The 115,343-nt window shown below is 72.2% G+C and carries 100 protein-coding genes, 1 pseudogene and 1 riboswitch (2 of these 102 running past the window's edge); of the genes and pseudogenes, 31 read left to right on the top strand and 70 right to left on the bottom strand.

The genetic code is table 11. The features are described from left to right. A protein-coding gene (gene pepN / locus ACH4DX_RS04950) for an aminopeptidase N (protein WP_398154000.1) crosses the window boundary here: on the top strand, positions 1-451 show its 3' end. The gene continues 2,054 nt to the left of window position 1, outside the view; only the last 451 of its 2,505 coding nucleotides appear in the window; its start codon lies off the left edge, out of view; its stop codon occupies positions 449-451. A gap of 453 nt (positions 452-904) precedes the next feature. After that, positions 905-1,768, top strand: coding sequence for an SDR family oxidoreductase (locus tag ACH4DX_RS04945; RefSeq protein ID WP_398117855.1), 864 nt, complete (start codon positions 905-907; stop codon positions 1,766-1,768). Positions 1,769-1,826: 58 nt separating this feature from the next. Here the strand turns inward: ACH4DX_RS04945 and ACH4DX_RS04940 are convergent, their stop codons facing one another. Together ACH4DX_RS04940 and ACH4DX_RS04935 are read right to left on the bottom strand one after the other, a co-directional pair. Further along, the gene (locus tag ACH4DX_RS04940) at positions 1,827-4,937 is read right to left on the bottom strand and encodes an endo-alpha-N-acetylgalactosaminidase family protein (protein ID WP_398153999.1); all 3,111 of its coding nucleotides are present in this window, start codon (positions 4,935-4,937) and stop codon (positions 1,827-1,829) included. A gap of 529 nt (positions 4,938-5,466) precedes the next feature. Beyond that, on the bottom strand, positions 5,467-6,264 hold the full coding sequence (locus tag ACH4DX_RS04935; RefSeq protein WP_398117851.1) for a S1 family peptidase: 798 nt from the start codon (positions 6,262-6,264) through the stop codon (positions 5,467-5,469). Positions 6,265-6,508: 244 nt separating this feature from the next. On the opposite strand from ACH4DX_RS04935, the gene ACH4DX_RS04930 reads away from it, so the two are divergent. Next, the gene (locus ACH4DX_RS04930; RefSeq protein WP_398153998.1) at positions 6,509-7,411 is read left to right on the top strand and encodes a hypothetical protein; all 903 of its coding nucleotides are present in this window, start codon (positions 6,509-6,511) and stop codon (positions 7,409-7,411) included. A 392-nt stretch (positions 7,412-7,803) separates the two neighbouring features. Here the strand turns inward: ACH4DX_RS04930 and ACH4DX_RS04925 are convergent, their stop codons facing one another. The 21 genes from ACH4DX_RS04925 to hisI all read right to left on the bottom strand — a co-directional run bounded on the left by ACH4DX_RS04925 (position 7,804) and on the right by hisI (position 31,921). Continuing rightward, positions 7,804-9,435 (bottom strand): DEAD/DEAH box helicase, encoded by a 1,632-nt coding sequence (locus ACH4DX_RS04925; protein WP_398153997.1) that lies wholly within the window; start codon positions 9,433-9,435, stop codon positions 7,804-7,806. Positions 9,436-9,529: 94 nt separating this feature from the next. Then, the gene (locus tag ACH4DX_RS04920; RefSeq protein ID WP_055701108.1) at positions 9,530-9,733 is read right to left on the bottom strand and encodes a cold-shock protein; all 204 of its coding nucleotides are present in this window, start codon (positions 9,731-9,733) and stop codon (positions 9,530-9,532) included. 251 nt (positions 9,734-9,984) lie between these two features. Beyond that, positions 9,985-10,710 (bottom strand): VWA domain-containing protein, encoded by a 726-nt coding sequence (locus tag ACH4DX_RS04915; protein WP_398153996.1) that lies wholly within the window; start codon positions 10,708-10,710, stop codon positions 9,985-9,987. Positions 10,711-10,748: 38 nt separating this feature from the next. Continuing rightward, entirely contained in the window at positions 10,749-11,636 is an 888-nt protein-coding gene (locus tag ACH4DX_RS04910) for an alpha/beta fold hydrolase (protein WP_398153995.1), read from the bottom strand. Positions 11,637-11,863: 227 nt separating this feature from the next. Then, the gene (locus ACH4DX_RS04905) at positions 11,864-12,658 is read right to left on the bottom strand and encodes a carbohydrate ABC transporter permease (RefSeq protein ID WP_398118105.1); all 795 of its coding nucleotides are present in this window, start codon (positions 12,656-12,658) and stop codon (positions 11,864-11,866) included. A 74-nt stretch (positions 12,659-12,732) separates the two neighbouring features. Beyond that, positions 12,733-13,722, bottom strand: coding sequence for a carbohydrate ABC transporter permease (locus ACH4DX_RS04900; protein ID WP_398118103.1), 990 nt, complete (start codon positions 13,720-13,722; stop codon positions 12,733-12,735). A gap of 14 nt (positions 13,723-13,736) precedes the next feature. Next, positions 13,737-15,038, bottom strand: coding sequence for a sugar ABC transporter substrate-binding protein (locus ACH4DX_RS04895; RefSeq protein ID WP_398153994.1), 1,302 nt, complete (start codon positions 15,036-15,038; stop codon positions 13,737-13,739). Between the two features lie 280 nt (positions 15,039-15,318). Further along, positions 15,319-16,779 carry a glutamate synthase subunit beta gene (locus ACH4DX_RS04890; protein ID WP_398117840.1) on the bottom strand — a complete coding sequence of 487 codons (1,461 nt, stop codon included), beginning with the start codon at positions 16,777-16,779 and terminating at the stop codon, positions 15,319-15,321. Next, a complete protein-coding gene (gene gltB / locus ACH4DX_RS04885) occupies positions 16,772-21,283 on the bottom strand; it encodes a glutamate synthase large subunit (protein WP_398154181.1) in 4,512 nt (1,503 codons plus the stop codon). The genes ACH4DX_RS04890 and gltB overlap by 8 nt, the downstream gene beginning before the upstream one ends. Before the next feature lie 393 nt (positions 21,284-21,676). Then, positions 21,677-22,408, bottom strand: a complete 732-nt coding sequence (locus ACH4DX_RS04880; protein WP_398153993.1) for a VIT1/CCC1 transporter family protein — start codon at positions 22,406-22,408, stop codon at positions 21,677-21,679. Positions 22,409-22,618: 210 nt separating this feature from the next. Further along, positions 22,619-23,656, bottom strand: coding sequence for a prolipoprotein diacylglyceryl transferase (gene lgt / locus ACH4DX_RS04875; RefSeq protein ID WP_398153992.1), 1,038 nt, complete (start codon positions 23,654-23,656; stop codon positions 22,619-22,621). Positions 23,657-23,760: 104 nt separating this feature from the next. Then, the gene (locus ACH4DX_RS04870; RefSeq protein ID WP_398117834.1) at positions 23,761-24,540 is read right to left on the bottom strand and encodes a DsbA family protein; all 780 of its coding nucleotides are present in this window, start codon (positions 24,538-24,540) and stop codon (positions 23,761-23,763) included. A gap of 62 nt (positions 24,541-24,602) precedes the next feature. Next, positions 24,603-25,418, bottom strand: a complete 816-nt coding sequence (trpA, locus tag ACH4DX_RS04865; RefSeq protein ID WP_398153991.1) for a tryptophan synthase subunit alpha — start codon at positions 25,416-25,418, stop codon at positions 24,603-24,605. Continuing rightward, a complete protein-coding gene (gene trpB, locus ACH4DX_RS04860; protein WP_398153990.1) occupies positions 25,415-26,701 on the bottom strand; it encodes a tryptophan synthase subunit beta in 1,287 nt (428 codons plus the stop codon). The genes trpA and trpB overlap by 4 nt, the downstream gene beginning before the upstream one ends. Positions 26,702-27,123: 422 nt before the next feature. After that, a complete protein-coding gene (gene trpM, locus ACH4DX_RS04855; protein WP_398153989.1) occupies positions 27,124-27,411 on the bottom strand; it encodes a tryptophan biosynthesis modulator TrpM in 288 nt (95 codons plus the stop codon). A gap of 7 nt (positions 27,412-27,418) precedes the next feature. Then, positions 27,419-28,228, bottom strand: a complete 810-nt coding sequence (gene trpC, locus ACH4DX_RS04850; RefSeq protein WP_398117827.1) for an indole-3-glycerol phosphate synthase TrpC — start codon at positions 28,226-28,228, stop codon at positions 27,419-27,421. A gap of 178 nt (positions 28,229-28,406) precedes the next feature. Beyond that, the gene (locus tag ACH4DX_RS04845) at positions 28,407-28,844 is read right to left on the bottom strand and encodes a DUF2752 domain-containing protein (RefSeq protein ID WP_398153988.1); all 438 of its coding nucleotides are present in this window, start codon (positions 28,842-28,844) and stop codon (positions 28,407-28,409) included. A gap of 106 nt (positions 28,845-28,950) precedes the next feature. After that, complete coding sequence (locus ACH4DX_RS04840; RefSeq protein ID WP_398117823.1) at positions 28,951-29,184, bottom strand: HGxxPAAW family protein; 234 nt, start codon at positions 29,182-29,184, stop codon at positions 28,951-28,953. A gap of 154 nt (positions 29,185-29,338) precedes the next feature. After that, entirely contained in the window at positions 29,339-29,995 is a 657-nt protein-coding gene (locus ACH4DX_RS04835; RefSeq protein WP_398153987.1) for a TIGR02234 family membrane protein, read from the bottom strand. A gap of 7 nt (positions 29,996-30,002) precedes the next feature. Next, entirely contained in the window at positions 30,003-31,526 is a 1,524-nt protein-coding gene (locus tag ACH4DX_RS04830) for an anthranilate synthase component I (protein ID WP_398153986.1), read from the bottom strand. An 11-nt stretch (positions 31,527-31,537) separates the two neighbouring features. After that, positions 31,538-31,921: a phosphoribosyl-AMP cyclohydrolase gene (gene hisI, locus ACH4DX_RS04825; protein ID WP_398117817.1), complete on the bottom strand. Its 384-nt coding sequence runs from the start codon at positions 31,919-31,921 to the stop codon at positions 31,538-31,540. Positions 31,922-32,002: 81 nt separating this feature from the next. Between hisI and ACH4DX_RS04820 the strand changes: the two genes are divergently transcribed. Further along, on the top strand, positions 32,003-32,638 hold the full coding sequence (locus ACH4DX_RS04820) for a TIGR03085 family metal-binding protein (protein ID WP_398153985.1): 636 nt from the start codon (positions 32,003-32,005) through the stop codon (positions 32,636-32,638). A gap of 227 nt (positions 32,639-32,865) precedes the next feature. Here the strand turns inward: ACH4DX_RS04820 and ACH4DX_RS04815 are convergent, their stop codons facing one another. From ACH4DX_RS04815 to hisD, 9 genes are all read right to left on the bottom strand, one after another. Next, positions 32,866-33,057, bottom strand: coding sequence for an antitoxin (locus ACH4DX_RS04815; RefSeq protein ID WP_398117813.1), 192 nt, complete (start codon positions 33,055-33,057; stop codon positions 32,866-32,868). Positions 33,058-33,248: 191 nt separating this feature from the next. Further along, positions 33,249-34,004 (bottom strand): imidazole glycerol phosphate synthase subunit HisF, encoded by a 756-nt coding sequence (gene hisF / locus ACH4DX_RS04810; RefSeq protein ID WP_398153984.1) that lies wholly within the window; start codon positions 34,002-34,004, stop codon positions 33,249-33,251. Next, positions 34,001-34,396, bottom strand: coding sequence for a Rid family hydrolase (locus ACH4DX_RS04805; protein WP_398117809.1), 396 nt, complete (start codon positions 34,394-34,396; stop codon positions 34,001-34,003). Before ACH4DX_RS04805 ends, hisF begins: the two co-directional genes overlap by 4 nt. Continuing rightward, on the bottom strand, positions 34,393-35,118 hold the full coding sequence (priA, locus tag ACH4DX_RS04800) for a bifunctional 1-(5-phosphoribosyl)-5-((5-phosphoribosylamino)methylideneamino)imidazole-4-carboxamide isomerase/phosphoribosylanthranilate isomerase PriA (protein WP_398153983.1): 726 nt from the start codon (positions 35,116-35,118) through the stop codon (positions 34,393-34,395). Before priA ends, ACH4DX_RS04805 begins: the two co-directional genes overlap by 4 nt. Then, the gene (hisH, locus tag ACH4DX_RS04795; RefSeq protein WP_398153982.1) at positions 35,115-35,771 is read right to left on the bottom strand and encodes an imidazole glycerol phosphate synthase subunit HisH; all 657 of its coding nucleotides are present in this window, start codon (positions 35,769-35,771) and stop codon (positions 35,115-35,117) included. The genes priA and hisH overlap by 4 nt, the downstream gene beginning before the upstream one ends. Further along, complete coding sequence (locus tag ACH4DX_RS04790) at positions 35,762-35,926, bottom strand: hypothetical protein (RefSeq protein WP_030564456.1); 165 nt, start codon at positions 35,924-35,926, stop codon at positions 35,762-35,764. The genes hisH and ACH4DX_RS04790 overlap by 10 nt, the downstream gene beginning before the upstream one ends. 3 nt (positions 35,927-35,929) lie before the next feature. After that, entirely contained in the window at positions 35,930-36,523 is a 594-nt protein-coding gene (gene hisB, locus ACH4DX_RS04785; protein WP_398153981.1) for an imidazoleglycerol-phosphate dehydratase HisB, read from the bottom strand. Continuing rightward, complete coding sequence (locus ACH4DX_RS04780) at positions 36,520-37,638, bottom strand: histidinol-phosphate transaminase (RefSeq protein ID WP_398154180.1); 1,119 nt, start codon at positions 37,636-37,638, stop codon at positions 36,520-36,522. Before ACH4DX_RS04780 ends, hisB begins: the two co-directional genes overlap by 4 nt. Positions 37,639-37,661: 23 nt before the next feature. Further along, positions 37,662-38,993 carry a histidinol dehydrogenase gene (hisD, locus tag ACH4DX_RS04775; RefSeq protein ID WP_398117801.1) on the bottom strand — a complete coding sequence of 444 codons (1,332 nt, stop codon included), beginning with the start codon at positions 38,991-38,993 and terminating at the stop codon, positions 37,662-37,664. 256 nt (positions 38,994-39,249) lie between these two features. Between hisD and ACH4DX_RS04770 the strand changes: the two genes are divergently transcribed. The 4 genes from ACH4DX_RS04770 (at position 39,250) to ybaK (ending at position 43,372) form a co-directional block, all read left to right on the top strand. Beyond that, positions 39,250-40,770, top strand: a complete 1,521-nt coding sequence (locus ACH4DX_RS04770) for an oxidoreductase (protein ID WP_398118097.1) — start codon at positions 39,250-39,252, stop codon at positions 40,768-40,770. A gap of 304 nt (positions 40,771-41,074) precedes the next feature. Next, positions 41,075-42,091 carry a hypothetical protein gene (locus ACH4DX_RS04765; protein ID WP_398117799.1) on the top strand — a complete coding sequence of 339 codons (1,017 nt, stop codon included), beginning with the start codon at positions 41,075-41,077 and terminating at the stop codon, positions 42,089-42,091. Between the two features lie 11 nt (positions 42,092-42,102). After that, positions 42,103-42,843 carry an LON peptidase substrate-binding domain-containing protein gene (locus ACH4DX_RS04760; protein ID WP_398117797.1) on the top strand — a complete coding sequence of 247 codons (741 nt, stop codon included), beginning with the start codon at positions 42,103-42,105 and terminating at the stop codon, positions 42,841-42,843. A gap of 28 nt (positions 42,844-42,871) precedes the next feature. Beyond that, the gene (gene ybaK / locus ACH4DX_RS04755; RefSeq protein ID WP_398117795.1) at positions 42,872-43,372 is read left to right on the top strand and encodes a Cys-tRNA(Pro) deacylase; all 501 of its coding nucleotides are present in this window, start codon (positions 42,872-42,874) and stop codon (positions 43,370-43,372) included. Positions 43,373-43,601: 229 nt separating this feature from the next. On the opposite strand, the gene ACH4DX_RS04750 is transcribed toward ybaK, so the two are convergent. From ACH4DX_RS04750 to ACH4DX_RS04735, 4 genes are all read right to left on the bottom strand, one after another. Further along, the gene (locus tag ACH4DX_RS04750) at positions 43,602-44,285 is read right to left on the bottom strand and encodes a DUF2567 domain-containing protein (RefSeq protein ID WP_398153980.1); all 684 of its coding nucleotides are present in this window, start codon (positions 44,283-44,285) and stop codon (positions 43,602-43,604) included. A 55-nt stretch (positions 44,286-44,340) separates the two neighbouring features. Then, positions 44,341-45,165 (bottom strand): ABC transporter permease, encoded by an 825-nt coding sequence (locus ACH4DX_RS04745; protein WP_398153979.1) that lies wholly within the window; start codon positions 45,163-45,165, stop codon positions 44,341-44,343. A 319-nt stretch (positions 45,166-45,484) separates the two neighbouring features. Beyond that, positions 45,485-46,522: an ABC transporter ATP-binding protein gene (locus ACH4DX_RS04740; RefSeq protein ID WP_398153978.1), complete on the bottom strand. Its 1,038-nt coding sequence runs from the start codon at positions 46,520-46,522 to the stop codon at positions 45,485-45,487. Between the two features lie 60 nt (positions 46,523-46,582). Next, positions 46,583-47,806, bottom strand: coding sequence for an NYN domain-containing protein (locus ACH4DX_RS04735; protein WP_398153977.1), 1,224 nt, complete (start codon positions 47,804-47,806; stop codon positions 46,583-46,585). 306 nt (positions 47,807-48,112) lie between these two features. On the opposite strand from ACH4DX_RS04735, the gene ACH4DX_RS04730 reads away from it, so the two are divergent. After that, positions 48,113-48,292: a hypothetical protein gene (locus ACH4DX_RS04730; protein ID WP_398153976.1), complete on the top strand. Its 180-nt coding sequence runs from the start codon at positions 48,113-48,115 to the stop codon at positions 48,290-48,292. 72 nt (positions 48,293-48,364) lie between these two features. Here ACH4DX_RS04730 and dnaE read toward each other — a convergent pair whose 3' ends face one another. Next, on the bottom strand, positions 48,365-51,904 hold the full coding sequence (gene dnaE / locus ACH4DX_RS04725; protein ID WP_398153975.1) for a DNA polymerase III subunit alpha: 3,540 nt from the start codon (positions 51,902-51,904) through the stop codon (positions 48,365-48,367). A 161-nt stretch (positions 51,905-52,065) separates the two neighbouring features. Here dnaE and ACH4DX_RS04720 point away from each other — a divergent pair, with 161 nt between their 5' ends. The 4 genes from ACH4DX_RS04720 to ACH4DX_RS04705 all read left to right on the top strand — a co-directional run bounded on the left by ACH4DX_RS04720 (position 52,066) and on the right by ACH4DX_RS04705 (position 56,919). Further along, on the top strand, positions 52,066-53,409 hold the full coding sequence (locus ACH4DX_RS04720; protein WP_398117782.1) for a DUF2252 domain-containing protein: 1,344 nt from the start codon (positions 52,066-52,068) through the stop codon (positions 53,407-53,409). 148 nt (positions 53,410-53,557) lie between these two features. After that, on the top strand, positions 53,558-54,241 hold the full coding sequence (locus tag ACH4DX_RS04715) for a hypothetical protein (RefSeq protein ID WP_398153974.1): 684 nt from the start codon (positions 53,558-53,560) through the stop codon (positions 54,239-54,241). Positions 54,242-54,281: 40 nt separating this feature from the next. Further along, a complete protein-coding gene (locus ACH4DX_RS04710) occupies positions 54,282-55,100 on the top strand; it encodes a thioredoxin domain-containing protein (protein WP_398153973.1) in 819 nt (272 codons plus the stop codon). Between the two features lie 130 nt (positions 55,101-55,230). Next, positions 55,231-56,919 (top strand): alkaline phosphatase D family protein, encoded by a 1,689-nt coding sequence (locus ACH4DX_RS04705; protein ID WP_398154179.1) that lies wholly within the window; start codon positions 55,231-55,233, stop codon positions 56,917-56,919. 119 nt (positions 56,920-57,038) lie between these two features. Here the strand turns inward: ACH4DX_RS04705 and ACH4DX_RS04700 are convergent, their stop codons facing one another. Further along, positions 57,039-57,608 (bottom strand): dienelactone hydrolase family protein, encoded by a 570-nt coding sequence (locus tag ACH4DX_RS04700; protein WP_398153972.1) that lies wholly within the window; start codon positions 57,606-57,608, stop codon positions 57,039-57,041. Positions 57,609-57,667: 59 nt separating this feature from the next. On the opposite strand from ACH4DX_RS04700, the gene ACH4DX_RS04695 reads away from it, so the two are divergent. Continuing rightward, positions 57,668-58,759: a mechanosensitive ion channel family protein gene (locus ACH4DX_RS04695; protein ID WP_398117774.1), complete on the top strand. Its 1,092-nt coding sequence runs from the start codon at positions 57,668-57,670 to the stop codon at positions 58,757-58,759. Positions 58,760-58,813: 54 nt separating this feature from the next. Here ACH4DX_RS04695 and ACH4DX_RS04690 read toward each other — a convergent pair whose 3' ends face one another. The 5 genes from ACH4DX_RS04690 to ACH4DX_RS04670 all read right to left on the bottom strand — a co-directional run bounded on the left by ACH4DX_RS04690 (position 58,814) and on the right by ACH4DX_RS04670 (position 63,308). Further along, positions 58,814-60,400 carry a Na+/H+ antiporter gene (locus ACH4DX_RS04690; RefSeq protein WP_398153971.1) on the bottom strand — a complete coding sequence of 529 codons (1,587 nt, stop codon included), beginning with the start codon at positions 60,398-60,400 and terminating at the stop codon, positions 58,814-58,816. Positions 60,401-60,481: 81 nt separating this feature from the next. Beyond that, complete coding sequence (locus ACH4DX_RS04685; protein ID WP_398117770.1) at positions 60,482-60,979, bottom strand: GNAT family N-acetyltransferase; 498 nt, start codon at positions 60,977-60,979, stop codon at positions 60,482-60,484. After that, on the bottom strand, positions 60,976-61,917 hold the full coding sequence (locus tag ACH4DX_RS04680) for an RluA family pseudouridine synthase (RefSeq protein WP_398117769.1): 942 nt from the start codon (positions 61,915-61,917) through the stop codon (positions 60,976-60,978). Before ACH4DX_RS04680 ends, ACH4DX_RS04685 begins: the two co-directional genes overlap by 4 nt. A 23-nt stretch (positions 61,918-61,940) precedes the next feature. Then, positions 61,941-62,618 carry a signal peptidase II gene (lspA, locus tag ACH4DX_RS04675; protein WP_398153970.1) on the bottom strand — a complete coding sequence of 226 codons (678 nt, stop codon included), beginning with the start codon at positions 62,616-62,618 and terminating at the stop codon, positions 61,941-61,943. A 78-nt stretch (positions 62,619-62,696) separates the two neighbouring features. Then, positions 62,697-63,308 carry a TraR/DksA family transcriptional regulator gene (locus ACH4DX_RS04670; RefSeq protein WP_398153969.1) on the bottom strand — a complete coding sequence of 204 codons (612 nt, stop codon included), beginning with the start codon at positions 63,306-63,308 and terminating at the stop codon, positions 62,697-62,699. Between ACH4DX_RS04670 and ACH4DX_RS04665 the strand changes: the two genes are divergently transcribed. Both ACH4DX_RS04665 and ileS read left to right on the top strand, forming a co-directional pair. Then, entirely contained in the window at positions 63,295-63,732 is a 438-nt protein-coding gene (locus tag ACH4DX_RS04665; protein ID WP_398153968.1) for a hypothetical protein, read from the top strand. The genes ACH4DX_RS04670 and ACH4DX_RS04665 overlap by 14 nt on opposite strands. 654 nt (positions 63,733-64,386) lie before the next feature. After that, positions 64,387-67,533: an isoleucine--tRNA ligase gene (ileS, locus tag ACH4DX_RS04660; protein ID WP_398153967.1), complete on the top strand. Its 3,147-nt coding sequence runs from the start codon at positions 64,387-64,389 to the stop codon at positions 67,531-67,533. 260 nt (positions 67,534-67,793) lie between these two features. Here ileS and ACH4DX_RS04655 read toward each other — a convergent pair whose 3' ends face one another. From ACH4DX_RS04655 to rsmH, 16 genes are all read right to left on the bottom strand, one after another. Continuing rightward, positions 67,794-68,969, bottom strand: a complete 1,176-nt coding sequence (locus ACH4DX_RS04655; protein WP_398153966.1) for a DivIVA domain-containing protein — start codon at positions 68,967-68,969, stop codon at positions 67,794-67,796. Positions 68,970-69,024: 55 nt separating this feature from the next. Then, complete coding sequence (locus tag ACH4DX_RS04650; protein ID WP_030564396.1) at positions 69,025-69,309, bottom strand: YggT family protein; 285 nt, start codon at positions 69,307-69,309, stop codon at positions 69,025-69,027. 80 nt (positions 69,310-69,389) lie between these two features. Then, complete coding sequence (locus ACH4DX_RS04645; protein WP_030564394.1) at positions 69,390-70,037, bottom strand: cell division protein SepF; 648 nt, start codon at positions 70,035-70,037, stop codon at positions 69,390-69,392. Between the two features lie 129 nt (positions 70,038-70,166). Then, positions 70,167-70,886: a YggS family pyridoxal phosphate-dependent enzyme gene (locus ACH4DX_RS04640; RefSeq protein ID WP_398153965.1), complete on the bottom strand. Its 720-nt coding sequence runs from the start codon at positions 70,884-70,886 to the stop codon at positions 70,167-70,169. 6 nt (positions 70,887-70,892) lie between these two features. After that, complete coding sequence (gene pgeF / locus ACH4DX_RS04635; protein WP_398117752.1) at positions 70,893-71,633, bottom strand: peptidoglycan editing factor PgeF; 741 nt, start codon at positions 71,631-71,633, stop codon at positions 70,893-70,895. Beyond that, positions 71,630-72,862: a cell division protein FtsZ gene (gene ftsZ / locus ACH4DX_RS04630; protein WP_398117750.1), complete on the bottom strand. Its 1,233-nt coding sequence runs from the start codon at positions 72,860-72,862 to the stop codon at positions 71,630-71,632. Before ftsZ ends, pgeF begins: the two co-directional genes overlap by 4 nt. 275 nt (positions 72,863-73,137) lie before the next feature. Further along, on the bottom strand, positions 73,138-73,977 hold the full coding sequence (locus tag ACH4DX_RS04625) for a cell division protein FtsQ/DivIB (RefSeq protein WP_398153964.1): 840 nt from the start codon (positions 73,975-73,977) through the stop codon (positions 73,138-73,140). A gap of 15 nt (positions 73,978-73,992) precedes the next feature. Next, positions 73,993-75,087, bottom strand: coding sequence for an undecaprenyldiphospho-muramoylpentapeptide beta-N-acetylglucosaminyltransferase (gene murG, locus ACH4DX_RS04620; protein ID WP_398117746.1), 1,095 nt, complete (start codon positions 75,085-75,087; stop codon positions 73,993-73,995). 6 nt (positions 75,088-75,093) lie between these two features. After that, a complete protein-coding gene (ftsW, locus tag ACH4DX_RS04615; protein ID WP_398117744.1) occupies positions 75,094-76,407 on the bottom strand; it encodes a putative lipid II flippase FtsW in 1,314 nt (437 codons plus the stop codon). A gap of 214 nt (positions 76,408-76,621) precedes the next feature. Then, positions 76,622-78,049 (bottom strand): UDP-N-acetylmuramoyl-L-alanine--D-glutamate ligase, encoded by a 1,428-nt coding sequence (gene murD / locus ACH4DX_RS04610; RefSeq protein WP_398153963.1) that lies wholly within the window; start codon positions 78,047-78,049, stop codon positions 76,622-76,624. Continuing rightward, the gene (mraY, locus tag ACH4DX_RS04605; RefSeq protein ID WP_030564377.1) at positions 78,031-79,101 is read right to left on the bottom strand and encodes a phospho-N-acetylmuramoyl-pentapeptide-transferase; all 1,071 of its coding nucleotides are present in this window, start codon (positions 79,099-79,101) and stop codon (positions 78,031-78,033) included. Before mraY ends, murD begins: the two co-directional genes overlap by 19 nt. After that, on the bottom strand, positions 79,098-80,528 hold the full coding sequence (murF, locus tag ACH4DX_RS04600; RefSeq protein WP_398153962.1) for a UDP-N-acetylmuramoyl-tripeptide--D-alanyl-D-alanine ligase: 1,431 nt from the start codon (positions 80,526-80,528) through the stop codon (positions 79,098-79,100). The genes mraY and murF overlap by 4 nt, the downstream gene beginning before the upstream one ends. Positions 80,529-80,532: 4 nt before the next feature. Further along, positions 80,533-82,245: a UDP-N-acetylmuramoyl-L-alanyl-D-glutamate--2,6-diaminopimelate ligase gene (locus tag ACH4DX_RS04595; RefSeq protein ID WP_398117738.1), complete on the bottom strand. Its 1,713-nt coding sequence runs from the start codon at positions 82,243-82,245 to the stop codon at positions 80,533-80,535. A 56-nt stretch (positions 82,246-82,301) separates the two neighbouring features. After that, complete coding sequence (locus ACH4DX_RS04590) at positions 82,302-84,122, bottom strand: peptidoglycan D,D-transpeptidase FtsI family protein (RefSeq protein WP_398154178.1); 1,821 nt, start codon at positions 84,120-84,122, stop codon at positions 82,302-82,304. A gap of 188 nt (positions 84,123-84,310) precedes the next feature. Beyond that, the gene (locus tag ACH4DX_RS04585) at positions 84,311-84,985 is read right to left on the bottom strand and encodes a septum formation initiator family protein (RefSeq protein ID WP_398153961.1); all 675 of its coding nucleotides are present in this window, start codon (positions 84,983-84,985) and stop codon (positions 84,311-84,313) included. A gap of 167 nt (positions 84,986-85,152) precedes the next feature. Beyond that, entirely contained in the window at positions 85,153-86,109 is a 957-nt protein-coding gene (rsmH, locus tag ACH4DX_RS04580) for a 16S rRNA (cytosine(1402)-N(4))-methyltransferase RsmH (protein WP_398153960.1), read from the bottom strand. 469 nt (positions 86,110-86,578) lie between these two features. Here rsmH and ACH4DX_RS04575 point away from each other — a divergent pair, with 469 nt between their 5' ends. The 4 genes from ACH4DX_RS04575 to ACH4DX_RS04560 all read left to right on the top strand — a co-directional run bounded on the left by ACH4DX_RS04575 (position 86,579) and on the right by ACH4DX_RS04560 (position 92,450). Beyond that, a complete protein-coding gene (locus ACH4DX_RS04575; protein WP_398117732.1) occupies positions 86,579-87,142 on the top strand; it encodes a beta-class carbonic anhydrase in 564 nt (187 codons plus the stop codon). Positions 87,143-87,460: 318 nt separating this feature from the next. Further along, positions 87,461-88,480 carry an AAA family ATPase gene (locus ACH4DX_RS04570; protein WP_398117730.1) on the top strand — a complete coding sequence of 340 codons (1,020 nt, stop codon included), beginning with the start codon at positions 87,461-87,463 and terminating at the stop codon, positions 88,478-88,480. Further along, positions 88,480-89,880 carry a DUF58 domain-containing protein gene (locus ACH4DX_RS04565; RefSeq protein WP_398153959.1) on the top strand — a complete coding sequence of 467 codons (1,401 nt, stop codon included), beginning with the start codon at positions 88,480-88,482 and terminating at the stop codon, positions 89,878-89,880. The genes ACH4DX_RS04570 and ACH4DX_RS04565 overlap by 1 nt, the downstream gene beginning before the upstream one ends. A 104-nt stretch (positions 89,881-89,984) precedes the next feature. Continuing rightward, positions 89,985-92,450: a DUF3488 and DUF4129 domain-containing transglutaminase family protein gene (locus ACH4DX_RS04560; protein WP_398153958.1), complete on the top strand. Its 2,466-nt coding sequence runs from the start codon at positions 89,985-89,987 to the stop codon at positions 92,448-92,450. Between the two features lie 833 nt (positions 92,451-93,283). Here the strand turns inward: ACH4DX_RS04560 and ACH4DX_RS04555 are convergent. From ACH4DX_RS04555 to ACH4DX_RS04545, 3 genes are all read right to left on the bottom strand, one after another. Then, positions 93,284-93,709 carry a DUF3040 domain-containing protein gene (locus tag ACH4DX_RS04555; protein ID WP_398153957.1) on the bottom strand — a complete coding sequence of 142 codons (426 nt, stop codon included), beginning with the start codon at positions 93,707-93,709 and terminating at the stop codon, positions 93,284-93,286. Positions 93,710-94,029: 320 nt separating this feature from the next. Next, positions 94,030-94,845, bottom strand: a complete 816-nt coding sequence (locus ACH4DX_RS04550) for a methyltransferase (RefSeq protein ID WP_398153956.1) — start codon at positions 94,843-94,845, stop codon at positions 94,030-94,032. Between the two features lie 107 nt (positions 94,846-94,952). Next, positions 94,953-95,480, bottom strand: coding sequence for an SAV_6107 family HEPN domain-containing protein (locus ACH4DX_RS04545; protein ID WP_398153955.1), 528 nt, complete (start codon positions 95,478-95,480; stop codon positions 94,953-94,955). A gap of 172 nt (positions 95,481-95,652) precedes the next feature. On the opposite strand from ACH4DX_RS04545, the gene ACH4DX_RS04540 reads away from it, so the two are divergent. From ACH4DX_RS04540 to ACH4DX_RS04520, 5 genes are all read left to right on the top strand, one after another. Then, complete coding sequence (locus ACH4DX_RS04540; RefSeq protein WP_398153954.1) at positions 95,653-96,585, top strand: ATP-binding cassette domain-containing protein; 933 nt, start codon at positions 95,653-95,655, stop codon at positions 96,583-96,585. Beyond that, positions 96,557-98,641 (top strand): YhgE/Pip family protein, encoded by a 2,085-nt coding sequence (locus tag ACH4DX_RS04535; RefSeq protein WP_398153953.1) that lies wholly within the window; start codon positions 96,557-96,559, stop codon positions 98,639-98,641. Before ACH4DX_RS04540 ends, ACH4DX_RS04535 begins: the two co-directional genes overlap by 29 nt. A gap of 29 nt (positions 98,642-98,670) precedes the next feature. Continuing rightward, entirely contained in the window at positions 98,671-99,327 is a 657-nt protein-coding gene (locus tag ACH4DX_RS04530) for a TetR/AcrR family transcriptional regulator (RefSeq protein WP_398117716.1), read from the top strand. 560 nt (positions 99,328-99,887) lie between these two features. After that, complete coding sequence (locus ACH4DX_RS04525; RefSeq protein WP_398153952.1) at positions 99,888-100,502, top strand: DUF4126 domain-containing protein; 615 nt, start codon at positions 99,888-99,890, stop codon at positions 100,500-100,502. A 122-nt stretch (positions 100,503-100,624) separates the two neighbouring features. Next, positions 100,625-102,160 carry a phytoene desaturase family protein gene (locus tag ACH4DX_RS04520; RefSeq protein ID WP_398153951.1) on the top strand — a complete coding sequence of 512 codons (1,536 nt, stop codon included), beginning with the start codon at positions 100,625-100,627 and terminating at the stop codon, positions 102,158-102,160. 142 nt (positions 102,161-102,302) lie between these two features. Here the strand turns inward: ACH4DX_RS04520 and ACH4DX_RS04515 are convergent, their stop codons facing one another. The 5 genes from ACH4DX_RS04515 to ACH4DX_RS04495 form a co-directional block, all read right to left on the bottom strand. Then, on the bottom strand, positions 102,303-103,223 hold the full coding sequence (locus ACH4DX_RS04515; protein ID WP_398117711.1) for a hypothetical protein: 921 nt from the start codon (positions 103,221-103,223) through the stop codon (positions 102,303-102,305). A gap of 45 nt (positions 103,224-103,268) precedes the next feature. Next, on the bottom strand, positions 103,269-104,189 hold the full coding sequence (gene metF, locus ACH4DX_RS04510) for a methylenetetrahydrofolate reductase [NAD(P)H] (protein ID WP_398117709.1): 921 nt from the start codon (positions 104,187-104,189) through the stop codon (positions 103,269-103,271). A 250-nt stretch (positions 104,190-104,439) separates the two neighbouring features. Next, positions 104,440-105,105, bottom strand: a complete 666-nt coding sequence (gene thiE / locus ACH4DX_RS04505; protein ID WP_398153950.1) for a thiamine phosphate synthase — start codon at positions 105,103-105,105, stop codon at positions 104,440-104,442. 71 nt (positions 105,106-105,176) lie between these two features. Beyond that, complete coding sequence (locus tag ACH4DX_RS04500) at positions 105,177-105,542, bottom strand: Rv2175c family DNA-binding protein (RefSeq protein WP_398117705.1); 366 nt, start codon at positions 105,540-105,542, stop codon at positions 105,177-105,179. Between the two features lie 182 nt (positions 105,543-105,724). Continuing rightward, positions 105,725-106,948, bottom strand: a complete 1,224-nt coding sequence (locus ACH4DX_RS04495) for an NAD(P)/FAD-dependent oxidoreductase (protein ID WP_398153949.1) — start codon at positions 106,946-106,948, stop codon at positions 105,725-105,727. A gap of 82 nt (positions 106,949-107,030) precedes the next feature. Further along, a riboswitch (TPP riboswitch) is annotated at positions 107,031-107,144 on the top strand. 123 nt (positions 107,145-107,267) lie between these two features. On the opposite strand from ACH4DX_RS04495, the pseudogene thiO reads away from it, so the two are divergent. The 5 genes and pseudogenes from thiO to ACH4DX_RS04470 all read left to right on the top strand — a co-directional run. Beyond that, positions 107,268-108,440, top strand: a pseudogene (gene thiO / locus ACH4DX_RS04490) (glycine oxidase ThiO); the annotation flags it as partial. A gap of 218 nt (positions 108,441-108,658) precedes the next feature. Beyond that, positions 108,659-108,880 (top strand): sulfur carrier protein ThiS, encoded by a 222-nt coding sequence (gene thiS / locus ACH4DX_RS04485; protein WP_398117701.1) that lies wholly within the window; start codon positions 108,659-108,661, stop codon positions 108,878-108,880. Positions 108,881-108,884: 4 nt separating this feature from the next. Next, complete coding sequence (locus ACH4DX_RS04480) at positions 108,885-109,679, top strand: thiazole synthase (protein ID WP_398153948.1); 795 nt, start codon at positions 108,885-108,887, stop codon at positions 109,677-109,679. A 98-nt stretch (positions 109,680-109,777) separates the two neighbouring features. Next, positions 109,778-111,781: a Stk1 family PASTA domain-containing Ser/Thr kinase gene (gene pknB / locus ACH4DX_RS04475; RefSeq protein ID WP_398153947.1), complete on the top strand. Its 2,004-nt coding sequence runs from the start codon at positions 109,778-109,780 to the stop codon at positions 111,779-111,781. 180 nt (positions 111,782-111,961) lie between these two features. Continuing rightward, positions 111,962-112,873 (top strand): deoxyribonuclease IV, encoded by a 912-nt coding sequence (locus tag ACH4DX_RS04470; RefSeq protein ID WP_398153946.1) that lies wholly within the window; start codon positions 111,962-111,964, stop codon positions 112,871-112,873. Positions 112,874-112,903: 30 nt separating this feature from the next. Here the strand turns inward: ACH4DX_RS04470 and ACH4DX_RS04465 are convergent, their stop codons facing one another. Further along, positions 112,904-113,536, bottom strand: coding sequence for a sulfite oxidase-like oxidoreductase (locus ACH4DX_RS04465; protein WP_398117694.1), 633 nt, complete (start codon positions 113,534-113,536; stop codon positions 112,904-112,906). A 154-nt stretch (positions 113,537-113,690) separates the two neighbouring features. On the opposite strand from ACH4DX_RS04465, the gene bfr reads away from it, so the two are divergent. Further along, on the top strand, positions 113,691-114,170 hold the full coding sequence (bfr, locus tag ACH4DX_RS04460; protein ID WP_398117692.1) for a bacterioferritin: 480 nt from the start codon (positions 113,691-113,693) through the stop codon (positions 114,168-114,170). On the opposite strand, the gene ACH4DX_RS04455 is transcribed toward bfr, so the two are convergent. Together ACH4DX_RS04455 and ACH4DX_RS04450 are read right to left on the bottom strand one after the other, a co-directional pair. Then, a complete protein-coding gene (locus ACH4DX_RS04455) occupies positions 114,167-114,469 on the bottom strand; it encodes a bacterioferritin-associated ferredoxin (protein WP_398118089.1) in 303 nt (100 codons plus the stop codon). The two genes, bfr and ACH4DX_RS04455, sit on opposite strands and share 4 nt — an antisense overlap. A 155-nt stretch (positions 114,470-114,624) precedes the next feature. After that, on the bottom strand, positions 114,625-115,343 hold the 3' portion of the coding sequence (locus ACH4DX_RS04450; RefSeq protein WP_398153945.1) for a class II 3-deoxy-7-phosphoheptulonate synthase. 637 nt of this gene lie beyond the right edge of the window; 719 of the gene's 1,356 nt are visible here — the last part of the coding sequence; its start codon lies beyond the right edge, outside the window; its stop codon occupies positions 114,625-114,627.

Here is a 115,343-nt window from a genome sequence, read left to right as displayed (position 1 = left end):
CGACGGGGCCGCGATCGCCGCCGAATTGCGCCGCGACCCGAGCGCGACCGGTCAGGAGGGTGCCGCGCGCTGTCGTGCGGCGCTTCCCGACGCGACCGCGAAGCGGCAGGCGTGGGAGGCCATGTTCGGGTCCGACGAGCTGTCCAACTACCTGTTCACGGCCACGGCGCAGGGCTTCTGGCAGCCCGGTCAGGACGCTCTCGTACGGACTTATGTGCCGCGTTTCTTCGAGGACGCGGTGGCGCTCGCGGAGCGTCGCGGGCCCGCCATGGCGGAGGCGTCGGGGCGGCACGCCTTCCCGGGGTGCGCCGTGGACGAGGAGACGCTGCGCCTGGGTGAGCGCTGCCTGGAGCGCGCGGACGTGCTGCCCGCGCTCCGCCGCCGCCTGGTCGACCAGCTGGACGACCTGCGGCGGGCGCTGCGGGTGCGGGGTGGTGCCGGGCAGGGGTGAGGGGGCCCGGGGCCCCGGCGCCCTGGGTCCTGGGTCGTGGGGCCTAGGTCCGCGGTACCGGTCGCCGGTCGGTGATCTCCGTCCCGGTGCTGATCCGGTGGGCGCGGGTCGCTGCCTAGGGTCGGTCCTGACGCGTGGGGGGACGGAAAGTACCGTCCGCGCGGTGGGGTGGGCGGCACCGTGCCGTGGCTCGGCGGGGCAGTACTGTCCCGCGGCTCGGCGGGGCGGCACCGTCCCGCGGCGTGGCGCGGCGGGGCAGCACCGTCCCGCGGCCTGGCGCGGCGGGGCAGCACCGTCCCGTGGCGTGGCGGGGCAGCACCGTCCCGCGGCGTGGCGCGGCGGGGCAGCACCGTCCCGCGGCCTGGCACGGCGGGGCAGCACCGTCCCGCCGCGGGCCGAGCGGTACCGCGCCGGCCCGTGCCGTCCCATGCGTCCCGACCCCGAGGAGTCCCTGTGATCGTCGTGACCGGTGCCACCGGCAACGTGGGCCGTGCCCTCGTCCCCCTGCTCGTCGACGAGGGCGTGCCCGTGCGCGCCCTGACCCGTGACCCGGCGCGTGCGGGCGCCCTGCCGGGCGGCGCCGAGGCGGTGCGCTTCGCAGCCGCGGCCGAACCCGCCGCCATGGCCGACGCGTTCGCGGGTGCCGACGCGCTGTTCCTGCACCTGGCGGCGGGCGGCGAGCACACCGCGGCACTTCTGGAGGCCGCGCGGGCCGGGGGTGTCCGGCACGTCGTCGCCCTCTCGTCGATCATCGTCGACCACGACGACGCCGCCGGGCACCCCGTCCACGCGGTGCACGCCGCGCTGGAGGACCGGGTCCGTGCCTGCGGGCTCGGCTGGACGTTCCTGCGGCCGGGCGCGTTCAGCGCCAACGCGCGGCAGTGGGCGGCGCAGATCCGCGCGGGTGACACGGTCCGCGGTCCGTTCGCGAAGCTGCTCCTGGCGCCGGTCCACGAGGCCGACATCGCGGCGGTCGCCGCCCGCGCCCTGCTCGACACGGCGGCGCACACCGGGGCCGTGCACAGCCTCACCGGGCCCGACGCCCTCACCACCGAGGAGCAGGTCCGCCAGGTGGGACGGGCCATCGGCCGTGACCTGCGGTACGTGGAGATCCCTCCGGGCGAGGTGACCCCCGCCATGTTCCCGCACGTCGGGCCGGAGATGCTGCCGGTGCTCCTGGAGTCCCTGGGCGCGGCGGTCGGGAGCGACCCGGACCTGACGACGACCGTACGGGAGGTCACCGGGCGTCCGGCGCGGACGTTCGCGCGGTGGGCCGAGGAGCACGCCGACGACTTCCGCGCGCGGCCCGCCGCCTGACAGCTCCCCGGCGCCCGCGCTGCACCTCCGGCACCTGCGCCACCCGCGCCTCCCGCACTTACACCTCCCGCACCTCGAACGCGTCCAGGACGAACTCCGCCCTGCCGTCGTCGCCGACCTTGCGCAGTCCGACCCACGCCTCCCCCTCGGCGGGCGCGGTGAACTCGTAGGACAGGACGGTCGGCGTGGTGGCCACGGGCAGGACCTCGCGGGTCAGTTCGCGTGCCTCCGGCTCGTCCACGGCCGTCACCCAGGCGTACTGTCCCGCCTTCTCGTTCTCGTACCGGAACGACACCCGGTAGCGTCTGCCCGCCGCGAAGCGGACGGTGTGCGGGACGGTGCGGTGGACGAGGCCTTCGTTCTCGCCGCGGGACTTCAGGGACTGGGTGCCGTCCACGACGTCGTCGACCGCCTTGCCGTTCCAGCCGCGCTGGGTGTAGGGCGCGTGCCGCTGCGCGATGTGGGTGCGCGGGTCGGTGGCGCCCCCGGCGTCGCCCTTCACGAACGGCCCCCAGCCCTGCGGCACGTCCTCGAAGTCCTCGCGGGCGAGCACGCCCCTGCCGAGCGGCGGCCGCGGCCCGACGGGGACGACGCGCACGTTGTCGAACCGCACCCGCGCCGGTCCCGCGTCGGCGCGCAGCGCGAGGTGGACCACGCCGCCGCCGTCGGGCACGGTGAAGTACGTGAACAGGCGCTGGAACCGGGTGCCGTGCTTGCGGTCGGCGGCGACGAAGTTGACCGCGGTGGAGGTGTCCGTCCAGTTGGTGGCGGTGACGCCGTCGGCGGTGCGCACCCGAAGGGCGGCGCGGCGCCGCTGCCCCGCCTCGGCGCCCACCTCGACCTGCACGGACGCGGCGTACGTGCCGGGCTTCAGGCGGCGCAGGCGCTGGCTCACACAGGCGGCGCCGCCCGCGGCGAGGACCAGTTCGTGGTCGCCGAGCGCGCTGCGTTCGACGGTGGCGGAGCCGGTGACCTGCCAGGCGTCCAGGTTCCCCGCGTGGAAGCCGGGGTCGCGCAGGGGGGTGCCCTGGCCCCAGTCGGGGTCGGGGGCGCGCCGGACGCGGGTGCGGTGGACGACGTAGGGCTGTCCGGCCTCCGCGTCGAGGGTGACCTTCCCGCCGCGTACGGGTACGTCGGTGACGAAGGCGCGGCCCTGGTCGGTGAGGCGGTACAGGGCGACCGCGCGCGGTCGGCCCCAGCCCCGGGGCAGGGACCAGGTGGTCGTTCCGCCGCGGGGGTTGTAGTGGTAGAGCTTGGTCGGGTCGGTGGCGCTGCGTGGCTCCCAGGGCAGCAGGTAGCTGCTGCCGTCGTGGACGAGGCGGCCGTCGGTGGTGACGCGCCGGGTGCCGTCGGTGTCCGTCACGGAGGTGGCGCCCGCGCCGAAGAAGGTGATCTCGTGCTCGGTCCAGGACTTGATGGGCTGGGCCTGGAGGTACTTGGCGGGCAGCGCGTGCGTCCAGATCAGGTCGTAGAACGCGGTCCAGTCGGTCTTGCCGGTCCAGCCGGAGAAGGTGCCCGTGCGGGCGGTGCCGAGCAGGGTGGGCCACTTGTCGGCGAAGACGTCCTTCTGGTGGTGCCGGATGAAGCGGATCAGCTGGGAGTTGATGCCGCGTGAGGTGTCGGGGCCGTAGTCGGTCTCGGTGGCCCAGTGCGACCACAGGGCGGAGCGTTCGAAGCCGTGGCCCCATTCGCTGGTGACCATCCAGCCCTGGTCGCGCAGGGTGCGCTGGAGGCGGTCGGAGGTCCAGCCGGACTCGCGGAAGACGTCGATGTAGAGGGTGTTGAGGGCCGGGTGGGTGTCGCGGCGCAGCTCGGCGAAGCGGCGCACGATGTCTCCGGAGACCAGGTCGCGGCGCTGGTCGATGCGGTAGCTCTGGTCCAGCCAGTCCCACTGCTCGTTGCTCTTGTCGACGAGTTCTTCGGAGAAGGCGTTCGCGACCGGGTAGGACTCGGTGGCGTTGACGTGCACACCAAAGTCGCTGTTCCACTTGGCGCCCTCGCGCACGAGGGTGTTGAGGTCGGCGAGGCCGCCCGCGCGGGTGTTGTAGTTGCCCGCGTAGTCGGGGTGCGCGGAGTCGTGGCCCTCGGACTGGTAGCCCTTGAGGAGGGTGTACTGGCGCAGGCCGTCGGTGGCGAGGTGGACGCGCTTGACGTCGTCGAGGGTCGCGAGGAACGGGTTGGTGGCCTGCGAGGCGAAGTTGAAGGGGATGTGCGGGACGACGCGCAGGTGCTGCTCGTCGGCGCCGAGCGGGTCGACCATGATGTCGCGGAAGGCGATGGCGGCGTCCTGCCAGTCGACCTTGCCGTCGCCGTTGCGGTCGCCGGTGACGACGACGGTCGCGTACGGCAGCGGCTCGGTGGCGTCCAGGGGGGCGGTGGCGGCGCGGTGCGTCCACTGGCCGGGGGTGAGCCGCGCCTCGACGTGCCCGCCCCTGCGTACGGTGTGGCGCCACAGGCGGCCGTTCTCCCAGGTGGTCTCGCCGGTGGGCTTGTCGTAGACGGTGTTGGTCTCGACGGCGCCACCGAGTCCGTCGTGCGCGAGCACCGCGTACGCGCAGCCGCTCGGGGCGGCGGCGGGCGTGTCGGGGGTGAGCCGTACCAGGGTGTCGCCGCTCCTGGCCTTGTCGAGCTGCACCTTGGCGGCGAGCAGGGTGGCGCCGGGCTGGTCGCTGCGGACGGAGAGCAGGGCGAGGCCGGGGACGCGGAGGGTGCCGACGCGCAGGGCAGGGGTGTCGGTGATCCGCGTGACGCGCCAGTGGACCTGACGGCCCCGCACGGCGATCTCCACGTCGACGCGGGTGCCGCCGTCGAGGGTGAGGGTGTACGCGGCGCGGTCGCCGCGCAGGGCCACGGTGACCTTCGGTGTGTGCTCCTTCTCGTCGATCAGGAGCGTGGTCACGGGGTCCGGCTGGCCGTGCAGGACGGCGCGGCTCGTACGGTCGGTGTACGAGACGACGCGCGGGAAGCCGGTGGCGACGCGGACGTCGAGGGCGGAGGAGCGCAGGACCGCCTCGTCCCCTGCGGCGGTCGCGGGGGCCGGGGCCGCGTGCGCGGCGGTGCCGGCTCCGACCGCGGCGCCCATCCCGGCGATCCCGGCGAGCGCCCCCGAGGCGACCACGGCTCTGCGGCTCGGCCCGGCCTTGGGCCCGGGCGTCTGTGACGGCGGCATGAACGCACCCCTTTGTGGGACGGAACTCGTGACGGGACGGATGTCGTGACGGGACGGGATTCGTGTCGGTCACGATGCGCCGCGCGGGACGAGGGCGCCCATGGACAAAGGCGGGAGAGGTCTTGGACTAACGTCGCCCCTGCACGCGGTGCGGTCACGTGGGTCCTGCACTGGAGGCCCGGTCAGACGGGCCCTTCACGAGGCCCGGTCGCGTGGGCCCGACGAGCCGCACAGCGACGTGCACGGACCTCGCGCCGGTGGCGTGTTCGCGTACGTTCGTCAGTGCCTCGCGCACGATGTGGTGCGCCGTGGCCGCGAGATCGGCCGGAAGCCGCTCCTGAAGTCCGGGTTCCACCCTTACGGGGACCGGCGGCCCGGTGGCCGTGCGCGTCGCGGCCAGGTCGTGCAGCGCGGCGTGACCGGAGGTGGCCGGGCGGGCGGGGCGCACGAAGCGGGGCCGGGTGCGTTGCGCGACCCGGCCCCGCGACTCAACCGCTCACCGTGCGGGCACTGTGGGGTGCCCGGTGGGTCAGAGCTGGTTGGCGTACCTGGTTATGTCGGCCGCGAAGGTCGACACCTCGGTGTAGACACCGGGGTACTGGGGGCGGGCGCAGCCGTTGCCCCAGCTGACGATGCCGACCTGGACGAACGCGCCGGCGTCGTCCTTGCGGAACATGGGGCCGCCGGAGTCGCCCTGGCAGGTGTCGACGCCACCCACGTTGAGCTTGCCGGCGCAGATCTCCTCGCCGGGGATGATGTCGCCGCCGTAGGCGGACTGGCAGGCGGAGTCGCTCACGAAGGGGACGGTGGCCTTGAGCAGGTAGCGCTGCTGCGCGCCGCCCTCGCGGTTGGCGCCCCAGCCGGCGACGGTGAAGTCGCCCTTGTTGTACCTGGTGTCGGTGGCGATCTTCAGCGTGGGCTGGTTGATCGGCTTGGCGAGCTTGATCAGCGCCCAGTCCTTGCCCTTGCCGTTGTAGCCGGGGGCCTGGAGGACCTTGGTGGACTTGACCTTGATGGCGCTGGAGCTCTGCAAGTCCACGACACCGCCGGTGGCGGTGATCGAGGTGTTGTTGCCCGAGCCGTCGACACAGTGGGCCGCGGTCAGGACGACGTCCTGCTTGAGGAGAGAGCCGCCACAGCCCATCGAGAGACGGACCATGAACGGGAATTCACCCTGGGCGGCACGCACACCGCCGACGACGCGCTCGCCGGGGTTGGGGCCGGGGTGCGGGGCGGCCTGGGCGACGACGGGTTGCAGGCTGGCGACACCGAGGGCGACCGACCCGAGAACGGCGGCTCTCTTGAATCCACGGAACTTCGTCTTCAACTTCTTGCCCCTTCGTGGGAGTTGTGGGGGGTTGCGCACGCGGCGGGCCCATGCCGCACGCGCCGGAGCACTGCATGGCATGAGCCCGCCAAGCGTTGTTGGATTATGAGGAGGGCCACACAGGGGCGACAAGGGGCGCTTTTCGGCCAGGTGTTCGCTTGCGGGCTGGTAACCGGTGCGCGCAACCCCCGTAGGGTGGGGACGCATTGGACTGTGCGCGCTCGGCGGCTCAGGGGGTGGCGGCGTGGCGGACGGCGGCGCGGTCGAGCACGGCTTTCCCCATCTGGAGACGGTGCGCGCGGCTGTCACGGCGCTGTACCGGCGGCTCTCCCACCACACCGTACACACGTTCGACACCAGTGTGGCGCCGGTGGACGTGGCCTTCCGCGACGAGGACGACCTGCATCTGGGCGTGCAGCGCGTGGCCCGCGAGATGGTGCGCCACCTGCGGCTCCCGGACGCCCGCATGATCGTGTCGTTCCGCGAGATGGAGCACGCGGCGTACGTCGAGCTGGCCGCGGGCCCCGAGTACTTCATCGAGCTGAACGACCGCTTCCGCACCCACCGCAGGGACATCGGGGCGGCCCTGGCGCACGAGGTGATGCATGTGTATCTGCACCGCCTCGACCTGTCGTTCCCCGGCACCCGGGACAACGAGATCCTGACCGACACGGCGACGACGTACCTGGGCGCGGGGTGGCTGCTGCTCGACGCGTACCGCGAGGACCGCGCCTCGTCGCAGAAGCTCGGCTATCTGACGCCGGAGGAGTTCGGGTACGTCCTCGCCAAGCGGGCCCTGGCGTTCGGCGAGGCGCCCGAGACCTGGTTCACCAGCCCGCAGGCGTACACCGCGTACACGAAGGGGCTCGCGCGGGCCCGTCAGGACGAGCAGCAGCCGCCACTGACCGCGGCGGGCCGGGCGGCCGTGCGGCGCTACGCGAAGGACCGCCGCCGGGCCGAGGGCCCCGGCGCGGCGGGCGGTGCGCGCCCCGGCGGCCCCTACTCCTTCTCACGCCCCGACGGCACGGGCCCCCTGCGGGTGACCTTCCCGTGCCCCACCTGCCACCAGCGGATCCGGGCCCCCGCGGGGGCCCGGATCCGGGTCAGGTGCGGACTGTGCCGGACGGTTCTCGACTGCGACACGTGAGCGAGCCGCCCCAAAGGGGCGCGGGGAACTGCGCGCCCAGCCACAACGGACCCGCGGGTACACGACGCCAGGCGATCACATCCGGGCGAGTACCCGACCGCCTGGCCCGCGCGCGGGGCGGGGCGGGCGCGGCAACGAGCGGAGTCTGCGGGTCCCGCTCGGCTTCCCCGCACGCGTGCTGGGCGGGCGCGGCATCGACCGCAATCTGCGGGCCCCGCTCGGCCTCCCCGCGCGCAGCCCGGACGGGCGCGGCATCGACCGCAATCTGCGGGCCCCGCTCGGCTTCCCCGCACGCGTGCTGGACGGGCGCCGCATCGACCGGAACCTACGAGTCCCGCTCGGCCTCCCCGCACGCGGACCGGACAGGCCGGACGGCAGTCGGCCCGCGCCGGTCACGCAGCCGCGCTGCGCCCCCGCCCCCCGCGCCTGCCGCGCCCCCCGCGGCTGCGGCCCGCGCCGCCCCCGCCGGACGCGCCGCCCGTGCCGGAGGCACGGCTGCCCGGGCCCTTGCGCTGTGCGGGGACCTGCACGGGCGGTGCGATGACGACCGGCACGCCGGACGGCTCGCGGGCCCCGGTGATGGTGACCAGTTCCTCGGAGGAGGAGCGGACGGCCACCGCCTGCGGGGTGATGCCCGCGTCGGCCATGAGCCGCGTCATCTCGCGCTTCTCGTCGGGCAGGACGAGCGTGACGACGCGCCCGGACTCCCCCGCCCGCGCGGTGCGCCCGCCGCGGTGCAGATAGTCCTTGTGGTCGACGGGCGGGTCCACGTTCACGACCAGGTCGAGGTCGTCCACGTGGATGCCGCGGGCGGCCACGTTGGTGGCGACGAGCGCGGTGACCTCACCGCTCTTGAACTGCTCCAGGGTGCGGTTGCGCTGCGGCTGCGAGCGCCCGCCGTGCAGCCCGGAGGCGCGTACGCCGTTGGCGAGGAGCCGCTTGGTGAAGCGGTCCACGGCCCGCTTGGTGTGCAGGAACAGGATGACGTTGCCCTCGCGGGCGGCGATGCGCAGCGCGACGGCCTTCTTGTCCGTCTCGTCGGCGACGTACAGGACGTGGTGCTCCATCGTGCTCACCGCGCCCGCGGACGGGTCGACGGAGTGCACGACGGGGTCGCTGAGGTAGCCGCGCACGAGCCGGTCGACGTTCCGGTCCAGGGTCGCGGAGAACAGCATCGTCTGGCCGTCCGGCTCCACCTGCTTGAGCAGCGCGGTGACCTGCGGCAGGAAGCCCATGTCGGCCATCTGGTCGGCCTCGTCGAGGACGGTGACACGGACCTGGCCGAGGGCGCAGTCGCCGCGCTCGATGAGGTCCTTCAGCCGCCCCGGGGTGGCGACGAGCACCTCGACGCCGCGGCGCAGCGTCGCGGCCTGCTTGTTGATCGACATGCCGCCGACGACGGAGGTGACCCGCAGGTTCACGGACGTGGCGTACGGCGCGAGCGCGTCGGTGACCTGCTGGGCCAGCTCACGGGTGGGGACAAGGACGAGGGCCAGGGGCTTGCCGGGCTCGGCGCGGCGGCCCGCGGTGCGGCCGAGCACGGCGAGGCCGAAGGCGAGGGTCTTGCCGGAGCCGGTGCGGCCGCGGCCGAGCACGTCGCGGCCCGCGAGCGAGTTCGGCAGGGTCGCGGCCTGGATCGGGAACGGCGTGGTGACGCCCTGCGCGGCGAGGGTCTTCAGGAGCGCCTCGGGCATGTCGAGGTCACCGAAGGCCTCGACTGCGGGCAGCGCGGGCGTGGTGCTCTCGGGCAGCGCGAAGTCCGCGGGGGCGGTGCGTGCCGCGGGGCGGGACGTCTTGCGTCCGCCGCGGCCGCCGCCGTTCACCGGCCGCTTGCCGGCATCGCCCGAGCCCTTGCCGCGGGCGGCCGAGCCCGCTGCCGCGCCGCGGGTGGCGGAGCCGCCCGCCGTGCCGCGGGTGGAGGAGCCCCCCGCGGAGCCTCCCGTGCCGCGCGTGGCCGAGCCTGCCGTGCGGGCATTCGTTGAGCGCCGGCGGGCGGGGCGCGCGGGACGGTCGGAGCGATTCATGGGGCAAAGCCTTCCTGGCCGGTGACAGCACACAAGCCGGGACCCGCACCGTGGAGGTGCGGGCCCCGGCTGCGAGGTTCGCGATCCGCGACAATCAGGCGGGAACGATGTTCTCGGCCTGCAGGCCCTTCTGGCCCTGGGTCACGTCGAAGGAAACCTTCTGGCCCTCCAGGAGCTCACGGAAGCCCTGGGTGGCGATGTTCGAGTAGTGGGCGAAGACGTCGGGGCCGCCGCCGTCCTGCTCGATGAAGCCGAAGCCCTTTTCCGAGTTGAACCACTTCACGGTTCCGGTTGCCATATCAATCTCCTCAACAGGGGACGATTAAGGAGAGCCACGGAATTGTGGTCCTCCCGGCGCCGCATTGACCCCCATCCGGAGAGACCGGAGTCCGGCTCTGCGGAGCCGGAAAAACAAAATAATGCGCCCTCGGAGCATCCCGGCAGGCGCACATAAAGTTCATGGGTACCAAAACTGCAACGCTCAACTCTAACACGAGCCCCGCTCCTCGCCACGGGGGGCCGTCCGGCCGCCGCCGACCGCACCCGGGCTCACGCTCCACCGGGCGCCGGTGGTCCTGCCGGGGTGGGCGGGCCGACGATCCCGTGCTCGCGGGCGGCGGCCAGCCAGCGCGGGAACTCGCCGACAAGACGGTCGTACAGCTCGTCGTCCGACAGGGCGAAGGGGTCCTCTCCGGCGGGGAAGAACCCGGCGTTGTCGACGACGCGCCGTTCGGGGACGGAGAGCTCGTCCAGGCCGCGCAGATAGTCGAACTGCTCGCAGGACGGGTCGCCGAAGCCGATGAACTGCCAGAACAGCGGAAGTCTCGCCGCTTTGCACAGGTAGCGTTCGGCGGCGGTCCTGCTGAGCGGGCCGCCGTCGGTCTGGAAGACGACGAGGGCGGGCGCCTGGCTGCCGCTGTCGAGGTAGTGGTCGATGACGGCGTCCATCGCCAGGTGGTAGCAGGTCCGCCCCATGTGGCCGAGACCCGCGACGATCTCCTCGATGCGGCCGTGGTGGCGGGCCAGGGCGATGTCGGCGACCGCGTCCACGTCCGTGGAGAAGAAGACGGCCGGTACGACACCGTCGTCGTCGAAGTGCGCGGCCAGACCGAGCACGCGGTCGGCGAGCGCCTGCACGCTGCCGTCCCGGAAGTAGGGCCGCATGGAACCGGAGCGGTCGACGACGAGGTACACGGCGGCACGCTCCCCCTCAAGACCGTGCGCCCGCACCCACCGCCCCGCCGTCTTGTACAGACTGACCAGCCCCGGAGCCACGGCCCGCACCTTCTCCAGCCCCACACCGACGCCCACCGTCAGCCGCCGAGGAAGTCGAGGACGAGCCGCTGGAACTCCGCCGCCCGCTCCGCGTACACCAGATGCCCGCAGCGCGGGAACACGTGCAGCCTGGCGTCGGGCACGGCCTTGAGCGCGACGAAGGCGCCGTCGACGGGGTTGACCCTGTCCTCGCGACCCCAGGTCAGGAGGGTGGGGGCGGTGATCCGGTGGGCCTCGCGCCACAGCATGCCCGCTTCCGGCCACGTGGCGAAGGCGGCCCCGATGTGCCGCGCGCCGATCCTGGCCTCGGGGTCGACGGCCTGTGCGTACCGCTCCTCGACGAGTTCGTCGGTGACGAGGGCGGGGTCGTGCACCAGGGAGGTGAGGAAGCCGCGCAGGTGCGCGCGGGTCGGCTCGGCCGCGAGATTGACTTCGATGAGCCGTTTGACGCCTTCCGTCGGCTCCGCGGTGAAGAGGTTCAGGGCGAGGCCCGCGGGCGCCGTCAGGACCAGCCGGTCGACGAGGCCCGGGTGGTCGAGGGCCATCCGTACGCAGGCGCCGCCGCCCAGGGAGGCACCCGCGAAGTGCGCCTTCTCGATGCCGAGTGCCTCCAGGAGCGCGGCCACGGCGTCCGCGCTGTAGGCGAAGAAGTCCTTGTCCAGCTCGGGCTTGTCGGACCTGCCGAAGCCCGGCTGGTCGACGAGCAGCACCCGGAAGTGCGGCGCGAAGGCGCTCAGCGAAGGACCGAACGCCGACCAGGCGCTGGCGCCGGGCCCACCGCCGTGCAGCATCACGAGGACCGGCGCAGCCGGGTCGCCCGGCCCCGCCTCATGAAAGTGCAGCACGAGCCCACCGGCCCGGCGGGTGCGTGCAGTGTTCTCGTACGTGTACGGAGACGAACCCCGCTCACCACTGATGATCGTCACCCCACTCATGCTCCCCCACCGCCCACCACGCACCCCCGCCGGGTGCCAGAAAGAGCCCGTCCGGCGCTTGAGGACGAGCGCGCAGCGCGACAGGACCCCAGCCCCCACACACAGCCGGACAACGAACCAGCTCCTCCGGCACTTGAGCACAAACGCGCGAAAGGGGGCGGGAACAGGTGCCAGGCACCTGTTCCCGCCCCCCGGCGAATACCGACCCGCGGCGGACCTCAGCCCTTGACGGCTCCCGCCGCGAGGCCCGAGCCGAGCCTGCGGTGGACGAGGACGAAGAAGATCATGACGGGCACCGTGACCAGCGTGGAGCTGGCCATGACGGGCCCCCAGGACGTGGTGTTCTCGCCGAAGAACTGGAAGATGCCCACCGCCGCCGTGTACTTGTCGTTGCCCTTCATGAAGGTGTAGGCGAAGACGAACTCGTTCCACGCCGTGATGAAGGCGAAGATCGAGGTGGCCACGAGGCCGGGGCCGACCAGCGGGAGCAGCACCGACCAGAACATCCGGAACCAGGAGGCCCCGTCGATGTACGCGGCCTCCTCGACCTCCTTGGGCACCGCCGCGACGAAGCCGCGCAGGGTCCAGATCGCGAACGGCAGTGACAGGGCGATGTAGACGATCGACAGGCCGAGCAGCGAGTTGAGCATCTCGTAGTCCCGCATCTGGATGAACAGCGGGATGACCAGGGCCTCCAGCGGCACCATCTGCACGATGAGGACCATGATCAGCACGGAGGTGCGGAACTTGAACTTGAAGCGGGCCACCGCGATCGCCGCGAACAGCGAGAGCAGCGCCGCCGCCAGGATCGTGGCGATGCCGACAATCGCCGAGTTCAGCAGGTACTGGCCGAAGTTGCCGCGGTCGAAGACGAAGTCGAAGTGCTCGAAGCTGATGCCGCTGGGCAGCAGGTCCGAGCCGCGCGTCAGCGCCTTCGGGTCGAAGGCCGTGGAGACCATCCAGTAGACCGGGAAGAGCGTGAAGACGAGCAGTGCCGCCACGGCGATCGGCAGGCCGACGCGGGTGGTGAGCGGGGTGCGGTGACGGGACTTCCCCCGGCCGGGCGAAGCCGAGAGCTTGGGGACGGTCACAGGTCCTCCCCCTGCCGGAACAGTGTGCGGACGTACACGACGGTGATGAGGAGCAGCAGCAGCGTCAGGAGGACGGCCGCCGCGGCGCCCGCGCCGTAGTCGTTCTTGGCGAACGCCTCGATGTAGGAGTACACGCCGAGGTTGTAGACGTCGGGGTTGGAGCCGCTGCCTCCCGGCATCAGGAAGACCTGGGTGAAGACCTTGAAGTCCCAGATGGTGGAGAGGATGGTCACGACCAGGAAGACCGGCTTGATGGTCGGCACGGTGATCTTCCAGAACCGCTGCCAGGCGTTGGCGCCGTCGATCTCCCCGGCCTCGTACAGCTCCTTGGGAATCGTCAGGAGCCCGGCGAGGACGGTGATCGCCACGAACGGGAAGCCGTGGTGGACGACGTTCAGCGTGGCGATGCCGTAGAACGGCAGGCGGTCGGTGAACCAGTTGGTGGTCTCGGCGTCGATCAGGCCCATGGAGTCGGCCATCTGGCTGACCATGCCGTCCTCCGGCGAGAACAGCCAGATCCAGACGTAGGTCCCGGTGACCGCGGGCATCGCCCAGGCGGCCAGGATCGACACGGAGCAGATCAGCTTCCAGGTCGGGCCGAGCCGGTTGAGCAGCAGGGCCACGGCCGTGCCGAGCGCCACGGTCAGGCCGACACAGGCGATCGCGAAGAACACCGTGTTGGGCAGGACCGTCTTCCACAACAGGTCGCTGCTGAGCAGGTCCTTGTAGTGGTCGAAGCCCGTCCAGGTGCTCTCGCCGCCGCCGAACTTGACCTTGTAGTCCTGCAACGACAGCTTGCCGACCTGGATCAGCGGCCACAGCAGCAGACCCGCGAGCACGATCAGGGAGGGCGCGAGCAGGAGCCAGGGGCGGGTGAGGGTGACCATCTTCTTGCGACGGCGTGCGGCCTCACCGTTGTCGATCGGGTGCGGGCGCAGGTCCGAAGAGCCGGAGGAACCGGCCTTCGAACCGTCGCCGACGAGCATCTCTTTCACGGTGGTTACTTGTCCTTGGCGAAGATCGCGTCCATGTCCTTGGCCGCCTTGTCGGCGGCTTCCTTGACGGACGACTTGCCGGTGAGGATCGACTGCACCATGCCGGGGATGACCTGCGAGGCCTGGATCTCACCGTAGGACTTGGTCTTCGGCACCGTGGCGCCGGCCTCGATCATCTGCTTCGCGAACGGCTCGACCAGCGGGTCCTTCTGGCCCTCGATCTTCTTCAGCTCGGAGTTCTGGCCGGGGAAGTAGTTGGTCTGCTTGGCCCACTTGGCGGCGAACTCACCCGTGGTCATGAGCTTGATCAGCTCCCAGGAGAGGTCCTTGTTGTCCGTGTTGAACGCGGACAGGTAGGAGCCGCCGACGAAGGACTTGCTCATCCCGCCCTTCTGGCCCGGGACCGGCACGACGCCGAGCTTGCCCTTGAGCTTCGGGTTCGCCTCCACGATGGCCTTCGGCGTCCAGTTGCCGCCGACCGACATGGCGATCTGGCTCTTGTTCCAGGCGTCGCCGACCTCCTTCTCGGTCCAGGTGTTCACCTTGGCCGGGGAGACCTTGTCCTTGGTGGCGAGACCCGTGTAGTACTCCAGGCCCTTGACGGACTCGGGCGAGTTGATGCCGGACTTCCACGAGTCGCCCTGCTGGGTGGCGAGTTCACCGCCTGCGCCCCAGACGAACGCGGTCGCGAACATCTCCGCGCCGCCCGCGACCGGGAACGGGATCAGGCCGGGCTCCTTGGCCTTCAGCGTCTTCGCCGTGGCCTGGAGCTCCTTCCAGCTCGTCGGCGGCTTCAGGTCGTGCTTCTCGAAGATGTCCTTGCGGTAGACGATGGAGCGCACGCCCGCGTACCACGGCATGCCGTACTGCTTGCCGTCCAGGGTGCCCGCGTCCTTCAGGCCCTCGACGAGGTCGTCGGCCAGGCCCGACTTCTTCACGTCGTCCGTGACGTCGACGAGCGCTTCGGTCTCGGCGAACTGCGGCACCCAGGTCGTACCGACCTCCGCCACGTCCGGGACCTGGTCCTCGCCGCCCTCGATGGCCGTCGTGAACTTCTTCTGGGCGGTGGCCCACTGCTGGTACTCGACCTTGATCTTGGCACCGGTCTTCTTCTCGAAGGCGGCGCCGACCTCCTTGAAGAAGGGCCGGGGGTCGGGGTTGGTGCCCTCCATGATCCACACGGTGAGCGTCTTGCCCTTGCCGTCGGCCTTGTCGCCGCTGCCGCCGTCGCCGTCATCGCCGCACGCGGTTGCGGTCAGACCGAGCGTCAAGGCGATACAACCCGCCGCGATGACACGTCGCTTCATGCCGGCCCCCTTCAGGTTCATTTGGTGGAAGCGATTCTGGTCACACAGAGTGTGGGCGGTCTAGACCCTTTCGGCGAAGCGGCCGAACCGTAATCACCGTTGCGCGGTGCGCTACGCCGTGCAACCGCCGTTGCATCGCCCGCAATGACGTGTTAACCCCCCGGCCAACCCCCCAGGCAGCGAAAAAACGCGACGCCCACCCAGTGTCCGGTCGGGGACAGGGCAGGCGTCGCGCCAGTTCCGTACGCCGTTGTACGGGACGTATGAGGGGCCGTACGGGTTACACCGTGAGCGACCGGTCGGTCGGGCGAATGGGCGAGGGAAGATCACTCGCACCGGTGAGGAAACGGTCCACGCCCCGGGCCGCGGAGCGGCCCTCGGCGATGGCCCACACGATGAGCGACTGGCCGCGGCCCGCGTCACCGGCCACGAAGACCCCGGGCACATTCGTCTGGAACTCGCCGTCGCGGGCGACGTTGCCGCGGGCGTCCAGGTCGAGCCCGAACTGGTCCACCAGGCCGTTCTCACGGTCCGTGCCGGTGAAGCCCATCGCGAGGGTCACCAGCTGGGCGGGGATGCGCCGCTCGGTGCCCGGCTTCGGGGTGAGCCTGCCGTCCACGAACTCGACCTCGACCAGGTGCAGGAACTGCACGTTCCCGTCCTCGTCGCCCTCGAAGTGGGTGGTCGAGACGGAATAGACCCGCTCGCCGCCCTCCTCGTGGGCCGAGGTGACCTTGTAGAGCATCGGGAAGGTCGGCCAGGGCTGGCCGGGGGCCCGCTCCTCGCCGGGGCGGGGCATGATCTCCAGCTGGGTGACGGAGGCCGCGCCCTGCCGGTGCGCGGTGCCGACGCAGTCCGCGCCGGTGTCGCCGCCGCCGATGACGACGACGTGCTTGCCCTCGGCGGAGACGGGCGTGGTGACGTAGTCGCCCTCCTGCACCTTGTTGGCGAGCGGCAGGTACTCCATGGCCTGGTACACGCCCTTGAGTTCCCGGCCGGGGACGGGCAGGTCACGGGCGGTGGTGGCACCCGCAGCGATGACCACGGCGTCGTAGCGCTTGCGCAGCTTCGCCGCGTCGATGTCGCGGCCGATCTCCACGCCGGTGCGGAACTTGGTGCCCTCCGCGCGCATCTGCTCGATGCGGCGGTTGATGTGCCGCTTCTCCATCTTGAACTCGGGGATGCCGTAGCGCAGCAGGCCGCCGATGCGGTCGGCGCGCTCGTACACGGCGACGGTGTGCCCGGCCCGGGTGAGCTGCTGGGCGGCGGCGAGGCCCGCGGGGCCCGAGCCGATCACGGCGACCGTCTTGCCGGAGAGCCGCTCGGGCGCCTGCGGCGCCACGTCACCGGTCTCCCAGGCCTTGTCGATGATGGCGACTTCGACGTTCTTGATGGTGACGGGCGGCTGGTTGATGCCGAGGACGCACGCCGCCTCGCAGGGCGCGGGGCACAGCCGGCCGGTGAACTCCGGGAAGTTGTTGGTGGCGTGCAGCCGCTCCTGCGCCGCCGACCAGTCCTCGCGGTAGGCGTAGTCGTTCCACTCGGGGATGAGGTTCCCGAGCGGGCAGCCGTTGTGGCAGAACGGGATGCCGCAGTCCATGCAGCGCGAGGCCTGCTTGGAGATGATCGGCAGCAGCGATCCGGGAACGTGGACCTCGTTCCAGTCCTGGACGCGCTCCGCCACCGGGCGGGTCTTCGCGACCTCGCGGCCGTGCTGCAAGAAGCCCTTGGGATCAGCCATAGGTCGCCGCCTCCATCATCTTCTCGGTGATCTCGGTCTCGGAGAGACCGGCTCGCTCGGCGGCGTCCTTGGCGGCGAGCACTGCCTTGTACGTACGGGGGATGATCCTGCTGAAGCGGGCCGCGGACGCGTCCCAGTCCGCGAGCAGCTTCGCGGCGACGGTGGAGCCCGTCTCCTCCTGGTGGCGGCGCACGACGTCGTGCAGCCACTGCTTGTCGGTGTCCTCGAGGGGCTCGACGGCCGCCACGTTCCCGGCGTTGACGTTGTCGCGGTCCAGGTCGACGACGTACGCGATGCCGCCCGACATGCCGGCCGCGAAGTTGCGGCCCGTCTCGCCGAGGACGACGGCGTGGCCGCCGGTCATGTACTCGCAGCCGTGGTCGCCGACGCCCTCGGACACCACGAGGGCGCCGGAGTTGCGTACGCAGAACCGCTCGCCGGTGCGGCCGCGCAGGAACAGCTCGCCGCCGGTCGCGCCGTAGGCGATGGTGTTGCCCGCGATGGTGGAGTACTCGGCGAGGTGGTCGGCGCCGCGGTCGGGGCGTACGACGATCCGGCCGCCGGAGAGGCCCTTGCCGACGTAGTCGTTGGCGTCGCCCTCCAGGCGCAGCGTCACACCGCGCGGCACGAACGCGCCGAAGGACTGGCCCGCGGAGCCGGTGAAGGTGATGTCGATGGTGTCGTCGGGCAGGCCCGCGCCGCCGAACTTCTTCGTCACCTCGTGGCCGAGCATGGTGCCGACCGTGCGGTTGATGTTGCGGATGGCGACCTGGGCGCGGACCGGCTGGGCGTCCTGGAGGCAGTCCGCTGCGAGCGCGTCCGCGGCCAGCTTGATCAGCTCGTTGTCGAGGGCCTTCTCCAGGCCGTGGTCCTGGGCGACGACCTGGTGGCGCACGGCGCCGCCGGGCAGGTCGGGGACGTGGAACAGCGGTTCCAGGTTCAGGCCCTGCGCCTTCCAGTGGTCCACGGCCCGCTCGGTGTCGAGGAGTTCGGCGTGGCCGACGGCCTCCTCGATGGAGCGGAAGCCGAGTTCGGCGAGCAGCTCGCGGACCTCTTCGGCGATGAACTCGAAGAAGTTCACGATGTACTCGGCCTTGCCGCTGAAGCGCTCGCGCAGCGTGGGGTTCTGCGTGGCGATGCCGACCGGGCAGGTGTCCAGGTGGCAGACGCGCATCATCACGCAGCCGGACACGACGAGCGGCGCGGTGGCGAAGCCGAACTCCTCGGCGCCGAGCAGCGCCGCGATCACCACGTCACGGCCGGTCTTCAGCTGGCCGTCGGTCTGGACGACGATGCGGTCGCGCAGGCCGTTGAGGAGCAGGGTCTGCTGAGTCTCGGCGAGGCCGAGCTCCCAGGGGCCGCCCGCGTGCTTGAGCGAGGTCAGCGGGGACGCGCCGGTACCGCCGTCGTGGCCGGAGATCAGGACGACGTCCGCGTGCGCCTTGGAGACGCCCGCGGCGACCGTGCCGACGCCGACCTCGGAGACCAGCTTCACGTGGATGCGGGCCTGCGGGTTGGCGTTCTTCAGGTCGTGGATGAGCTGGGCGAGGTCCTCGATGGAGTAGATGTCGTGGTGCGGGGGCGGCGAGATCAGGCCGACGCCCGGGGTGGAGTGCCGGGTCCTCGCGACCCACGGGTAGACCTTGTGCCCCGGCAGCTGGCCGCCCTCGCCGGGCTTGGCGCCCTGGGCCATCTTGATCTGGATGTCGTCGGCGTTGACCAGGTACTCGGAGGTGACGCCGAAGCGGCCGGAGGCGACCTGCTTGATGCTGGAGCGCCGCGCCGGGTCGTAGAGCCGGTCCGCGTCCTCGCCGCCCTCACCGGTGTTGGACTTGCCGCCCAGCTGGTTCATGGCGATGGCGAGGGTCTCGTGCGCCTCCTTGGAGATGGAGCCGTACGACATGGCGCCGGTGGAGAAGCGCTTGACGATCTCGGAGGCGGGCTCGACCTCGTCGAGGGGGATCGGCCGGCGGCCCTCCTTGAAGCCGAACAGGCCGCGCAGGGTCATCAGGCGCTCGGACTGCTCGTTCACGCGGCCCGTGTACTGCTTGAAGATGTCGTAGCGGCGGCTGCGCGTGGAGTGCTGGAGGCGGAAGACCGTGTCGGGGTCGAACAGGTGCGGTTCGCCCTCGCGGCGCCACTGGTACTCGCCCCCTATGTCGAGGGCGCGGTGCGCCGAGGGGACGCCGGACGCGGGGTAGGCCTTGGCGTGCCGGGCTGCGACCTCCGCGGCGATGACGTCGATGCCGACGCCGCCGATCTTGGAGGTGGTGCCGTTGAAGTACTTCTCGACGAAGGACTCCTCGAGGCCGATGGCTTCGAAGACCTGGGCGCCGCGGTAGGAGGCGACGGTGGAGATGCCCATCTTGGACATCACCTTCAGCACGCCCTTGCCGAGGGCCTTGATGAGGTTGCGGATCGCCGTCTCGGCGCCGCCGTCGGTGGCCTGGAGGAACGTGCCCGCGCGGACCAGGTCCTCGACGGACTCCATGGCCAGGTACGGGTTGACGGCGGCGGCGCCGAACCCGATGAGCAGGGCGACGTGGTGCACCTCGCGCACGTCGCCCGCCTCCACGAGCAGGCCGACCTGGGTGCGCTGCTTGGTGCGGATGAGGTGGTGGTGGACGGCCGCGGTGAGCAGCAGCGAGGGGATGGGGGCGTGCTCGGCGTCGGAGTGCCGGTCGGAGAGCACGATCAGGCGGGCGCCGGCCTCGATGGCGGCGTCGGCCTCGACGCACATCTCCTCGATGCGGGCGGCCAGGGCGTCGCCGCCGCCGCCCACCCGGTACAGGCCGGAGAGGGTCGCGGCCTTCATGCCCGGCATGTCGCCGTCGGCGTTGATGTGGATGAGCTTGGCCAGCTCGTCGTTGTCGATCACCGGGAAGGGCAGGGTGACGGACCGGCAGGACGCGGCCGTCGGCTCCAGGAGGTTGCCCTGCGGGCCGAGGGTGGAGTGCAGCGAGGTGACGAGTTCCTCGCGGATGGCGTCGAGCGGCGGGTTGGTGACCTGCGCGAAGAGCTGCGTGAAGTAGTCGAAGATCAGCCGCGGGCGGTCGGAGAGCGCGGCGATCGGCGTGTCCGTGCCCATCGAGCCGATCGGTTCCGCGCCCGTCTTGGCCATCGGCGCGAGCAGGATCCGCAGCTCCTCCTCGGTGTAGCCGAAGGTCTGCTGGCGGCGGGTGACGGAGGCGTGCGTGTGCACGATGTGCTCGCGCTCGGGCAGGTCGGAGAGCTCGATCCCGCCGGCTTCCAGCCACTCCTGGTACGGCTTCTCGGCGGCGAGGCCCGCCTTGATCTCGTCGTCCTCGACGATGCGGTGCTCGGCGGTGTCGACGAGGAACATCCGGCCGGGCTGGAGGCGGCCCTTGCGGACGACCTTGGCGGGGTCGATGTCGAGGACGCCGACCTCGGAGCCGAGGACGACCAGGCCGTCGTCGGTGACCCAGTAGCGTCCCGGGCGCAGGCCGTTGCGGTCGAGGACCGCGCCGACCTGGGTGCCGTCGGTGAAGGTGACGCAGGCGGGGCCGTCCCAGGGCTCCATCATCGTGGAGTGGTACTGGTAGAAGGCGCGGCGGGCGGGGTCCATGGAGCCGTGGTTCTCCCACGCCTCCGGGATCATCATCAGGACCGAGTGCGGCAGCGTGCGCCCGCCGAGGTGGAGGAGTTCCAGGACCTCGTCGAAGGACGCGGAGTCGGAGGCGTCCGGCGTGCAGACGGGGAAGATCCGCTCGAGGTTGCCGTCGCCGAACAGGTCGGAGGCGAGCTGGGACTCGCGGGCGCGCATCCAGTTGCGGTTGCCCTTGACCGTGTTGATCTCGCCGTTGTGCGCCACGAAGCGGTACGGGTGCGCGAGCGGCCAGCTGGGGAAGGTGTTCGTGGAGAAGCGCGAGTGGACGAGCGCGACGGCCGTGGCGAAGCGGCGGTCCGACAGGTCGGGGAAGAAGGGCTCGAGCTGCCCGGTGGTGAGCATGCCCTTGTAGACGATGGTGCGGGCCGAGAGCGACGGGAAGTAGGTGGCCGCCTCGCGCTCGGCGCGCTTGCGCAGCACGAACGCCTTGCGGTCCAGGTCGAGTCCGCTCGTGCCGTTGGACACGAACAGCTGGCGGAAGACCGGCATCGTCGAGCGGGCGGTGGCGCCGAGCAGGGTCGGGGCGACCGGGACCTCGCGCCAGCCGAGCACCGTCAGGCCTTCGTCGGCGGCGATCGTCTCGATGCGCGAGACGGCGTCGTCGGTGCCGGTGGTCGGCAGGAAGGCGATGCCGACGGCGTACGCACCCGGGGCGGGCAGCTCGAAGGCGGCGGCCTCGCGCAGGAACGCGTCCGGGACCTGGAGCAGGATGCCCGCGCCGTCACCGGAGTCGGGCTCGGAACCGGTGGCCCCGCGGTGTTCGAGATTGCGCAGTACGGTCAGCGCCTGCTCGACGAGCTCATGGCTCGCCACACCGGTGAGGGTGGCCACGAACCCGACACCGCAGGCGTCGTGTTCGTTCCTGGGGTCGTACATCCCCTGGGGGGCGGGGCGACCGTCCATGGGCGACCAGGCGTCGGAACGCATCGGCACTCCCGTCGTCGTGATGGGGGCGACCTCCCGGGCGGAAAAGGGGCTCCGGGGGCGCGAGCGGCGATAGGGACGACGTTGGCCCTGGCTAAATTTCGTGCAGGTTACATGATGGACCGCTTCTCGAAAAGCGGATACTTCATTCCAGCATGTGGACAGAGCGCTCCGGGGTGGCGAGCGGAGAAAAAGGGGCTCCGGCGGACAGATCGTTGACCGCGGGGCCCGGAGCGTCACGGGCCTCGTTGCCCGCAGCGCTTACGGCTCATGCCCAGCCACGAAGGAATCGAAACCGCACGGTAACGACTACTTATGCAGGATCCTGCATACACCTGCGACCGCCTATCCTACGGCCGTCCCGAACAGTGTGCCCAGGGCGTACGTCACACCCGCCGCCGCGCCGCCCAGAGCCAGCTGCCGCAGCCCGCTGAACCACCAGGACCGCGCGGTCACCCTGGCCACCACCGCACCGCAGGCGAAGAGCCCCACCAGGGCGAGCAGCACCGCGGGCCACAGCGCGTCGGCGCCGAGCAGGTACGGCAGCACGGGAAGGAGCGCGCCGAGCGCGAACGCGCCGAAGGACGACACGGCGGCGACCGGGGGCGAGGGCAGGTCGCCCGGGTCGATGCCGAGCTCCTCGCGGGCGTGGATCTCCAGGGCCTGCTCGGGGTCCTCGGACAGCTGCCGGGCGACCTCGCGGGCGAGACCGGCCTCGACGCCGCGCGACTCGTAGAGCGCCGCCAGCTCCCGCTCCTCGTCCTTGGGGTGCTTGCGCAGCTCCCTGCGCTCCACGGCCAGTTCCGCCTCGACCAGCTCGCGCTGGGAGGCGACGGAGGTGTACTCGCCCGCCGCCATGGAGAAGGCGCCCGCGGCGAGGCCCGAGAGGCCGGTGATGACGATGGTCTGCTGCGAGACGGATCCGCCTGCGACACCGGTCATCAGCGCGAGGTTGGACACGAGGCCGTCCATGGCGCCGAACACGGCGGGGCGCAGCCAGCCGCCGTTGACGTCGCGGTGGGTGTGGTTGTCGCGGTGCGCCTCGTGGAGTGCTGCTTCGGTCTCGATGATGGCCATGGCGGACCCGTGCTCCTTCCTGGTGCGGACGGGGACACGTGGCGCGCCTCGCGGCTCCGCGCCCCGGCACACACGGACAGGGCCCTTTGGGCCCCGTCTCCTCCCCCTGAACACCATCGAAAGTACGCGCGAAAAATCTTGTCCGCCAGCAAGGAAGGCCGTACTTACCTGTGAAAACGCCGCGAACCGACCCGGCGGTGCGGGCCTCGCTCAGCCCTTCTCGGCGGCCGACTCCGCGGTCCCCTTGGACTTCGCGTCGGCCTGGACGGAGGCGGAGCCGGAGCCGGTGGAGCTGGAGCCGGTGGAGCTGGAGCCGGTGGAGCTGGAGCCGGAGCCCGTGGAGTCGGAGCCCGTGGAGTCGGACTCGGTGGAGTCCGAGGGCTCGCCTCCGTCGGTCTTCACGCCGTCGCCGCCGCCAAGGACCCCGGACCCCGCGGAGGGCTCGACGACCTCCTCGCGCCCCGGCCGCGTACGCGCCGACACCACGAAGTAGACGACGGCGAGCACGAGGACGGCGAGAGCGGTCCAGTTGTTGAGGCGCAGGCCGAGGAACTCATGGGCGTCGTCGACGCGCATGTACTCGATCCAGAAGCGGCCCACGCAGTACGAGGCGACGTAGAGGGCGAAGGCGCGGCCGTGGCCGAGCTTGAAGCGGCGGTCGGCCCAGATGACCAGGGCGGCGACGCCGATGCACCACAGCGACTCGTACAGGAACGTCGGGTGGTAGGTGCCGGGCACCCGCCCGTCCTCCGCGGACGTGATCTTCAGGGCCCACGGCAGGTCCGTCTCCTTGCCGTACAGCTCCTGGTTGAACCAGTTGCCCCAGCGGCCGATCGCCTGGGCGACGGCGATGCCGGGCGCGAGGGCGTCGGCCCACGCGGGCAGCGGGATCCCGCGCCGGCGACAGCCGATCCACGCGCCGACCGCGCCGAAGGCGATCGCGCCCCAGATGCCGAGCCCGCCCTCCCAGATCTTGAAGGCGTCCACCCAGTCGCGGCCGTCGCTGAAGTACAGCTGATAGTCCGTGATCACGTGGTAGAGGCGGCCGCCGACGAGCCCGAAGGGCACCGCCCACACGGAGATGTCGGCCACGGTGCCTGGTCGGCCGCCGCGGGCGATCCATCGCTTGTTGCCGAGCCACACGGCAACGAAGACGCCGATGATGATGCAGAACGCGTAGCCGCGCAGCGGGATGGGACCGAGGTCGACCACTCCGCGGGACGGGCTGGGGATGTAGGCAAATTCCATGGCAGGGTCGACGCTACCGTGCCGGGCGGCGGCGACGGCAGCCAGCCCGGCAACGGGTCAGTAACGGGACCGGGCGGCCGGACGCCGCCCGTCCCCGTGTCGGGCTACTGGTTGGCCTTCTCCACCTGGGCCTTCAGCTTCTGGGGCGTCAGCGGGTTCTTCTGGTCGCTGAAGATGTCCTTGCCGTCGAGCAGGACCGTGGGCGTGCCGCGCAGCTTGGCCTTCTGGAAGGCCTCGTTGGACTTGCCGACCCAGCTGTCGTGGCTGCCGTCGTCCACGCACTTCTTGAACGTGTCCGTCACCAGTCCTTCGACCTTTCCGGCGAGGTCGAGGAGCTTGGCGTTGTCTCCGAAGGCGTCGTCGGGCTCCGGGGGCTGGTTCTTGAACAGCTCGTCGTGGTACGGAGCGAACTTGCCGGCGTCCTGGGCGCAGGCGGCGGCGTTGGCCGCGCGCAGGGAGCCGCTGCCGCCCATGTTCCCGTCGATGAGGGTCGCGAGGTGGTACTCCACCTTCAGCTTGCCCTGGGCGGTCAGCTCGTTGATCGTCGAGCGGTACATGTCCTCGAACTGCTTGCAGGCCGGGCAGCGGAAGTCCTCCCAGACGGTGAGCCGGGACTTGGCGCTGTCCTTGCCGAGGGGGATGGAGAGACCGCCGTCGCCGCTCGCCCCCTTCGGCGCGACGACCGGGCCCGAGGTGTCCTTCTTCTTGTCGTCGCCGGAGTTCGCCGCGAGCAGGCCGACGACCGCGGCCAGGGCGAGCACCCCGACGACGGTCACACTCACCAGGAGCACACGGCGCCGCTTGTCGCGCGCCTTCTCCCGCTCTCGCTCTTCCGCCATCCGCTCGCGGGCCGTTCGCTTGCCTTCTCGGTTCATCTCGCTCACACCCGGCAAACGAACCGGGGAGGCCCCAGCGTGCCTCCCCGGCCCAAGGCCACTCTTAAGGATTACGCGTGTCCGCGCACTCCTTCGGCGAGTTCACCCGCGAGCGCACGGACCGCGGCGACGCCGGCCGCCTCGTCGGCCGCGTCGAGCATCCGCTGGACGAACGCGGAACCCACGATGACGCCGTCGGCGAAGCCCGCGACCTCGGCGGCCTGGCGGGCGTCGGAGACGCCGAGGCCGACACAGACCGGCAGGTCCGTGGTGGCGCGGGTGCGCTCCACCAGGTTCTGCGCCTGGACGCCCACGGACGCGCGGGTGCCGGTGACCCCCATCAGCGAGGCCGCGTACACGAAGCCGGAGCCCGCCGCGGTGATCGTCGCGAGCCGTTCGTCCCTGCTGCTCGGGGCGACCACGAAGACCGTGGCGAGGTCGTGCTTGGCGGCGTGCTCGCGCCACCGCGCCGACTCCTGGACCGGCAGGTCGGGCAGGATGCAGCCGGCGCCGCCCGCTTCGGCAAGCTCGGCGGTGAACCGCTCGACGCCGTAGCGGTCGACGGGGTTGAAGTACGTCATGACGAGGACGGGCTTGCCGGTGGCCGCGTGCGCCTCGCGCACCGTCCGCAGTACGTCCGCGATCCTGACGCCGCCGCGCAGGGCGATGTCGTCGGCGGTCTGGATGACGGGCCCGTCCAGGACGGGGTCGCTGTGCGGGAGGCCGACCTCGACCACGTCCGCGCCGCCGTCGAAGGCGGCCTTGACCGCCTCGATGCCGCCGTCCACGGTGGGGAAGCCCGCGGGCAGATAGGCGATGAGGGCGGCCCTGCCCTCGGCCTTCGCGGCGGCGAGGGTCCGGTCCAACAGCTCGATGGTGCCGCTCACTTGGCGTCCCCCTCGATCTCGGCACCGTCGCCCGCGGCGTCCGCGGCGACGGTGGCGTCGGTGGCGTACAGGTCGAAGTAGCGGGCGGCGGTGTCCATGTCCTTGTCGCCGCGTCCCGACAGGTTGACCACGAGCAGGCCGTCCTCGCCCAGCTCGCGGCCGATCTCCAGGGCGCCCGCGAGGGCGTGCGCGCTCTCGATCGCCGGGATGATGCCCTCGGTGCGCGAGAGCAGGCGCAGGGCCTGCATCGCCGCGTCGTCGGTGACCGCGCGGTACTCGCCGCGGCCGCTGTCCTTCAGGAAGGCGTGCTCGGGGCCGATGCCGGGGTAGTCCAGGCCCGCGGAGATCGAGTACGGCTCGGTGATCTGGCCCTCGTCGTCCTGGAGCACATAGCTGCGCGAGCCGTGCAGGATGCCGGGCTCGCCCGCGGTGAGGGTGGCCGCGTGCTCACCGGTCTCGATGCCGTGCCCCGCGGGCTCGCAGCCGACGAGACGTACGCCGGTGTCCGGGATGAAGGCGTGGAAGAGGCCGATGGCGTTGGAGCCGCCGCCCACGCAGGCGACGGCGGCGTCGGGCAGCCGTCCCGCGCGCTCCAGGATCTGCCGCCGCGCCTCCACGCCGATGACGCGGTGGAAGTCGCGGACCATGGCGGGGAAGGGGTGCGGGCCCGCGACGGTCCCGAAGAGGTAGTGGGTCCTGTCCACGTTGGCGACCCAGTCGCGGAACGCCTCGTTGATGGCGTCCTTCAGGGTGCGGCTGCCGGACTTCACGGCGATGACCTCGGCGCCGAGCATCCGCATGCGGGCCACGTTCAGGGCCTGGCGCTCGGTGTCGATCTCGCCCATGTAGATGGTGCAGTCCAGGCCGAACAGGGCGCAGGCGGTGGCCGTGGCGACGCCGTGCTGGCCCGCGCCCGTCTCGGCGATGACCCGGGTCTTGCCCATCCGCTTCGTGAGCAGGGCCTGCCCGAGCACATTGTTGATCTTGTGTGACCCGGTGTGGTTGAGGTCCTCGCGCTTGAGGAACACGCGGGCGCCACCGGCGTGTTCGGCGAACCTCGGCACCTCGGTGAGGGCGCTCGGGCGGCCCGTGTAGTTGACCAGGAGGTCGTCGAGTTCGCGGGCGAACTCCGGGTCGGACTTCGCCTTGTCGAACTCGACGGCGACCTCGTCGACGGCGGCGACGAGGGCCTCCGGGATGAACTTGCCGCCGAACGCGCCGAAGTAGCCTTCGGCGCTCGGGGTGCGACCCTCCGGGTCGGGGATGAAGTACTCGCTGGGCATGGGGAACCTCACGTGGAGTGGGGTGGGCTGTGGTCACCGTATGCGCGGGGGCCTTGCCGGCCGGGGCCGGGGGCAGGTGTCCCGCCCCTGGACAGGTACGGGAGAAGCCGCCGCCGCGCGGCGGATCGCTCCCGTCCACCCGCCCGTGACCGTCGTCCTCGGGCCGCGGACCGGCCCGCCGCCGCGCGGCGGATCGTTCCCACCCACCCGTGACTCTCCGCCCGGGGTGCGGGTACGGAAGCCGGGGCACCGCACCGTCCCAGGACTGCCGGGGGTACGGGACGCCCCACCCGCCCGGGGGTCCAGGGGGCGGAGCCCCCGGTCTCGGGAAAGGGGTGGGCTCGGGGAGGTTCGATCCGCCGCGACGGCGAGCAACCCGGACGACGGCGTCCGGCGGTGCCGGAAGGGCCCCGGGCAGGGGCCTAGGCGTGCCGGTGGCGCGGGCGAAGGCGGTGGCGCGCGTCGCGCGGGCGCCATCGCATGCCGTTCACCTGACCGGGCTCGTCCCCGATGACGTACCGCACCCGACGCCCGTGCACCCGCCGCGCAGGCGCCCTGCACCCCCGAGGACGGCACCCGCGCGCGAGCCGCGCGTACGGATCGCGGACCCCGGTGGCGGGCACCGGCGCCGCCGCCGACCGCACGCAGGCGCGCCCGCCGTCCGGGCGCGAACCCGGGCGGACGGCGACGGCGCGGCGGTCGGAGCGCATCGGCGGGTCAGCCCCGCCCGTGCCGCAGCGCGGGGTGGGCCCCGGCGGCGACGAGGTCGGACACGGCGGACCTCGGGTTGCCGCCGGTGACCAGGGACTCGCCCACGAGCACGGCGTCGGCCCCGGCGTTGGCGTAGGCGATGAGGTCGTGCGGCCCGCGCACCCCGGACTCGGCGATCTTGACGACGGAGTCGGGCAGCTCGGGCGCGACGCGCTCGAAGGTGGCGCGGTCGACCTTGAGCGTCTTCAGGTCGCGGGCGTTGACGCCGACGACCTTCGCCCCGGCGTCCACGGCGCGCTCGGCCTCGTCCTCGTCGTGGACCTCCACGATCGGGGTGAGGCCGATGGACTCGGCGCGCTCGATCAGCGACTCCAGGGCCGGCTGGTCGAGGGCGGCGACGATCAGCAGGGCGAGGTCGGCGCCGTACGCGCGGGCCTCCCACAGCTGGTACGAGGTGACGATGAAGTCCTTGCGGAGCACCGGGACGTCGACCTTGGCGCGGACGGCCTCCAGGTCGGCGAGCGAACCGCCGAAGCGGCGCTCCTCGGTGAGCACGGAGATGGCGGCGGCGCCACCCGCCTCGTAGTCGGCGGCGAGCCCGGCGGGGTCGGCGATCGCGGCGAGCGCGCCCTTGGACGGGCTGGAGCGCTTCACCTCGCAGATGACCTTGACGCCGTCGCCGCGCAGCGCGGCCACGCCGTCCTTGGCCGCGGGAGCCTTCGCCGCGCGCTCCTTGAGCTCGTCGAGGCCGACACGCGCCTGTCGCTGTGCGAGGTCGGCACGGACTCCGTCGATGATCTCGTCGAGCACACTCACGCGAGCGGCCCCCTTCCAGGACGGTTGAACCTACGTTCAAGCACTACGGCGGTACTCGGCCCGCCCTCGGTGGGCGACCCCATGGTCACTGCGATGGTATCCGCAGCGGGGCGAAGGACCCGCATCCGGTTGACGCGGGTCCCACCACCTGGACATTTGTCAGGCGCCCGGCGGAGTGCTAAGGGTGCAGCCAGGCGCCGGACGGCAGGTTCCGTACGAGGGTGAACAGGGCGAGGACGGCGCCGACGCCCCACAGGTGCGCCCGGCCGAGCCGGAGCGGCACCGGGCGTCCGCGGGCCGCGGCGGCCGCCCACAGGACCCACACCACCGCGAGGACGCCGAAGCCCGCGACGGCCACCGCGTTGGCCCCGAGCGCCGCGGGCAGGTCGCCGTGGGTGAGGGCGTGGGCGCTGCGCAGGCCGCCGCAGCCGGGGCAGTACAGGCCCGTGTAGTGCAGGAGCGGGCAGGCGGGGTAGTGGCCCGGTTCGTTGGGGTCGACGGCGGCGACGTACGCGAGGGCCGCGGCGACCGAGCCGAGCACGGCGAGCGGCACTCCGAGGCGCCGGAGCGCACCGTCCGCGCCCGGGGGCGCGGTGGTCCCCGGATCTGTGTTCACCCCGGCATTGTCTCCCGCGGGGCACCGGGACGGCCGGATCCGGTACGCCGACGGGGCGGCCGGAAGGTGTTCCGGCCGCCCCGTGGGCGAAGGGTTCGGGTCGGGGTCAGCTCTCGGAGCCCGCCACCCGGGCGGGCCGCTGGGGCTTCTGGCCGAGGCCCGCGAGGCGCATGGCGCCGCCCACGACGCCACCCACGAGGGTGAGTGCCATGCCGGCCCAGAAGCCGATCGGGTTGTCCATCACCATGAACGCGCCCGCGACACAGAAACCGATGAAGGCGATGATGACACCCGTCCAGGCGGCCGGGGTGTGACCGTGTCCGTGGCTGCTGCCCGCCATGACTTGCTCCTCGTAGCTATGCGTGTGGGGTGGTGCGCCGGCCCGGTTCGCCGGTGTCGCGCCACTGTGAGTCGGACGCTCGGCTTCATTGTCCCGTACCCGGGCGTGTGCCCGCGCGCGGGGGTGGGCGCCGGTCCCGGGCGCGTCGGGCGGGTCAGGCCTCGCGGGTGGGGTCCTCGCCGCGGTCGATGGCCTTCCACAGGTCCTCGGGGCGGTCCGGGTCGGGGGCGCGGCGCGGGGCCCGGGGGCGGGGGGCGCCGTCGCGTTCGTAGCGGCCCGACATCGCGGGCCAGTTCCGGCCGCGGACCAGGGCGAGGAGACCGGCGGCGAGGATCAGCGCGCCGGCGGCCACGGCCGCGTAGGGCCAGCCGGTGTGGCTGAGGTCGGAGATCCGCTGGGCGGCGTCGCCGGAGGTCTCGGCGGCCTTGTCGTCGAGGGCGGCGCTGTCGTTCGCGCCGAGCAGCGCGGCCACGACGATGCCGGCGCCGCTGAGCGCGAGCAGCAGCGACACGAGCACCCGGCCCGTGCGGCGCACGGCGAAGACGGCGACGAGCGCGGCGAGGCCCACTATCGCGAGGGCCGCGGGCACGCCCGTGACGTCGCTGCCCTTGGCGGTCAGCGGGAAGTCGCCGCCCGCGACGGCCGCGGTGCCGTGCGCCCAGGACTGCCGGGAGGCGAGCAGCGCGAGGGCCGCGCCCGCGGCGCCGAGCAGCAGGGCGGCGGCGAGGCTGCGCCTGCCGCCGCGCGGGGCGGGGTCGGCGGCCACCTGCGGCGCGTCCTCGGTACGGGGCGTTGGTACGGCAGAAGTCACCCGTCCACTATCCCTCACGGCCCGCGGCGGCGTGCAGGCGGTTCGCGGTATGGATGGCGCGCAGCACGGCGGCGGCCTTGTTGCGGCACTCGGTGTCCTCGGCGACGGGGTCGGAGTCGGCCACGACCCCGGCTCCGGCCTGCACGTACGCCGTGCCCTCGCGCAGCAGCGCGGTGCGGATGGCGATGGCGGTGTCGGAGTCGCCCGCGAAGTCGAGGTAGCCGACGCAGCCGCCGTACAGGCCGCGCCTGGAGGGTTCGAGCTCGTCGATGATCTGCATGGCGCGGGGCTTGGGGGCGCCGGAGAGGGTGCCCGCGGGGAAGCAGGCGGTCAGGACGTCGAAGGCGGTGCGGCCCCCGGCGACCCGTCCGGTGACCGTCGACACGATGTGCATGACGTGGGAGTACTTCTCGACGGACATGAAGTCGACGACCTCGACGGAGCCCGGCTCGCAGACCCGGCCGAGGTCGTTGCGGCCGAGGTCGACGAGCATCAGGTGCTCGGCGCGCTCCTTGGGGTCGGCGAGGAGTTCCTCGGCGAGCGCCTGGTCCTCCTGCGGGGTGGCGCCGCGGTGCCGGGTGCCCGCGATGGGGTGGACCATGGCGCGTCCGTCCTCGACCTTGACGAGGGCCTCGGGCGAGGACCCGACGACGTCGAACGCCTCCCCGTCCCCGTGGGGGAAGCGGAACAGGTACATGTACGGCGAGGGGTTGGTGGCCCGCAGCACGCGGTAGACGTCGAGGGCGCTCGCCTCGCAGGGGGTCTCGAAGCGCTGCGACGGCACGACCTGGAAGGCCTCGCCGGCGCGGATGCGCTCCTTGATGTCCTCGACGGCCTCCTGGTACTGCTCGCCGCCCCACAGCGCGGTGTACGCGGGCAGCTCGGACGGCGGCAGCACGGCGGCGGGCTGGGAGACGGGCCGGGAGAGGTCGGCCTCCATGGCGTCGAGGCGGGCCACGGCGTCGGCGTGGGCCTCGTCGACGCCGCTCGACAGGTCGTTGTGGTTGATCGCGTTGGCGATCAGCAGGACGGAGCCGTCCCAGTGGTCGAGTACGGCGAGGTCGCTGGTGAGGAGCATGGTCAGCTCGGGGAGCCCGAGGTCGTCCCGCTCCCCCGGGCCGATCTTCTCCAGGCGGCGCACGATGTCGTAGCCCAGGTAGCCGACCATGCCGCCGGTGAACGGCGGCAGGCCCGCGGCGCCGGCCAGGTCGCGCGGGGTGTGCAGGGTCTCGACGGTGGCGCGCAGGGCGGCGAGGGGGTTGCCGGAGACGGGGACGCCGACGGGCGGGGTGCCAAGCCAGTGGGCCTCGCCGTCACGGACGGTGAGGGTGGCGGCGCTGCGGACGCCCACGAACGAGTACCGGGACCACGTGCGGCCGTTCTCCGCGGACTCCAGGAGGAAGGTGCCGGGGCGCTCGGCGGCGAGCTTGCGGTAGAGCCCGACCGGGGTGTCGCCGTCCGCGAGGAGCCTGCGGCTGACGGGGATGACGCGGCGGTCGGTCGCGAGCTTGCGGAAGGTCTCCAGGTCCATGGGGACAGACCCTACTGACCCGGTGCGGGGGCGTCGGACACCGGAAGGACGTCGGTGTCGAAGCAGGTGCGGGTGCCCGTGTGGCAGGCGGCGCCGACCTGGTCGACCTGGACGAGGACGGTGTCCGCGTCGCAGTCGAGTGCCACGGACCTCACGTACTGGAAGTGGCCCGAGGTGTCGCCCTTCACCCAGTACTCCTGGCGGCTGCGCGACCAGTAGGTGCAGCGGCCCGTCGTCAGGGTGCGGTGCAGTGCCTCGTCGTCCATCCAGCCGAGCATCAGGACCTCGCCGGTGTCGTACTGCTGGGCGATGGCGGGGACCAGTCCTTCGGCGCTGCGCCTGAGGCGGGCGGCGATCCTGGGGTCGAGGCTGCTGGCCTTGGGCGATGCGGTCATGGGGCCATTGTGGGCCATGGTGGGCGCCCGCCCGGGGGGTGTCCACTGTGCGGACCGGCGCCCCGGTCGTAGGCTGGCTCCATGTCGACCCATGCAAAGCGTGAACGGCTTCTCCTCGCCGATCTGTTGGAGGCGGCGGGACCGGACGCTCCGACCCTCTGCGACGGTTGGCGCACCCGTGATCTCGCGGCCCATGTGGTGGTGCGCGAGCGGCGTGCGGACGCCGCGGGCGGAATCCTGATCAAGCAGCTCGCCTCGCGCCTCGAGCGGGTGCAGGCCGAGTTCGCCGCCAAGCCGTACGAGGAGCTGATCCAGCTCATCCGTACGGGACCGCCGCGGTTCTCGCCCTTCAACCTGAAGCAGGTCGACGAGGCGTCGAACGCCGTGGAGTTCTACGTCCACGCCGAGGACGTGCGCCGGGCCCAGCCCGACTGGACGCCGCGCGACCTCGACCCGGTCTTCGCCGACGCCCTGTGGTCCCGCCTGGAGCGCCTCGCCCGCGTCGTCGGCCGCAAGGCCCCGGTGGGCCTGGTCCTGCGGCGCCCCGACGGCCAGACAGCGGTGGCCCACCGCGGCACTCCGGTGGTCACGGCCACGGGCGAGCCCTCCGAGCTGCTGCTCTTCGCCTTCGGCCGCCAGGAGGCGGCGGACGTGGAACTCACCGGCGAGAAGGACGCGGTCGCCCGGCTGCACGAGACGAAGCAGCTGGGGCTGTGAGCGGGGAGGCCACCGGGCGGTGACTGGGGACGCCACCGGGCGGTGAGTGGGGCCGCCGCCGGGCCGGACGCCTTGAGCGGTGCGGCCCGGAACGGCGCGGCGGTGGTGCGAAACGGCGGCGGCAGGCACGTACCGCGTGCCGACCGCCGCCGTCCCGGCAGATCCTCACCCGTGGCGCCCCGGCTCACCCCGTGGGCGGCCGCGGGCCCACCGCCGTCCCCGCGGTGTCACCGCTGGGACGGACCGCCGCCCTGGTCCCCGCCCAGCTGGTCCCTGAGCTTGTCCTGGGCCGAGTCGACCTGGCCGCTGTACTTGCCCTGGGTCCTGTCGTCGACAAAGTCACCGGCCTTGTCGACGCCCTTCCCTGCCTTGTCCTCGTGACCTTTGAGCATCTGCTTCAGCTTGTCCATCACAGACATGGCCGGCCTCCTTGCTGTCGTCGGTCACCTCAAGCATGGGGTCCGCACCCGCACCTCGCATCCGCACACCCCGCAGCCGCCACAGCCCCACCACGGCCCCCCAGCGCGCTCACCGAAGCCCCGCCACGAACCAGGCGACGGCCGCGCGGCCCAGCGGGGCCGAGTCCGTGCCCGCGTACCGGGGCGGGGCCCTAGCGCACGGGGCTCCCCGCGGCGCGCAGCGTCTCCTTGACCTCGCCGATGCGCAGGTCGCCGAAGTGGAAGACGGAAGCCGCGAGCACCGCGTCCGCGCCCGCCGCGACGGCCGGTGGGAAGTGTGCGAGGCGGCCCGCGCCGCCCGACGCGATGACGGGGACCGAGACGTGCTTGCGGACGGCTTCGATCATCTCGATGTCATAGCCGTCCTTGGTGCCGTCGGCGTCCATCGAGTTCAGGAGGATCTCACCGGCGCCGAGCTCGGCCGCGCGGTGCGCCCACTCGACGGCGTCGATGCCCGCCGACTGGCGGCCGCCGTGCGTGGTGACCTCGAAGGAGCCGGAGGGCGTGCGCCGTGCGTCCACGGAGAGCACGAGCACCTGGCGCCCGAACCGCTCCGCGATCTCCCGGATCAGCTCGGGGCGGGCGATGGCCGCGGTGTTCACGCCCACCTTGTCCGCACCGGCCCGCAGCAGCTTGTCGACGTCCTGCGACGTGCGGACGCCGCCGCCGACGGTGAGCGGGATGAAGACCTGCTCGGCGGTGCGGCGGACCACGTCGTACGTCGTCTCGCGGTCACCGGAGGAGGCGGTGATGTCCAGGAACGTCAGCTCGTCGGCGCCCTCGGCGTCGTACACCTTGGCCATCTCGACGGGGTCGCCCGCGTCGCGCAGGTTCTGGAAGTTGACGCCCTTGACGACCCGGCCGTTGTCCACGTCCAGGCAGGGGATGACCCTGACGGCCAGCGTCATGCGGGGTCTCCTCGGAAGGCTTCCAGCTCCACCTCGACCAGGATGCGCGAGTCGACGAAACCGGAGACGACAGCCATGGTCATCACCGGTCGCACCGAGTCGAAGACCTCCTTGTGCGCCCGGCCCACCGCGTCGACGTCCCGCGCATGGGTGATGAGGAGACGCACGGCCGTCACGGACTCCGGGCCGAGTCCGAACTCGGCGATCGCCGCGAGGGCGTTGGCCATGGCCACCCGCGCCTGCTCGTAGGGGTCGCCCTCGCCGTACAGGATGTCGCCCTTGAAGGACGTGGTGCCGCCGACCACGACCCGGTCGCCCGCCGCGACCGCCCGCGCGAACCCGAAGGCGTCCTCCCACGGGCTTCCGCTCTGCACCCGCCGTACGCCGCTCATGACCGCACCGCCTCGAGGGCCGCTTCCAGGGTGAAGGCCTCGGCGTACAGCGCCTTGCCCACGATCGCGCCCTCCACGCCCTGCGGCACCAGCTCGGCGATGGCCCGCAGGTCGTCCAGGGACGAGACGCCGCCGGAGGCGACGACCGGGCGGTCCGTGGCCGCGCACACGGTGCGCAGGAGCTCCAGGTTCGGGCCCTGGAGGGTGCCGTCCTTGGCGATGTCGGTCACCACGTAGCGCGCGCAGCCCTCGGCGTTCAGGCGCTCCAGGGTCTCGTACAGGTCACCGCCGTCGCGGGTCCAGCCGCGGCCGCGCAGCGTGGTGCCGCGCACGTCGAGGCCGACCGCGATCCTGTCGCCGTACTCGGCGATGACCTTGGCGACCCACTCGGGGGTCTCCAGGGCCGCGGTGCCGAGGTTGACGCGGGTGCAGCCGGTGGCGAGGGCCGCGGCGAGGGTGTCGTCGTCGCGGATGCCGCCGGAGAGTTCCACCTTGATGTCCATGGCGGCCGTGACCTCGGCGATCAGGGGGCGGTTGTCGCCGGTCCCGAACGCCGCGTCCAGATCGACCAGGTGCAGCCACTCGGCGCCCGACCGCTGCCAGGCCAGGGCCGCCTCGAGCGGGGAGCCGTAGGAGGTCTCCGAGCCGGACTCGCCGTGCACGAGGCGTACGGCCCGGCCGTCGCGGACGTCGACGGCGGGAAGGAGTTCGAGGGTGCTCACAGGGTTCCGATCCAGTTGGTGAGGAGCTGGGCGCCGGCGTCGCCGGACTTCTCGGGGTGGAACTGGGTGGCCCACAGGGCGCCGTTCTCGACGGCCGCCACGAAGGGCTCGCCGTGCGTGGACCAGGTGACCTTGGGTGCGCGCAGCGCGGGGTTCGCCGTCTCCAGGGACCAGTCGTGGACCGCGTACGAGTGCACGAAGTAGTAGCGCTCGTCCGGGCGGAGGCCCTTGAACAGCTCGGAGTCGGCGGGCGCGGCGACCGTGTTCCAGCCCATGTGGGGCACGATGTCGGCCTTCAGGGGCTCGACGGCGCCGGGCCACTCGTCCAGGCCCTCGGTCTCGACGCCGTGCTCGATGCCGCGCGCGAAGAGGATCTGCATGCCGACGCAGATGCCAAGGACGGGGCGCCCGCCGGAGAGGCGGCGGCCGATGATCCAGTCGCCGCGCGCGTCCTTCAGCCCCTGCATGCAGGCGGCGAAGGCACCGACGCCCGGCACCAAGAGGCCGTCGGCGTTCATGGCCGCGTCGAAGTCACGGGTGATCTCCACGTCGGCGCCCGCGCGCGCCAGGGCGCGCTCGGCCGAGCGGACGTTGCCGAAGCCGTAGTCGAGGACGACGACCTTCTTCGGCGAACCGGAGGTGCTCAATTCCACACCTCCAGACGGACGATGCCCGCGATCAGGCACATGCCGGCGGCGACGGAGAGCAGCGTGATGACGCTCTTGGACTGCTTCTGCTTGGCGAAGGAGTAGACGCCGCCGAGCAGGAAGAGTCCCACGAAGAGCAGCAGGGTGGAGATGCCGTTCATGGCTTACAGCGCACCCTTCGTGGACGGGAGGATGCCGGCCGCGCGCGGGTCGCGCTCACTGGCGTACCGCAGCGCGCGGGCCAGGGCCTTGAACTGGCACTCCACGATGTGGTGGGCGTTGCGGCCGTAGGGCACGTGGATGTGCAGCGCGATCTGCGCCTGCGCCACGAAGGACTCGAAGATGTGCCGGGTCATCGTCGTGTCGTAGGCGCCGATCATGGGCGCCATGTTCTCGGGCTCGGTGTGCACCAGGTACGGGCGGCCGGAGAGGTCGACGGTCACCTGGGCGAGCGACTCGTCGAGCGGCACCGCGCAGTTGCCGAAGCGGTAGATGCCGACCTTGTCGCCGAGCGCCTGCCTGAAGGCGGAGCCGAGGGCGAGGGCGGTGTCCTCGATCGTGTGGTGCGTGTCGATGTGCAGATCGCCGTCGGTCTTGACCGTGAGGTCGAACAGGCCGTGGCGGCCGAGCTGGTCCAGCATGTGGTCGTAGAAGCCGACTCCGGTCGCCACATCGACCTTGCCGGTGCCGTCGAGGTCGATCTCGACGACGACCGATGTCTCCTTGGTGGTCCGCTCGACCCTGCCTACGCGGCTCATGCGTCCTGCTCCTTCTTCAGTGCGCGTACCGCATCGAGGAACGCGTCGTTTTCGGCGGGGGTCCCGGCGGTGACGCGCAGCCACCCCGGCACTCCGTTGTCCCGGACCAGGACGCCCCGGTCGAGGATCCTCCGCCAGGTCTCGTGGGCGTCGGCGAACCGCCCGAACTGCACGAAGTTGGCGTCCGAGTCCGTCACCTCGTAGCCCGCCGCCCGCAGCTCGCCCACCAGGCGGTCGCGCTCGGCCTTCAGCCGGTCCACGTAGCCGAGGAGCGTGTCCGTGTGCTCCAGGGCGGCGAGCGCGGTGGCCTGGGTGACGGCCGACAGGTGGTAGGGCAGGCGCACCAACTGCACGGCGTCGACGACCGCCGGGTGCGCGGCGAGATAGCCGAGGCGCAGGCCCGCGGCGCCGAACGCCTTGGACATGGTGCGCGAGACGACCAGGTGCGGCCGCCCCGCGAGCAGCGGGAGCAGCGAGTCGCCGTGGCTGAACTCCACGTACGCCTCGTCGACGACCACCATGGCCGGGCCCGCCGCCTGCGCGGCGTCGTACAGGGCGAGGACGGCCTCGCGCGGGACGGCGTTGCCGGTGGGGTTGTTGGGGGTGGTGACGAAGACGACGTCGGGCCGGTGCTCGGTGATCGCCGCGACGGCGGCCGGGACGTCGATCGTGAAGTCGTCGTGGCGCGGCCCGGAGAGCCAGCCGGTGCCGGTGCCGCGCGCGATCAGGCCGTGCATCGAGTACGAGGGTTCGAAGCCGATGGCCGTGCGGCCCGGGCCGCCGAAGGTCTGGAGGAGCTGCTGGATGACCTCGTTGGAGCCGTTGGCCGCCCATACGTTGGCGAGCGTGACCTCGTGGCCGCCGGTCCGTGTCAGGTACTCGGCGAGCCGCGTACGCAGCTCCACCGCGTCCCGGTCGGGGTAGCGGTTCAGGTCCCTGGCGGCCGCGCGCACCCGCTCGGCGATCCGCTCGACGAGGGGCCCGGGCAGCGGGTAGGGGTTCTCGTTGGTGTTCAGGCGTACGGGTACGTCGAGCTGGGGCGCGCCGTAGGGGGACTTGCCGCGCAGTTCGTCGCGCACGGGCAGGTCGTCGATCCCGAGGGCGCCCGCCGCGATGTCCCGCACCGGTTCGGTGTCGCTCACTGGCCCGGCACCTTCCATCCGAACCTCGCCTTGATCGCCGCGCCGTGCGCGGGCAGGTCCTCGGCCTCGGCCAGTGTCACCACGTGGTGCGCGACGTCGGCGAGTGCCTCGCGGGTGTAGTCCACGATGTGGATGCCGCGCAGGAAGGACTGGACGGACAGGCCCGAGGAGTGGCAGGCGCAGCCGCCCGTGGGCAGCACGTGGTTGGAGCCCGCGCAGTAGTCGCCGAGCGACACCGGGGCCCAGGGGCCCACGAAGACCGCGCCCGCGTTCTTGACCCGGTCGGCGACCGCGGCGGCGTCCCGGGTCTGGATCTCCAGGTGCTCGGCGCCGTACGCGTCGACGACGCGCAGGCCCTCCTCCAGGCCGTCGACGAGCACGATCGCGGACTGCCTGCCCGCGAGGGCGGGGGCGATCCGGTCCTCGACGTGCTTGCTGGCGGCGACCTGCGGCTCGAGTTCCTCGGCGACGGCGTCGGCGAGGTCGGCGGAGTCCGTGACCAGGACGGCGGCGGCAAGCGGGTCGTGCTCGGCCTGGCTGATCAGGTCGGACGCGACGTGCACCGGGTCGGCGGTGTCGTCGGCGAGGACCGCGATCTCGGTGGGCCCGGCCTCGGTGTCGATGCCGATGAGGCCCGTGAAGTACCGCTTGGCCGCGGCGACCCAGATGTTGCCGGGCCCCGTGACCATGTTGGCGGGGGCGCACTCGGCCGTGCCGTACGCGAACATCGCGACGGCCTGGGCGCCGCCGACGGCGTACACCTCGTCGATGCCGAGCAGCGCGCAGGCCGCGAGGATCGTCGGGTGCGGCAGGCCCCCGAAGTCCGCCTGCGGCGGCGACGCGAGCGCCATGGAGGCGACACCGGCCTCCTGCGCGGGCACCGCGTTCATGATCACGGAGGACGGGTAGACGGAGCGGCCGCCCGGCGCGTACAGACCGACGCGCTCGACCGGCACCCACTTCTCGGTGACCGAGCCGCCGGGGACGACCTGGGTGGTGTGCGGGGCGCGGCGCTGGGCGCGGTGGACGGCGCGGGCGCGGCGGATGGACTCCTCCAGGGCCGCGCGGACGTCGGGGGCGAGCCGGTCGAGGGCGTCGGCGAGGGCGTCGGCGGGCACCCGGACCCGCTCCAGGCGCACACCGTCGAACTTCTCCGCGTACTCGATCAGTGCCGCGTCGCCACGATGATGCACGTCCTCGCAGATCGGCCGCACCTTGTCCAGGGCAGCGGCGACGTCGAAGTCGGCACGGGGCAGCAGGGCGCGCAGAGCGGACCCCGACGGAAACTCCGTGAGGGCGTCGCCGCGCAGATCGATTCGAGAGATCACATGGCCAATTCTCGCAGACCGCCGGAGGCGGCCGGTCGCCCGTATCAATGGCTGATACGTGCCGCGCGGTCCTGGCGCGCACCGGCCGGCGCGTCGCCGGAAGACCACGTTCACCAACCGCGTTCAGGCGGTCACAGAGCGGGCATGAACAGGTGTACGTCACATATGCACACCGCGGGCGGTTCACGGGAGGGCATCAGCAGTGGTCGACGACACCGGCATCGGGGACCCGCCGGACGGGCTGACCGCCGCGGAGATGGGCATGTGGCAGTCGTTCCGCAACGGCAGCGTGTACGACCTCAGGTCCGGGGACACCGCCGTGGACGACCCGCACGGCGGCCACCCCTGGGGCCCCGAGCGGAGCGTGCGGGCGCGCATCGTGTGCTGGCTGCTGCTGGACGGGCCACCCGCGCTCTCCGGGCGGGTGTCGGCGCTGAAACTGGCCGGGGTGCAGATCACGGACGTGCTCGACCTGGCGGGCGGCACGGTCGTGCCGTACACGGAGCTGAAGGGCTGCCGCTTCGAGAAGGAGGTGCTGCTGCCCGAGGCGCGCTTCACCACCCTGCGGATGGTCGACTGCTCCATCCCGCGCCTGGAGGCGGCCCGCCTGCACACCGAGGGCGATCTGCACCTGCCGCGCAGCCGCATCCACAACGGCATGCGGCTCACGGACGCCCACATCGGCACGGACCTGCTGCTCAACCAGGCCGTCGTCTACCGCGACCGGCGCGCACGCTCGATCATGGGCGACGGCATGACGGTCGGCCAGGACCTCCAGGCCGAGATGCTGGAGTCGCACGGCGAGCTGAGCCTGCGCGGCGCCAAGGTCGGTGTCAGCCTGAGCCTGCGCGGCAGCCGCCTCGCCAACCCCTACGGCCGCCGCGCCCTGAACGCGCCCCAGCTGACCGTCGAGCGCACCCTCTACCTGACCCCTGCGGGCGTCGGCAATCCGCCGCAGACCAGTGGCACGACGCCCGCGCGCGGGACCCGGGTGCAGCGCTTCGAGTGCGAGGGCGGGGTCCGGCTCGACGACGGGCGCTTCGGCGACGCGGTGGACTTCGGGCAGGCCCGGTTCATCCTCCAGAGCGACCAGGAGGTGTCGCTGCGCCGCGTCCAGACGCCCGAGCTGCGCTTCCTCTCCGAGGCGCCCCGGCGCGGGAAGATCGTGCTCTCCGGCGCACGGGTGGTGAACCTCCTGGACCGGGCGTCGAGCTGGCCGGGGCCCGGCGCGCTCCAGATGGGCGGGTTCACCTACGAGAACCTGATCCCGCAGGGCAGCTTCCCGCTGTCGCGGCGCCTGCAATGGGTGACGGCGGCCACGGCCGAGTACAACCCCGAGCCGTACGAGAGGCTCGCCACCGTCCTGCGCAACGGCGGTGAGGACGCCGATGCCCGCGAGGTGCTGCTCGCCAAGCAGCGCCGCCGCCGCGAGACGCTGCCACCCGCGGCCAAGCTGTGGGGGTACGTGCAGGACTGGACGGTCGCCTACGGCTACCGCCCGGGGCGGGCCGCGCTGTGGATGACACTGCTGTGGGCGGCCAGCGCCATCGCCTTCTCCCGCGCGGACCACCCCCCGCTCAAGCCCGGCGAACACCCCGACTGGAACCCCGCCCTCTTCGCCCTCGACCTGCTGCTCCCCGTCATCGACCTGGGCCACGACACCTACTGGCAGCTCGGCGGCGGCTGGCAGTGGCTGTCGGCGACACTGATCCTCAGCGGCTGGGTCCTGGCGACGACGGTGGCGGCGGGCGCGACACGACTCCTGCGGAGATCGTGACCGCCCCGAAGCCTCCGGGCCCGCCCGGCGCTTTCTAGCCTGTCCGGCGCGTCTCAGCCCGTCCGGCGTTTGAGGACAAGGCCGAAGGCCGACGTATCTCAGCCCGTCCGGCGCTTGAGGACGAGGCCGAAGGCCGACAGGGGGAAAGGGGCGCAGCCCCATAGTCGCCGCGGCCGAACCGTTACCGAGCGCAGGACAACCATCACCCCCCTCCACCCGTCAACACACGCGACCAGCATTCCGCCCCGTTCCCGGACCACGAACGGGCGACAACCAAGACCCGGGCGCAAAGGGGGACAGACGGATGCCACTCCTGCGCGCCCTGATCCGCACCGCCCGCATGGTCCGCCACACCCCACGCCTGGCCGCAGGCCTCCCCCCGGACGACGAGGTGCTGCTCGACGTGCCGGACGACCGCCTCGCCCCGGCCCTGGTCGCCGCGGGCCGCGGTGAGTACGGACCGGCCGCCAAGCTCCTCGCCACCACCCGCGAGGCCGCCGAGTGGGAGAACCGCGACCGGTACGCGACCCGCCTCGCCGCCTTCGCCCGCTCCCGCGCCGAGTGGTTCGACGACTGGCTGTCCGCCGCCCCGCACGACCCGGACGCCCTCCTGCTCAAGGCCGAACTCGCGGTGGTCCGCGGCTGGGAGTCGCCCGCACGCGCGGAACTCCTGCGCGAGGTGAGCCCGCTGCTCACTGCGGCCGCCGACGCCGACCCGCGCGACCCCGTGCCGTGGCGCATCGCGCTCGACCACGCCCGCGGCACGCACGCCTCGCACTCGGAGTTCGAGGAGCTGTGGGCGCAGGCGGTGCGCCGCTCCTCGTACCACTACGGCTGTCACGCCTCGGCCCTGATGTATCTGTCGGCGCACTGGTACGGCTCGCACACCGAGTGCTTCGCCTTCGCGGAGCGGGCGGCGGCGGACGCGCTGCCCGGCTCGCTGATACAGGCGCTGCCGGTGCGCGCGGCGTTCGCCTATCTGACCAGCGCCGCCGGGAACCTGCCCCGCGAACGCCTGGACAAGGCCGCCGACCTGGCAATCGCCCTGTCCGGCGAGTACGCGGCGGGCGACCCCTGGCCCGCCGAGGTCCGCAACCTCCTCACCCACGTCCTGGTCCGCCTCGAACGCTGGCACGACGCCCTCGACCAGCTCCGCCTCATCGGCCCGTACGCGACGTCGTTCCCCTGGGACCGGCTCTCCGACGACCCGCTCGGGCAGTTCCTCGAGCTGCGGGACGGGGTGCGGATAGAGGTGGCGTCGCGGACACCGCTGCGGGCACGGGCCGGGCGGGCGGACGGTGCGGGTGCCGACGGCCGTTAGGCTTTCGGATCGTGACGACCGTCCGGCTTCCGCTCTTCCCGCTCGACTCGGTGTTGTTCCCGGGGCTCGTGCTGCCCCTGAACATCTTCGAGGAGCGCTATCGCGCCATGATGCGCGAACTCCTGAAGGTTCCCGACGAGGAGCAGCGGCAGTTCGCCGTCGTGGCGATCAGGGACGGCAGGGAGGTCGCGCCGAGCGCGCCCGGGCTCCCCGACCAGACCGCGCAGCCCGCGCAGGGCCCCGCGGCCGGCTTCGGCGACGACCCGCTGCGCGCCTTCCATGAGGTGGGCTGCGTCGCGGACGCGGCGACCATCCGCGAGCGCGAGGACGGCGGCTTCGAGGTCCTGGCCACCGGCACCACCCGGGTGCGGCTGCGCTCGGTGGACGCGTCGGGGCCGTTCCTGACCGCCGAGCTGGAACCGCTGGAGGAGAAGCCGGGCGAGGAGGCGGGCGCGCTCGCCGAGGGCGTGCTGCGGGCCTTCCGCTCGTACCAGAAGCGGCTCGCGGGCGCCCGGGAGCGCTCGTTGGCGTCGGGCACCGAGCTGCCCGACGACCCTTCGGTGGTGTCGTACCTGGTCGCGGCCGCCGCCGTGCTCGACACCCCCACCAAGCAGCGGCTGCTCGAAGCCACCGACACCGCTTCCCGGCTGCGCGACGAGCTGAAACTCCTTCGCGCCGAGACCGCGATCATCCGTAATCTGCCGTCGTTGCCCGCGACGGAGCTGACGCGGGGCACGACCAGCCTCAACTGACCTACGAAGCCGGGAAGCGACGAGCAGCGTGGCGAAGAAGCAGAAGAAGACGCAGGCGGGCGGCACTCCCGCGACGGTCGCCCTGACCCGGGCGGGCACGCCCTTCACCGTGCACTCCTACGAACACGACCCCGCCCACCCCAGCTACGGCCAGGAGGCCGCGGAGGCGATGGGTGTCCCGCCCGACCGGGTCTTCAAGACGCTCGTCGCCGACGTCGACGGAGAGCTGACCGTGGCGGTCGTGCCGGTGGCAGGGACGCTGAACCTGAAGGCCCTCGCCACCGCGGTGGGCGGCAAGCGGGCGACGATGGCGGACCCGGCCGCGGCCGAGCGCGCCACTGGCTACGTCCGCGGCGGCATCTCGCCCCTCGGCCAGCGCAGACAGCTCCGCACGGTCCTCGACGACTCGGCCGGCGGCCACCGAACGATCTGTGTCTCGGCGGGCCGCCGCGGCCTGGAGGTGGAGCTCGCCCCCGCCGACCTGACGGCGCTCACCGGCGCGGTGCTCGCCCCGATCGGGCGTGAATGAACCCTCGACGGGGCCCCGGTCCTCGACTAGGACCACTCCCATGTCGAAGAAAACACGCAAGCGGAAGTGGCGGATCAAGAAGGGCAAGGCCAACCACGGCAGACGCCCGGCCTGAGACAGCCCCCGGGTCCTTTGACGCCCGGGGTTCCCTGGTGGCCCCGGGGTTCCCTGGTGGCTCCAGGACCTCTGACGGCCCCGGGTCCCCTGAGGGCCCAGAAATCGGTGGCGGCTACCGCTCCGGTGCCCCGTACGGGTCGCGGTAGCCGTCGTCGTACGCCGCGGCGGGGTCGGGGTCCCTCGGCCCGAAGAAGCCCGTCAGGGCCAGCTGGACGACCATGGCGGCGACCGGCCAGGCGAGCAGCACGCCCTTGGCCTTCAGCTCCATGGGCGCGTCGAAGACGACGCCCTGCCCCACGGACTTGGCGTGCGCCACCACGTCCGTATCGGGGCCGACCCACACGCCCACCTTCCAGGCGAGCACGGCGCCGAGGAGCGAGCCCGCCGCGAGACCGACGACGAGCGGGATGCCGCCGCGCCTGCGCACCAGGAACACCACGAGCGCGCTGACGAACCCGAACGCGAGCCCGAGGAGAGTGAACGTCCCGTCGACGCCGACGGCCTGCTCGCCCTCGGTGTCCTTGAGGAAGACCGCCTTGTCGTCGGCGATCAGCGGCACGCGCGGCGCGAGCCACAGCCACAGCAGCCCGAGCAGCACGCCGGACGCGGCCACCGCGACCGCGATCACCACGGCGTCCCGCACCTCGGCCCGCATGCCGGGGCCGTCCTCCTCGTGCGCCTGCTCGGGGACCGGCCCGGCGGCCCGCGCGGGCTCCCGCCAGGGGTCGGCGGGCTCTTCGGAGGCGTTGTCCGGCTTGTCGTGCGGCGGCTGGGAGGGGGTAAGCGGTGCGGTCACGCACACATGGTGCCAGCTCCGCCGGGGAATAGCGCCACCGGACGGCGGATCCGGGTCAGCGGACGGCGGCCCGCCGGTAGGCCCAGGTGGCGACGGCGAGCGAGGCGACGCCGACACCCGCGCACACCGCCAGGTCGAGCACCACGGCACCCCAGTCCGGGTCGGCGCCGAAGGTGCGGGCCAGGGCCTCCACGCCGTACGTCGACGGCAGCAGGTCGCGCGCGTACTGCAACAGCCCGGGCATCCGCTCGGCCGGGAGCACACCGAGCAGCAGGGCCGCGGACATGCCCATCTGGCCGAGCAGGGTGGCCAGCTCGGGCCGCGGCGCGAGCAGGCCGAGCGCCGCCCCGAGCCCGGCGAGCGCGGCGCCGGACAGCGGGATCACCGCGGCGAGCACCCACAGGTGCGTCAGCGGCAGGCCGAAGAGGCCGCAGCCGACGACGGCCGTGACGACGGTGCCGGGCACCGTGAAGGAGGCGTACGCGGCGGCGGCGCCGAGGACGACGGCGGCGGGCGGCACGGGCAGGGTGGCGTAGTGGTCGAGGCCGCCGTCGCCGCGGAGCTGGCCGAAGTACTGGGCGAGCAGGTTGAGCGCGACGAACGCGACGACGAGGACGGAGGACCCGGCCACGACGGCGTGCGCCTCGCCGCCGCCGTCCACCACGCCCCGCATGAGGACCATGATTCCGACGGACTGGAACGTGGCGACGAAGAGCAGCGGGATCCGCGCCACCCGGGCACGCGACAGCTGCGCCCGGTAGACCGCGGCCAGGGCCGGCATGAGCCGCGCCCGCGCCCCGAGCGGCGCCGCGGCGTCCGAGGGCACCTGCACGGCACCTTCCTCGGCGCGCACGACGGCTTCCAGCGGAACGGCACTCAACGAACAACCTTCCTGCCGACGTCCTGACGCTTACAGCCGAGCTGACACCCACGCCCACCGTGCCGCACACGGCCGACATGACGCCCACGGCTGCCGTACCGCTCACGGCCGACGTGACGCTCGCGGCTGCCGTACCGCTCACGGCCGACGTGACGCGCGTGGCCACCGTGACGCACGCGGCCGATGTGACGCTCACGCCCACGGCCGACGCCCGCACGGCTCCGTGCCCCGTCCTTCCTGTTCGGGGTCACGGGTGGGCGGGTGGGAGACATCCGCCGCGCAGCGGCGGGACAGGAATCCCCACCGCGAACAGGAGCAGTCACACCTTCACCAGCCCATCCCCACCCCGCCCGCCGAGGGCGAGATACACATCCTCCAGGCTGGGAGTGGCCAGAGTGAAATCGTCCAACGCGGCGAAGGCGCCCCCGCCGGTGACCGCGGCGACGGCCGCCCGGGCCTCCTCCGGGGCGAGCCGCAGCGTCCACTTGCGCCCGGACTCGACCGCCGACGACCGCAGCGCGGCGACCTCCGGCACGTCGACGGGCGCCCGCTCGCGCCACACGAGTTCGACCCTGACCTCCCCTGCGACCTGTTCCTTGAGCCCGCCGGGGGTGTCGCAGGCGATGACGCGGCCGTGGTCGAGCACGGCGACCCGGTCGAGCACGGTCTCGGCCTCGATGACGTTGTGGGTGACGAGCAGGACCGTCGTGCCTCGCTCGGCCCGCCGCCGGTCGACCGCGCCCCACACGGCCCGCCGCGCCACCGGGTCCATGCCGGTGGTCGGCTCGTCGAGCACGAGCAGCTGCCGCTCCCCCACCAGGGCGGTGGCGAAGCAGGCCAGCCTGCGCTGCCCGCCGGAGAGCTTCTTCAGGGGGCGGCCCGCCAGGTCGGTGAGGCCCAGTTCCGCCAGCACGTCGTCGCGCTCGGCCCGCGCCCGGGCGGCGTCGAGGCCGCGCAGGCGCGCGGTCGTCTCGACGGCGAGGGAGACGGTCAGCTCGTCCAGGGCGGTGGACTCCTGCCCCAGATAGGCCAGCAGCCGGGCGGCCCGCTCGGGGTGGCGCACGATGTCGTGGCCGAGCACGTGCACGCTGCCGCTGTCGGGCCGCATCAGGCCGGTGAGCTGGCGTACGAGGGTGGACTTGCCGGCGCCGTTGGGTCCGAGGAGGCCGAAGATCTCCCCGCGGCCGACCTCGATGCCGAGGCCGTCGCTGGCCCGCACCTCGGGCGTCGCGGGCCTGCCGCGGCGGCCGCGGGCCGCGGGATAGACCTTGACGAGGTCGCGCACCACGCAGACGGCATCGCTGCCGTATGCCTGCCGGAGCCCTTGTCGGACCGCCTGTGCCGCGCGCGTACTCACGAAGGACGAGACTACGGGGTCCGATGTCCGGTATGGCGCCCGGGGCCGCGGTCGCGTCCCTCACTCCCCCATCGGGCCGTGCTCGGCGGCGGTCCGCACGTCGATCTCGCGCCAGAAGCCCGCCCGGATCGCGTACCGGTCGTGCTCGTCGATCTGGTCGTCCTTGTGGGCGAGCAGGCCGAAGCGCGCCGCGTATCTGAGCAGTTCGCCGTCGACGCGGTGCGGGATACGCGGGTACATCGTGGCGAGCTTCTGTACGTTGTGCTGCTCGGGCAGGCGCCCCATCCAGCGGCGGGCGAAGACCTGGCCGACCTCGAAGGGGTCGCCGCCGACGGTGGTGATGTCCTCCTCCCGGTCGGCCCAGCGCTGCTCGGCGGTGGTGAGCTGGGCGAGGGTCGGCAGCGCCGCGGCCTCGGGGGGCTCGGCGGGCGTGCCGGGGCGGTCCACCCAGCCCTTGTCGGAGGACCAGCGCAGCGTGGCGTTCGCCGGTTCCTTGGCGGGCGGGGCGCCGGGGCCGCGCAGGGCGGCGAGGTCCTTGGGGGTGGGGACGCCCTTGGTGGCGGGGACGCGCTCCCCGTTCCGCTCGCCGGGGGTCGCGGTGGCCGGGTGGTGCGGGGGCGCGGGCGGGCGGGCGCGGTCGGCGCCGGTGGCGAGCGCGGACTCGGGCAGCGGCGCGGAGAGGATCGCGGCGATCTCCGGGCGGGGGGCGGGCGCCGGGGGGCAGACGCCGGTCAGCTCCTTGGCCCGGACGGCCTTGGTGATCCAGGCGCGGTCGAGGACACGGCGCTCGTCGGCCTCGGCGACCAGGTCCTCGGACTGGTTGTAGTCGCCGTCGGCGGCCTGCACGGCCCAGAGGTGGACGGCGACGCCGTGCTCCTTGGCGGCCATCATGCCGGGCAGCAGATCGCCGTCGCCGGTGACCAGGACGACGTCGGAACAAGCGCGGTTGCGGGCCAGCTCCGTCAGCTCGGCGTGCATGGCGGCGTCCACGCCCTTCTGCGCCCAGCGCCCGTCGCTGCGGGTCAGCGCGCCCAGGCGCACGGTGACCCGGGGCATCACGCGCAGCCTGCGGTGCTCCGGCTGGGGTACGCGGTCGGGGGCGCCGTCGAACCAGTAGATCCGCAGCAGGGGGCGCTCGGTGTCGGACTCGGCGCGCTCGCGCAGGCCCTGGATGAGGGCGGAGTGGTCGACGGTGATCCTGGACCGGGACGGCTCTCCCGCGAGGAGGCTCGCGGCCGCTCCCAGCAGATACCCGGCGTCCACCAGGACGATGCAGCGGTCCACGCGGTCCACCCTCTTTCCCTGGATTCCTGAAGGTGCCCGAAGGTCCCACAGATCCCGGCCGGGGACCTGGAGATTCAAAGGATCGGGAGATCCGGCGGATCCTGGAGGTTACTTCGGGTTTCCTTCGAGTCTGCCCGACCTCGGGGAGGTTAACGGCCCGAACTCGATCTTCGGCGTGGCGTATCCGCTCCGTACCCGCCGACAGGCCTGATGACGCACGGTAATTATCCGAAATGCACCATTCGAATAGTTATGTGAGTCTGATCGCGTCATGGCCCCCGGATCCCCTTCAGGAGGAAGATCACCATGGCCAAGAACAAGAACCGCAAGCAGGCCGCCCAGGAAAACCGCTCCTCGCAGGCCGAGCGCGCCTCGGAAGAGGCACGGACGGCCGCCGCCGAGGCGCAGCAGGCCATGCAGACGCAGGCCCAGGGCAGCCCTGCGGATGTTGCCCGTAAGCACCAGCGCCGCTTCGGCCACAACTGACGCGCGTACTGACACACCTCAGGGGCGCACCCGCGGCGGGTGCGCCCCTGAGCCGTGCCGCGCTCCGGTGGTTCAGCCCGCCAGGCAGGACGGGCCGAGCAGCACCTTCAGGTCGCCGAAGAGCGCCGGGTCGGGCTTCACTCGGTGCCGGTCGAGCCGGAGCACGGTGGTCTTCCGGGCGCCCTGGAGCTTGATCCGCACCTCGCTGTTGCCCCGGTGGTGGCTGAGGATCTCGCCGAGGCGGGTGACCATCGGCGGGCTCACCTTCACGGTCGGGATGGTGATGAGGACGGGGGCGTTGGTCCCGGCGTTCGACAGGTCGGGGACCTGCATCTCCATGGCGACGAGGCGGGGGACGTCCTCACGCTTGTCGAGGCGGCCCTTGACGAACACCACCGCATCCTCGACCAGTTGCGTCGACACCAGCTGATAGGTCGCCGGGAAGAACATGCACTCGATGGAGCCGGCGAGGTCCTCCACGGTCGCGATCGCCCACGCGTTGCCCTGCTTGGTCATCTTGCGCTGCAACCCGGAGATGATCCCGCCGATCGTCACCACCGCGCCGTCGGAGAAGTCCCCGCCGGTCAGCTGGCCGATCCCCGCATCCGCCTTGTCCGACAGCACGTGCTCGAGACCGAACAGCGGATGGTCGGACACATACAGGCCCAGCATCTCCCGCTCCTGGGCGAGCAGATACGTCTTGTCCCACTCGTCGGTGGAGAACTCCACGTCCAGACCGAAGCCCGGCTCGTCCGACTCGTCCTCCCCCATCCCTCCGAACAGGTCGAACTGCCCCTCGGCCTCCTTGCGCTTGACCGCGACCACATTGTCGATCATCGGCTCGTACTGCGCGGTCAGGCCCTTGCGGGTGTGCCCCATGGTGTCGAACGCACCGGCCTTGATCAGCGACTCCGTGGTGCGCTTGTTGCACGCCGCCGCCTCCACCTTGTCCAGGTAGTCCGGGAACGAGCCGAACTTCCCCTTCGCCTTCCGCGAGCGGATGATCGACTCGACCACGTTCGTACCGACGTTGCGCACCGCCTCGAGACCGAACAGGATCACGTCGTCACCCTGCGCGGCGAAGTTGTGCACCGACTCGTTCACATTCGGCGGCAGCACCTTGATGCCCATACGACGGCACTCGTTCAGATACACCGCCGACTTGTCCTTGTCGTCCTTCACCGACGTCAGCAGCGCCGCCATGTACTCCGCCGGGTAGTTCGCCTTCAGATACGCGGTCCAGTACGTGACGAGGCCGTACGCGGAGGAGTGCGCCTTGTTGAAGGCGTATCCGGCGAAGGGCACAAGGACGTCCCACAGGGCCTGGATCGCGGCGTCCGAATAGCCCTTCTTCTTGGCGCCCGCCTGGAAGAGGACGAAGTTCTTCTCCAGTTCCTCGGGCTTCTTCTTGCCCATGACGCGGCGCAGGATGTCGGCCTCGCCGAGCGAGTAGCCCGCGATGATCTGGGCGGCCTTCTGCACCTGCTCCTGGTACACGATCAGGCCGTAGGTGAGACCCAGGGTCTCCTTCAGGGGCTCTTCGAGCTCCGGGTGGATCGGGGTGATTTCCTGGCGGCCGTTCTTGCGCTCCGCGTAGTTGATGTGCGAGTTCATGCCCATCGGGCCCGGGCGGTAGAGGGCCGAGACGGCGGAGATGTCCTCGAAGTTGTCGGGCTGCATCTGGCGGAGCAGGGAGCGCATCGGGCCGCCGTCGAACTGGAAGACGCCGAGCGTGTCACCGCGGCAGAGCAGTTGGAAGGTCTTGGGGTCGTCGAGCGGGAGGCTGAGCATCTCCAGGTCGATGCCCTTGTTGGCCTTCACCATCTTGACGGCGTCGTCCATGATCGTGAGGTTGCGCAGGCCGAGGAAGTCCATCTTCAGCAGGCCGAGCGACTCGCACTGCGGATAGTCCCACTGCGTGATCGTGACGCCGTCGGTGTGCCGCACCCAGATCGGGGCGTGGTCCACGATCGGCTCGCTGGACATGATCACGCCCGCCGCGTGCACACCCATCTGCCGGACCAGGCCCTCCACGCCCTTGGCGGTGTCGATGACCTTCTTCACGTCCGGCTCGTTCTCGTACATCCCCCGGATCTCGCCCGCCTCGGTGTAGCGCGGGTGGGTGGGGTTGGTGATGCCGTCGAGGTCGATGCCCTTGCCGAGGACGTCGGCGGGCATGGCCTTGGTGAGCCGGTCGCCCATGGCGTAGGGGTAGCCGAGGACGCGCGCGGAGTCCTTGATCGCGTTCTTCGCCTTGATCTTGCCGTACGTACCGATCATGGCGACCTTGTCCTCGCCGTACTTCTCGGTCACGTACCTGATCACTTCGACGCGCCTGCGCTCGTCGAAGTCGATGTCGACATCGGGCATCGAGACGCGCTCGGGGTTGAGGAACCGCTCGAAGATCAGGCCGTGCGTGATCGGGTCGAGGTCGGTGATGCCCATGGCGTACGCGACGATCGAGCCGGCCGCGGAGCCTCGGCCGGGGCCGACCGCGATGCCGTTGTTCTTGGCCCACATGATGAAGTCGGCGACCACGAGGAAGTAGCCGGGGAACCCCATCTGGATGATGATGTCCATCTCGTACTCGGCCTGCTTCTGGCGGTCCTCGGGGACGCCGGCCGGATAGCGGCGCTGCATGCCGCGGCGCACTTCCTCCTGGAACCAGGTGACCTCGGTGAAGCCGTCCGGGATGTCGAACTTCGGCATCAGGTCGCGCTTCTCGAACATGCCGCTGGTGTCGATCTGCTCCGCCACGAGGAGCGTGTTCGCGCACCCCTCCTGCCAGGCGTCGGAGGAATCGACGGCGTACATCTCGTCCGTCGACTTCAGGTAGTAGCCCGTACCGTCGAAACGGAAACGATCCGGGTCCGACAGGTTCTTGCCCGTCTGGATGCAGAGCAGCGCGTCGTGCGCCGTCGCCTCGTGGGCGTACGTGTAGTGCGAGTCGTTCGTCACCAGCGGCGGAATGCCGAGTTTCTTGCCCACCCGCAGGAGATCCTCACGGACCCGCCGCTCGATGTCGATGCCGTGGTCCATCAGCTCCAGGAAATACCGGTCCTTGCCGAAGATGTCCTGGTACTCCGAAGCCGCCTTGACCGCCTCGTCGAACTGCCCGAGCCGCAACCGCGTCTGCAACTCACCCGAGGGGCACCCCGTCGACGCGATCAGGCCCTCCGACCACTGCGCGATGGTCTCCTTGTCCATCCGCGGCCACTTCTGGAGCCAGCCCTCCGCATACGCGTCCGAGGAGAGACGGAACAGATTGTGCAGACCCGTACGGTTCGCCGCCCAGATCGTCTTGTGCGTGTAGCCACCCGAACCCGACACGTCGTCGCGCTTCTGGTGCGGCTGCCCCCACTGGATCTTCCGCTTGTTGCGCCGCGACTCCGGCGCCACATACGCCTCGATCCCGATGATCGGCGTCACCCCGGCCTTCTTCGCCGAGTGGAAGAAGTCGTACGCGCCGTGCAGATTGCCGTGATCGGACATCGCGATGTGCGTCATGCCCATCTCGTTGCACGCGTTGAACATGTCCTTCAGCCGCGCGGCACCGTCCAGGAGCGAGTACTGGGTGTGGACGTGCAGGTGCGTGAAGGGCGGCTTCGACACGGCTTGGGCCTCCGGGTGGGACTCTGCGGGCGGCGGGGGTGGACAGCGTGGAAGTCTAGTCCCGCTCACTGACACCGGCCGGGCACTCGCGCGTACGGTCGTCCGTTGGAGAAGAGGGCGGAGAGCCGTCCCCCATGTCATGCACCAGGAGGCACCCCCCGATGTCGGTCCCGCAGCCCCCCGCCGACCAGCGCGGCGAGGAGATCCTCGCCGTCTTCGGCACCGCGTTCGGCGAGCTGCTCGCCGCCGACCCCGCCGCGTTCCGGGTGAAGTTCCGGAAGATGGCGGCCTCGGCCTTCGCCTTCTACCGCGGCACGGCCTGCCTCTTCTACCACGACCTGGAGGGCGAGCACGCGGACGGCGGCAAGCACGGCGGTCCCTACGTGGACGACCGCACGGGCCGGGTGTGGATCCACGGCGACCTGCACGCGGAGAACTTCGGCACGTACATGGACTCCCAGGGCCGCCTGATCTTCAACGTCAACGACTTCGACGAGGCGTACGTGGGCCCCTTCACCTGGGACCTGAAGCGCCTCGCCGCCTCCCTGGCCCTGATCGGCTACACCAAGGCGCTCAGCGACGAGCAGATCACGGACCTCGTGCGCACCTGCGCCGCGGCCTACCGCGAGCGCGTCCACGACCTGGCGACGGGCGCGAAGAGCGACGAGGTGCCGCCCTTCACCCTGGACACCGCCCAGGGCCCGCTCCTGGACGCCCTGCGCGCGGCCCGCTCCCTGACCCGCTTCGAGCTCCTGGACTCGATGACGGAGATCCGCGACTTCGAGCGCCGCTTCGCGCCCGGCGGCGGCTCCATCGAGCTGGACGCCGCCACCCGGTACAAGGTCCTCGCCGCCTTCGACGGCTATCTGGAGACCCTCCCCGACTCCTCCCTGGCCCGCCCCGACTCCTACCGCGTGAAGGACGTCGTGGGCCGCCGCGGCATCGGCATCGGCTCCGCGGGCCTGCCGTCGTACAACATCCTCCTCGAGGGCAACAGCGACGCCCTGGAGAACGACGTCGTGATCTACCTCAAGCAGGCCCAGACCCCGGCCGTCTCCCGGCACATCACGGACCCCGCGATCCGCGACTACTTCCAGCACGAGGGCCACCGCACGGTCATCTCGCAGCGGGCATTGCAGGCGCACGCCGACCCCTGGCTCGGCTGGACCGAGCTGAACGGCACGGGCCAGCTCGTCGCCGAGGTCTCGCCGTACGCGGTGGACCTCGACTGGTCGGACATCGACGACGTGGAGGAGATCTCCGCGGTGGTGGCCGACCTGGGCCGGGCCACGGCGACGATGCACGCCGCGGCGGACGACGAGAGCGGCCACTCCGACCTGGTGCCCTTCTCCACGGAGCGCGCCATCGACGCCGCCATCGCCGCCGACGAGGCCGGCTTCGCCGACCTCCTGGTCGACTTCGCGCACAGCTACGGCGCGCGGGCCCGCGCGGACCACCAGATCTTCGTCGACCTCTTCCGCAACGGCCGCATCCCGGGCCTGTAGGCCCTGTGCGGCCGGCCGTCGGACGCACAAGGACGTCCCCCAGGTCCTCTAGGACCTCCTCCCAGGACTTCCCAGGACACTCGCGAGCACCTTCACAGGGACCCTTTAGGGGTCTCTTACGACGACACATGGCACACTCAACTGCGCGATGGACATATCAGGGACCCAGCTGAGAGTGGTGCGCGCGGCAGTGTTCACGGCCCTGGTCGTGACGCTCTCCGCCGCGTCGCACGTACTGCTGTCCCGCGCCCCGCTGCCGCTCGTCCCGTTCGCCGCGGTGAGCGCCGCCGTCTTCGCGCTCGCGTACGCCCTCGCGGGGCGCGAGCGCGGCTTCGGCGCGATCGCCGCCCTGCTCATCCCGCTGGAACTCGCCGCCGACACGGTGTTCACGGCGGGCCAGCACGTCTGCTACGGCCAGGCGGGCGGCCCGGTCGCGGGGCCGCTGCGCTCCGTCGGCTTCGACGTGCTGTGCGGCGGCGGCAGCGTCGGCACGCCCCTGGCCCGGATGGCGGGCGGCGAGAGCCACGGCGCCGCGGTGCTCGCCGAGGCCGACCCCGCGGCGGCCTGGCTGCTGCTCGCCGCGCACGTCGGGACCGGGCTGCTCGCGGCCTCCTGGCTCGGGCGCGGTGAGCGTGCCGTCGCCGGGCTGCTGCGCGCCGCCGCGGCGGCGACGTTCCGGCCGCTGATCCTCGCGGTCGCCGCGGTGACCCCGCGCGGCGAGCCCGGGCGCCGCCTGCCGCGCCCCGTGCGCCGGACGCAGACCGTCCGCAGCAGGCTGCTCGTACACATCGTGGGACGGCGTGGACCGCCGTGCTCGGCCGCATCCGCCTGAGCACAGCAGTGTCCCCTCTGCACCACCACGGAGAAGAATCATGAGCAAGCGCAACAGCCAGGCATCCAAGCAGGCGGCCCGCGAGCGGATCCGCGTCCAGCAGGAGGCCGAGCGCCGGCGCGAGAAGCGCAAGCGGTCGATCCTCGTCGGCGCCTCCATCCTCGGTGTCCTCGCCATCGCGGGCGGCGTCTCGTACGCCGTCGTGCAGAACAACAAGCCCGACTACTGGGACGGGGCCAAGGACCAGAAGCTGGTCAAGCCCGCCAACACCACCGGCGCGAACGGCACGACCGTCGTCGTCGGCAAGGCGAGCGCCAAGAAGACCCTGAAGCTGTACGAGGACCCGCGCTGCCCCATCTGCGCGAGCTTCGAGCAGGCCGTCGGGCCGACGGTCGAGAAGGACATCGAGGACGGCAAGTACAAGGTCCAGTTCGTCGGCGCCACCTTCCTCGACAACAGCTTCCCCGGCGAGGGCTCCCGCAACGCGATGAGCGCGCTCGGTGCCGCCCTGAACGTCTCCCCCGACGCCTTCCTCGCCTACAAGAAGGCGCTGTACTCGACCGGCAACCACCCGGCCGAGCAGGACGACAAGTTCAAGGACGACTCCTACCTGCTGAAGATCGCGAACGAGGTGCCCGAGCTCAAGAAGAGCGCGGCCTTCAAGAAGGCGGTCGAGGACGGCACGTACGACCGCTGGGCCCTGGAGATGTCGGACGCGTTCAGCGACAACAAGGACAAGGTCGAGGGCACCCCGGCCCTCGTCATGAACGGCAAGCAGCTCAAGGGCGCCGACGGCAGGAACGCGCCGATGACCCCCGAGGAGTTCAACAAGGCCGTCGACGCGGAGATCAAGAGCTGATCCAGGAGTTATCACGCAAGCGCAGTAGGCGTACTGCGGAAGAGCGGGCGAACTTTCGGCAGTCGCCCGCTCTTCGCCGTTACCGGTGCGTAGGGTCCGTCCTGTGACCAGTCGAATAGACAACAACTCCGTGGCATCCGCCGAGGTTTCCGAGACGTCCCCGGACACCTTCCGCGCCCCGCGCCGCCGCACCGTCGTCAAGGCCGCGGCCGCCACCGCCGCCCTCGCCGCCCCGCTGGCGGCGATCCCGGCCGCCCGTGCCGCCGACGGCCCCGCCTTCCTGCACGGTGTCGCCTCCGGTGACCCGCTGCCCGACGGCGTCCTGCTGTGGACGCGCGTCACCCCGACACCCGACGCCACCCCGGGGTCCGGCAAGGGGCCGGACATCGAGGTGCGCTGGGAGGTGGCCGAGGACAAGGGCTTCACGCGGGTCGTCCGCAGCGGCGCGCTCCCGGCGAAGGCCGCGGGCGACCACACGGTCAAGGCCGATGTGCGGGGCCTGCGCCCGGCGAGCACCTATTACTACCGCTTCGCCGTCGGCAAGGAGGGCGAGGGCGACGGGTCGCCGGTGCGCTCCCCCGTGGGCCGCACCCGCACCGCGCCCGCCCACGACGCCTCCGCGGCCGGGGTCCGCTTCGGCATCGTGTCGTGCTCGAACTGGGAGGCCGGGTACTTCTCCGCGTACCGCCACCTCGCCGCCCGCACCGAGCTGGACGCGGTCCTGCACCTGGGCGACTACCTGTACGAGTACGCCTCCGGCGGCTTCGCCTCGTCCGGCGACGTCGTGCGCGAGCACCGGCCGAGGCACGAGATCCTCACCCTCGCCGACTACCGGACCCGGCACGGCGCCCACAAGACCGATCCCGACGCGCAGGCCCTGCACGGCACGCACCCGGTGATCGCGATCTGGGACGACCACGAGGTCGCCAACGACGCCTGGTCCGGCGGCGCGGAGAACCACACCCCGGGCACGGAGGGCACCTGGGCCGCACGCGTGGCCGCCGCCAAGCAGGCCTACTTCGAGTGGATGCCGGTGCGCCCGGCCACCGAGGGCACCGTCTACCGCAGGCTGCGCTTCGGCGGCCTCGCCGATCTGCACCTGCTCGACCTGCGCTCGTTCCGCTCACAGCAGGCGGGCGTCGGCAGCGGCGACGTCGACTCCCCCACCCGGACGCTCACGGGCCGCGCCCAGCTCGACTGGCTGAAGTCCGGCCTGACCGCGTCGAACGCCGCCTGGCAGCTGGTCGGCACCTCGGTGATGATCTCGCCGGTCGCCTTCGGCTCCCTGCCCGCGTACCTCCTGAAGCCGCTCGCGGAGCTGCTCGGGCTGCCCGAGGGCGGGCTCGCCGTCAACACCGACCAGTGGGACGGCTACACCCACGACCGCAAGGAGCTGATCGGGCACCTGCGCGACAAGGCCGTCCGGAACACGGTCTTCCTGACCGGTGACATCCACATGGCGTGGGCCAACGACGTACCGGTGACCGCCGCCACGTACCCGGCCTCTCCGTCCGCGGCCACGGAGTTCGTCGTCACGTCCGTGACCTCCGACAACGTCGACGACTTCCTGAACGTCGCGCCGCACACCCTCTCGCTCGTCGGCGTCGCCGCGATCAAGGCCGCCAACCGCCATGTGAAGTACCTGGACATGGACTCCCACGGGTACGGCGTCCTGGACGTCACCAAGGAGCGGTCCCAGATGGACTACTACGTCATCTCCGACCGCACCGACCCGCACGCGACCTCGTCGTGGGCACGCTCGTACCGCACCCTGAGCGGAACGCAGAAGGTCGAGCGGGTGCACGCGCCGGTGCGGTAGCCCCTACCCCGTCGCCCGTGAGTGGCCGTGGGGTCAGGGTGCGGTGCAGACCGCCCGCGAGCAGCCTGGTGGGCCGCTGCACGCGCTCCTGACCGCGTACCGCCGACGGGGGCACGTGCCTACAGGCTGTCGAGGAACCCCAGCGCCGTACGCCACGTCGCCTCCGCCGCCTCGGCGTCGTAGTCGTCCAGGTCCGGGTCGGTGTACACGTGCCCCGCTCCCGGGTAGCGGTAGATCTCCACGTCGGCACCGGCGCGGCCCATCCGCAGGTACCAGGCGCTGAGCCAGTCGTCCGTCTCGAAGGCGTCCGGCTCCGCGACGTGCAGCTGGACCGGCAGGTCGGCCACGGAGGCGTTCTCGGCGATGTCGGAGGTGCCGTGCAGCAGGAGCAGGCCGCGCGCCTTGTCGTCGCCGAGGGCGAGGGTCTGCGCGATGGCGGCGCCGAGCGAGAAGCCCGCGTACACCAGGCCGCGCTCGGAGTAGGGCGCGGCGGCGAGCACCGCGCGCTTGAGGAGCTCGTCGGTGCCGAGCTCCTCCTTGAAGGCCAACCCTTCCTCGACGGTCCCGAAGGTGCGGCCCTCGAAGAGATCGGGCGTCCACACCTCGTGGCCTGCCGCGCGCAGCCGGTCGGCCGCCGCCCGCACCGCGGGCCGCAGCCCGTACGTCGAATGGAAGAGCATGATGTTCATGCAGCCATCGTGCCACCTGCCTTCCTGGTCGGGATGCGGGTGCGCCTACCCTCGGAGGCATGGAGAACGTACTGCGTCCGTTGATCGTGGTCGGCGGCTCGGTCGTGCTCACGCTGGCCGTCGGCTGGCTGGCCGACTGGGTGCTGCGGCGTGCCGACGCCCGGCGCCCCCACCAACCGCTGTGGGGGCTCCTCCGTCGCTGCCGGATACCGCTCCAGGTGGTCATGTGCACGGCCTTGCTGCGGGGCTCGTACGAGCAGGCGGAGATCGCCAGGCAACACAGCGTGGGGCTGGGCAGAACGCTCACTCTGGTGCTCATAGGTTCGGTGGCCTGGCTGGCCGTGCGCGTCTCGGCCGCCGTGGTGGAGTCCTCATACGCGCGCTACGCCCACGCGCACCGCGACCCGGCCCGGGTCCGGCGTGTCCGTACGCAGGTCACGCTGATCCAGCGGGTGGTCGCGGCCGTCGTGGGTGTGGTGGCGGTCGCCGCGATGCTGCTGACCTTCCCCGCCATGCAGGCGGCGGGGGCCTCGCTGCTGGCGTCCGCGGGCATCCTCGGCATCGTCGCCGGTGTGGCCGCCCAGTCCACCCTCGGCAACCTCTTCGCGGGATTGCAGATCGCCTTCGGCGACATGGTGCGGATCGGCGACACCGTGGTGGTCGACGGCGAGTGGGGGGTCGTCGACGAGATCACGCTGACGTTCCTGACGGTGCGGACCTGGGACGAGCGGCGGATCACGATGCCCGTGTCGTACTTCACGGCGAAGCCGTTCGAGAACTGGTCCCGAGGTGGCGCCCAGATGACCGGCACCGTCTTCTTCCAGCTCGACCACTCGGCCCCGGTGGGGGCGATGCGCGAGAAGCTCCAGGAGATCCTGCGCGACTGCGCCGCCTGGGACGGCCGTGACTGGGGCCTCGCCGTCACCGACACCACGCCGAACACCGTCCAGGTGCGGGCCCTGGTGACCGCCAAGGACGCCGACGACATCTGGACGGTGCGGGTCACGGTGCGCGAGCGGATGGTCGCCTGGCTGACCGAGCACCATCCGTACGCGCTGCCGCGGGTCAACACGGCCTGGGCGGCGGAGTCCCCGAACGGGAACCGTCCGCGTCCGATGACACCGCACGTACCGCGCACGGGACGCGGCTGACACCACCGGGACGCAGCGGCCGCCCCCCGGCATCCGGGGGGCGGCCGCTGCGCGTCAGCGCAGGCTGCGTACGTCGAGGTGGTGCAGCACCCGGTCCACGATCTCCGGGTCGTAGCCGGGTTCGCTGCGCGCGGACAGGACCTCGTGGCGGGCGGCCGACATCATCTCGCGCTGGACGCGCTGGAAGGCCTTCATCCGGTCGACGCGCTTCATGTGCCGCTCGCGGCGCTCGTCGTCCACGATGTCCGGGCTGATCCGGGCGCCGATGTCGAAGGCGCCGCGCAGCAGCCGCTCGGAGACCTCCTCGGGCAGCTCCTCGACGTCCTCGATCTCCTTCAGGCGCGCCTTGGCCGCCTTGGCGGCGCGCACCGCGAGTTCGCGTTCGAGCTCCCGCTCGGCGTCGGTGTCCGCTCGCACGCCGAGCCGCTTCACCAGCCAGGGCAGGGTGAGGCCCTGGGCGACGAGCGTGGCGACGATCACACAGAAGGCGATGAAGACGATCTCGTCCCTGGCGGGGAACGGAGCCCCGTCGTCCGTCTTCAGCGGAATGGCGAGAGCCAGCGCGACCGACGCCACGCCGCGCATCCCCGACCACCACATGACGACGGTCTCGCGCCAGCTGGTCGGGATCTCCTCGTCGTAGTCCCTGCGCTTGTGCAGCCGCTTGGCGAGCCAGGTGGCGGGGAGGAGCCACAGCAGCCGTACGCCGACGACGACCGTGACGACGGCGGCGCCCCAGCCCGCCATCTCCCACTCGCGCCCGTCGGCCGTACCGAAGACGTTGTGCAGTTCGAGCCCGATCAGCCCGAAGGCGACACCGGTGACGAGGGTGTCGACGATCTCCCAGAAGGACTGTGCGGTGATCCGGCCGAGTACGTCGTCCGCGTCGGTGGCGTTCTCCGCGAGGTAGAGCGCGGTGGTCAGGACGGCGAGGACGCCGGAGCCCAGCATCTCCTCGGCAAGGACGTAGGCCACGAACGGCACGAGGAGCGTCAGACCGGTCTGCAAGGTGGCGTCGTCGAGCAGGGCCATCAGCTTGTTGGTGAGCCAGCCGAGTACGAGGCCGACGGCCACGGCGACGACGGCCGAGAGCACGAGCTGCCCCGCGGCCGCGGACCAGGAGAAGTCGCCGCTGACGGCGGCGGCGATCGCCACGTGGTACAGCACGATGGCGGTCACGTCGTTGAAGAGCCCCTCGCCCTCCAGGATCGACACCAGGCGCCGCGGCAGCCCGAGCGACCCGGCGACGGCGGTCGCGGCCACCGGGTCCGGCGGGGCGACGAGCGCGCCGAGCGCGACGGCGGCGACGAGCGGGAGGCCCGGCACCACGGCGTTGGCGACGGCGGCGACGGCCGCTGTGGTCACGAACACCAGCGCCACGGCGAGCAGCAGGATCGGCCGGATGTTGGCGGCGAACTGCCGCCACGAGGTGCGCTGCACGGCCGCGTACAGGAGCGGCGGCAGGACGAGCGGCAGGATGAGGTCGGGCGGCACGTCGACGTTGGGCACGAACGGCACGAAGGCGAGGACGCCCCCGACGAGCGTCATGAGCACCGGCGCGGGCAGCCCGACCCGCTCCCCCACCGGCACGGTGACCAGCGCCCCCAGCAACAGCACGAGCAGCAGTGCCAGTTGATCCACGAGGGTGCCCTCCGGCGGTGGGAGACGGAAACGATCAGCCCCTCCACCTTGCCACGCGCCCCCCGCGATCAGGCCGAACGACTACGGCAGCGCCTTGCGCATGGCGAGGTGCTCGATCCCCGCGTCGAGGAACTCCGCCCCGTACGCCACGTACCCGAGGCGCTCGTAGAACCCCAGTGCGTGCGTCTGGGCGTGCAGGTCGACGGCGGTGAGCCCGCGGGCGCGGGCGGCGTCCTCGATGGCCCGCACCAGCGCGGCCCCGGCCCCGAGGCCCCGCGCGGAGCGCACCACGGCGAGCCGGCCGAGGGCGCCCACGCCCGTGTCCGGATCGCCGTTCTTCACGACAGCGGCGGCTCCGGTGAGCAGCCGCCCCGCCCCCACGGGCACCCCGTCGTCGGCCCGCACGGCGAGCACGTGCACGGCCACGGCGTCGTACTCGTCGTACTCGACGTCCTCGGGCACGCCCTGTTCGGCGACGAAGACCTCCCTGCGCACGGCGAAGCAGGCGTCCAGGTCCCTCTGGTCCACCGCGACCCGGCAGGTCACCCCGGCACGGCGGACGTCGTCCGTGGCGGTCACGCGCTCTCCGCCCTGACGCGGTCGAGCGCCTGCTGGAGGTCGTCGGGGTAGCCGCTCTCGAACTCCGCCCACTGGCCGTCGCCGGGGTGCTCGAAGCCGAGCCGCATGGCGTGCAGCCACTGGCGGGTGAGGCCGAGGCGCTTGGCGAGCGTGGGGTCCGCGCCGTAGGTCAGGTCGCCCGCGCAGGGGTGGCGGTGCGCCGACATGTGCACGCGGATCTGGTGGGTGCGGCCCGTCTCCAGCTTGATGTCGAGCAGGGAGGCGGCGCGGAAGGCCTCGATCAGGTCGTAGTGCGTGACCGACGGCTTGCCCTCGGCCGTGACCGCCCATTTGTAGTCGTGGTTCGGGTGGCGGCCGATGGGGGCGTCGATGGTGCCGCTCATGGGGTCGGGGTGGCCCTGCACCAGGGCGTGGTAGCGCTTGTCGACCGTGCGCTCCTTGAACTGGCGCTTCAGCGAGGTGTACGCCCGCTCCGACTTGGCGACGACCATCAGCCCCGACGTGCCGACGTCGAGGCGGTGCACGATGCCCTGGCGCTCGGCGGCACCGGAGGTCGAGATGCGGTACCCGGCGGCGGCGAGGCCGCCGATCACGGTCGTGCCCGTCCAGCCGGGGCTCGGGTGGGCGGCCACGCCCACGGGCTTGACGATCACGACGATGTCCTCGTCGTCGTGCACGATCTCCATGCCCTCGACGGGCTCGGCGACGATCTGCACCGGGGCGGCCGCCTGCGGCATCTCCACCTCCAGCCAGGCCCCGCCGTGGACGCGCTCGGACTTGCCGGCCACCGCGCCGTCGACCAGCACCTTGCCTGCGGCCGCGAGCTCGGCGGCCTTCGTACGGGAGAAACCGAACATGCGCGAGATGGCGGCGTCGACGCGCTCGCCCTCAAGGCCGTCAGGTACGGGCAGGGTACGGATCTCGGGAATCGTGCTCACCCCACGAGTATGCCGGAGGGGTGTCAGTCCTTGTGCACGGTGCCGTCGGGGTCGAGCCCGCGGAAGGAGAGCAGCACGATCAGGATGCCGCCGCAGACGATCGCGGAGTCCGCGAGGTTGAACACCGCGAAGTTCTTCGGCGCGATGAAGTCGACCACCGCGCCCTTGAAGAGGCCGGGCGAGCGGAAGATCCGGTCGGTGAGGTTGCCGAGCGCGCCGCCGAGGAGCAGCCCGAGCGCGATCGCCCAGGGCAGGCTGTACAGCTTGCGGGCGAGGCGGGCGATCACGACGATCACCGCCGTGGCGATCACCGTGAAGATGATGGTGTACGCCTCGCCGAAGCCGAACGCGGCGCCCGCGTTGCGGATGGCGCTGAAGCGCAGCAGGTCGCCTACGACCTCGATCGAGTCGTGGTGCTCCAGCTTGGCGACCACGATCATCTTGCTGATCAGGTCGAGGGCGTACGCGAACAGGGCCACGCCGAACAGCACGGCGATCTTGCGCCGCCCCTTGGGCCGCCCGTGCGCGGGGGTGGACCCTTCCGCGGGGTCGGGTCCCTCCGTGGGGCCGGGTCCCTCCGTGGGGCTGGACCCTTCCGCGGGGCCGGGTGCTCCCGTGGAGCCGGAATCGGACTGCTCCGGTCCGGCTCCCCCCGCCTCAGGGATGTCCGGCGTACCGATGATGCGCTCCGCCTCTGCCACGTGAGTCCCTCGACCTAGGTACCTGACTGGGCACGAGGGTACGGCACACACGTACGGTCCACGGTGCCCAGGCCACGCTCAGTAGCGCCGCTCCTGCTTCTGCTTGCACTCGACGCACAGGGTGGCGCGCGGGAAGGCCTGCATGCGTGCCTTGCCGATGGGGTTGCCGCAGTTCTCGCAGAGGCCGTACGTGCCCGCGTCGAGGCGCTCGAGGGCGCGTTGCGTCTGCTCGAGCATCTCCCGGGCGTTGGCGGCGAGCGCCATCTCGTGCTCCCGGGTGATGTTCTTGGTGCCGGTGTCCGCCTGGTCGTCGCCCGCGCCGTCCCCGGAGTCCCGCATCAGGCCCGCGAGTGCCGCCTCCGACGCCTCGATCTCGGTACGCAGCCGCGTCGTCTCGGACATCAGCTCGGTCCGTGCCTCGGCGACCTCCGCCGGGGTCCACGGGTCCTCACCGGGCCGCACCGCGAGCTCGCCGGGCGCCGCCGCCGCTGCCCGCGCCTTGGGCACCGCGTCCGGCTTCTTCGCCGCCGTCGCCGTGCCCGGAGTCTTCTTCGCAACCACCGTCGTGGCTCCCGTCGTCTCCGCGGCCTGAGCCGCACCGTCGGCCGCGGACGCGACCGTCTTCCTGGCCGTACGCTTCCCGGCCCCGGGGCCCTTGGCGGCGCCCGTCCCCTTCTTGGACGCAGTCACCCCGCCCTCCACCTCCGCACCAGCGGCCTTTTTCGAAGCGGCCTTCTCCGTAGCCGCCTTCTCCGTAGCCGCCTTCTCCGTAGCCGCCTTCTTCGTAGCCGCCGTCTTCACGGCGGCCTTCTTCACTGCGGCCTTCTTGGAGCTGGCTTTCGTAGCAGCTTTCTTCGAGGGTGCCGCCTTTGCAGAGGCAGCCTTCGTACCAGCCGCCTTCGTAGAGGCAGCCTTCGTAGAGGCAGCCTTAGAGGGGGCAGCCTCCTCCGCACTGCCCGCCTTCCCGGCAGGGACCTTCCCGGCGGGGGCCTCCCCGGCAGAGGCCCCACCCCCCGCGGCAGCGGTCCTCGACGTCTTCCGGGGCGCGGCGGAAGCCTTCTTCGCCCCCGGCGAGGAACCCCCAGCACCGGTGGATCTCTTCGACGCCGGCTGATGTCCGGCGGTCTTCTTCGCCACCATGGCCGCGGCCCCTTCACATATTGTGATCTTGCACGCGAATCGTGCTGGGACGATAAATCGACTCCAAGCCCGCGGCAACGGGGGACGCCGCCCGATGCGCCCGCCCCCCGGGTGCCGCGCGACGAACCTGCAAGCGTTGTGCCCAGCTCCCCGCCCGGTGAATCCGCCGAGGAGAGCGCGCGCGGACCCGTCGGCGGGCGTCTCGCCATTCGGGTCAGTGCGGACCCGCCACCCCACCCCGTACAGCCCCGCCGAAAACCCCCGTTCCACCCGGCCCCGCCGAAAACCGGTCGGCCGCTCCCGCCCCGGCGCCGTACACTGACCGCAGCGAGAAGCGTGGATGGGGACGAGTAGCGGCGTACGCAGCCAGGAGCGACCCGGGGACGGTGTGAGCCCGGGGGCGAGCGCGACGTGAAGATCACCCCGGAGCCGCCGGAAGAAAGCCGCAGCCTCCCCGAGCCGGGGCGGGCGCGGCCGGTAGACCCGGCATCGCGACCCCAATGAGGGGGCTCCCCAGGGCGCCGCACGCGCCAGGAGGGCCAAGGAGGGTGGTACCGCGGGAGCGCAGCAGCGCAGTCTCTCGTCCCTCCGACGGAAGGGAAGAACGTCCGCCGGAGGAAGCGCGAACATGACACCGCCCCCGCAGTACCGCCAGGTGCCGGCCCAGGTCGACCTGCCCGCCCTGGAGCACGCCGTGCTCGACTTCTGGCGCGAGCAGAAGATCTTCGCCAAGAGCCTGGAGCAGTCCGAGGGCCGCCCCGAATGGGTGTTCTACGAGGGCCCGCCCACGGCCAACGGCATGCCCGGTGCCCACCACATCGAGGCCCGCGTCTTCAAGGACGTCTTCCCGCGCTTCCGCACCATGCGCGGTTACCACGTGGCCCGCAAGGCCGGCTGGGACTGCCACGGCCTGCCCGTGGAGCTGGCCGTCGAGAAGGAACTCGGCTTCAACGGCAAGAAGGACATCGAGGCGTACGGCATCGCCGAGTTCAACGCCAGGTGCCGCGAGTCGGTGACCCGGCACACCGACGCCTTCGCCGAGCTCACGACCCGTATGGGCTACTGGGTCGACCTCGACGAGGCGTACCGCACGATGGACCCGGAGTACGTCGACTCCGTCTGGTGGTCCCTGAAGGAGATCTTCAACAAGGACCTGCTCGTCCAGGACCACCGCGTCGCCCCCTGGTGCCCCCGCTGCGGCACGGGCCTGTCCGACCACGAGCTGGCGCAGGGCTACGAGACGGTCGTCGACCCCTCCGTCTACGTCCGCTTCCCCCTCACCGGCGGCCCCCTCGCGGGCGAGGCCGCCCTCCTGGTGTGGACGACCACCCCGTGGACGCTGGTGTCCAACACGGCCGTCGCCGCGCACCCGGAGGTCACCTATGTGGTGGCCACCGACGGCAAGGAGAAGCTGGTCGTCGCCGAGCCCCTCCTGGAGAAGGCCCTCGGCGAGGGCTGGGAGGCCACGGGGCAGTCCTTCACCGGCGCCGAGATGGAACGCTGGACCTATCAGCGCCCCTTCGACCTTGTGGAGTTCCCGGCACCGGCGCACTACGTCGTCAACGCGGACTACGTCACCACCGAGGACGGCACGGGCCTCGTCCACCAGTCCCCCGCCTTCGGTGAGGACGACCTCAAGGTCTGCCGCTCCTACGGCCTGCCGGTCGTGAACCCGGTCCGCCCGGACGGCACCTTCGAAGAGGACGTCCCGCTCGTGGGCGGTGTCTTCTTCAAGAAGGCGGACGAGAGCCTCACCAAGGACCTGGACGACCGCGGCCTGCTCTTCCGGCACATCGCGTACGAGCACAGCTACCCGCACTGCTGGCGCTGCCACACCGCGCTCCTCTACTACGCCCAGCCGTCCTGGTACATCCGCACCACGGCCGTCAAGGACCGGCTCCTGGAGGAGAACGAGGGGACCAACTGGTTCCCCGAGTCGGTCAAGCACGGCCGCTTCGGCGACTGGCTGACCAACAACGTCGACTGGGCGCTGTCCCGCAACCGCTACTGGGGCACCCCGCTGCCCATCTGGCGCTGCGCGGACAACCACCTCACCTGCGTCGGCTCGCGCGCCGAGCTCACCGAGCTGACCGGCACCGACCAGTCGGCACTCGACCCGCACCGCCCCTTCATCGACGACGTCACCTTCACCTGCACCCACGAGGGCTGCGCCCTCGAAGCGGTGCGCGTGCCGGAGGTCATCGACGCCTGGTACGACTCGGGCTCGATGCCGTTCGCGCAGTGGGGCTACCCGTACAAGAACAAGGAACTGTTCGAGTCCCGCTACCCCGCGCAGTTCATCAGCGAGGCCATCGACCAGACCCGCGGCTGGTTCTACACACTGATGGCGGTCGGCACCCTGGTGTTCGACAAGTCGTCGTACGAGAACGTCGTCTGCCTCGGCCACATCCTCGCCGAGGACGGCCGCAAGATGTCCAAGCACCTGGGCAACATCCTGAAGCCGATCCCGCTCATGGACCAGCACGGCGCCGACGCGGTCCGCTGGTTCATGGCGGCCGGCGGCTCCCCCTGGGCGGCCCGCCGCGTCGGCAACGGCACCATCCAGGAAGTCGTCCGCAAGACCCTCCTGACGTACTGGAACACCGCCGCCTTCCAGGCCCTGTACGCCCGTACGTCGCAGTGGGCCCCCTCGGACAGCGACCCGGCCCCCGCCGACCGCCCGCTCCTCGACCGCTGGCTGCTCAGCGAGCTGCACGCGCTCACCGACCAGGTGACGCAGGCCCTGGACGCCTACGACACCCAGCGCGCGGGCAAGCTGCTCTCCGCCTTCGTGGACAACCTCTCCAACTGGTACGTCCGCCGCTCGCGGCGCCGCTTCTGGCAGGGCGACGCGGCCGCGCTGCGCACGCTGCACGAGGTCGTCGAGACGGTCACGCGCCTGCTCGCCCCGCTGACGCCGTTCATCACGGAGCGCGTCTGGCAGGACCTGGTCGTGCCGGTCACGCCGGGCGCCCCGGAGTCGGTGCACCTGTCCTCCTGGCCGGAGGCCGACCTGTCCGCGATCGACCCGGACCTCTCGAAGCAGATGGTCCTCGTGCGCCGCCTGGTCGAGCTCGGCCGGGCCACGCGCGCGGAGTCCGGCGTCAAGACCCGTCAGCCGCTGTCCCGCGCGCTGATCGCGGCGTCCGGCTTCGAGTCGCTCGACCCGGAGCTGCACACCCAGATCACCGAGGAGCTGAACGTCTCCTCCCTGGCCTCGCTCTCCGACGTCGGCGGCTCCCTGGTCGACACCACCGCCAAGGCCAATTTCCGTGCCCTCGGCAAGCGCTTCGGCAAGGGCGTCCAGGCGGTCGCCAAGGCCGTCGCCGAGGCCGACGCGGCCGCCCTCTCCCTCGCCCTGCGTTCGGGCACGGCGTCGGTGGAGGTCGACGGCGAGCGGGTGAGCCTCGCCCCGGACGAGGTCATCATCACCGAGACCCCGCGCGAGGGCTGGTCGGTGGCGTCCGACTCCGGCGCCACGGTCGCCCTCGACCTGGAGTTCACGGACGAGCTGCGGCGGGCGGGCCTGGCCCGTGACGCCATCCGCCTGATCCAGGAGGCCCGCAAGAACAGCGGCCTGGACGTGGCGGACCGGATCGCCCTGCGCTGGACCGCCACGGACGAGGCCACGGCCACGGCCCTCACGGACCACGCCGCCCTCATCGCCGACGAGGTCCTCGCCACGGACTTCGCCTCCGGCGAGGCGGACGACACCTACGGCGAGCCCTTCAGGGACGACTCCCTGAACCTCACCTTCCGCCTCCGCAAGGCGTAGCGGCGGCACCGAAGGCCCGGCCTCCGCCGCTCACACGGCGGGGTTCCGGGCCTTTGTCGTACCCCGTCACCCGCGGGGGCAGGCCGAGCCGCCTACCCCCGCTGGGGGAAACTGGCCCGCCAGGAGCGGAACGGGTGGGCACAGCCCGGGTTCCGGCCGACCGTCCATCGGGCGTGCACACGGCAAAGGGCGGAGCCCCCGGGACATACCGGGGGCTCCGCCCTGTGAAACTGCCGACGCCCAAGGCGTACTGAGGCCCGTCAGTTGTCGTCCTCATCGATGAGGAACCCGCGCATCGGGGACGGAGCCTGCTGCATGGGCTGCTGCCCCTGCGGCCGCACCGGTGCCATCGGCTGCGTCATCGCCGGCGACATCTGCTGCTGCCCACCGTAGGACGGCGCGCCCGGGGACTGGTTGCCCCCCATCGACTGGTTGCTGCCGTAGGACGGGGCACCCGCGCCCGCCGATGCCATGGAAGGCGTCGGGGACGACGGCAGCGAGGCGGTCGCCGGGGTCCGCGGCGGGGCCAGCGAGTCGTCCGCCTGGGTCTCCAGCTGACGCAGCTGCGACTCCAGGTAGGACTTCAGCCGCGTGCGGTACTCGCGTTCGAAGCCGCGCAGGTCCTCGACCTTGCGCTCGAGCGTGGCGCGGGCGGACTCCAGGGAGCCCATCGCGACACGGTGCTTCTCCTGCGCGTCCCGCTCCAGGGCGTCGGCCTTGGCACGGGCGTCCCGCTCCAGGCCCTCGGCGCGCGAACGGGCCTCGCCGACGATCTTGTTGGCCTCGGAACGGGCCTCCGCGATCGCCTGGTCGGCGGTCTGCTGCGCGAGGGAGAGGACACGGGCGGCGCTGTCGCCGCCGGGGCCCTGACCGGGCTGGGGCATCTGCGGACCGTGGCCGCCCATGGGACCGCCCATCGGGCCGCCCATCGGACCCTGGCCCATCGGACCCGGACCCTGACCCATCGGACCCTGACCCATCGGGCCCTGGCCCATCTGCCCCTGGCCCATCTGACCCTGACCCATCTGGCCCTGGCCCTGCGGACCACCCTGCGGGCCGTGCCCACTGGGTCCCGCGGGCAGCTGCGGCGCGCCGCCCGGAAGCTGCGGCGGACCGCCCATCGGGTGCTGCTGCTGCGGCGGCACCGGCTGCGGACCTGATATAGCGGCGGGCACGGGAGCGCCGGGACCGCGCTGGTCCTGCGGGCCCTCGGGTCCACCGGGACCCTTGCGCATGCCGCCCTGCTGCTGGTTCTGCGCGGCGGCACGGGTGGCCGCGGCCAGCTTGGCGCGCAGGTCCTCGTTCTCGCGGAGCAGGCGGGTCAGTTCGGCCTCGACCTCATCCAGGAAGGCATCGACCTCGTCCTCGTCATAGCCTTCTCGGAGGCGGACGGTCGTGAACTGCTTGTTCCGCACGTCCTCGGGGGTCAGCGGCATCTCTTCACCTCAACGTAGTCGTCGGCATTCGGCAAGAACGTAGTTGACATCGCGCTCACAGCTTGCTCACGACGGTGATCAGGATGTAGACGATGATCATCAACACGAAGAAGGACAGGTCGAGCGCCACGCCCCCGAGACGCAGCGGCGGAATGAACCGCCGCAGAAGCTTGAGCGGTGGATCGGTGACAGTGTAGGTGGCCTCCAGAACGACCACCATCGCCTTGCCGGGTTGCCATGAGCGGGCGAACTGGAAGACGTAGTCCATGACCAGTCGGAAGATCAGCACGATGAGGAAACACATCAACGCGATATGGATCACTTGCAGGACCACGCCCATGTTCGCGTTTCCCTCTCCCCTGTTCTCAGTCGGGTTCGTACCGTGTCGATCCGATGATTGCCGTCTACTGCACGTGCGTCTCAGCTCTGGTTGAAGAACCCGCCCTCTGCGATGCGGGCCTTGTCCTCCGCCGTGACATCGACGTTAGCAGGCGACAACAGGAACACCTTCTGTGTCACTCGTTCGATACTGCCATGCAGGCCGAAGACGAGACCGGCCGCAAAGTCGACAAGTCGCTTCGCGTCCGTGTCGTCCATCTCCGTCAAGTTCATGATCACCGGGGTGCCTTCGCGGAAGTGTTCCCCGATGGTACGGGCTTCGTTGTAGGTCCGGGGGTGGAGTGTGGTGATGCGGTAGGGCTCACGCTCGGACACGACCTTGGGCATGATCACCGGTGCGTTCTTCTCCAGGCTCTGGCGTTCGGGTGTGATGGATGCCACGGGGGCGATTCGTGCCGGACGTCCCGATTCAGCGGGAAGCGAAGCGGCGCGGGGCGCCGGGTCGCGCGGCGCCGGCGGCTGTACCACTCGTACCGATTCATCCCGATCCAAGTCCCGGTCCGACAGGTGGGACTGGTGCGACTGGTGCGGCGGCTCGTGCCGCCGACGGTCGCGCTCCGGCTCCGGCTCGGGCTCGAAATCGTCGTCGGGGTCGAATCCCCGACCGTCGTAACCGTCGTCCTCCACGAGGCCGAGGTAGACCGCCATCTTGCGCATCGCGCCGGCCATGCTCTGAGTCCTCCGCTCTGTGGTGGATCGAGAGGTCCGTCGTCATCAACTGCCCGCGATCCACGAGGTATCCCCGCCGAACTGCGGGAATGACCATATTTTCTGCTGTGGTCCGACTTCTTGGCGACGTTACCCGAGCCCGCGTCGGACTCCGAGTACCGCCGTACCGACGCGCACATGTGTCGCCCCGGCCGCCACAGCCTCTTCGAGGTCCGCGCTCATCCCTGCCGACACCATGTTCGCAGCCGGATGGGCCACGCGCAGGGCAGTCGACAAATCCATCAGCCGCTCGAACGCCGCCCGTTGCCGTCCCGCGTACTCCCCGGTGAGCGGCGCGACCGTCATCAGTCCCGCGAGCCGGAGCCCCGGAGCCCCGGCCACCGCGGCGGCCAACTCCTCGATCCCGTCCGGCGCCACCCCGCCGCGGTCGCCCCGGCCCCCGACCCCCGCGTCCAGCGCGACTTGGAGCAGACAGCCGATCTCGCGCCCGGCGCGCACGGCGTCCTTCGACAGCGCCGTGACCAGCTTGGTCCGGTCGACGGACTGCACGACGTCCGCGTAACCGACCACGGACCGCACTTTGTTGGTCTGCAACTGGCCCACGAAGTGCCAGTGAAGGGGCAGGTCCGAGCAGGCCGCGGCCTTCGGGGCGGCGTCCTGGTCACGGTTCTCGGCCACGTGGCGCACGCCGAGTTCCGAGAGAAACCGCACATCGCTCGCCGGGTAGGTCTTGGTGACCACGATCAGGGTCAGTTCCTCGCGCTTGCGGCCAAAGGCCGCACAGGCCGCCGCGATGCGCTCTTCCACTTTCGCCAGGTTTGCGGCGAGTTCCGCCTTACGGTCCGTCATGCCTCATCAGTCCAGCCAGACATAGCCCGCGAGCCGGCCTGTCGTGCGGTCGCGGCGGTACGAGAAGTGGTCACCCGACTCGAGCGTGCACACCGGCGACTGCTCCCGGTCGCGCACTCCGAGCCGGTCGAGCTGGGCGTGCACTCCGGCGGTCACGTCGACCGCGGGCGTACCCCAACTCGTCTCGGCGTACGCCGCGGGTTCCACGGCGGCGACTTCGGCGCGCATGGCCGCGGGCACCTCGTAACAACGGCCGCAGACCGCGGGCCCGGTGCGGGCCACGATCCGCTCCGGCCGCGCGCCGAGGCCCACCATGGCCTCGACGGCCGCGGGCACCACCCCGGCGACCATGCCGGGACGCCCGGCGTGCGCGGCCGCGGCGACTCCCGCGACCGGGTCGGCGAGCAGCACCGGGGTGCAGTCGGCGGTGAGGACCGCGAGGGCGAGGCCGCGGCGGGCGGTGACCACGGCGTCGACCGCCGGGATTTCCCGCTCCGCGGACCAGGGCGCGTCGACCACCGCGACGTCCCGGCCGTGCACCTGCCGCATCCAGACCACGCGCGCGGGGTCGAGGGCGAGGCTCTTGGCGGCCAGTTCGCGGTTGCGGTGCACGGCTTCGGGGTCGTCGCCGACCGCGCCGCCGAGGTTGAGCGCCTCGTACGGAACGGCGCTCACCCCGCCCCACCTGTCGGTGAAGGCGAAGTGCGCGCCGCTCGCGGTGCCCGTGGTGGAGCGCTGGTCTATCACTTCAGGAAGTCCGGCACGTCCAGCTCCTCGGCCTGGCTGTCCTGGTGCAGACGCGTCGAGGGGACCTGGGGCGGCGTCGACGGGGACGACGGGGGCTCACCGGCCGACGCGGCGGGCTCGGGCTGCTCGGCCGGGGCGGCGGAGTCCTCACGCGCCGTGACGCTGCCGAGGCCCCCGAACGCCGGGGCGGGGCGGGCCGGTTCGCTCGGCCTCGCCGGGGTGGCCGGCTCCTCGCGCTTGGCCGACGCCGAGCTGAGGACGTTGTCCCGCTTGGACGGGGGCTGGCCGCCGTCGAAGCCCGCGGCGATGACGGTGACCCGCACCTCGTCGCCGAGGGCGTCGTCGATGACCGCGCCAAAGATGATGTTGGCCTCCGGGTGGGCGGCCTCGCTGACCAGCTGGGCGGCTTCGTTGATCTCGAAGAGGCCGAGGTCGGAGCCGCCGGAGATGGAGAGCAGGACGCCCCGGGCGCCGTCGATGGACGCCTCGAGGAGCGGCGAGGAGATCGCCATCTCGGCCGCCGCCACGGCACGGTCGTCGCCGCGGGCCGAGCCGATGCCCATGAGCGCCGAACCCGCCTCGGACATGACCGACTTGACGTCGGCGAAGTCGAGGTTGATCAGGCCGGGCGTGGTGATGAGGTCGGTGATGCCCTGCACGCCGGAGAGCAGTACCTGGTCGGCCGACTTGAAGGCGTCGAGCACGCTGACCTGGCGGTCCGAGATGGACAGGAGCCGGTCGTTGGGGATGACGATGAGGGTGTCGACCTCTTCGCGGAGCTCGGCGATGCCGTCCTCCGCCTGGTTGGCGCGGCGGCGGCCCTCGAAGGTGAAGGGCCGGGTGACCACGCCGATCGTCAGGGCGCCCAGGGAGCGCGCGATGTTGGCGACCACGGGCGCGCCGCCCGTGCCGGTGCCGCCGCCCTCGCCCGCCGTCACGAAGACCATGTCGGCCCCCTTGAGGACCTCCTCGATCTCCTCGCGGTGGTCCTCGGCGGCCTTGCGGCCGACGGCCGGGTTGGCTCCGGCGCCGAGTCCGCGGGTGAGTTCCCTGCCGACGTCGAGCTTGACGTCGGCGTCGCTCATCAACAGGGCTTGCGCGTCGGTGTTGATGGCGATGAACTCGACGCCCTTGAGACCGACCTCGATCATCCGGTTGATGGCATTGACACCACCGCCGCCGACACCGATGACTTTGATGACTGCGAGGTAGTTCTGCGGTGCTGCCACGTCGAAGGCCTCTCGCCTCGAGTTACGTGTCGTCGTCCCGCGCTGTCGCGATACGCCGACTGATGCCGAATGGGGCGGTCCGAACGCCGACCCGAACCCTAACGCTGAAGTTTAGGGTTACCAGTGTGTCTGTTCCTTGGACTCTTCCGAACAGGACACTAAGTCGACAAGTGGCGCACGTTCAACGAACACGCCGAACCTCCCGTTTTTCTTTTCACCCTATGTGATCAGGCGGAGCACTGCCCATCCAGGGTGCTGGCCTGCGTCGATGTACGTCAACTCGTGGATGACGCAGGGGCGGTGGGGACGCTCACGTCGAAGTGCCGTGCCCGTGGAACTGCTTTCATGAGCGCGCCGAGCGCCTCGGCCTTCGCGCGCCCCTTCTCGCCACTGCCCCACAGGACCGTGCGCCCGTCGCGCAACCGCAGCGAGATGGAGTCGTACGAACGGACCTTGACGGCCAGGGTGTCCGCGGCGACGGCGCCCGGCAGGGCGGCGACCACGCGGACGGCCTCGCGGCGCAGCCGCTCGGCGTCGAAGCGGCGGAGGCTGGCGCCCGCGCTGCCGTCGGGGTCGGTCGCCAGCTCCAGGAGCGGGGTGTCCCTCGGGGCCTTCGCGACCGTGGCGAAACGGACACCCTTCGCATCCACCTCGATGAACTTCCTGCCCTTCTTCATGAGCAGTACCGCAGTGCGCTCCGTCACTTCCAGGCTGATTCCGTGGGGCCAGGAACGGGTGACAGCAACCGAGTCGATTCGGGGCAATTGCCTCCGTAGCCGCTCCTCGATCGCTCCGGAGTCGACCGAAATCAGCGGTCCGCCGAGCGGGACGCCCGCGGCCTCGCGCACCTCGCGCGGCATGAGCGCCATCGTGCCGGAGGTCGTCACCCGCTCCACCCGCAGCCAGGGCGAGCCGTAGAGCACCCAGGCGCCCCCGCCCACGACCAGGGCGAGCGCGGCCGTCACGGCGATCAGGGTGCGTGGCCGCAGCCCCCCTGGCAGTCGCGGCAGCCGCGGCAGGCGTGGCAGCCGGGGGCGCGGGCGGGGCCGGCGGGACGGCCCGGACCCGCCCGCGCCCCGGCGTTCGGCGGTCGTCGCTCCGGCCCGTCCGGCCACTGTCCCTGCCTTCTCTCACGCGCTGCGGCGTGACGCAATCGCCTCGTACACCATGGTGACGAGGAGGTCGTCGGCGTCCCTGCGGCCGAACTCCGAGGCGGCACGGGACATCTCGTACAGCCGGTGCGGGTCGGCGAGCACGGGCAGGACGTTGCCCTGGACCCACTCGGGCGTCAGTTCCGCGTCGTCGACCAGCAGTCCGCCGCCGGCCTTGACCACCGGCTGGGCGTTCAGCCGCTGTTCGCCGTTGCCGATGGGCAGCGGGACGTAGGCGGCCGGCAGCCCGACGGCGGACAGCTCGGCGACGGTCATCGCGCCCGCGCGGCAGAGCATCATGTCCGCCGCGGCGTACGCGAGGTCCATCCGGTCCACGTACGGTACCGGGATGTAGGGGGGCATCCCGGGCATGTTCTCCACGTACGGCATTTCGTTCTTCGGGCCGACCGCGTGCAGGATCTGGATGCCCGCCCGCTGGAGCACCGGGGCGACCTGCTGGACGACCTCGTTCAGGCGCCGGGCGCCCTGGGAACCGCCGGAGACGAGCAGCGTGGGCAGGTTCGGGTCGAGGCCGAACGCGGCGCGGGCCTCGGGGCGGACCTTGGCGCGGTCGAGCAGCGCGATGGTGCGGCGCAGCGGGATGCCGATGTAGCGCGAGCCGCGCAGCTTGCTGTCGGGGGTGGACACCGCGACCCCCGAGGCGTACCGGGAGCCGATCTTGTTGGCCAGACCGGGGCGCGCGTTCGCCTCGTGCACCACGATCGGCACGCCCGCGCGCTTGGCCGCGAGATAGCCGGGCAGCGCCACATAGCCGCCGAAGCCCACCACGCAGTCGGCCTTGGTGCGCTCCAGGATCTGCTCGGCCGCCTTGATGGTGCCGCGCAGCCGCCCCGGCACCGTGATCAGCTCGGGCGTGGGCTTGCGCGGCAGGGGTACGGCGGGGATCAGGGCGAGTTCATAGCCCCGCTCGGGTACGAGTCGGGTCTCGAGGCCGCGCTCCGTGCCCAGGGCCGTGATCCCCACGGTCGGGTCCTGCCTGCGCAGGGCGTCCGCGAGGGCGAGCGCGGGCTCGATGTGGCCGGCGGTCCCCCCACCGGCGAGTACGACATGCACCGAAATTCACCGCTCTCCGGACGAGCGCGCCTTGACGCGCCGTCGCATCGTGTTCCATCTCACCCGAGGTTGCCGCATGGCCAGGGCCGCCTTCGCCGCCGGTTCCTCGCGCGCGAAGGCGATGAGGAGCCCGATGGCGAACATGGTCGGCAGCAGGGCCGAGCCCCCGTAGGAGAACAGCGGGAGCGGGACACCGGCGATCGGCAGCAGACCGAGCACCGCACCTACGTTGATCACGGCCTGGGCCGTGATCCAGGTGGTCACGCCTCCCGCGGCGTACCTCACGAAGGGGTCCTCCGTGCGTCCGGCCACGCGGATACCCGCATAGCCTAGAGCCGCGAACAGGGCGAGGACCGACAGCGTCCCCGCCAGACCGAGTTCCTCACCGGTGATGGCGAAGATGAAGTCGGTGTGCGGTTCGGGCAGTTGGCCCCATTTTTCCACACTCGCGCCCAGGCCGGAACCGAAGAATCCGCCGGAGGCCAGGGCGTAGATGCCGTGCACGGCCTGCCAGCACTGGTCGTTCGGACCGGGGTCGGTGGCGCCGATACAGCCGAGCCGGGCCATGCGGTTGGGGCTCGTCTTGATGAGGATCACACCGAGGACGGCGGCGAAGCTCAGTACACCGGCGAACAGCCGCGTCGGCGCCCCCGCGAGCCACAGCAGGCCGAACAGGATGGCGGTGAGGATGATGGCCGTCCCCATGTCGCCGCCCAGCATGATCAGACCGAGCAGTATGAAGGTGACGGGAACGAGCGGCACCAGCATGTGTTTCCACTGGGTGAGCAGGCGCTTGTCCTGTTTCCTCGCCAGCAGGTCCGCGCCCCAGAGCACCAGGGCGAGCTTGCCGAACTCACTGGGCTGGAGCTGGAAGGGACCGCCCAGATAGATCCAGTTCTGATTGCCGTTGACGCTGCGCCCTATCCCGGGGACCTGTACGAGCACCATCAGGAAGACGGAGGCGGCGAGCATCGGGTACGAGAGCGCCCGATGCAGCTTCACCGGCACCCGCATGGCCACGAGCAGCAGTCCCGCGCCGAGCACCGCGGCCACGAACTGCTTGCGGAAGAAGTAGGACGCGGGCAGGTTCAGCTGCAACGCCTGGATCATCGACGCCGAGTAGACCATGACCAGGCCGAGCGCGGTGATCAGCAGGCTGCTGCCGAAAATCAGGTAGTACGCCGTCAGCGGCCGGTCCCAGGCCCGCCGGACCCGGAGGTACAGCTGCCGCAGCGGGCTCACGGTCGCCGCCGGGGCGGTGCGCGGGCGCGGGGGGCGCTTGGGGGTGCGCGGAGCGCGCACGGGAGCTCGTCCGGGCATCAGCGAGCCCCCGTACCCGTGCTAACAGGTCGGCTACCGGCGGACGCCGGTCCCGTACCGAGGACCGCGGGCCCCCGGCCGGCGGCCACGCGTCCCGTCCCGGCTCCCGGCCGTCCGCGGAACCCCCGCCACGACGGCGTACGAACGCTTGCCACGGCTGCCACGTGCCCTCCTTCGGGTGCCGGGCGCCCCCGGACCACCGCTGGGCCCGCCGTCAGGCGCTCGCGCCGAGTTCGCGGACGGCTGCCGCGAACGCGTCACCACGCTTGTTGTAGTTCGTGAACATGTCCATCGACGCACAGGCGGGCGCCATCAGGACGGTGTCCCCCGGCCCCGCGAGCCGTGCCGCCTGCCGTACCGCCTCGGACATCGCACCAGTGTCCGTCCGTTCGAGGTCCACGACCGGGACCTGCGGGGCGTGTCGCGCCAGCGCTTCGCTGATCAGCGCGCGGTCGGCGCCGATCAGGACGACGCCCTTGAGGCGCGCGGCGGCACCGGCCACCAACTCGTCGAAGGTGGCGCCCTTGGCGAGGCCTCCGGCGATCCACACGATCGACTCGTAGGCGCCCAACGACGCCTGCGCGGCGTGGGTGTTGGTGGCCTTGGAGTCGTCGATGTACGCGACCCCGTCCACGTCGGCCACGTGCTCGATGCGGTGGGCGTCCGGGCTGAAGGCGCGCAGGCCCTCGCGGACCGCGGACGCGGGCACGCCGTAGGCGCGCGCGAGGGCGGCGGCGGCCAGGGCGTTGGCGATGTTGTGCGGCGCGGGCGGCCGTACGTCCGCGACCTCCGCGAGTTCCTGGGCCTGCTTGTGGCGGTCCGGCACGAAGGCACGGTCGACCAGGATGCCGTCCACGACCCCCAGTTGCGAGGGGGCGGGCGCGTTCAGCGTGAAACCGATGGCGCGGCAGCCCTCCTCGACGTCGGCGTCGCGGACCAGGTCCTCGGTGGCCTTGTCCGCGGCGTTGTAGACGCAGGCCACCTGGTTGCCCTCGTAGATGCGGCCCTTGTCGGCGGCGTAGGCCTCCATGGAGCCGTGCCAGTCGAGGTGGTCGGGCGCCAGGTTCAGGACCGCGGCGGAGTGCGCGCGCAGCGAGGGCGCCCAGTGCAGCTGGTAGCTGGAGAGCTCGACCGCGAGGACGTCGTACTCCTGCTCGCCCGTGACGACGTCGAGGAGCGAGACACCGATGTTTCCGACGGCGGCGGTGCGCAGGCCCGCCGCCTCCAGGATGGAGGCGAGCATCCGTACGGTCGTGGTCTTGCCGTTGGTGCCCGTGACCGCGAGCCACGGCGCGGCGTCCGCGCCGCGCAGGCGCCAGGCCAGCTCCACGTCGCCCCACACCTCGACGCCCGCCGCGGCAGCCGCGGCGAAGAGGGGCTTGTCGGGCTTCCAGCCGGGTGTGGTGACGACGAGGTCGGTGCCGTCGGGCAGGGTCGCGCCGTCGCCGAGACGGACGGCGACGCCCGCCGCCTCCAGGTCCGCGGCCTGCGTACGGGAACGCTCGTCGTCCCCGTCGTTGACGACCGTGACCCGCGCGCCGAGGGCGCGCAGGACCCGGGCCGCCGGGATGCCGGAGACACCGAGGCCCGCGACGGTGACGTGCTTGCCCTGCCAGTCGGTGGTCACTTGGTGGCCGCCCACCCCGCGTAGAAGAGTCCGAGCCCGACGATCACGCACATGCCCTGGATGATCCAGAAGCGGACCACCACAAGGACTTCGGACCACCCCTTGAGTTCGAAGTGGTGTTGGAGCGGCGCCATCCGGAAGACCCGCTTCCCGGTCATACGGAACGAGCCGACCTGGATGACGACCGACATGGTGATCAGTACGAAGAGACCGCCGAGCAGCGCGAGCAGCAGCTCCGTGCGGGAGCAGATCGCGAGGCCCGCGAGCGCGCCGCCGAGGGCCAGCGAGCCGGTGTCACCCATGAAGATCTTCGCGGGCGAGGTGTTCCACCACAGGAAGCCGAAGCAGGCGCCCATCAGCGCGGAGGCCACGACGGCGAGGTCGAGCGGGTCCCTGACCTCGAAACACGCCTCCGGGTTGGTGAGCGTGTTGGCGTTGGCGCAGGACTCCTGGTACTGCCAGACACCGATGAAGGTGTAGGCGCCGAAGACCATCACGGAGGCACCGGTGGCGAGGCCGTCGAGGCCGTCGGTGAGGTTCACGCCGTTCGACATCGCGAGGATCATGAACAGCGCCCAGACCACGAACAGGACCGGGCCGATCGACCAGCCGAAGTCCGTGACGAACGACAGCTTGGTGGAGGCCGGGGTCTGGTTGCGGTTGTCCGGCCAGTTCAGCGCGAGCACGGCGAAGCCGATGCCCACGATCAGCTGGCCCGCCATCTTCGCCTTGGCGCGCAGACCGAGCGAACGCTGCTTGACGATCTTGATGTAGTCGTCGAGGAAACCGACCAGGCCCATGCCCGCCATCAGGAAGAGCACCAGGAGGCCGGAGAGCGTGAACTCCCCGCCGGTGATGAACTTCGTGAGGAAGTACGCGATGAGCGTGGCCAGGATGAAGGCGATACCGCCCATGGTCGGCGTACCGCGCTTGCTGTGGTGCTCGCGCGGGCCGTCGTCCCGGATGAACTGGCCGTAGCCCTTGCGGGCCAGGAGCTTGATCAGCAGGGGCGTACCGACCAGGGTCAGGAAGAGCCCGATCACACCTGCGAAGAGGATCTGCCTCATCGGCCGGCGACCTGCCCCTCCGAAGACGCGGCGCAGCCGTCGAGCAGCGCCAGGGCGACCCGCTCGAGACCGACCGACCTGGACGCCTTCACCAGCACGACGTCTCCTGGGCGCAGCTCGCTGCGCAGCAGGTCGATCGCCGCCTGTGCGTCGGACACGTGCACCGACTCCTCACCCCACGAACCCTCGTTGTATGCGCCCAGTTGGAGCCAGGACGCTTCCCTGCCCCCGACTGCCACGAGCTTGTTCACGTTCAGCCGGACGGCAAGGCGTCCGACCGCGTCGTGCTCGGCGAGCCCGTCGTCACCCAGCTCGGCCATGTGACCGAGCACCGCCCACGTGCGTCCTCCGCCGGCCTGTCCGGCCCTGCCCATGGCCGCGAGCGCGCGCAGGGCGGCTCGCATGGACTCGGGGTTCGCGTTGTAGGCGTCGTTGACGACCGTCACACCGTCCGGGCGCTCGGTGACCTCCATCCGCCAGCGGGACAGCGTGCCCGCCTCGGAGAGCGCGAGGGCGATCTCGTCCACGGACATGCCAAGGTCATGGGCGACGGCGGCCGCGGCGAGCGCGTTCGACACGTGGTGCTCACCGTACAGGCGCAGTCGCACGTCGCTGCACCCGGAGGGTGTGGTCAGCGTGAAGGCCGGTTGTCCGTTCTCGGTGAGCCGGACATTCTCGGCGCGTACGTCGGCGTCCTCGGCCTCTCCGAAGAGCAGCACCCTGGCCTGCGTGCGGGCGGCCATCGCGCGGACGAGGGGGTCGTCGGCGTTGAGGATCGCCGTGCCGTCGGCGGGCAGCGCCTCGACGAGCTCACCCTTTGCTTGCGCGATCTGCTCCCGGCCGCCGAACTCGCCGATGTGGGCGGTGCCGACGTTCAGGACCAGACCGATCCGCGGTGGGGTGAGGCCGATGAGGTAGCGGATGTGGCCGATGCCGCGGGCGCCCATCTCCAGGACGAGGAACTTCGTCTCGTCGGTGGCGCTCAGCGCGGTCAGCGGCAGGCCGATCTCGTTGTTGAACGATCCCGGCGTCCACACCGTGGGCGCCTTGCGGCCGATGACCTGGGCGATCAGGTCCTTGGTGCTCGTCTTGCCCGCGGACCCGGTGAGGGCGACCGCAATCGCGCCGAGCCGGGCGACGACGTGCCTCGCGAGGGCGCCGAGCGCCGTCTGCACATCGTCGACGACGATCGCGGGCACCCCGCAGGGCCGCGAGCCGAGCACGGCGACCGCGCCCGCCGCGACGACCTGGTCGGCGTAGTCGTGCCCGTCGACCCGCTCGCCCACGAAGGCGGCGAACAGGGCGCCTGGCTGGACCTCACGGGAGTCCTTGACGACCGGTCCGGTCACCTGGACCTGCGGATCCGGTATGTCGTACGTCTGCCCGCCGACGACGGTGGCGATCTCGGCGAGGGAGAGGGCGATCACAACTTCATCCCTGGGTTTGCTCGATAGCTTCGCGAAGCACTTGGCGGTCGTCGAAGGGACGGACCACTCCGGCGATGTCCTGGCCCTGCTCGTGCCCCTTGCCCGCGACGAGAACGGTGTCCCCGGGTTCGGCCCGGGCGACGGCCGCGCGGATGGCGGCGGCCCTGTCCTCGAACACGGCGACGTCGCCGCGCTCGTGCGCGGGCACCTCGGCGGCGCCCGCGAGCATCGTCGCGAGGATGGCGAGGGGGTCCTCGCCGCGGGGGTTGTCCGACGTCAGTACGGCGGTGTCGGCGAGCCGGGCCGCGGCCGCGCCCATCGGCTTCCGCTTGGTCCGGTCGCGGTCGCCGCCGCAGCCGAGCACGATCGTGAGGCGGCCCTCGGTGACCTTGCGCAGCGCGCGCAGGACCGATTCGACGGCGTCCGTCTTGTGGGCGTAGTCCACGACGGCGAGGTAGGGCTGGCCCGCGTCGACGCGCTCCAGGCGGCCGGGGACGCCCGCGACGGCTCCGACGCCGTCGGCGGCGCGCTGCGGGTCGAGCCCGGCGACGGCGAGCGCCACGATCGCGGCGAGCGTGTTGGCGACGTTGAAGGGCCCCGCGAGCGGCGACTTGGCGGCGATCCGCTCGCCCTCGGGGCCGACGGCGGTGAACGTCGAGTCGAGAGGGCCGACTTCGACGTCCTCGGCGCGCCAGTCGGCGTCGGGGTGGCCCTCGGCGGAGAAGGTGGTGACGGGGATCTCGGACTCGGTGACGAGCCGGCGGCCGTACTCGTCGTCGAAGTTGACCACGCCGAGCCGTGCGCGCCGCTTCGTGAACAGCTGCGCCTTGGCCTGGAAGTAGTCCTCCATGCCGGAGTGGAACTCCATGTGCTCCGGGCTGAGGTTGTTGAAGACGGCGACGTCGAAGACGCAGCCGTCGACCCGGCCGAGGACCAGGGCGTGGCTCGAGACCTCCATCGCGACCGCCTCGACGCCGCGTTCGCGCATCACCGCGAAGAGGGCCTGGAGGTCGGTGGCTTCGGGCGTGGTCCGCTCCGACTTGATGCGCTCCTCGCCGATGCGCATCTCGACGGTGCCGATGAGTCCGGTGCTTCGGACCTCCTTGAGGCCGCCCTCGATCAAGTAGGCCGTGGTGGTCTTGCCGGAGGTGCCGGTGATGCCGATCTGGAGCAGGTCGCGGCCCGGCCTGCCGTACACCGTGGCGGCCAGCTCGCCCATGCTGCCGCGCGGGTCGGCGACGACGAGCGCCGGCAGGCCCGTGGCGGCGGCGCGGTCGGCGCCCGTCGGGTCGGTGAGGACGGCGGCGGCACCGAGGTCGGCGGCCTGCGCGACGAAGTCGGCGCCGTGCATGCGGGCGCCGGGCAGGGCGGCGTAGAGATCACCGGGACGCACCGCACGCGAGTCGTGCGTGATGCCGGTGATGGCGGCGTCCGTGCCCGGGGCCGCGGCCCCCAGCTGATCGGCGAGCTCCCCGAGGGGGGTGGCGGAGACCTGCGTCGGCCTCGGCGGACCCGGGTGGTTCACGGGAGCGTCCTTCTGAGTGGTGGGGGACTGATCAGCGTGTGGCACGGCGGTGAGCGTACCGGGCGTACCCGCCCCAGAGCCAAAAGGGAGGGGTCCTGGCGTAGTGCGGTCGGTCCCGGGGGTGGGCGCGTGGCCGCTCGTCGGGCGGTGTGTCGCGGCCCGGTTCCCCGGGTCCGGGGTGATCGTCGTCACGGGCTCTTCCTGTTCGGTGTCCGTTCCGGTCCGTTCCGGTCCCTTCCGGTCCCGTCCTAGCGGTCGTTCGCCGGCCGCCCCGGGGTCTCCGGCTTGCCGGGGCTGAACGTCACCGGCAGGCGCGCGGGGGCCTTGCCGGTGGGCGGGACCTGGAGCGTCTTGAGGGCGAACTGCATGACCTTCTTGTAGATGGGACCGCAGATCTGACCGCCGAAGTAGCTTCCCTCGGTGGCGTTCTGGATGACGCAGTAGACGGTGATGCGGGGCTTGTCGGCGGGGGCGAAGCCGGCGAAGGACGAGGTGTAGCCGTGGTAGCGGCCGGTCTTGGGGTCGACCCGGTTGGCCGTGCCGGTCTTGCCCGCGACGCGGTAGCCGGGGATGCGGGCCTTGGTCCCCGTACCCTGCTCGTCGTCGACGACGGACTCGAGCATCCGGGCGACGGTCCGCGCGGTCCTGTCGCTGACGACCCGGGTCTTCTTGGGCGCGGGCGCGGGCGTGAAGCGGCCGTCGGGCCCCTTGGTGCCGCGCACCAGGGTCGGTTCGACGCGTACGCCGCCGTTGGCGATGGTCGAGTACACCGAAGCGGCCTGCATCGCGTTGATGGAGACGCCCTGGCCGAAGGGGATCGTGAACTGCTGGGACGTCGACCACTTGGCGGGCGGCGCGAGGATGCCCGAGGTCTCGCCGGGGAAGCCGAGCCCGGTCTTCCTGCCGATGCCGAACTTCCGCAGATACGAGTAGAGGCTCTCGTTGGCCTGCTTCTGGGTCTCGCCGAGCTCGCCGGTGGCGAGGATGGTGCCGATGTTGCTGGACTTGGCGAGCACGCCGTTGAGCGTGAGGTACCAGGTCGGGTGGTCGATGTCGTCCTGGAAGAGGCGGTCCCCGCGGTGCAGCCGGTTGGGCACGGTCACGCGGGTGCCGGGGGTGGCGGCGTTCTCCTCGAGGACGGCGGCCATCGACATGACCTTGGCGGTGGAGCCGGGTTCGAAGGCGTCCTGGAGCGCGGCGTTGCCGAGGCTCGTGCTGCCGGCCTGCGAGATGTCGTTGGGGTCGAAGCCGGGCGCGTTGGCCATGGCGAGGATCTCGCCGGTCCTGGTGTCCTGTACGAGGACGTAGCCGCGGTCCGCACGGGACTTCGCGACCTGCTCGGTGATGGCGTCCTCCGCGGCCCACTGGATGTCGCGGTCGATGGTCAGCTCGACGTCCGAGCCGGGCACCGCGGGCTTCTCCGTGCTGCCCGCGGTCGGCACCCGGCGGCCGCCCGACTGGGCGTAGCGGATCTCGCCCTGCTTGCCCGCGAGTTCCTTGTTGAGCTGCTGCTCGACGCCGCCGCCGCCCTTGCCGTCGGCGTTGACCCAGCCCAGTATCCCGGCGGCGAGGCCGTCGTTCGGGTACACCCGCTTGCTGGTGGGCACGGCGAAGACGCCCCCGAGGACGTTGACCGCCCCGGGGTCGGCGCTCGCCTTGTCCGCGAGGGCGGTGCGCAGGTCCTTGATCTGCTTCCAGACCTGCGGTGTCGCGCGCCGGGCGAGCAGCGTGAAGCGCGACTTGGGCGTGCGCAGCTTCTCGGCGATCTCGTCGGTGTCCTTGTCGATGATCGGCGCGAGCAGCGCGGCGGCCTGCTCGGGCGCGTCGCCGGTCTTCGTCTCCTTCCGCGTGAAGAGCGAGGGGTCGGCGGTGATGTCGTACGCGTCCACGCTGGTGGCGAGTTCGACGCCGCCGCGGTCGGTGATGGCCCCGCGCTCGGCGGCGAGCTTGTGGGTGGAGTACCGGTTCTTCTCCGCCTTGGCGGTGTACACGTCGGCGTCCACGGCCTGTACCTGGAGGAGGCGCACCACGAAGGCGAGCATCACCAGGGTCAGTCCGAGGCTGACCATGCGCAGCCGGGGCCGCGGGCTGCCCAGGCGGATGGTCTTGGCCTTGTTCTTCGGTCCGCGTCCGGGCGGCCGGGGGCCGCGTGCGGCGGGCGGGCGCGCCCCCGGGTCCGGCCTGCGCCGGTCGGCGGGGCGAGCGGGGCCGGGGACCCGGCGCCGTGGGGGTGGCGGTTGGCGGTCCGTCACTTGCGTCACCTGCCGGGGGTCGTGGGGGCGGGCCGCTCGGCGGGGGCCGGGGGCCGGGGCGCGCCGCCCGCGGCCGCGGAGGCCGGTGCCGACGGTCCCGTGGCCGCGCCCGGGGAGCCGGTCGCGGGCGGCTGCGGGGAGGGCGTAAGCGGCCGGCTCGCCGAGGCGGAGGCGGGGGCGGAAGGGGGAGCAGAAGTGGAGACGGAGGTGGAGGCCGAGGTGGAGGTGGACGTCGCGCCGGGCGGCGGTGCCGGGGACGCGAGGAGCGGGGGCAGGACGACGGGCGACCGGGCCGCCGACGGGCGGACGGCGGCGCCCTCGGCGGCGCCGGGGACGCCGCGGACCTTGCCGTCGGGGCCGAGGAAGGCGGGGTCGCCGCCGGGGACCATGCCGAGTTCACGGGCGCGGCGCTGGAGGGCGTCCGGGGCGGCGTACTTGTCCACGTCCTTCTGGAGCGCCTGTTCCTCGTCGGTCAGCTCCTGGGTCTCCTTCTTGAGCTTCGTCAGCTGGAAGGAGCCCTCGTTGAGCGAGGAGTTGAGCAGCAGGAGCGTGATCAGGCCGCCGCCGAGGAGCAGGACGACCAGGAGCACGAAGGGAGTGCGGGCGGCCTGGCTGGGGGCCGCGGGCAGCAGCCGGGCGAGCCGTGCCGCCCTCCCCCGCAGCTCGGGCTTCTTGCTCATCGGGCCTCCTTGCGGACGCGGCTCATGGGGCCTCTCCGAAGAGGCGTGGGGCCTCCCCGAGGAGAAGGGGCCTCTCCGAAGAGTGGGCTTTCCTGAAGTGCGGGGCCTTTAGGGAGAAGGGGACCTCTCCGGAGAGGCCGCTCACGTGGCTACCTCGCGCCGGGGTCTCACAGCGCGTCCTCGCGGATGCGCTCGGCACCCCGCAGCCGGGCCGGTGCGGCCCGGCGGTTCTCGGCGATCTCTTCGTCCGTGGGCAGTTCGGCGCCGCGCGTGAGCAGCTTGAGCCGCGGCTGGTACTGCTCGGGGACGACCGGCAGACCCGGGGGCGCGGTGGTGGCGGCGCCCGCCGCGAGCACCTGCTTGACGAGGCGGTCCTCCAGCGAGTGGTACGAGAGGACGGCGATGCGGCCGCCGACGGCGAGCGTCCTGACGGCCGCGGGAATGGCCTGCTCCAGGACGCTCAGTTCGCCGTTGACCTCGATGCGCAGGGCCTGGAAGGTGCGCTTGGCGGGGTTGCCGCCGGTGCGCTTGGCGGCCTGCGGCAGCGCGTCGCGGATCAGCTCGACGAGCCGGGCGCTGTTGCTGAACGGCTCCCTCTCGCGCTCGCGCACGACGGCGGACACGATCCGCTTGGCCTGCTTCTCCTCGCCGTACGCGCGCAGGATCCGCACCAGGTCGCCGGGCGGGTAGGTGTTGAGCACCTCGGCCGCGCTGACGCCGGTCGTCTGGTCCATGCGCATGTCGAGCGGGGCGTCCTGGGCGTAGGCGAAGCCGCGGTCGGCCTCGTCGAGCTGCATGGAGGAGACGCCGAGGTCGAACAGGACGCCCTGTACGCGCGGGATGCCGAGCCGGGCGAGGACCTCGGGCAGTTCGTCGTAGACCGCGTGCACCAGGGTGGCCCGGTCGCCGTAGGGGGCGAGGCGCTCACCGGACAGGCGCAGTGCCTCCTTGTCGCGGTCCAGGGCGACGAGCCGGGCCGAGGGGAAGGCGGCGAGCAGTGCCTCGCTGTGCCCGCCGAGCCCGAGGGTGCAGTCGACGACGACGGCTCCCGGCTCCGCGAGCGCCGGGGCCAACAGGTCCAGGCACCGCTGGAGCATCACCGGGACATGTCGGGCAGAACTCACTGCACCCTCTCAGGGTCCGGCGCGGTCGCCGTGCGCACGGCCGGGTCCCCGCCCGCTCCTGAAGGGGAATCCGGCTGGCCGGCGCCGGGGAAGTGGCGTCGGCCGACCGGGAGCGGGAGGAGGCCGAGCCGTACGTACGCGCCGCGCACGTGTGGGGACTCAATGGAAATCTCCGGAACCGACCGGGAAACTCCGGAGCGGTTCAGCGGGACGGAGACCAGGAAGGAGGCCGAGCGGACTCCACTCCCGCTTCGCGTCACTTTAGTCCACCCTGTCTCGCGGTCAATCAACCGGCCTGCGCGGCGCGGCCCGGCCCGGCGGAGGGGGCCGGTCGGTCACGGAGAGCACGCGTCACCTGTTCGGACGCGGTGCCCCGCCCCTGTGGGTTCCCTCACAACAACGCTCCGTGGCGTTCTTTGTCCGCTCTCACAGCAGGCTCACACGCCCCGTGACCATTACCGTCATAGTCATGACGACTTCCGCATCAGTACCCACAGGTCCCGAAGGCGCCATAAGCACCCGGGGCGCGGGCGGGGACGGCTCGGTCACCGACCGTCTCGTCGAGGCCAACGAGCGCTACGCCGCAGACTTCACGGACCCGGGCATGGACGCCCGCCCGGTGCTGCGGGTCGCCGTGGTGGCCTGCATGGACGCCCGCCTCGACCTGCACGCCGCGCTCGGCCTCGAGCTCGGCGACTGTCATACGATCCGCAACGCCGGGGGTGTGGTCACCGATGACGTCCTGCGGTCCCTGACCATCAGCCAGCGGGCGCTCGGCACCCGCAGCGTGGCCCTCATCCACCACACCGGTTGCGGCCTCGAGTCCCTCACCGAGGAGTTCCGGCACGACCTGGAGATGGAGGTCGGGCAGCGTCCGTCCTGGGCGGTGGAGTCGTTCCGCGACGTGGACCAGGACGTGCGCCAGTCCATGCAGCGGGTGCGGACGTCGCCGTTCCTCCTGCACACCGACGACGTGCGGGGATTCGTCTTCGACGTCAAGACGGGGCTGCTGCGCGAGATCGACCCCGCGTGACCGGGTCGAGCCTCCATGTCCGGGTCGACCCTGCCTGACCGGATCGACCCCGCGTGACCGTTGCGTGCTGGGTACCGGACAATCTCCGGTACCCAAAAATGGCAAGAAAGGACATATCGCCGCCAGTTGTCCACAGGCAAGTGACACGAACCGGTAAGCCCAACAAGAATGCGTGTGTGGCGTCACGCTGAACCATTCCGGCGTGGTGTCCGTGTTTCGGGGTGGGCCCGGTCCGTGCGAGAGCGTCGGCCCGGGGAAACCAGGAAAGAGGTGTCCCTTGCTCCTTGCCGAGCGTGGGGAAGGGCCGAGGAGGGCCGGGTGACGACCTATGACGATCGAGCGAGCCTCACGGATCTGACCACGACCGCGGAGCGTGTCCGCAGGTCGATCGAGGGTGTGATCGAGGGCAAGCCGGAGGTCGTACGGCTTTCGCTGACCGTGCTCCTGGCGGAGGGGCACCTGCTCATCGAGGATGTGCCGGGCGTGGGCAAGACCATGCTTGCCAAGGCGCTCGCACGGTCCGTCGACTGCTCGGTGCGGCGCATCCAGTTCACGCCGGACCTGCTGCCGTCGGACATCACCGGTGTGTCCATCTTCGACCAGCAGCGCCGTGACTTCGAGTTCAAGCCGGGCGCGATCTTCGCGCAGATCGTGATCGGCGACGAGATCAACCGCGCGTCGCCGAAGACGCAGTCCGCGCTCCTGGAGTCCATGGAGGAGCGCCAGGTCACCATCGACGGGCAGACGTACGAACTGCCGAGCCCCTTCATGGTGGTGGCCACCCAGAACCCGGTCGAGATGGAGGGCACGTATCCGCTGCCCGAGGCGCAGCGCGACCGCTTCATGGCCCGGGTCTCGATCGGCTATCCGGGTCCGGAGGCCGAGTTGCGGATGCTGGACGTGCACGGCGGGGTCTCACCGCTCGACGACCTCCAGCCGGTGGCCCACGCGCACGACATCGTGAAGCTCATAGACGCGGTCCGCACCGTCCATGTCTCCGAGGCCGTGCGCAGGTACGCGGTCGACCTGGTGGGCGCGACCCGCACCCACCAGGACCTGAGACTGGGTGCGTCGCCGCGCGCGACGCTGCACCTGCTGCGCGCCGCCAAGGCCTCCGCCGCGCTCAGCGGCCGGGACTTCGCCCTGCCCGACGACGTGCAGGCGCTCGCCGTCGCGGTCCTCGCCCACCGTCTGCTGCCCACGGCCCAGGCGCAGCTGAACCGCCGCACGGCCGAGTCGGTCGTCCTCGAGATCCTCCAGCGCACCCCCGTCCCGGCGGCCTCCCAGGCCGGCCAGGGCTTCTTCGGGCAGCAGCCGCCCGGCGCCCGGAGGCTGTGATGGCCGCCGCGGGGCAGGGCGCGCGGGCCGACGACGACCGGGGCGGCCTGCGCACGGCGCTGGCCGGCCTGACCACCCGCGGGCGGTCCTTCTTCGCGGCAGGCATCGCCGCGGCGGTGTGCGCCTACGTCCTCGGCCAGAGCGACCTGCTGCGGGTCGGTCTGCTGCTCGCGGTGCTGCCCCTGGTGTGCGCGGCCGTGCTCTACCGCACCCGCTACCGCGTCGCGGGCAGCCGCAGGCTCTCCCCCGCGCGCGTGCCCGCAGGGTCGGAGGCCCGCGTGCACCTGCGGATGGACAACGTCTCGCGCCTGCCCACGGGCCTGCTGATGCTCCAGGACCGGGTGCCGTACGTCCTCGGGCCGCGGCCGCGCTTCGTGCTCGACCGGGTCGAGGCGGGGGGCCGCCGCGAGGTGTCCTACCGCGTGCGCTCGGACCTGCGCGGCCGCTATCCCCTCGGCCCGCTCCAGCTGCGTCTGACCGACCCGTTCGGGATGTGCGAGCTGACCCGCTCCTTCTCCACGTACGACACGCTGACCGTCATCCCGCGCGTGGAGGCACTGCCGCCGGTCCGGCTCACGGGCGAGGCGAAGGGGTACGGCGACGGGCGGCACCGCTCGCTCGCCCTCGCCGGTGAGGACGACGTCATCCCGCGCGGCTACCGCCACGGCGACGACCTGCGCCGCGTCCACTGGCGCTCCACGGCGCGCTACGGCGAGCTGATGGTGCGCCGCGAGGAGCAGCCGCAGCGCTCGCGCTGCACGGTCCTGCTGGACACCAGGGACGTGGCCCATCAGGGCACGGGACCCGACTCGGCCTTCGAGTGGGCCGTCTCCGGCACGGCGTCCACGCTGGTGCACATGCTCGAACGCGGCTTCTCGGTCCGCCTCCTGACCGACACCGGCAACTCGCTGCCCGGGGAGGGCGCGGACGGCTTCGCGGGCGCGAGCCAGGAGTCGGCCGACGCCGCAGGACTGATGATGGACACGCTCGCCGTGATCGACCACTCGGACGGCGCGGGGCTCTCGCGCGCGTACGACGTGCTGCGCGGCGGCAACGAAGGCCTCCTGGTGGCCTTCATCGGCGATCTCGACGACGAACAGGCCGCGGTCCTCGCGAAGATGCGGCAGCGCAGCGGCGCGGCGGTCGCCTTCGTCCTGGACGGCGCCGCCTGGGCCCAGGGCCCGGGCGGGGCGCCGTCAGCGGCGGTGCGGCACTCGGTGCGGCTGCTGCGCGACGCGGGCTGGACGGCGGTCGCGGTGCCTCCGGCCGCCGCGCTCGCCGACCTGTGGCGCCAGGCGGACCACCTGCGCACGGGGGCGGGGTCCGCTCCGGTGACGGGGGCGTTCGGGGCGGCGGGGGGCGACGAGCGGGGGCCGGTCATGAGTGGAGGCCTGTCATGAGCGGGGGCCGGTCGTGAGCGGGTGCCGGTCGTGAGCGGGCGGGTCATGAGCGGGCGGGTCCGCGCGGACGACGAGGGGTTCTCGGTGAGCCCGGGGGGTGCTTCATGAGTGGGCGTACGCGGCTTGCGCTGTGTGCCACCGCCGCCACGCTGATGGCGTCGGGCGCGCTGCTGCCGCTCGTCGACACGTCGGGCTGGATCGTCCAGGCGGCGATCCTCCTCGCCGTGCAGAGCGGGGTCGGGGGCCTCGCGCGCCGGGTGCCCCTGGCGCGCCCGGTCACGGTGGCCGCACAGGCCCTGGTGTCGCTGCTCTGCCTGACGCTGCTGTTCGCACAGGAGCAGGCGCTCGCCGGGGTGCTCCCGGGGCCCGAGGTCTTCCGGCAGTTCGGTGTGCTCCTGGAGGCGGGCGGCGACGACGTCGGGCGGTACGCCATTCCGGCGCCGCTCACCGACGGCATCCGCCTGATGGTGGTCGGCGGTGTGCTCCTGGTCGGCCTCGCCGTCGACGCGCTCGCGGTGACGTTCCGCACCGCCGCGCCCGCCGGGCTGCCGCTGCTCGCCCTGTACTCGGTCGCGGCGGGCCTCTCCGAGGACGGCGCCGGATGGCTGTGGTTCCTCCTCGCGGCGGCCGGGTATCTGCTGCTGCTCCTGGCCGAGGGCCGGGACCGGCTCTCCCAGTGGGGTCGCGTGTTCGGCGGGGCCGCGCGGGCGCAGGGCAGCGTCTCGGGCGGCCTGGAGACCGACGGCGGTGCCACCGCGCCGGTGCGCACGGGCCGCCGGATCGGCGCCGTCGCCCTGGGTGTCGCGCTCGTCGTTCCGCTCGCGCTGCCCTCCCTGGACGGAGGCCTCCTGGACGGTTCGGACGGCCCCGGGGGCGGTGGCGGCAACGGCGGCGGCACGATCAGCGCGGTGAATCCGCTGGTCGCGCTCCAGGACAGCCTGAACCAGCCGGAGGACCGCCAGGTCATCTCGTACCGTACGAATGCCAAGAACTCGCAGGACATGTACCTGCGGATCGTCTCGCTCGACAAGTTCGACGGCACCACCTGGAAGACGACCGTCCGGGACATCGAGGACATCCCGGCGCGCCTCCCCGACCCGCAGGGCCTCGCCCCTTCCGTCCGCAGGACCGAGATCCAGACGAACCTCTCGGCCGACGACCGCTACGCCCAGAACTGGCTGCCGATGCCGTATCCGGCGAGCCAGGTCCGCATCGGCGGCCGCTGGCGGTACGAGCCGGTGGGCCGCACGGTCGTCGGGGACCGCCGCCAGACCACGCGCGGCGCGCAGTACGGCGTGAGCAGCCTGGTGGTCGAGCCGACCGCCGAGCAGCTCGCGACCGCTCCCCCCGCGCCGTCCGACCTGGCAGAGGAGTTCACCAAGGTGCCGGACTCGCTGCCCTCGGTGGTGGCGGCCACGGCCCGCAAGGTCACCGACGGTTCCGCCAACGACTACGAACGCGCGGTGAAGTTGCAGGACTGGTTCGCGTCGGACGGCGGCTTCACGTACAACACGCAGGTCCGCGCGGGCAGCGGGCCCTCGGCCATCGTGCGTTTCCTGGAGCAGAAGGAGGGCTTCTGCGTCCACTTCTCCTTCGCCATGGCGTCGATGGCCCGCACGCTCGGCATCCCGGCGCGCGTCGCGGTGGGCTTCACCCCGGGCTCGGCGCAGGCGGACGGCACCATGTCGGTGGGCCTGCGGGACGCCCACGCGTGGCCCGAGCTGTACTTCGAGGGCGTGGGCTGGACACGGTTCGAGCCGACGCCCAACCGTGGTTCGGTGCCCGACTACACCCGTGCGGACACGCCGTCCGAGCAGTCCGACGAGTCGGCCGTGCCGGAGCCGTCGGACTCGGCCGCGCCGTCACCTGCTCCCTCGCAGTCGCAGGACTGCCCGCGCGACGCGCAGCGGCAGGGCGGCTGCGCGAGCGCGATGCCGCAGCTCGCGGGCGGCTCCGACGACGACGGGCCGCCGCTCGGCCTGATCGTCGGCGGGTCGCTGCTCGCGCTCCTCGTCCTCGTGGTGCCGCTGTTGCCGATGCTGTGGCGGGCGCGGGTGCGCGCGGTGCGGCTCGGGGCCGGGGCGCGCGTCTCGGCGGACGGGGCGCGTTCGGTGCGCTCCGAGGAGGGCGGGCGTGCTCCTGCGGACGCGGTGGCCGCGCGCACGCTGGCCGCCTGGCAGGAGGTCACCGACACCGCGTGGGACCACGGCATTCCCCCGGACGAGTCCCACACCCCGCGCATGGCGGCCGCTCGGATCGTCCGTGTCGGCGGTCTCGGCCCGGCCCCGGCGGAGTCGGTCCACCGGGTGGCGGCCGCCGTGGAGCAGGTCCTGTACGCGCCCCGTCCACAGCCCGCTCAGGGTCTCGGGGACGATGTGCGCCGGCTGCGGCAGGGCCTGCGCGCCTCTGCGAGCCGTCCGGCGCGGCTGCGGGCGATGCTCGCGCCGCGTTCGGCCGCCCGGGTGGTGTGGACGGCGTCGGACCGCTGGTCGGCGTTCACCGCCCGCTGTGCGGAGTGGGCGGCCAGGCGCTGGGCGGCCCTGCGGAGGCCGGCCCGGCAAGGGGGCTGAGCGGGGCGGTACGGGTGCAGGGCCCTGGCGGGACATGTGTGTGGGGGGGGCGACTGCGGAGGGTGCGGTCGCCCCTCTCCCCCCGCATATGTCCGGCCTGATGCGCTGTTGTACGGGGTGGTGCGTGCGGTACGCGGAGGTGCGCACCCGGGGGGTACGCACTCGGGGGTGCGTAGGCGATCCCCGCGGTTCCATGGGCTCCGGCGGCCCCAGCGGCTCCACCGGCTCCGGCTCCATTGGTGTTCCAGGGCGCTTTGAGCGATCGGTCCTGTGGCGAGGGGGTGGCCCGGCGGAGAGGGCCAGGGGTTGCAAGGCTTGGGACGTCTCGGGGTCCGGTCCGGGGTAGCTAGGGCGAGGGGCGGGGCTGCCGAGGCCTGGGGCGCCTCGCGACTGAGGGCCGGTCGGCGGAAGTCGAGGCGGTTGAGGCCCGGGGGCGCCTCACGACTGGGGGCCGTCGAGGGGTGCCAGGACTGTCGAAGCCCGGGGCGTCTCACGACTCGGGGCCGTCGAAGGTCGGCCAGGGCTGTCAAAGGGAGGACGAGCTTGTCAAGGCCCGATGCCCTACTACCCGGGGCGTCTCACGGGCCGGGGGCATGCGGTCCTCGCACACCCTGCTGTTCCGGAGCCTTTGCTGGTCGGAAGCTCTTACTGGTCCGGAGTCCTGCCGGTCCGGAGTCTTGCCAGCCCGTGGCCATGTCGGTCCGGGGCCACGCCGGTCCGGAACCCTCGCTGGCCCGAAGCGCCTTCGCTGGACCGGGGCCGCCCCTCTCCCGGGACCCCACCGTCCCAGAGGGCCCCCACCGCCCCGGAACCGCTCAAGGCCCAGGGGCCGGCTACTGCTGTTCGTCCCTGCGGCGCTGCCAGCGCTGTTCGATGCGGTCCATCATGGATCGCCGCTGCTGCCTGGGCTGATGCCTGCGTCCCGCCGGCGCGCCGGGGCCTGGGCCGGTGGCCGGGGCCGCGGCGTTCGGGGCCTGTTCACCCGGCTTGGGCGCCTTGCGCCAACCGGTGACGGCGAGCACGGCACACCCCAGCATGACGAGGAAACCCACCACGCTCACCCAGATCAGCTGGGCGACCATCCCGGCCATGAGAAGGGCAATGCCCACCAGGAAGCCCGCGACCGCTTGGTAGACCCGCTTCCGGGTGTACGTACGCAGCCCGCTTCCCTCAAGCGCTGTCGCGAACTTGGGATCTTCGGCGTACAGCGCTCGCTCCATCTGCTCGAGCATGCGCTGCTCGTGCTCCGAGAGCGGCACGGAGTCCTCCTCATCGTGCAGTCGCCAGGGCGACCGGGGGGTCCCCTTCAGGATAGGCAGGGAATCGCCCCCGTGAAACCCGCCCCTCTGCGCCAACTTCGCCAAACCGGACCGCCAGGTCGCTCCGGCTCGCTGAAGCCTGCATTCCCCAGCGACCGGTCCGTCATGCCGGACGGTGTCCCTCGATCATACGGCGCCAGTAGCCCGTTCGGGGCGCCTGTGGCGTACTCCATGTGCCGCTGCGCCGCTGATCAGCGACCCGGTCCCAGCCGTCACTCGCGACACACCGGAGCCGGGGCCACTCAGGCCCCGGGGACCTCTCAGGACTCGGGGGTCCCATCGGCCCCGGGAGTCTCACCCAGCACGTGCAGCTGCGTGGCCACCGCATGGAAGGCGGACAGCTCCGCGGCGGCGGCCTCCAGCTTGAGCAGGGCGTCGAGAGCGCCCGGCTCGGTGTCCACGAGGACACCGGGGACCAGGTCGGCGAAGACGCGCACGCCGTGCACGGCGCCCACGCGCAGCCCGGCACCCTCGACGAGGCCGCTGAGCTGCTCGGCGGTGAAGCGGCGCGGCACGGGGTCGCTCTCGCCCCAGCGCCCGGCCGGGTCGCCGAGCGCCCGGTGCGCCTCGCTGAAGTGCCCGGCGAGCGCACGGGCGAGCACGGCACCGCCGAGGCCCGCGGCGAGCAGGCTGAGGACACCGCCGGGACGCAGCGCGCCGACGGCGTTCCGCACGCCTTCGGCCGGGTCGTCCACGTACTCCAGGACGCCGTGGCAGAGCACGGCGTCGTACCCGCCGCGCTCGACCACGTCGAAGAGGCCGTGCACGTCGCCCTGCACGCCGCGCACGCGGTCGGCGACACCGGCCTCGGCGGCGCGGCGCTCCAGGGCGAACAGGGCGTTCGGGCTGGGGTCGACGACGGTGACGCGGTGCCCGAGGGCGGCCACGGGCACCGCGAAGTTGCCGCTGCCGCCGCCGGTGTCGAGCACGTCGAGGGCGACCGGTCCCGCGCCGCCCCCGGACGCGCCGTCCGGCCCCTGTGCCGTGGCCTTGACCCGGCGGTCCAGGGCGTCCTTCAGGACGTCCCAGACCACGGCGGTACGGAGAGAAGCGCGGGGGCGCATCGGGTCCGACACGGCAGTTGACTCCTCGGCGCGGCTCCGCCTGATCTGCGGCGGGCTGTTCGGTGCGGGCGCTCCCACCCTAATGGGAATCGAGGAGGCGCTTCGCCCGCCCCGGCAGGTCAGCTCGCGTCCGGCGACTCCTGTCGTGGCTGGGGCAGCACGGGCTGGAGCACGAGCATCCGCTCGACCAGGCGCAGGAACATCGAGACGTCCCGATGCAGGTCGTCCGCGTCCCGGTTGCTCGCGGCACCCTGGATGCCCGCCTCCGCGCGGGCCCTGCGGGCGGCCCCGGAGGCGAACAGGGCGCTCCATTCGGTCAGTTCGGGGGCTATCTCGGGAAGCACTTCCCAGGCGCTTCGGATGCGCTGCCTGCGTCGCGGGGCTAGCTCGGGGCGGCCGCGGGCGGCGAGGACCGCGGCGGCGGTGCGCAGGGCGGCGAGGTGGGCGGTGGCGTAGCGCTCGTTCGGAGTGTCCAGGTGCGCCGCCTCGTCGAGTCCGGCGCGGGCCTGGGCGAGCAGTTCGAGGGCGGCGGGCGGAGCCGTGGCCCGGCGGAGCACCGGGTGGACGTCGCTCGCGGGACCGGTCAGTGAGGGGGCAGGGCCGAGGGCGCGGCGCCGGTGTGCGGCTGCTGCGTTGGTGCTGGCCATGACGAACCTCCTGTCGTCTGTGTGACGGCGCAGTGGCCGTATGTGCCCATCGTGAAGTACGCCACTGACAATCCGGCCTGACCTGGGCCTTTGCCGTCGGGCCCGTTGTCTCGCCCGCACGTTCCGGTTAGCTTCTGTACTGACTGGTCAGTACAGAAGAGGGGAGTGGGCCGTGGACGGTCGTCCGTACGGCGCCGCCGTCGATGCGGTGGACTTCGGCCTGAAGGGTCCGCGTGGCTGGGCGTTCCGCGGGGTCGGCGTCGCCGCGGGGCCCGGCGCGCTCGTCGCGGTCGAGGGTCCGTCGGGCTCCGGCCGCACCTGTCTCCTGCTCGCCCTGACCGGGCGCATGCGCGCCACCGAGGGAACGGCGTCGGTGGGGCGGTTCCGGCTGCCGAAGCAGCTCGCGGCGGGGCGCGGGATCAGCGCGGTCGCCCATGTGCCCGGCGTCACCGACCTCGACCCGGCGCTGACCGTCGCCGAGCACCTGCGGGAGCGCGCGCTCCTTCAACGGCGGTTCGAGAGCCCGTTGCGCGCGCTGCTCCGCCCGCAGGCGGAGCGGGCCGCCGCTTCCCGGCTGTGCGTCGACGACGCGGTGCGGGCCGCCGGACTCGACGTCGAGGCGCTGCCCAAGGGTGCGCGGACCTCCGTACGGGATCTGGACCGCCTGGAGGTGCTGCGGCTCTCCGTGGCGCTCGCGCTGATGGGGCGGCCCCGGCTGCTCGGCGTCGACGACCTCGACCTGAAGCTCTCGGACGCCGAGAGGGACGAGGCCTGGGCGCTGCTGCGGTCCGTCGCCGAGCGGGGGACGACGGTGGTGGCCGTGTGCCGTGAGGCCCCCGAGGGGGTGGTGGTCGTCTCGACGGCGCCGTCGGCCACGCGCGCGTACGCCGGTGCCCCCGCCGGCGGGGATGCCACCGCGGGCACGGACGGCGCCGACGACATCGCGGACGCCGACCACTCCGACAAGACCCTCGACGCCCATACCGCCCACACCACCCGCGAAGCCCCCGACGCCCACGCCACCCCCGACTCCCACTACACCCCCGACACCCCTGACACCGACAAGGACGCAGCCGATGCGGTCGCCGAAGCTCGCCGCGCTTGAGCTCAAGCGCTTCGGCAGGGGCAGGCTGCCGCGTGCGGCCCTGGTGGCCCTCCTGTTGCTGCCCCTGCTGTACGGCGCGCTGTACCTGTGGTCCTTCTGGGACCCCTACGGCCGTCTGGACAGGATCCCGGTGGCTCTCGTGAACGACGACGGGGGCGCCACCGTCGACGGCAAGAAGGTCACCGCGGGCGACGACATCGTCGAGCGGCTGCGTGACAGCAAGACGTTCGAGTGGCACGAGGTGAGCGACAGCGAGGCGCGTGCGGGCGTCGCGGACGGCTCGTACTACCTGTCCCTGACGATGCCGTCCGACTTCAGCAGGCGCGTGGGCTCCAGTTCCGGCGACTCCCCGGAGACGGGCGCCCTGCGGGTGCGCACCAACGACTCCAACAACTACATCGTCGGCCAGATCTCCCGGACCGTCTTCTCCGAGGTGCGCTCGGCCGCGTCGACGAAGGCGTCCCGGAACATGCTCGACAAGATCTTCATCTCGTTCTCCGACATCCACGGCAGGACGCAGGACGCCGCGCGGGGCGCCGACCGGATCGAGGGCGGCATCGGGAAGGCGAAGAAGGGCTCGCAGCGGCTCGTCGACGGCCTGGAGGACGCCAAGGAGGGCAGCGGGAAGCTGGCCGGGGGTGTCAAGAAGCTGCACACCGGAGCGGGTGACCTGGAGGAGGGTTCGCGGCGGCTCGCCGAAGGGACGCAGAAGCTGGCCGACAAGGTCAACGGCGTGGCCGGCAAGGTCCGCCCGTACCTGAAGGACAACGGCAGGACCATCGGGGACAGCGCGCAGCTGGTGGCCGACTCCTCGAAGGCGGTACGCCGTCACCTGGACGATTTCGTCGAGGCGGCACCGGCGGCGGCTGAGAGCGCCGAGAAGGGCTCGGCGGCCATGGACGGCGTCTACGAAAGGCGCTGCGAGAACCTCCCCGCGCCCGACCCGGCGTGCCCGGACCTGAAGAAGGCGAAGGACGCAGCCGCCGACGTGGCGACCGTCGCCACCGACGTCGACACCCTCGTCCAGGACCAGACGGGCGGCCTCGCCCGGCTCGACCGGGACCTCGGCAAGCTCCAGCGCAAGGCCCAGGCCCTCGCCGACCGGGCACCGCACCTGGACGAGGACCTGGACAAGGCGGTCCGGGACATCAACGAGCTGAACAAGGGCGCGGGCGACGTCTCCGCGGGCGCCAGGAAGCTGCACAAGGGCCTCGGTACCGCCAAGACCGGCGCCACGAAGCTGGACACCGGCGTCGGCGACCTGAGGACGGGCGCGAGCGATCTCGACGGCGGCATCTTCAAACTGGCCGACGGCACCCAGAAGTTGGCGGGCGGACTGCACGACGGCGTCAAGAAGATCCCCGACTACGACAAGCGGGACCGCGACCGGCGCACGGACGTCATGGCCGACCCGGTGCGGTTGGCCTCCCAGTCCCTGCACAAGGCGCCCAACTACGGCACGGGCTTCGCCCCGTACTTCATCCCGCTGTCCCTGTGGGTCGGCGCGATGGTCGCGTACATGTTGATCCAGCCGCTCAACCGGCGCGCCCTCGCCGCGGGCGCGCCCGCCTGGCGCATCGCCGTCGCGGGCTGGCTGCCGGTGGCCGCCATCGGCACGCTGCAAGTGGCGGCCCTGATGTCGGTGCTGCACTGGCGACTCGGCCTCCAGATGGAGCGTGCCGCCGGGACGATCGGCTTCCTGGCGCTGGTGACGTGCTGCTTCGCGGCGATCGTGCAGTGGCTCAACGCGCGCTTCGGAGCGGCGGGGCGGATCCTCGTCCTCGCCCTCCTGATGCTCCAGTTGACGTCGGCGGGCGGCACCTACCCGGTGCAGACGAGCCCGGCGTTCTTCGGCGCGATCCACCCGTACCTGCCGATGAGTCACGTCGTCGACGCCCTGCGCAGGCTCATCACGGGCGGCGGCCTCGGTCCGGTGTGGACGGCGTGCGCGGTCCTGACCGCGTTCACGGCGGGCGCGCTCGCGCTCACCGCTGTCTCCGCGCGCCGCAGACAGGTGTGGACTCTCGACCGGCTGCACCCGGAGCTGAGCCTGTGAACGTGGCGGAACCTGTGAAAATCAAGCCCATGGAAAACAGCGCAAGCAGCGCAAGCAGCGCGAGTAGCGCAACCAGCGCGAGCAGCACGCGGCGCGAGGCCACTCGGCAGAAGCTGTACGAAGCCGCCGTCACCCTCATCGCGGAACAGGGGTTCTCCGCCACGACAGTCGACGAGATCGCCGAACGGGCGGGGGTGGCGAAGGGCACGGTCTACTACAACTTCGCCAGCAAGTCGGTCCTCTTCGAAGAGCTGCTGCGGCACGGCGTGGGGCTGCTCACCGCCTCCTTGAAGACGGCGGCGGACGAGGCCTCCCAGGAGGGCGGCGGCCATGTGGACGCGCTGGACGCAATGATCCGCGCAGGGCTCGTCTTCATCGACCGCTATCCGGCCTTCACCCAGCTCTACGTGGCCGAGCTGTGGCGCACCAACCGTGCCTGGCAGTCGACGCTCATGGTGGTGCGGCAACAGGCCGTGGCGGTCGTCGAGGACGTGCTGCGCGGCGGGGTGGCCAGCGGCGAGCTGAGCGAGGAGATCGACGTCCCCCTGACGGCGGCCGCGCTCGTCGGGATGGTCCTGGTGGCGGCCCTGGACTGGCAGGCCTTCCAGTCGGAGCGCTCACTCGACGACGTGCACGCGGCGCTCTCCCGGCTGTTGCAGGGGCGGGTCAGCGGGAGGCTGGCCTGAGGGGGCGAGTCGGCGGCAGGCTGGCCTGAGGGGGCGGGTCGGCGGCAGGCTCGCCCGCGGGGGCGGGTCAGCGGAAGGCTCGCCTGCGGGGGCGGGTCAGCGGAAGGCTCGCCCGCGGGGGCGGGTCAGCGGAAGGCTCGCCCGCGGGGGCGGCGCAGGGTGGCGTGAGGCGCGGCGGGTGGCAGGTCGCCCGCAGGCGCCGTGAGGGGGTCCGGTTCACCCGATCGGCGCCTCGCGCGGCGCCGGTCCGGCGGGACCAGGTGCCCTGGTCCCGCCGGACCGGCGCTCGATGCGCTCCCCCGCACGACCCCCCGTGGTCGCCCCCCGGTCCCCCGTTCCCCCTCCCGCCGTGGGCGGGAGGAACGGCTGAGGGCGCCGCCCGTTCCGCCGCCCCGTGTCGGCGGTGCCGGTGCCGCGCCCCTTTCCGTGCCCTCACTCTCCCTTCCGCGCAGGTCGTGGCCCATCCGCGCGCGTACTCATCTCCAGCACTGAGTACGGATACTCAGGCCGGGCCGCTCACCACCGAGCCGGAACGTGCCCTACTGGTTACGATCGCGTTCGTGTCCGTACTTCCCCTGGTGTTCACCAGTGGCTGGGCCAGCGGGATCAACGCCTACGCGGTGATCCTGCTGCTCGGTGTCTTCGGGGCCACGGGTCTGTCCGACGAGGTGCCCGAGTCCTTGCAGAGCCCCTGGGTGCTGGTCACCGCGGGTGTGCTCTTCGCCTGTGAGGCCGTCGCCGACAAGATTCCCTACGTCGACTCGGTGTGGGACGCCGTGCACACCGTCGTCCGTCCGGTGTCCGGGGCGGTGGTGGGCGCGCTGCTCGCGGGGCAGAGTGGTTCGCTGCCGGATGTGGCCGCGGGTGCGATCGGCGGCTCGACCGCCCTGGCGAGCCATGCCGTGAAGGCCGGGACGCGGATGGCGGTCAACACCTCGCCCGAGCCGTTCAGCAACCTCGTCCTGAGCACCGCGGAGGACCTCGGCGTCGGCGGGGTCGTCAGCTTCGCGATGTTCCACCCCGAGGCTGCGGCGATCGTGGCGGCCGTGCTGCTGGTCGCAGGGCTCGTGCTGCTGCTCTTCCTCGCCCACCGCATCCGGCGGTTCCTGCGGCGCAGGGCACAGCGCCGCGAGGAGCGGCGCCTTGCCTCGGCGGGCAGGCGCTCACCGGGCTGACGGGACCGGACGGCCCCGGGCCGAGCGGGCCTTGGCGGCAGCGAACGGACTTGGGGCCGAGCGGCCCCCGGCCCGAGCGGCCCCCGGCGGCGCTGTCAGTGGGTGCCGATACAGTCCCTGGCATGGCACGGATTGTGGTGATCGGCGCCGGGATGGGCGCCATGACGGCCGCCGCCCGGCTGGCCGTCGCGGGCCACCGGGTGGTGGTGCACGAGCGCACGGGGACGTACGGCGGCGCGCTCGGCAGCGTGCGGCGCGACGGCTTCGGCTTCGACACGGGCCCCTCGCTGCTGCACCTGCCCGCGGTCTACCGCGATCTGTTCGTGAAGACGGGCAAGCAGCCCCTGGAGGACCGCGTCGAGCTGTCCCAGGTCGAGCCCGCCGTCCGGCACGTCTTCGCGGACGGCACGGCGGCGGACCTGCCGAACGCCTCCCGGGCAGGGGTGGGCGAGGCTTTGGACGCCGCACTCGGCGCCGGCGCGGGCGCCCGCTGGGCGGCGTTCATGAATCGCGCGCGGGAAGCCTGGGACCGCACCCGCCGCCCCCTCCTGGAGGAGCCCCTGTGGCCGAACTGGCAGGTTCTCGCCGAGCGTGAGCCCTACCCCTCGGTGGCCCACAAGCGCCTGCTGCGCCGGGAGCGGCGCGCGGTCACGCTGGCGCAGGTCGCCGAGTTCGAGCTGGCCGGCGAGCCCCGTCTGACCGCGCTCCTTGAGCACTTCGCGCTCGCCCGCGGCCTGGACCCGCGCACGGCCCCGGCGAGCGCCGCGGTGCTGCCCTACATGGAGCAGACGTTCGGTTCGTGGGCGGCGCGCGGCGGCATGCGCGCGCTCGCCACAGCGGTGTACGAGCGGTGCCTGGCCCGCAGGGTCGAGTTCGCCTTCGACTCCGCGGTGGTGCGCGTCGTGGACAAGGACGGCCGCGCGGCGGGCGTGGAGCTCGCCGACGGGTCCGTCGTGGACGCGGACTTCGTGGTGGCCGGGGTGCCCCCGCGGGCGCTGGCCGCGCTGCTGTCCGGCGGCACGGCCGCCCGGGCGCCGCAGGACGTGCCAGCCCGCTCCGGCCTGCCAAGCCGCCTCACGGTCCTGCTCGCCCTGCGCGGCGCCCGCCCGGAGGGCACACCGCACCGCACGGTCCTGCACACCGCCGACCGCGCGGACGAACTCGACCGGGTCTTCGCGACCCCCGGAACTCCGGGCGCCCCCGCACCCCAGGGCGCCCCCGCCCTGCCCGTCTCACCGACCCTGACCGTGCTGCGCCCGGACGACCCGACGGCCGTCCCGGACGCGGACCACGAGGCGGTCACGCTGACCGCCACGGTCGCGGCCGGAGCCGAGGTCACCGCAGCGGACGTCCGCCGGCTCCTGGACCGTGCGAGCACCGTGGTCCCCGGCCTGGCCGACCGGCTCCTGTGGCACGAGGTCCGCACCCCCGCGGACATCGCCGAGGCCACCGGCGCCGAGGGCGGCGCCGTCCCGCCGCCCACGCTCGCCGCCGACTCCGGGAGGCATCTGCACCCCGCCAACAGCACGGCCGTGGCGGGGCTCCACACGGTCGGCGGCTGGTCCCACCCCGGCGGCGGCCTGCCGCACGCGGGCATGTCCGGCACGCTGGTCGCCGGTCTCATCGTGGAGGGGCCGGAGTTCCGCGGATCGCAGTGAGCGAGCGCTCACGGCTTCTGTACGGCTGCGCGACGACGAGTGGCACCGGCCTCAGTACGGCTGCGCGACTGCGCGAGGCACCGCCCTCAGTACGGCTATGAACAGCTCGGCCGCTTCTGTACGGTCACGGGCGGCACCGCCCTCAGTACCGGTACTGCTGCTCCCCGCCGACCTCCGGCTGATAGCCGAACGGGTCGCCCGGGGCCCCCGGCGCCGCCTCGTCGGGGAAGGGCGGGTAGCCAGGCTGCTCGGGCGGCAGTTCCCCGCCGTACGGTGGCGCGGGCTCGCCGGTGCGCTGGTGCGGGACCCAGACGCCCCCGGGCGGGGTGTCCTGGTAGCCGCCGTAGGTGTCGCCGCCGTAGGGCGCGTAGGGCTGCGGGTCCCCGTAGGAGTCGTAGCCCGGCTGCGCGCCATAGGTCTGGGTGCCGATGTACGGGTCGGAGTAGGCGGCGTACCGCTGCTCGCCGGTCTCTCCGTACGCGAGGTGCAGCGCGTCCTGCTGCTCCGCCCCCCGGTCCGGGCCCTGGGGGTCGTACCCGGGGTACGCGGCGAAGCCGTAGCCGTCCGCGGAGGCGGGCGGGGCGTACGCCGTGTCCGCGGCCTCGCTGTAGACGCCGTACTGTGCGGTGTCGTCGGGCATGGGCTCGGGGGCGTACGCGGCGGGACCGGCGGCCGGTGACTCCGCGTCGCCGGGCGCCACCGCCTCGGGCTCGGGCACGGCCTCGTACTCCAGGTCCGAGACCTGGAGCGTCGGCTCGGGATGCGCGGCCCGCGCACCGGTGGCCTTGCGCCGCCTGCTCGCGCCCGGCTTCCCGCCGAGCGCCCAGCCCGTCGCGAAGCCGCGGCGGAACGACAGCGTCACTTGCGTCTGCCCGGTGGCGAACGCGATCGCGCCGACGGCGATGACCACCACCGACGGCATCAGCACGCCGACGACGACCCCGAGGAAGCCGACGAACGCGAGAAGCCGCCAGCGCAGCCGCGCCTTGTACTGCAACAGCACCTCGCCGAGCAGCCACAGCGCGACCGCACCGAACGCGATGTAGAGGACCGTCCAGCCCATGTACGCCCCTCTCCCCCACGGCCGCGGCCACAGGGGTACGACCGGTCAGGCCTGCTGGTGGTGCAGACCGAGGTTCTCGTAGATCTCCAGCGTCGCCGTGGAGTTGTTCAGCGTGATGAAGTGCAGCCCGGGCACGCCCTCGGACAGCAGCCGCGCACAGAACTCCGTCGCGAACTCGATGCCAATGGAGCGTACAGCGGCGGGGTCGTCTTTGGACGAGAGGATGCGCTCTTTCAGGGCGGGCGGGAAGTCCGCGTTGCTGAGCTGCGGCAATCGCTCCAGCTGACGCACGTTGGTCACCGGCATGATCTCCGGGATGATCGGTGTCCCGCACCCCGCCGCCTCGACGCGGTCGCGCAGGCGCAGGTACTCCTCGGGGTGGAAGAACATCTGGGTGATCGCGTAGTCGGCGCCCGCGCGGCACTTGTCGACGAAGTGCCTGACGTCCGACTCCCAGTCACCGGAGCGGGGGTGCATCGCGGGGAACGCGGCCACGCCCACGCAGAAGTCGCCCGACTCCTTGATGAGCCGCACCAGTTCGGCGGCGTAGTTGAGGCCCTCGGGGTGCTTGACCCAGTCGGCCATCGGGTCGCCGGGCGGGTCGCCGCGCAGGGCCAGCATGTTGCGGATACCGGCGTCGGCGTACTGTCCGATGATGTTGCGCAGCTCGGCGACCGAGTGGTCGACGGCCGTGAGGTGGGCGACCGGGGTGAGCGTCGAGTCGGCGACGATCTGCTGGGTCTCGCGCACGGTGCCCGCCCGCGTCGAACCGCCCGCTCCATAGGTCACGGAGACGAAGCTCGGCGCGACGGCCTCGACCCTCCGCAGCGAGTTCCACAGGTTCCGCTCGCCCTTGGGGGTCTTCGGCGCCGAGAATTCGAACGAGTACGTGGTCTTGCCGGTCGCGAGCATGTCGCGCACGGTGCGTGCGCGGTCAGTCCTGGTGGAAGCAGTTCCTAGGGCCATACCGGCAGGTTAGCCAGGCCCGGACGGTCCCCCAACCGCACGTTGGTCATTTGTCCTGTTAGTCGGCTTGTTGTCCACGCATCGGACACCATAGGGGGGTTGATCAAACAGCCGTACGCCCGGGAGATCTGGGTCCTCGCGTCGAAACGCCGTACGGTGGAGACCGGGCCACAGCTGCGTCCCGCGCCGGACCGAGCCGGAGCGCGCCGGGCCACGCCCGGCCGTTCCGGACCGTTCCTGCCCGTTCTTGTCAGGGGGCCGTACGCAGCCGCTTCGCGAAGTCCGCGGCGGCCGCCCCGGGGTCGTCGGCCTCCGTGAGGGCACGGACGACCACCACGCGGCGTGCGCCCGCCTCGATGACCTCGTCCAGGTTGCCCGCGTCGATGCCGCCGATGGCGAACCAGGGGCGGTCGGTGCCGAGCGAGGCCGTGTACCTGACCAGGTCGAGCCCCGGTGCGTGGCGGCCCGGCTTGGTGGGCGTCGGCCAGCAGGGGCCCGTGCAGAAGTAGTCCACGCCCTCCTGGACGGCGGCCGCGGCGGCCTCGTGCTCCGCGTGCGTGGAGCGGCCGATCAGGACCCGCTCGCCGAGGACGGCGCGGGCGGCCGGCACCGGCAGGTCGCCCTGGCCCAGATGCAGCACGTCGGCGCCGATGGCGTGGGCGACGTCCGCGCGGTCGTTCACGGCGAGGAGCTTGCCGTGCCGGCGCGCGGCGTCGGCGAAGACCTCCAGGTGTTCGAGCTCCTCGGCCGCCTCCATGCCCTTGTCGCGCAGCTGCACGATGTCCACGCCGCCCGCGAGGACGGCGTCGAGGAACTGCGGAAGGTCGCCCTGGCGCTTGCGCGCGTCCACGCACAGGTAGAGCAGCGCGTCGGCGAGCCGGGCGCGCTCGGGCGCGCCCGCCGTGTCGGTGGCCATGGAGAGGTCCCCCCGTGTCGGCGGCGTACGGGCCACGGGTGTGGCCCGTACGCCGGAAGGTTTGTTCCAGGTCAGACGGCGAGCGCCTGCGCGCGGCGCTTCACCTCCGTCCCGCGATTCTCGCTCAGGGCCTGCGCGGGGGTGCCGGGCAGGCTCGGGTCGGGGGTGAAGAGCCATTCGAGGGCCTCTTCGTCGGTGAAACCGTCGTCCCGCAGGAGCGTCAAGGTGCCGACGAGGCCCTTGACCACCTTGTCGCCGTCGATGAAGGCGGCGGGCACCTGGAGCGCGCGGTTCTCACCGCGGCGCACGGCGATCAGCTGGCCCTCCTTGACCAGCTGGCGCACGCGCGTCACCTCGACATCGAGCATCTCGGCGATGTCGGGGAGGTGCAGCCAGGCGGGGACGAGAGCATCGGTCTTTGCGTCAATCTCGGTCACGGATCAAGCGTGCCATTTCTGGCCGGGAGCCGGTAGCCGGGGTGGGGCGCCGGGGGCTCGGGGGTGCCCCCCGGGGGTGCCGGGGGCCTTGAGGTGGCCGGAAGTGATGCCTGTGCCCGCCCGTTCCACCCTCCGGGCGGATCAGCCGCCCACAGGGGGGAAGTCCCGTGCCTCTGGGAACGTCAGGCTGCGGCCTTCTTCAGGGGGATCGACGGATCCGCCGTCAGGGCCGGGTCCAGGGGAGTCGCTGCTTCGATCAGTTTGCGGGCCTGGGCGAGGTCCCGGGGGCGGCCCACCGCGAGGAGGGCGGTCAGGGCGCCGTCGCGGAGCCAGCAGACCGTCCAGGCCGGGGTCGTGGGGTCGCCGCGCCAGATCAGCTCGTCGCCGGGGGCGTGGTGGCCCGCGTACTGCACGAAGCGGCCGAACTGCTCGGACCAGAAGTACGGCACCGGGTCGTACACCGCCGGGGTCTCCCCGATGATGCGGGAGGCGACCGTGCGCGGGCCCTGGACGGCGTTGTCCCAGTGGTGCACGAGCAGCCGTTCCCCGTACCGGCCCGAGGGGAAGGACGCGCAGTCGCCGACCGCGTACACGTCCGGCGCCGAGGTGCGCAGCCGGTCGTCGGCGAGTACCTCGTGGTGGGCGCCGAGCGCGATGCCGGAGCCCGCGAGCCACGCCGTGGCGGGCCGCGCGCCGATGCCGACGACGACCGCGTCGGCCGACAGCCGGGTGCCGTCGTCGAGGAACACCGCGCCCGGCTCGACGCGCCGCACGCGCGCGCGGGTGCGCAGGTCGACGCCCGCGTCCGCGTACCAGGCCGTCATCGGGGCGGCGACCTCGGCGGGCAGGGCGCCCGCGAGCGGACGGTCGGCGGCCTCCACCACGGTCACGGCGCAGCCCGCCTCGCGCGCCGCGGTGGCGAACTCGGCGCCGATCCAGCCCGCGCCGACGACCACGACGTCGTGCCGTCCCGCCAGGACCGGGCGCAGCCGCTCGGCGTCGTCGAGGGTGCGCAGCACGTGCACGCCGGGTACGCCCTCGGAGCCGGGCAGCAGGATCGGTTCCGCCCCGGTCGCGAGGACCAGGCTGTCGTACGGGACCGGGCCCGCCCCGGTGTCCAGTTCGTGGTCGGCGGGGCGCACGCCGGTGACGTGCACGCCGAGCCGCACCTCGATGCCGAGCGCCTCGAAGTCGATGTCGAAGGCGGCGCCGTCCGCCGTGCCGAGCAGCACCGCCTTGGACAGCGGCGGCCGGTCGTACGGCGGATGGGGCTCCGCGCCGAGCACGGTGACCGCGCCCCTGAAGCCCTGCTCGCGCAGCGCCACCGCGGACTGCACCCCGGCCATGCCCGCGCCGACGATCACGACGCGGCGCCCCGCCTCCACCCGCTTCTGCTGCTCGCTCACCCGATCAACTGTAGGGCGGCGTGTCCGCGGCCGGGTACGACGGGCTTAACCCGCCCCCGGGCGACGGGCTAGGGTGGCGGTGCAGAGCACTCGCGGGAGCCCGGACGCACCGGGCTGAGAGGGAGGCTGGGACGGCCTCCGACCGTACGAACCTGATCCGGGTCATGCCGGCGAAGGGAGGGGCTGGACGCCCATGCGTTCCCATCCGAACAGTCCACTGGACCCGACCTCGACACCACTCACGCCGTCCGCGACGTCCGTGTCCGCGGCATCCGTGCCCGCGGCATCCGTGCCCGCGGCATCCGTGCCCGCGGCATCCGTGCCCGCGGCATCCGTCTCCGCGGCGTCGTCCGAAGAGGCACCGCCCCGTGACGTCCTCGTCGTCGGGGGCGGCGTCATCGGGCTCGTCACCGCCTGGCGGGCGGCCCAGCGCGGGCTGTCCGTCACCGTGGTCGACCCCGAGCCGGGCGGCGGCGCGGCGCAGGTCGCGGCGGGCATGCTGGCCGCCGTCACCGAGCTGCACTACGGGGAGCAGACGCTGCTCGGCCTGAACGTGGCCTCCGCGCGCCGCTACCCGGACTTCGCGGCCGAGCTGGCCGAGGCGGCCGGGCAGGACGTCGGCTACCGCGCGTGCGGCACACTCGCCGTCGCCCTCGACTCCGACGACCGCGCCCACCTGCGGGAGCTGCACGCCTTCCAGAAGCAGTCGGGCCTGACACCGGAGTGGCTGAACGGCCGCGAGTGCCGCCGCCTGGAGCCGATGCTCGCTCCGGGGGTGCGCGGCGGGCTGCGCGTCGACGGCGATCACCAGGTCGACCCGCGCAAGCTCGCGACGGCCCTCGTCGCGGCCTGCGAGCGGGCCGGAGTGACCTTCACGCGCGCGTGGGCGCGGGAGCTCTCGGTGGTACGGGACCGGGCCACCGGGGTCGTCCTCGGTGACGGCACCGCGCTCGGCGCAGGCCAGACGGTCCTCGCCGCGGGCAGCCTCAGCGGGCGGCTCGCCGGGGTCCCCGCCGACGTCCTGCCGCCAGTACGCCCGGTCAAGGGGCAGGTGCTGCGGCTCACGGTGCCGGAGCGGTACGCGCCGTTCCTCAGCCGCACCGTGCGGGCGGTCGTGCGCGGCAGCCACGTCTACCTCGTACCGAGGGCCGACGGCGAACTCGTGGTCGGCGCGACGAGTGAGGAGCTCGGCTGGGACACGACGGTCACCGCGGGGGGCGTGTACGAGTTGCTGCGCGACGCGCACGAACTCGTACCCGGCATCACCGAGCTGCCGCTCACCGAGACGCGCGCGGGGCTGCGGCCCGGGTCCCCCGACAACGCGCCGCTGCTCGGCCCCACCGCGCTGGCAGGGCTGCACCTGGCCACCGGCCACTACCGCAACGGCGTCCTCCTGACGCCGGTCACCGGGGACGTCATGGCGCACGCCCTGACGACGGGCGAACTGCCCGAGGAGGCGCGGGCGTTCACTCCGCGCAGGTTCACGGCGGCGCACACGCGGGGCGCGCAGGACGCCGCGGGCGCGCCAGTGCCACCTGGCGCCCCAGGCACGTCGCCGGAGGCACCGAAGCCGCCGAAACCGCCGGGGTCACCGAAGCCGCCGGAGTCACCGGACGCACCGGACGCACCGGACGCACCGGACGCACCGGAAGCACCGGAAGCCTCCCCCTCCGCACCCCACACCCCCACGAACCTCACGGAGCTGTCCGCATGACCACGCCGTTCGCCGTATGTGCCGTATCCGTCAACGGAGACGTACGAGACGTGGCCGCGGGGACCACGCTCGACGCCGTCGTCGCCGAGCTGACCGCCGCGCCGTCCGGCGTCGCCGCCGCGCTCAACGAAACCGTGGTCCCGCGCGCGCAGTGGGCCCGCACCGTGCTCGGCGACGGCGACCGCGTCGAGATCCTCACCGCCGTCCAGGGAGGCTGACCGCATGGCGGACGACCCCTTCGTCATCGGCGACCTCACGCTGTCGTCGCGGCTCATCATGGGCACGGGCGGCGCACCGAGCCTGGACGTCCTCGACCGGTCCCTCGCCGCATCCGGTACGGAGCTGACCACCGTCGCGATGCGGCGGCTCGACCCCGGGGTGCAGGGGTCCGTCCTGTCGGTCCTGGACCGGCTCGGCATCCGGGTGCTGCCGAACACGGCGGGCTGCTACACCGCGGGCGAGGCGGTGCTCACGGCGCGGCTCGCCCGGGAGGCCCTCGGCACCGACCTGGTGAAGCTGGAGGTCATCGCGGACGAGCGCACGCTGCTGCCCGATCCGGTGGAGCTCCTCGACGCGGCGGAGACGCTCGTCGACGACGGTTTCACGGTCCTCCCGTACACCAACGACGACCCCGTGCTCGCCAGGAAGCTGGAGGACGTGGGCTGCGCGGCCGTGATGCCGCTCGGCTCCCCCATCGGCTCCGGGCTCGGCATCCGCAACCCGCACAACTTCCAGCTGATCGTCGAGCGGGCCCGGGTCCCGGTGATCCTGGACGCCGGGGCGGGCACCGCGTCGGACGCGGCCCTCGCCATGGAGCTCGGCTGCGCCGGGGTGATGCTCGCGTCGGCCGTGACGCGGGCGCAGGAGCCGGTACTGATGGCGGAGGCGATGCGGCACGGGGTCCTCGCGGGGCGCCTCGCGTACCTGGCGGGCCGCATACCGCGGCGGCACTTCGCCGAGGCGTCGTCCCCCGCCGAGGGCCGGGCGGCCCTGGACCCGGAGCGCCCGGCGTTCTGAACCCGGCGCGGGCCGCGACGGTCACAGGTGTGCCGCAGTGTCGCCGCCCCGGTGCCCACGCCCCGCACCCCCGGCGCGGCGCCTCGTAGACTCCCTCCGTGGACACGACCCTCAAGGACCCCCTCGTCGGGCAGGTGCTCGACGGCCGCTACCGCGTCGACGGACGGATCGCGGTCGGCGGTATGGCCACGGTCTACCGGGCCGTGGACACCCGCCTCGACCGTGTGCTCGCCCTGAAGGTGATGCACCCGACGCTGGCGGCCGACGCCTCCTTCGTCGACCGTTTCATCCGCGAGGCCAAGTCGGTGGCCCGGCTCGCGCACCCGAACGTGGTCGGCGTCTTCGACCAGGGCACCGACGGCCCGTACGTGTACCTCGCCATGGAGTACGTGGCGGGCTGCACGCTGCGGGACGTCCTGCGCGAGCGCGGCGCCCTGCGCCCCCGCGCCGCCCTGGACATCCTGGAGCCGGTGCTCGCCGCGCTCGGCGCCGCGCACCGCGCCGGATTCGTGCACCGCGACATGAAGCCCGAGAACGTCCTCATAGGGGACGACGGCCGCGTCAAGGTCGCCGACTTCGGGCTCGTACGGGCCGTGGACTCGGTCACCAACACCACCGGCACGGTCCTCGGCACGGTCTCCTACCTCGCCCCCGAGCAGATCGAGCACGGCACGGCGGACACCCGTGTGGACGTGTACGCCTCCGGGGTCGTGCTGTACGAGATGCTGACCGGCGCCAAGCCCCACCACGGCGAGTCCCCCGCCCAGGTCCTCTTCCAGCATCTGAACGAGGACGTGCCCCCGCCGTCCGCCGCCGTACCGGGCCTCGCCCCGGAGCTCGACGAGCTGGTCGCATCGGCCACCGCCCGCAACCCCGACCTGCGCCCCTACGACGCGGTGGCGCTGCTCGGGCAGCTGCGCGAGGCCCGGGCCACGCTCGTCGACACCCAGCTGGACGCCCTGCCTCCGCTGGCCAGGGACGAGGAGCCCGACGGCCACGACAACTCCGGCGACCGTACGAGCGTCATCCCGCGCGCGGCCCGCTCCGCGCAGCCGCCCCTGCCGTCCGTGCCGGAGGACCGGGCCACGACGTCCCTGAAGGCGTACCGGCAGGACGGGCTCAGCCACACCAGCGTGCTGCGGACGCCCCCGCCGGAGCCCGCGGCCCCCGCGGCACCCGCCTCGGCGGCGCGGCGGCTGCGCGCGCGCCTGCACACCCGCCGCGGCATAACGGCGGCCATAGCCGCCGTCCTGCTCGCCCTCGGCCTCGGCGCGGGCGTCTGGTACATCAACTCCGGCCAGTTCACCAAGGTCCCGCCGCTGCTCGCGAAGACGGAGGCGCAGGCCCGCGAACGCCTCGACGGCGCTGGGCTCGACGTGGGCAAGGTCGAGCGTGCCTACAGCGCCACCGACAAGCGCGGCACGGTGATGGCGACCGACCCGGGCGTCGGTGAGCGCATCCGGCACAACGGCAAGGTGACGCTGACCGTCTCCCTCGGTGCGCAGACCGTCGAGGTGCCCGATCTGGAGGGCACCCCGCTCGACGAGGCGAAGGACAAGCTGGACGGCCTGGGTCTCGGCGCCGGCATGGTCACCAAGGACTTCAGCAGCGACGTCGACAAGGGTTCCGTGATCAGCACGGACCCCAAGCCCGGCACGGTCCGCAAGACCGGCTCGGCCGTCGCGCTCGTCGTCAGCAAGGGCGAGAAGGTCGAGGTGCGCGACGTCACCGGCGAGCCGGAGGCCGACGCCCGCGAGGAGCTGGAGGAGTCGGGCCTGAAGGTGCGGATCGCGCCGGAACGGGTCTTCTCGTCCGACGAGGACAAGGGCGAGGTCGTCGAGCAGGACCCGGTCGAGGGCACCATCCGCGCCGAGGGCGACACGGTCACCCTGACGCTCTCCAAGGGGCCGGAGATGATCGAGGTCCCGGACGTGGAGGGCATGGGCGTCGGCGACGCCAAGGACGCGCTGACCGAGGCCGGTTTCGACGTCAAGGAGGACCGCGGTCTGCTCGGCATCTTCGGCGACACGGTGAAGGACCAGTCCGTGGACCCCGGCGACGAGGCCCCCAAGGGGTCGACGATCACCATCCGGATCCGCTAGGCGTACGGACGCGCACACCCGCGTACGTCTGCGCACAACCGCGCACACCCGCGTACGTCCGCGCGGCGCGGTTCCGCCGCCCCGAGAGGGCCGGAACCGCGCCGGTCCCCGCGGCGGAACCGCCCGGGCCGGGACCACCCCGTTCCCGACCCGCCCCGCACCCGTGTCACCCTGGACAGGGTGAGCACAGAGAAGTCCCCCGCATCCCCCGACGCGTCCCCCGTCGCCGCCCGCGCCCGCCGCAACCCCGTCGGCAGCCATGTCCCCGTCGCCGGGGGTCTCGCCTCCGTGGGCCTCGCGTACGCGCGTGACATCGGCGCCGAGACCGTACAGGTCTTCGTGGCCAACCCGCGCGGCTGGGCCACCCCGCCCGGCAACCCGCAGCAGGACGAGGCGTTCCGCGCCGCCTGCGCGGACCAGGGCGTTCCCGCCTACGTCCACGCGCCCTACCTGATCAACTTCGGTTCGCACACCGAGGCGACGGTGGAGAGGTCCGTGGACTCGCTGCGGCACTCGCTGCGCCGCGGCCGGGAGATCGGGGCGCTCGGCGTCGTCGTGCACACCGGTTCGGCGACGGGCGGGCGGGAGCGCGAGGTGGCCCTGCGGCAGGTGCGGGAGCGGGTGCTTCCGCTCCTCGACGAGCTGACGCACGACGACGACCCGTTCCTGCTCCTGGAGTCGACGGCGGGGCAGGGCGCGTCGCTGTGCTCGCGGACCTGGGACTTCGGGCCGTACTTCGAGGCCCTGGACGCCCACCCCAAGCTCGGCGTCTGCCTCGACACCTGCCACATCTTCGCGGCCGGACACGACCTGACCGGGCCGAGCGGCATGAAGCAGACCCTCGACCTGCTCGTCGACACGGTCGGCGAAGGCCGCCTCAAGCTGGTGCACGCCAACGACTCCAAGGACGTGGTCGGCGCCCACAAGGACCGGCACGAGAACATCGGCTCCGGGCACATCGGCGCCGACCCCTTCCACGAGCTGATGCTGCACCCGGCGACCGAGGGGGTGCCGCTCGTCATCGAGACGCCGGGCGGCAAGGAGGGACACGCGGCGGACGTGGCCCGGCTGAAGGAGCTCAGGGACATCTGAGCCGACGTCGCGGCGGCGCGGCGCGGGGCGCTACAGCTCCGGGCCGTCGCCGGGCTCCTCCTGGTACGAGTAGCGCTGCTCGCGCCAGGGGTCCCCGACGTTGTGGTAGCCGCGCTCCTCCCAGAAGCCGCGGCGGTCGGCCGTCATGTACTCGACGCCGCGGACCCACTTGGGGCCCTTCCAGGCGTACAGCTGCGGCACCACGAGCCGCAGTGGGAAACCGTGCTCCGCGGTGAGCAGTTCACCGCCCTTGTGGGTGGCGAAGACGGTGCGCTCGGCGGCGAAGTCGGCCATGCGCAGATTCGAGCTGAAGCCGTACTCGGCCCAGACCATGACGTGGGTCGCCTGGGGCGCCGGGGGCGCGAGGGCGAGCAGGTCGCGGGCGAGCACCCCGCCCCATTCGGCGCCGAGCATGCTGAACTTCGTGACGCAGTGCAAATCGCCGACCACCGAGCTGTACGGCAGGGCCGAGAACTCCTCGTGGGTCCAGCAGTGCTTCTCGCCGTCGGCGGTGGCTCCGAAGACCCTGAACTCCCAGCGCTCGGGACGGAACTTGGGCACGGGGCCGTAGTGGGTGACCGGCCAGCCGCGCTGGAGCCGCTGCCCCGGCGGAAGATCCGGTTCCGCTACGTCCCGAGATGCGCGACTCACCGGCTGACCCATGCCTCCATCCTGACAGACCGCGGGCGGTGGACGTGACCAGGTATACGGGGATTCGGGCAACTCCTACTAAGCATGCACTTACTGGACGCCCCAGGATGCCGGTGCAAGGATGCCCGCTACCTGCCCAGTCACCCGCTTGGAAGGAGCCTCTGCGATGCAGGGCGACCCCGAGGTCATCGAATTTCTCAACGAGCAGCTGACCGCCGAGCTGACCGCGATCAATCAGTACTTCCTGCACGCGAAGATGCAGGAGAACTTCGGCTGGACGAAGCTCGCCAAGTACACCCGGTCCGAGTCGATCGACGAGATGAAGCACGCGGAGGTGCTCACCGACCGGATCCTCTTCCTCGACGGCCTGCCCAACTACCAGCGGCTGTTCCATGTGCGCGTGGGCCAGACCGTGACGGAGATGTTCAAGGCGGACCGGCAGGTCGAGGCGGAGGCGATCGACCGCCTCCGGCGCGGGATCGAGGTGATGCGCGCCAAGGGCGACATCACGTCTGCGAACATCTTCGAGTCGATCCTCGCGGACGAGGAGCACCACATCGACTACCTCGACACCCAGCTTGAGCTCGTCGAGAAGCTCGGCGAGCCGCTGTACATCGCACAGCTCATCGAGCAGCCGGACAGCTAGGCCGCCTCCGGGAGCTCCCGCTCCGCCGGCACTCCGGGCATCCCCGGGATACCGGGGATCTTGGGCAGCTCGGCCGCCGGGGCGAGCGCCACGGCCGACTCGCCCTGGTCCACGAGATCCCGCCGCGGGCAGGCGCCCCTGCCGAGCAGGGCCTGGATGCGGCGTACGCACGAACCACAGTCCGTGCCCGCCTTGCAGGCCGAAGCGATCTGCCGGGGGGTGCAGGCACCGTCCGCCGCGTGCTGCTTCACCTGCGTCTCGGTCACCCCGAAGCAGTTGCAGACGTACACGCGGTTCACCTCCCGACCAGGGTCCATGGGTAGCGCCGTACCGATTGATCGGTGAGGCTAACCTAACCTTACCCATGACCCCGGAACCGCAAAAGCCCCGGGTATGCCTGTGGGGCACGGATCACATGGATCCGTGCCCCACTGTGCTGCCCGAGGGTCTGCCCCTACTGGTCGCGGTACATCTCCGCCACCAGGAACGCCAGGTCGAGCGACTGGCTGCGGTTGAGGCGCGGGTCGCACGCCGTCTCGTAGCGCTGGTGCAGGTCGTCGACGAAGATCTCGTCGCCGCCGCCCACGCACTCCGTGACGTCGTCGCCGGTCAGCTCGACGTGGATGCCGCCAGGGTGCGTACCGAGGGACTTGTGGACCTCGAAGAAGCCCTTGACCTCGTCGAGCACGTCGTCGAAGCGGCGGGTCTTGTGCCCGGACGCCGCCTCGAAGGTGTTGCCGTGCATCGGGTCGGTGACCCAGGCGACGGTCGCGCCGGACGCGGTGACCTTCTCGACCAGCTCGGGGAGCCGGTCACGGATCTTGTCGGCGCCCATGCGGACGATGAACGTGAGCCGGCCGGGCTCGCGGTCCGGGTCGAGGCGCTCGATGTACTGGAGCGCCTCCTCGGCCGTCGTGGTCGGGCCCAGCTTGATGCCGATCGGGTTGCGGACCCTCGAGGCGAACTCGATGTGCGCGCCGTCCAGCTGCCGGGTGCGCTCGCCGATCCAGATCATGTGCCCGGAGACGTCGTAGAGGCTGCCCGTGCGCGAGTCCTCGCGGGTCAGGGCGGTCTCGTAGTCCAGGAGCAGCGCCTCGTGCGAGGAGTAGAACTCGACCGTCTTGAACTCCTCGGGGTCCGTGCCGCAGGCCCGCATGAAGTTGAGCGCGTTGT

Source organism: Streptomyces sp. NPDC017940 (assembly GCF_044328435.1).
Lineage (GTDB): Bacteria > Actinomycetota > Actinomycetes > Streptomycetales > Streptomycetaceae > Streptomyces.
The sequence above is the reverse complement of the archived record's forward strand: the minus strand, read 5'-3'. Positions and strand labels throughout refer to the sequence as shown.

Bases quoted from the DNA above. Each gene is read 5' to 3' on its own strand.
- ACH4DX_RS04940 (WP_398153999.1), bottom strand. From the start codon at position 4,937: ATGCCGCCGTCACAGACGCCCGGGCCCAAGGCCGGGCCGAGCCGCAGA.
- ACH4DX_RS04925 (WP_398153997.1), bottom strand. From the start codon at position 9,435: ATGAATCGCTCCGACCGTCCCGCGCGCCCCGCCCGCCGGCGCTCAACG.
- ACH4DX_RS04920 (WP_055701108.1), bottom strand. From the start codon at position 9,733: ATGGCAACCGGAACCGTGAAGTGGTTCAACTCGGAAAAGGGCTTCGGC.
- ACH4DX_RS04900 (WP_398118103.1), bottom strand. From the start codon at position 13,722: ATGCTCGTCGGCGACGGTTCGAAGGCCGGTTCCTCCGGCTCTTCGGAC.
- ACH4DX_RS04895 (WP_398153994.1), bottom strand. From the start codon at position 15,038: ATGAAGCGACGTGTCATCGCGGCGGGTTGTATCGCCTTGACGCTCGGT.
- ACH4DX_RS04890 (WP_398117840.1), bottom strand. From the start codon at position 16,779: ATGGCTGATCCCAAGGGCTTCTTGCAGCACGGCCGCGAGGTCGCGAAG.
- gltB (WP_398154181.1), bottom strand. From the start codon at position 21,283: ATGTACGACCCCAGGAACGAACACGACGCCTGCGGTGTCGGGTTCGTG.
- ACH4DX_RS04880 (WP_398153993.1), bottom strand. From the start codon at position 22,408: ATGGCCATCATCGAGACCGAAGCAGCACTCCACGAGGCGCACCGCGAC.
- lgt (WP_398153992.1), bottom strand. From the start codon at position 23,656: ATGGAATTTGCCTACATCCCCAGCCCGTCCCGCGGAGTGGTCGACCTC.
- trpB (WP_398153990.1), bottom strand. From the start codon at position 26,701: ATGCCCAGCGAGTACTTCATCCCCGACCCGGAGGGTCGCACCCCGAGC.
- trpM (WP_398153989.1), bottom strand. From the start codon at position 27,411: ATGCGCTCCGACCGCCGCGCCGTCGCCGTCCGCCCGGGTTCGCGCCCG.
- ACH4DX_RS04840 (WP_398117823.1), bottom strand. From the start codon at position 29,184: ATGGCGGGCAGCAGCCACGGACACGGTCACACCCCGGCCGCCTGGACG.
- ACH4DX_RS04830 (WP_398153986.1), bottom strand. From the start codon at position 31,526: ATGGACCTGGAGACCTTCCGCAAGCTCGCGACCGACCGCCGCGTCATC.
- hisI (WP_398117817.1), bottom strand. From the start codon at position 31,921: ATGACCGCATCGCCCAAGGCCAGCAGCCTCGACCCCAGGATCGCCGCC.
- ACH4DX_RS04820 (WP_398153985.1), top strand. From the start codon at position 32,003: ATGTCGACCCATGCAAAGCGTGAACGGCTTCTCCTCGCCGATCTGTTG.
- ACH4DX_RS04815 (WP_398117813.1), bottom strand. From the start codon at position 33,057: ATGTCTGTGATGGACAAGCTGAAGCAGATGCTCAAAGGTCACGAGGAC.
- hisF (WP_398153984.1), bottom strand. From the start codon at position 34,004: ATGACGCTGGCCGTCAGGGTCATCCCCTGCCTGGACGTGGACAACGGC.
- ACH4DX_RS04805 (WP_398117809.1), bottom strand. From the start codon at position 34,396: ATGAGCGGCGTACGGCGGGTGCAGAGCGGAAGCCCGTGGGAGGACGCC.
- ACH4DX_RS04790 (WP_030564456.1), bottom strand. From the start codon at position 35,926: ATGAACGGCATCTCCACCCTGCTGCTCTTCGTGGGACTCTTCCTGCTC.
- hisB (WP_398153981.1), bottom strand. From the start codon at position 36,523: ATGAGCCGCGTAGGCAGGGTCGAGCGGACCACCAAGGAGACATCGGTC.
- ACH4DX_RS04770 (WP_398118097.1), top strand. From the start codon at position 39,250: ATGGGCATGTGGCAGTCGTTCCGCAACGGCAGCGTGTACGACCTCAGG.
- ACH4DX_RS04765 (WP_398117799.1), top strand. From the start codon at position 41,075: ATGCCACTCCTGCGCGCCCTGATCCGCACCGCCCGCATGGTCCGCCAC.
- ACH4DX_RS04730 (WP_398153976.1), top strand. From the start codon at position 48,113: ATGGCCAAGAACAAGAACCGCAAGCAGGCCGCCCAGGAAAACCGCTCC.
- ACH4DX_RS04720 (WP_398117782.1), top strand. From the start codon at position 52,066: ATGTCGGTCCCGCAGCCCCCCGCCGACCAGCGCGGCGAGGAGATCCTC.
- ACH4DX_RS04715 (WP_398153974.1), top strand. From the start codon at position 53,558: ATGGACATATCAGGGACCCAGCTGAGAGTGGTGCGCGCGGCAGTGTTC.
- ACH4DX_RS04710 (WP_398153973.1), top strand. From the start codon at position 54,282: ATGAGCAAGCGCAACAGCCAGGCATCCAAGCAGGCGGCCCGCGAGCGG.
- ACH4DX_RS04700 (WP_398153972.1), bottom strand. From the start codon at position 57,608: ATGAACATCATGCTCTTCCATTCGACGTACGGGCTGCGGCCCGCGGTG.
- ACH4DX_RS04695 (WP_398117774.1), top strand. From the start codon at position 57,668: ATGGAGAACGTACTGCGTCCGTTGATCGTGGTCGGCGGCTCGGTCGTG.
- ileS (WP_398153967.1), top strand. From the start codon at position 64,387: ATGACACCGCCCCCGCAGTACCGCCAGGTGCCGGCCCAGGTCGACCTG.
- ACH4DX_RS04655 (WP_398153966.1), bottom strand. From the start codon at position 68,969: ATGCCGCTGACCCCCGAGGACGTGCGGAACAAGCAGTTCACGACCGTC.
- ACH4DX_RS04650 (WP_030564396.1), bottom strand. From the start codon at position 69,309: ATGGGCGTGGTCCTGCAAGTGATCCATATCGCGTTGATGTGTTTCCTC.
- ACH4DX_RS04645 (WP_030564394.1), bottom strand. From the start codon at position 70,037: ATGGCCGGCGCGATGCGCAAGATGGCGGTCTACCTCGGCCTCGTGGAG.
- ACH4DX_RS04640 (WP_398153965.1), bottom strand. From the start codon at position 70,886: ATGACGGACCGTAAGGCGGAACTCGCCGCAAACCTGGCGAAAGTGGAA.
- ftsW (WP_398117744.1), bottom strand. From the start codon at position 76,407: ATGCCCGGACGAGCTCCCGTGCGCGCTCCGCGCACCCCCAAGCGCCCC.
- mraY (WP_030564377.1), bottom strand. From the start codon at position 79,101: ATGAGGCAGATCCTCTTCGCAGGTGTGATCGGGCTCTTCCTGACCCTG.
- ACH4DX_RS04590 (WP_398154178.1), bottom strand. From the start codon at position 84,122: ATGGTCAGCCTCGGACTGACCCTGGTGATGCTCGCCTTCGTGGTGCGC.
- ACH4DX_RS04585 (WP_398153961.1), bottom strand. From the start codon at position 84,985: ATGAGCAAGAAGCCCGAGCTGCGGGGGAGGGCGGCACGGCTCGCCCGG.
- ACH4DX_RS04575 (WP_398117732.1), top strand. From the start codon at position 86,579: ATGACGACTTCCGCATCAGTACCCACAGGTCCCGAAGGCGCCATAAGC.
- ACH4DX_RS04565 (WP_398153959.1), top strand. From the start codon at position 88,480: ATGGCCGCCGCGGGGCAGGGCGCGCGGGCCGACGACGACCGGGGCGGC.
- ACH4DX_RS04560 (WP_398153958.1), top strand. From the start codon at position 89,985: ATGAGTGGGCGTACGCGGCTTGCGCTGTGTGCCACCGCCGCCACGCTG.
- ACH4DX_RS04545 (WP_398153955.1), bottom strand. From the start codon at position 95,480: ATGGCCAGCACCAACGCAGCAGCCGCACACCGGCGCCGCGCCCTCGGC.
- ACH4DX_RS04535 (WP_398153953.1), top strand. From the start codon at position 96,557: ATGCGGTCGCCGAAGCTCGCCGCGCTTGAGCTCAAGCGCTTCGGCAGG.
- ACH4DX_RS04530 (WP_398117716.1), top strand. From the start codon at position 98,671: ATGGAAAACAGCGCAAGCAGCGCAAGCAGCGCGAGTAGCGCAACCAGC.
- ACH4DX_RS04520 (WP_398153951.1), top strand. From the start codon at position 100,625: ATGGCACGGATTGTGGTGATCGGCGCCGGGATGGGCGCCATGACGGCC.
- ACH4DX_RS04515 (WP_398117711.1), bottom strand. From the start codon at position 103,223: ATGGGCTGGACGGTCCTCTACATCGCGTTCGGTGCGGTCGCGCTGTGG.
- metF (WP_398117709.1), bottom strand. From the start codon at position 104,189: ATGGCCCTAGGAACTGCTTCCACCAGGACTGACCGCGCACGCACCGTG.
- thiE (WP_398153950.1), bottom strand. From the start codon at position 105,105: ATGGCCACCGACACGGCGGGCGCGCCCGAGCGCGCCCGGCTCGCCGAC.
- thiS (WP_398117701.1), top strand. From the start codon at position 108,659: ATGACCACGCCGTTCGCCGTATGTGCCGTATCCGTCAACGGAGACGTA.
- ACH4DX_RS04480 (WP_398153948.1), top strand. From the start codon at position 108,885: ATGGCGGACGACCCCTTCGTCATCGGCGACCTCACGCTGTCGTCGCGG.
- ACH4DX_RS04465 (WP_398117694.1), bottom strand. From the start codon at position 113,536: ATGGGTCAGCCGGTGAGTCGCGCATCTCGGGACGTAGCGGAACCGGAT.
- bfr (WP_398117692.1), top strand. From the start codon at position 113,691: ATGCAGGGCGACCCCGAGGTCATCGAATTTCTCAACGAGCAGCTGACC.